The 89,639-nt window shown below is 40.2% G+C and carries 75 protein-coding genes, 3 tRNA genes and 2 pseudogenes; 7 read left to right on the top strand and 73 right to left on the bottom strand.

What is annotated here, in order from left to right; translation table 11 throughout:
* Positions 1–233: 233 nt before the first annotated feature.
* The 13 genes from RWZ05_RS05230 to RWZ05_RS05170 all read right to left on the bottom strand — a co-directional run bounded on the left by RWZ05_RS05230 (position 234) and on the right by RWZ05_RS05170 (position 11,470).
* Positions 234–309 (bottom strand) — tRNA-Lys (locus tag RWZ05_RS05230).
* 4 nt (positions 310–313) lie between these two features.
* Positions 314–388: transfer RNA gene (locus RWZ05_RS05225), tRNA-Gln, on the bottom strand.
* Positions 389–412: 24 nt separating this feature from the next.
* Positions 413–488 (bottom strand) — tRNA-His (locus RWZ05_RS05220).
* A 218-nt stretch (positions 489–706) separates the two neighbouring features.
* Entirely contained in the window at positions 707–1,546 is an 840-nt protein-coding gene (speE, locus tag RWZ05_RS05215; RefSeq protein WP_314642753.1) for a polyamine aminopropyltransferase, read from the bottom strand.
* Positions 1,547–1,628: 82 nt separating this feature from the next.
* Positions 1,629–2,258 (bottom strand): hypothetical protein, encoded by a 630-nt coding sequence (locus tag RWZ05_RS05210; protein WP_314642752.1) that lies wholly within the window; start codon positions 2,256–2,258, stop codon positions 1,629–1,631.
* 4 nt (positions 2,259–2,262) lie between these two features.
* Complete coding sequence (locus tag RWZ05_RS05205; RefSeq protein ID WP_005385683.1) at positions 2,263–2,697, bottom strand: peptidylprolyl isomerase; 435 nt, start codon at positions 2,695–2,697, stop codon at positions 2,263–2,265.
* On the bottom strand, positions 2,694–3,401 hold the full coding sequence (locus RWZ05_RS05200; protein WP_314642750.1) for a tRNA threonylcarbamoyladenosine dehydratase: 708 nt from the start codon (positions 3,399–3,401) through the stop codon (positions 2,694–2,696). The genes RWZ05_RS05205 and RWZ05_RS05200 overlap by 4 nt, the downstream gene beginning before the upstream one ends.
* Positions 3,401–3,775: a VOC family protein gene (locus tag RWZ05_RS05195; RefSeq protein WP_298709957.1), complete on the bottom strand. Its 375-nt coding sequence runs from the start codon at positions 3,773–3,775 to the stop codon at positions 3,401–3,403. The genes RWZ05_RS05200 and RWZ05_RS05195 overlap by 1 nt, the downstream gene beginning before the upstream one ends.
* A 79-nt stretch (positions 3,776–3,854) precedes the next feature.
* Positions 3,855–6,938: an SMC family ATPase gene (locus RWZ05_RS05190; protein ID WP_314642748.1), complete on the bottom strand. Its 3,084-nt coding sequence runs from the start codon at positions 6,936–6,938 to the stop codon at positions 3,855–3,857.
* Complete coding sequence (locus tag RWZ05_RS05185) at positions 6,939–8,174, bottom strand: exonuclease SbcCD subunit D (protein WP_314642747.1); 1,236 nt, start codon at positions 8,172–8,174, stop codon at positions 6,939–6,941.
* Positions 8,175–8,292: 118 nt separating this feature from the next.
* On the bottom strand, positions 8,293–9,129 hold the full coding sequence (locus RWZ05_RS05180; protein ID WP_314642745.1) for a deoxyribonuclease IV: 837 nt from the start codon (positions 9,127–9,129) through the stop codon (positions 8,293–8,295).
* A 187-nt stretch (positions 9,130–9,316) separates the two neighbouring features.
* Positions 9,317–9,736, bottom strand: coding sequence for a Fur family transcriptional regulator (locus RWZ05_RS05175; protein WP_314642744.1), 420 nt, complete (start codon positions 9,734–9,736; stop codon positions 9,317–9,319).
* Between the two features lie 171 nt (positions 9,737–9,907).
* Positions 9,908–11,470, bottom strand: coding sequence for a DEAD/DEAH box helicase (locus RWZ05_RS05170; RefSeq protein ID WP_314642742.1), 1,563 nt, complete (start codon positions 11,468–11,470; stop codon positions 9,908–9,910).
* 256 nt (positions 11,471–11,726) lie between these two features.
* Here RWZ05_RS05170 and RWZ05_RS05165 point away from each other — a divergent pair, with 256 nt between their 5' ends.
* Entirely contained in the window at positions 11,727–12,302 is a 576-nt protein-coding gene (locus RWZ05_RS05165) for a hypothetical protein (RefSeq protein ID WP_314642740.1), read from the top strand.
* A gap of 83 nt (positions 12,303–12,385) precedes the next feature.
* On the opposite strand, the gene RWZ05_RS05160 is transcribed toward RWZ05_RS05165, so the two are convergent.
* The 7 genes from RWZ05_RS05160 to recQ form a co-directional block, all read right to left on the bottom strand.
* Positions 12,386–13,456, bottom strand: a complete 1,071-nt coding sequence (locus tag RWZ05_RS05160) for a hypothetical protein (protein WP_314642739.1) — start codon at positions 13,454–13,456, stop codon at positions 12,386–12,388.
* A 131-nt stretch (positions 13,457–13,587) separates the two neighbouring features.
* Positions 13,588–13,971, bottom strand: a complete 384-nt coding sequence (locus tag RWZ05_RS05155) for a hypothetical protein (RefSeq protein ID WP_314642738.1) — start codon at positions 13,969–13,971, stop codon at positions 13,588–13,590.
* Between the two features lie 264 nt (positions 13,972–14,235).
* Complete coding sequence (locus tag RWZ05_RS05150; RefSeq protein WP_314642736.1) at positions 14,236–15,720, bottom strand: aldehyde dehydrogenase family protein; 1,485 nt, start codon at positions 15,718–15,720, stop codon at positions 14,236–14,238.
* 280 nt (positions 15,721–16,000) lie between these two features.
* Positions 16,001–18,313: a Tex family protein gene (locus RWZ05_RS05145; protein WP_314642735.1), complete on the bottom strand. Its 2,313-nt coding sequence runs from the start codon at positions 18,311–18,313 to the stop codon at positions 16,001–16,003.
* The gene (locus RWZ05_RS05140) at positions 18,310–18,804 is read right to left on the bottom strand and encodes a dihydrofolate reductase (RefSeq protein WP_314642733.1); all 495 of its coding nucleotides are present in this window, start codon (positions 18,802–18,804) and stop codon (positions 18,310–18,312) included. The genes RWZ05_RS05145 and RWZ05_RS05140 overlap by 4 nt, the downstream gene beginning before the upstream one ends.
* A gap of 104 nt (positions 18,805–18,908) precedes the next feature.
* On the bottom strand, positions 18,909–19,700 hold the full coding sequence (locus RWZ05_RS05135; RefSeq protein WP_314642730.1) for a thymidylate synthase: 792 nt from the start codon (positions 19,698–19,700) through the stop codon (positions 18,909–18,911).
* A gap of 119 nt (positions 19,701–19,819) precedes the next feature.
* A complete protein-coding gene (gene recQ / locus RWZ05_RS05130) occupies positions 19,820–21,688 on the bottom strand; it encodes a DNA helicase RecQ (protein ID WP_314642728.1) in 1,869 nt (622 codons plus the stop codon).
* A 252-nt stretch (positions 21,689–21,940) separates the two neighbouring features.
* Between recQ and putP the strand changes: the two genes are divergently transcribed.
* Positions 21,941–23,428 (top strand): sodium/proline symporter PutP, encoded by a 1,488-nt coding sequence (putP, locus tag RWZ05_RS05125; RefSeq protein ID WP_314642726.1) that lies wholly within the window; start codon positions 21,941–21,943, stop codon positions 23,426–23,428.
* A 54-nt stretch (positions 23,429–23,482) separates the two neighbouring features.
* On the opposite strand, the gene RWZ05_RS05120 is transcribed toward putP, so the two are convergent.
* The 3 genes from RWZ05_RS05120 to nifJ form a co-directional block, all read right to left on the bottom strand.
* Positions 23,483–24,511: a WYL domain-containing protein gene (locus RWZ05_RS05120; protein ID WP_314642723.1), complete on the bottom strand. Its 1,029-nt coding sequence runs from the start codon at positions 24,509–24,511 to the stop codon at positions 23,483–23,485.
* A 356-nt stretch (positions 24,512–24,867) separates the two neighbouring features.
* The gene (locus tag RWZ05_RS05115; RefSeq protein ID WP_314642720.1) at positions 24,868–26,484 is read right to left on the bottom strand and encodes a methyltransferase regulatory domain-containing protein; all 1,617 of its coding nucleotides are present in this window, start codon (positions 26,482–26,484) and stop codon (positions 24,868–24,870) included.
* A gap of 190 nt (positions 26,485–26,674) precedes the next feature.
* The gene (gene nifJ / locus RWZ05_RS05110; protein WP_314642718.1) at positions 26,675–30,211 is read right to left on the bottom strand and encodes a pyruvate:ferredoxin (flavodoxin) oxidoreductase; all 3,537 of its coding nucleotides are present in this window, start codon (positions 30,209–30,211) and stop codon (positions 26,675–26,677) included.
* A gap of 386 nt (positions 30,212–30,597) precedes the next feature.
* Here nifJ and RWZ05_RS05105 point away from each other — a divergent pair, with 386 nt between their 5' ends.
* Positions 30,598–31,521 (top strand): LysR family transcriptional regulator, encoded by a 924-nt coding sequence (locus RWZ05_RS05105; protein WP_009351004.1) that lies wholly within the window; start codon positions 30,598–30,600, stop codon positions 31,519–31,521.
* The gene (locus RWZ05_RS05100) at positions 31,521–31,949 is read left to right on the top strand and encodes a hypothetical protein (protein ID WP_314642717.1); all 429 of its coding nucleotides are present in this window, start codon (positions 31,521–31,523) and stop codon (positions 31,947–31,949) included. Before RWZ05_RS05105 ends, RWZ05_RS05100 begins: the two co-directional genes overlap by 1 nt.
* Positions 31,950–32,098: 149 nt before the next feature.
* Here the strand turns inward: RWZ05_RS05100 and RWZ05_RS05095 are convergent, their stop codons facing one another.
* The 49 genes and pseudogenes from RWZ05_RS05095 to RWZ05_RS04855 form a co-directional block, all read right to left on the bottom strand.
* The gene (locus RWZ05_RS05095; RefSeq protein WP_120055969.1) at positions 32,099–32,716 is read right to left on the bottom strand and encodes an SAP domain-containing protein; all 618 of its coding nucleotides are present in this window, start codon (positions 32,714–32,716) and stop codon (positions 32,099–32,101) included.
* Positions 32,717–32,861: 145 nt separating this feature from the next.
* Complete coding sequence (locus tag RWZ05_RS05090) at positions 32,862–34,175, bottom strand: MFS transporter (protein WP_120055971.1); 1,314 nt, start codon at positions 34,173–34,175, stop codon at positions 32,862–32,864.
* 241 nt (positions 34,176–34,416) lie between these two features.
* On the bottom strand, positions 34,417–34,773 hold the full coding sequence (locus RWZ05_RS05085) for a cupin domain-containing protein (RefSeq protein ID WP_024066296.1): 357 nt from the start codon (positions 34,771–34,773) through the stop codon (positions 34,417–34,419).
* A gap of 28 nt (positions 34,774–34,801) precedes the next feature.
* Positions 34,802–35,677, bottom strand: coding sequence for a DUF4261 domain-containing protein (locus tag RWZ05_RS05080; RefSeq protein ID WP_314642715.1), 876 nt, complete (start codon positions 35,675–35,677; stop codon positions 34,802–34,804).
* Positions 35,678–35,688: 11 nt separating this feature from the next.
* Positions 35,689–36,192, bottom strand: a complete 504-nt coding sequence (locus RWZ05_RS05075) for a hypothetical protein (protein ID WP_314642714.1) — start codon at positions 36,190–36,192, stop codon at positions 35,689–35,691.
* A 240-nt stretch (positions 36,193–36,432) separates the two neighbouring features.
* A complete protein-coding gene (citF, locus tag RWZ05_RS05070) occupies positions 36,433–37,980 on the bottom strand; it encodes a citrate lyase subunit alpha (protein WP_314642713.1) in 1,548 nt (515 codons plus the stop codon).
* Positions 37,970–38,935, bottom strand: coding sequence for an aldolase/citrate lyase family protein (locus tag RWZ05_RS05065; protein ID WP_314642712.1), 966 nt, complete (start codon positions 38,933–38,935; stop codon positions 37,970–37,972). Before RWZ05_RS05065 ends, citF begins: the two co-directional genes overlap by 11 nt.
* Positions 38,935–39,204 (bottom strand): citrate lyase acyl carrier protein, encoded by a 270-nt coding sequence (gene citD, locus RWZ05_RS05060; RefSeq protein WP_009351290.1) that lies wholly within the window; start codon positions 39,202–39,204, stop codon positions 38,935–38,937. The genes RWZ05_RS05065 and citD overlap by 1 nt, the downstream gene beginning before the upstream one ends.
* A gap of 123 nt (positions 39,205–39,327) precedes the next feature.
* Complete coding sequence (locus RWZ05_RS05055; protein ID WP_314642711.1) at positions 39,328–40,731, bottom strand: DASS family sodium-coupled anion symporter; 1,404 nt, start codon at positions 40,729–40,731, stop codon at positions 39,328–39,330.
* 384 nt (positions 40,732–41,115) lie between these two features.
* On the bottom strand, positions 41,116–42,039 hold the full coding sequence (locus RWZ05_RS05050; RefSeq protein WP_314642710.1) for a LysR family transcriptional regulator: 924 nt from the start codon (positions 42,037–42,039) through the stop codon (positions 41,116–41,118).
* 12 nt (positions 42,040–42,051) lie between these two features.
* The gene (locus RWZ05_RS05045; RefSeq protein ID WP_314642709.1) at positions 42,052–42,795 is read right to left on the bottom strand and encodes a Bax inhibitor-1/YccA family protein; all 744 of its coding nucleotides are present in this window, start codon (positions 42,793–42,795) and stop codon (positions 42,052–42,054) included.
* 36 nt (positions 42,796–42,831) lie between these two features.
* Entirely contained in the window at positions 42,832–44,580 is a 1,749-nt protein-coding gene (gene pyk / locus RWZ05_RS05040) for a pyruvate kinase (RefSeq protein ID WP_314642707.1), read from the bottom strand.
* A gap of 86 nt (positions 44,581–44,666) precedes the next feature.
* Positions 44,667–48,074: a DNA polymerase III subunit alpha gene (locus RWZ05_RS05035; protein ID WP_314642706.1), complete on the bottom strand. Its 3,408-nt coding sequence runs from the start codon at positions 48,072–48,074 to the stop codon at positions 44,667–44,669.
* A 12-nt stretch (positions 48,075–48,086) separates the two neighbouring features.
* A complete protein-coding gene (locus RWZ05_RS05030; protein ID WP_314642705.1) occupies positions 48,087–48,854 on the bottom strand; it encodes a YgjP-like metallopeptidase domain-containing protein in 768 nt (255 codons plus the stop codon).
* 200 nt (positions 48,855–49,054) lie between these two features.
* A pseudogene (tnpA, locus tag RWZ05_RS05025) lies at positions 49,055–49,452 on the bottom strand (IS200/IS605 family transposase).
* A gap of 690 nt (positions 49,453–50,142) precedes the next feature.
* Positions 50,143–51,579, bottom strand: coding sequence for a hemagglutinin repeat-containing protein (locus tag RWZ05_RS05020; protein ID WP_314642703.1), 1,437 nt, complete (start codon positions 51,577–51,579; stop codon positions 50,143–50,145).
* 138 nt (positions 51,580–51,717) lie between these two features.
* A pseudogene (locus RWZ05_RS05015) lies at positions 51,718–51,765 on the bottom strand (hypothetical protein); the annotation flags it as partial.
* Positions 51,766–51,781: 16 nt separating this feature from the next.
* Complete coding sequence (locus tag RWZ05_RS05010) at positions 51,782–55,720, bottom strand: filamentous hemagglutinin N-terminal domain-containing protein (RefSeq protein ID WP_314642702.1); 3,939 nt, start codon at positions 55,718–55,720, stop codon at positions 51,782–51,784.
* Between the two features lie 65 nt (positions 55,721–55,785).
* Positions 55,786–57,483: a ShlB/FhaC/HecB family hemolysin secretion/activation protein gene (locus RWZ05_RS05005; protein WP_314642700.1), complete on the bottom strand. Its 1,698-nt coding sequence runs from the start codon at positions 57,481–57,483 to the stop codon at positions 55,786–55,788.
* Between the two features lie 268 nt (positions 57,484–57,751).
* The gene (locus RWZ05_RS05000) at positions 57,752–58,213 is read right to left on the bottom strand and encodes a helix-turn-helix domain-containing protein (RefSeq protein ID WP_005385599.1); all 462 of its coding nucleotides are present in this window, start codon (positions 58,211–58,213) and stop codon (positions 57,752–57,754) included.
* 46 nt (positions 58,214–58,259) lie between these two features.
* Positions 58,260–59,564, bottom strand: coding sequence for a glutamate-1-semialdehyde 2,1-aminomutase (gene hemL, locus RWZ05_RS04995; RefSeq protein ID WP_314642698.1), 1,305 nt, complete (start codon positions 59,562–59,564; stop codon positions 58,260–58,262).
* Between the two features lie 9 nt (positions 59,565–59,573).
* Positions 59,574–60,548 (bottom strand): porphobilinogen synthase, encoded by a 975-nt coding sequence (hemB, locus tag RWZ05_RS04990; RefSeq protein ID WP_314642697.1) that lies wholly within the window; start codon positions 60,546–60,548, stop codon positions 59,574–59,576.
* Positions 60,549–60,557: 9 nt separating this feature from the next.
* Positions 60,558–62,066, bottom strand: coding sequence for a uroporphyrinogen-III C-methyltransferase (gene cobA / locus RWZ05_RS04985; protein WP_314642696.1), 1,509 nt, complete (start codon positions 62,064–62,066; stop codon positions 60,558–60,560).
* Positions 62,063–63,001, bottom strand: coding sequence for a hydroxymethylbilane synthase (gene hemC / locus RWZ05_RS04980; RefSeq protein WP_314642693.1), 939 nt, complete (start codon positions 62,999–63,001; stop codon positions 62,063–62,065). The genes cobA and hemC overlap by 4 nt, the downstream gene beginning before the upstream one ends.
* Positions 63,002–63,005: 4 nt before the next feature.
* Positions 63,006–64,277, bottom strand: a complete 1,272-nt coding sequence (gene hemA / locus RWZ05_RS04975; RefSeq protein WP_314642692.1) for a glutamyl-tRNA reductase — start codon at positions 64,275–64,277, stop codon at positions 63,006–63,008.
* The gene (locus tag RWZ05_RS04970) at positions 64,246–64,893 is read right to left on the bottom strand and encodes a bifunctional precorrin-2 dehydrogenase/sirohydrochlorin ferrochelatase (protein ID WP_314642691.1); all 648 of its coding nucleotides are present in this window, start codon (positions 64,891–64,893) and stop codon (positions 64,246–64,248) included. The genes hemA and RWZ05_RS04970 overlap by 32 nt, the downstream gene beginning before the upstream one ends.
* Before the next feature lie 57 nt (positions 64,894–64,950).
* Positions 64,951–65,736, bottom strand: coding sequence for a YlmH/Sll1252 family protein (locus RWZ05_RS04965; protein ID WP_314642690.1), 786 nt, complete (start codon positions 65,734–65,736; stop codon positions 64,951–64,953).
* 2 nt (positions 65,737–65,738) lie between these two features.
* Positions 65,739–66,533 (bottom strand): pyrroline-5-carboxylate reductase, encoded by a 795-nt coding sequence (gene proC, locus RWZ05_RS04960; RefSeq protein WP_314642689.1) that lies wholly within the window; start codon positions 66,531–66,533, stop codon positions 65,739–65,741.
* Positions 66,534–66,559: 26 nt separating this feature from the next.
* Entirely contained in the window at positions 66,560–67,057 is a 498-nt protein-coding gene (locus RWZ05_RS04955; RefSeq protein WP_314642688.1) for a cell division protein SepF, read from the bottom strand.
* Positions 67,058–67,108: 51 nt separating this feature from the next.
* Positions 67,109–67,795, bottom strand: coding sequence for a YggS family pyridoxal phosphate-dependent enzyme (locus RWZ05_RS04950; protein WP_227283220.1), 687 nt, complete (start codon positions 67,793–67,795; stop codon positions 67,109–67,111).
* Between the two features lie 176 nt (positions 67,796–67,971).
* Positions 67,972–68,826, bottom strand: coding sequence for a polyphenol oxidase family protein (locus tag RWZ05_RS04945; protein ID WP_314642687.1), 855 nt, complete (start codon positions 68,824–68,826; stop codon positions 67,972–67,974).
* Between the two features lie 9 nt (positions 68,827–68,835).
* Positions 68,836–70,563 (bottom strand): radical SAM protein, encoded by a 1,728-nt coding sequence (locus RWZ05_RS04940; protein ID WP_399554317.1) that lies wholly within the window; start codon positions 70,561–70,563, stop codon positions 68,836–68,838.
* 20 nt (positions 70,564–70,583) lie between these two features.
* Positions 70,584–71,243: a DUF421 domain-containing protein gene (locus RWZ05_RS04935; RefSeq protein ID WP_314642686.1), complete on the bottom strand. Its 660-nt coding sequence runs from the start codon at positions 71,241–71,243 to the stop codon at positions 70,584–70,586.
* 12 nt (positions 71,244–71,255) lie between these two features.
* A complete protein-coding gene (locus RWZ05_RS04930; RefSeq protein WP_314642685.1) occupies positions 71,256–71,717 on the bottom strand; it encodes a DUF3290 family protein in 462 nt (153 codons plus the stop codon).
* A 171-nt stretch (positions 71,718–71,888) separates the two neighbouring features.
* Positions 71,889–72,896 carry a ketol-acid reductoisomerase gene (gene ilvC / locus RWZ05_RS04925; protein ID WP_314642683.1) on the bottom strand — a complete coding sequence of 336 codons (1,008 nt, stop codon included), beginning with the start codon at positions 72,894–72,896 and terminating at the stop codon, positions 71,889–71,891.
* A 143-nt stretch (positions 72,897–73,039) separates the two neighbouring features.
* The gene (locus RWZ05_RS04920) at positions 73,040–73,825 is read right to left on the bottom strand and encodes an ABC transporter ATP-binding protein (protein ID WP_314642682.1); all 786 of its coding nucleotides are present in this window, start codon (positions 73,823–73,825) and stop codon (positions 73,040–73,042) included.
* Positions 73,826–73,836: 11 nt separating this feature from the next.
* Positions 73,837–74,325, bottom strand: coding sequence for an acetolactate synthase small subunit (gene ilvN, locus RWZ05_RS04915; protein ID WP_314642680.1), 489 nt, complete (start codon positions 74,323–74,325; stop codon positions 73,837–73,839).
* A complete protein-coding gene (gene ilvB / locus RWZ05_RS04910) occupies positions 74,325–76,034 on the bottom strand; it encodes a biosynthetic-type acetolactate synthase large subunit (protein WP_314642679.1) in 1,710 nt (569 codons plus the stop codon). The genes ilvN and ilvB overlap by 1 nt, the downstream gene beginning before the upstream one ends.
* An 18-nt stretch (positions 76,035–76,052) precedes the next feature.
* Positions 76,053–77,276 (bottom strand): threonine ammonia-lyase, encoded by a 1,224-nt coding sequence (gene ilvA, locus RWZ05_RS04905; RefSeq protein WP_314642678.1) that lies wholly within the window; start codon positions 77,274–77,276, stop codon positions 76,053–76,055.
* Between the two features lie 41 nt (positions 77,277–77,317).
* Positions 77,318–78,988, bottom strand: a complete 1,671-nt coding sequence (gene ilvD / locus RWZ05_RS04900; protein ID WP_314642677.1) for a dihydroxy-acid dehydratase — start codon at positions 78,986–78,988, stop codon at positions 77,318–77,320.
* 586 nt (positions 78,989–79,574) lie between these two features.
* Positions 79,575–80,978 carry a DASS family sodium-coupled anion symporter gene (locus RWZ05_RS04895; protein WP_314642675.1) on the bottom strand — a complete coding sequence of 468 codons (1,404 nt, stop codon included), beginning with the start codon at positions 80,976–80,978 and terminating at the stop codon, positions 79,575–79,577.
* Positions 80,979–81,094: 116 nt separating this feature from the next.
* Complete coding sequence (locus RWZ05_RS04890; RefSeq protein WP_314642673.1) at positions 81,095–81,538, bottom strand: cupin domain-containing protein; 444 nt, start codon at positions 81,536–81,538, stop codon at positions 81,095–81,097.
* A 67-nt stretch (positions 81,539–81,605) separates the two neighbouring features.
* On the bottom strand, positions 81,606–81,914 hold the full coding sequence (locus RWZ05_RS04885) for a heavy metal-associated domain-containing protein (RefSeq protein ID WP_314642672.1): 309 nt from the start codon (positions 81,912–81,914) through the stop codon (positions 81,606–81,608).
* 14 nt (positions 81,915–81,928) lie between these two features.
* Positions 81,929–82,171, bottom strand: a complete 243-nt coding sequence (locus RWZ05_RS04880) for a twin-arginine translocase TatA/TatE family subunit (RefSeq protein ID WP_314642671.1) — start codon at positions 82,169–82,171, stop codon at positions 81,929–81,931.
* 36 nt (positions 82,172–82,207) lie between these two features.
* Entirely contained in the window at positions 82,208–82,963 is a 756-nt protein-coding gene (pgl, locus tag RWZ05_RS04875) for a 6-phosphogluconolactonase (protein ID WP_314642670.1), read from the bottom strand.
* Positions 82,964–83,133: 170 nt separating this feature from the next.
* Positions 83,134–83,925 carry an enoyl-CoA hydratase gene (locus tag RWZ05_RS04870; RefSeq protein WP_314642669.1) on the bottom strand — a complete coding sequence of 264 codons (792 nt, stop codon included), beginning with the start codon at positions 83,923–83,925 and terminating at the stop codon, positions 83,134–83,136.
* Positions 83,926–84,156: 231 nt separating this feature from the next.
* Positions 84,157–84,549, bottom strand: a complete 393-nt coding sequence (rpsI, locus tag RWZ05_RS04865) for a 30S ribosomal protein S9 (protein WP_004695188.1) — start codon at positions 84,547–84,549, stop codon at positions 84,157–84,159.
* Positions 84,550–84,569: 20 nt separating this feature from the next.
* On the bottom strand, positions 84,570–85,010 hold the full coding sequence (rplM, locus tag RWZ05_RS04860) for a 50S ribosomal protein L13 (protein WP_095066394.1): 441 nt from the start codon (positions 85,008–85,010) through the stop codon (positions 84,570–84,572).
* A gap of 157 nt (positions 85,011–85,167) precedes the next feature.
* Positions 85,168–85,545 carry a hypothetical protein gene (locus RWZ05_RS04855; protein WP_314642668.1) on the bottom strand — a complete coding sequence of 126 codons (378 nt, stop codon included), beginning with the start codon at positions 85,543–85,545 and terminating at the stop codon, positions 85,168–85,170.
* Between the two features lie 216 nt (positions 85,546–85,761).
* Here RWZ05_RS04855 and RWZ05_RS04850 point away from each other — a divergent pair, with 216 nt between their 5' ends.
* A complete protein-coding gene (locus tag RWZ05_RS04850) occupies positions 85,762–86,967 on the top strand; it encodes an MFS transporter (protein ID WP_314642667.1) in 1,206 nt (401 codons plus the stop codon).
* A 97-nt stretch (positions 86,968–87,064) separates the two neighbouring features.
* Here the strand turns inward: RWZ05_RS04850 and rpsD are convergent, their stop codons facing one another.
* Entirely contained in the window at positions 87,065–87,652 is a 588-nt protein-coding gene (gene rpsD / locus RWZ05_RS04845; RefSeq protein WP_314642666.1) for a 30S ribosomal protein S4, read from the bottom strand.
* 297 nt (positions 87,653–87,949) lie between these two features.
* Here rpsD and RWZ05_RS04840 point away from each other — a divergent pair, with 297 nt between their 5' ends.
* Together RWZ05_RS04840 and RWZ05_RS04835 are read left to right on the top strand one after the other, a co-directional pair.
* Positions 87,950–88,849: a LysR family transcriptional regulator gene (locus tag RWZ05_RS04840; protein WP_314642664.1), complete on the top strand. Its 900-nt coding sequence runs from the start codon at positions 87,950–87,952 to the stop codon at positions 88,847–88,849.
* Between the two features lie 170 nt (positions 88,850–89,019).
* A complete protein-coding gene (locus RWZ05_RS04835; RefSeq protein ID WP_314642663.1) occupies positions 89,020–89,343 on the top strand; it encodes a YnfA family protein in 324 nt (107 codons plus the stop codon).
* Positions 89,344–89,639: the final 296 nt, after the last annotated feature.

Here is an 89,639-nt window from a genome sequence, read left to right as displayed (position 1 = left end):
ATATGTTCAATCATATGATTGATTACCTATCATTGTTCAGTTTTCAAAGATCTGTTACGTTAGTTCTAAGCCCTAACGACTTGTATAGTATATCAATCTAATCCCAAATCGTCAACCTCTTTTTCAAAGATTTTTTCGATTTATTTTTCATAGATTTTATACTTACAATCATAACCAAATACTCTATGAATAGAGATAGAAAACTCACAAACCGAAGTTTGTGAGTTTTAATTTGGTGACTCACCCGCGACTCGAACGCGGGACACCCTGATTAAAAGTCAGGTGCTCTGCCAACTGAGCTAGTGAGTCATGTTGGCAGGGGTGGCTGGGATCGAACCAGCGCATAACGGAGTCAAAGTCCGTTGCCTTACCACTTGGCGACACCCCTACAGTGATTATGATGTGTAGGTTATGGGGTGAGTAGTGGGGATCGAACCCACGCGTAACGGAGCCACAATCCGCCGTGTTAACCGCTTCACCATACCCACCACCTTGTAGGTATCGAAGACATTGTCTTCGTAACAAAGAGAATTATATCTTTTCTCGAGATTTGTGTCAACACCTTTTTTCTCAATTTCATTTAACTTTTACAATCGAAATAAAAAAACGTATTTTCTCTAATATAAACTCTTTTTCCTCATATAAATAAGGAAGCAATTCGGAAGCTAACGCCTCTCGAATGGTGCTTCCCTATTATACATATTATTTACTTACTTGGCAAATAGTTTTTTACAAAATTTGGCAATGCAAAAGCAGCTTTTTGAATTTCCTCATTATAGTACTTAGTTTCAAAGGTTTGTTCACGGTTCGGTGTCCATGTTAATGGATCAAATGTTTTAGAACCCAATGTGAAGCAATGCATACCGGCAGGGTAAATTGGAATAAATGCAGTATATAAACGTGCAATTGGGAAATGATTATTTACATACCCAAATACTTTTTCCACTAATGGTTGATGTAACATCGGAGATTCTGTTTGTTGCACAAACAAACCATCTGCTTTAAGAGCTTTCAGTGTATTCTTATAGAACTCTTCTGTAAACAGACCTTCACCTGGGCCGATAGGGTCAGAGCAGTCTACGATAATTACATCATAGTAATCTTCCGCCTCTGCCATAAAACCAATACCATCGCCAATTTTTACAGTCAATTTAGGATGGTTTTCAATCATTGCTTTTGCAATAGTTGGCAAGTATTGTTTAGCAAGCTCCACAACTTTACCATCGATTTCAACCATAGTTACTTCTTTTACGCAATCATGACGTACGCATTCTCTAGCTACACCACCATCACCGCCACCGATGATCAACACCCGTTCAGGATTAGGATGCAAGAACAAAGGAATATGACTCATCATTTCATGATAAATAAACTCTTCTCGCTCAGATGTTTGGAATACACCATCTAAAGCGAGCATCATACCATACTCTTTAGATTTAAAGACTTCAATTTTTTGGAACTCAGATTCCCCAGAGTAAAGCACTTCTTCCGCTTCAGCACTTAGACGTAAATGAGGTGTTTGTTCCTCAGTAATCCATTGACTCATGTAGTACCTCCTACTTTTATACTACAATACGCACCGTAGAATCCTACGATGCGTATGTATATTACGTTAATTGCTCTATTATTTAACCTTTACGGCTAATATAACAGAAACCACCACCTAGAATGGTATCTTTCATCCAATTCGCCAAAGAGAAATCACGGATTTCACCTTCATCAAAGATGCCACAACGAATATCATCGCCATCCATAAATATTTTGTGAATTGGAACCCAATGCCATGTGTAGAGAGCTTTTTCTTTCCCTTTATGACGATTCAAAAATGCAACGGGTACATCTTGTGCCAATCCATCATGAATAAACTGAGCTGCTGCTTCCACCTCTACGCGAGATGCACAGAAAGGAGATACATTCAGCATATGCACATCATAAGGCAAGTTTTCATCCTCTAGTAAGCGGATAAGACCACGTTCCATCCATTGTGTTTTATATACGCCACCACCAAAGCGTGGTTTTACATATTTCCAAACTAAGTTCATCCGTTCTAATGCGAGTGTTTGATCGGATGTTGTATTTAGATCTAATAAGCCATCCCTAAATTGTGAATAGCCCAACACTTGTGAGGCCGTTGTAGGCCCACAACCAGATAAGCGTTGCCACTCGTCTGTGAACCACTCTTGGTCGTAACCATGTGACGTTTCACCGTTTACATCGATATATAGCCACTCCGGATGTTTAATAGATACATCATTCATGAGATTAACCTTCGATTACTTCAACAGTTTCCATGATAGCACCTTGGTGGATACCATCAACTACGTCCATACCTTCAATTACTTTACCAAATACTGTATGTACACCATCTAAATGAGGTTGTGGTTCGTATACGATAAAGAATTGGCTACCACCAGTATTAGGACCACGGTGAGCCATAGACAATGCACCGCGTTCATGTTTATGAGGGTTACCAATTAATTCATCTTTAATTGTGTAGCCAGGACCACCTGTACCATTGCCATTAGGGCAACCGCCTTGAGCTACGAAGCCAGGGATTACACGGTGGAAACGAAGGCCATTGTAGAAACCTTTGTTGATCAAGTCAATAAAGTTTTGTACTGTGCCAGGTGCTTCTTTATCAAATAATTCAATTACAATATCGCCGCCGTCAGCCATATGGATTTTTGCTTTTTTCATTGTTCAGGTACCTCCAAAATTGTACGCAACACATGTGCTGCTAATATAAAACCTGCCACTGGGGGCACAAAGCTACATGTTCCAGGGCTTGTTGCTTCTCCGCGGAACTGTGGTTTTGTCGGTTTTTCTGTAGAAAATAAAACTAATTGTTTTTTTATGCCCCGTTTTTTGAGTTCTCGACGCATAACGCGAGCGAGAGGACATGTATGGGACTTATTGATATCAGCAATCATAAGTTTTTCTGGATAAAAACGATTACCGCCGCCCATACAAGAAATAACAGGGATGCTTTCACGCTGACAAACCTCAATAATATTAAGTTTTGCCGTTACCATGTCTATAGCATCGATAACATAATCAACGTTTAAACTTTGAATAAATCCAGGACAGCTTTCCTCAGTATACATAATATCATGAGTTTCTATCACCACATCAGGATTAATAGAAAGAGCTCGCGCCCTTGCTACCTCTACCTTACGCTCACCAATAGTGTCATGAGTCGTAATCATTTGGCGGTTCAAATTACTCGGAGCAATGGAGTCACCGTCAATAATGACGATACGCCCCACACCGGCACGAACTAGCGCTTCTAAAGCACCACCACCTACGCCACCGACACCAAAGAGTGCGATAGATGTATTCTTTAATGTTTGAATCTTATCGGGTCCAACTAACCACTCCAAACGGGTTAACATATATTCCATTAATATTTACCCGCCGGAATAATTTCTGTCCAATATCCATCTGGATCCGCAATGAAATAAATGCCCATGTCAGCATTTTCATAGGCTACAACGCCCATTTCTTTATGCTTTTTAAGAGCTGCTTCGTAGTCATCTACATAAAATGCCAAATGGAATTCATTGTCCCCTAAATTATAAGGGCGATCCCAGTCGCGCAACCATGTAAGCTCTAATTCATGAGCCGTATGTGGACTTTTTAAATATACTAAAGTAAAAGCACCACTTGGGTCTTCCAAACGGCGAGATTCCTCAAGTAATAAAGCCTCTTTATAGAAGGCTAGACTTTTATCAAGATCCTTAACATTTATATTATTATGAGCAAATGAAAACTTCATAGGACCTCCTTAATTAATTCCAGTATGTTTTTGTAGGAATTATCCTCTTTTAATAGTATCACATTTTATAATTCTATAGCTAGTTAATCACAAATTTTGCCGTACTGCCATCGTCACCACGAGTGACCTCTAAATGAGCAGGTATACGTGTCTTTAATTCAGGGACATGAGAAATCATGCCGATGAGGCGTCCAGAAGATTGTAACTGTACCAATGTTTCCATGGCAAGTTCTAATGTATCTGGATCGAGCGTGCCAAAACCTTCGTCAATGAACATCGTATCCATATGAATACCGCCAGCATAACTTTGAATGACATCGGCTAGACCTAAGGCAAGGGCCATCGACGCCAAAAAGGTTTCCCCACCAGACAATGTATTCGCTGGTCTTGATTGACCTGTGAAAGCATCCATAACTGCCAAATCAAGACCTTGTTTACCTCGTCCACCACCCGTATAATCGGACCGCTCCAAGGAATAACGGCTACGACTCATCTTTTGAAGTCGTAAATTGGCCGCATACACAACTTCATCTAAAATAGCACCTAGCACATATCGTTCAAAGGTTACATTTTTAAATCCTTGTTCACCACCATTAGCGAGGTCATTTAAACGGCCCAGGAACTCTACTTCATTACGAGCTTCACCCATAGCTAGGTCAAGCTCTTCTAATGATGCTAATGTAGTCTCAATATGTATCGTCTCTTTATCCCATGCCGCTAGATTGCCTACCAGGGTATCTCTACGTTCTACCGCCGCATCATACACCTCATCACTTACTGTATCACGAGGCTCAACTATAGATTCCGCCGTCTTTAACGCCACCTCATATACAGCTTGAGCTTTATTGAAAGCCTCGTCTAATCCGTGTAGTTCAGCTCTAAAGGTATCTAAATCCTTATACTCACCTAACACCTCTAGGAAATCATCTTCAGATAGAGAAGTCGATTGTAATGATTTTATGTATTCCTTATGTGTTACATCAAGGTTGTTGGTTTCTTCTTCCACTTGGGCAGATAAGGTTTCTAAACGCCCACGCTTAGCATTGAGCTGCTCTCGAGCAGCCTCTAAATTTGTTTTACAAACCTCTACTTGCTCATCATATACGTTGATTTCAGTCTCTAACGATACAATCTGTTTCTGCCATGCATCAAGATCTATAGTTGGCAAGATTTTAGATACCGCATCAATCTTAGCTTGTACAGAACTCATCTGAATCTCTAAGTCATGCAAGCTTTCAAGTAATTCCTTATGAGCATTCTCTAATTTCCCTAATTTTTCTTTGACCCCTCTCAGTTCATCCTCATTTGTAGCTATAGTTTTGCTCAACTGTTCAGTATCGCTACGCAAAGCTGCGAGCCGGTCCATTCGGGATAGCAAGTCTTGTTGAATAGAATCAAATGTGTCTTCCGAAAAATCATCAATGGATGATTTAAGTTTAGAAACTTGGTCTTTAACCTCCGCCTCTAACTCATGTAGACGAATTACTAACGTTTCTTTCTGACCAATTTCGCTGGCCTGCTTTTGTAACTCCGCATCACGTAACGTACGAGACGCTTCTATTTCCTCTTTAGTAGGATATAACTCAGGCTTGGATGCTAACTGTGGATGCTCTGTAGAACCACATACAGGACAAGGCTCATTATCTACTACCAAATGAACAAGTTCAAAAGCTCTCCCCTCTGCCATCAAATGTTCTAAACGCTCAAGCTGTACTTTAGAGTTCTTTACAGATTCATCGATAGCCACTAAAGACCGGTCTTTAGCATCAATATCGTTTTGAAGCTTCTGTTTCTGTGCTAATAATTCAGAATATCGTTGCAACTGACTCAACTGTTCTTGTATATGAGGAATAGACTTTAATGCTTCGCTATTAGCTAGAAACTGTTTTCTCGCTTCAACTAAGGCAGCCTCTAAATCAGCTACTAGCTTGTGCTGTGCCTGTAACTCAGCGTCACTTTTCTCTCGGTCCTGTGCTTCTAAGTTACTCTTTAATGTGGTCAATTCCTGATTTAGCAGTGCTAACTCATCAAATTTCTCTGACTGTTGTCGGAGTTGCGCCAATGTAGTCCTCTTAGCTTGTATAGTTTCAGCTTGAGATACTAACACTTCATGAGCCTCTGTACATTTAGACTCATGTTGAGATGCAATTTCTACCCCTTTTTTCGCATCTGAAAGTGCCTTTTCCAAGGTTTTTAATACAGCCTGTTTATCACTAAACTCTTTGTATAGCTCATAGCTTGGCGTTAAAGAAGAGAGGAACTGGACTTTTTCTTGTAAGCTAGAACGCTCCCCTTCTCTTGCTTTTACCAAATCTAATTTAGACGTAGCCTCATCAAGAGATTGTTGCGCCTGATTATATAGGGCCCACTCTTTACGCAATGCATTGAACTGCTCTACCTCGGTAACAGCCTCATCGCGTTTTACAACAAGTCCATCACGATAAGGTATTCGATTCGCTAACAATTCACGTACATGTTGGGCAGTCAGCACTAGAGTATCCTCATCATGAGGAATAGACTGTATCAACGTAGCTTGTTTTGTCAGATTTGCCTCAATCCCTGCTTTTGCATCATCATAAGCGGCTTTGAGAGCCTCTTGTAATTTTCGGTATAGCTCCGTTCTAAAGAGAGTGTGTAGTAATTCCTCACGCTCGTTGGTAGAGGCAACTAGTAATTTTCGGAACTCCCCTTGTGGTAGTAGTACCACTTGTAAAAATTGATCCTTTCGAAAACCTATGATTCGCTGAATCGTATCGCGAATAGCAGCCGCAGAGGTGGCGATAACCTTCCACTCACCATCTTTCATTTCGTATACAGTGGCACTAGCATTCTGTTCACGCATACCAGTACCGCGTTTTTTAGCTACCCATTGTTTCGGCAATCTTTCAACACGATACTGAGCCTCACCGATGGCAAAGGAAAAGTCAACACGCGTCATACGTTCAGGTTCTGCAAAATCACTGCGAATAGCATCTGTTTTTCGCACTTCCCCACTAGGTTCGCCATATAAGGCATACACCATGGCATCTAGTATAGATGTTTTCCCTGCCCCCGTAGGACCAGAGATAAGAAACATAGAGTGATCTCGGAGTGCACTAAAATCCAAAGTAACCAAATCACGGTACGGACCAAAGGCTTCTATAGTTAAAGATATAGGCTTCATTTAGTTCTCCTTTAGAATTCGATCCCATACAGAGTTGATGTATTGTTGCTCACGTTCTGTTAAAGGTTCTTTCCACACCGTTTCGGCAAATTGATTAAATAATTCACGCTCGTTTAACTCTTTAAAAACTGCATCTCCCATGTCAGCTATAGGCGCTGTTACACGACCCACAAGGTCAATGGTCATACAGCGATTGTAGACCTGGCGCAACTTAGCCATGCCATCCATAACGGGCATCGTATCAAGGAGGCGTGCCTGCACATAATCATCTTTATGCTTAGCCTGTAATTCCTTATTATTTAGCAAGTCTTCAAAATAGCCTTCCAAGATGACAACGTCGCGTTTCGCTTCTACAGGAATGGTGCTAATATCTACGTTACCTTTTGTATCCATATCAATGATGGTAAAAGACTTCTTCTGCGTATGCTCATCAAAGGAATATTTTAAAGGCGAGCCGCTATAGCGAATATAGTCCGCCCCCATCCGTTGCGGGCCATGCAAATGTCCTAATGCTGTATAGTGAAAGTCTTTAAAAACTTGGGGACTAACCTGTTCACTACCACCTACAGACAAGGTACGTTCTGAGCCACCTACTTCACCGCCCATCACAAAGGCATGACTAATGGCAATGCTACGCATCCCCTTTGGCACTTGATTTCGCAAACGGTTACTCCAAGCCTGATACATTTGGTCATAATTATGTAGATTGAGGCTAGGTTCTTCATGTTCACACGTCTCTACATAGGAAAATAGTGAACCTTCAAATATATCCTCATCAGACGGCTTCGATTCATTGACACCTAACCCTAATGCATCCCCAATGCGACGTGGCTCGCTAAAAGGCATAGGGCAAATAGCCACTTTTCCATCAGGGCCTTCAAATTCAAAGGGTTGTAATGCGTGATGTGGAGATCCCCAAATATGGATACCTGATTGACTCAGCATTGAGCGTCCCACTTCAAGCCGTTCTGCCCCATCGTGATTACCACTCACCACGAAGAGTGGCACCTTATAATCCATAGCTAGACGAGTAATAATAGAGTCCCACAACTCAACAGCTTCAATAGGTGGCACTGCTCTATCAAAAATATCCCCTGCTAGCAATATGCCATCAATTTTTTCATCTTTCAAAATAGTAAAGAACTGATTCTCCAACACATGAGCTTGGTCATCTGTTAAGTACTGACCATAAAAAATACGTCCTAAATGCCAATCGGCAGTATGTAACAAACGCATTTTGTCCCCCTTTCCAGTTCTTCTATTCCTTACACTTATAATATTTAGATGGTTATATCGTACTCGTAATACGAGTAGTTATATAATCTATTATATAACTAAATTATTAATCACTTAATTATTGATTCTCTACAATGGAGCGCAACATAGCAATTTCTTTTGCATACCCATCGAGTTCATTTGGCGTTTCCAAATAGAATGGCAAGTTCGTCAATTTAGGATGTGTCACAATACGAGCGATAGCATCAATACCGATGTGACCTTCCCCGATTTTTTCATGACGATCTTTATGAGCGCCCATAGGATTTTTAGAGTCATTTAAGTGAATGGCTTTCAAACGGTCTAAGCCTACAATACGGTCAAATTCATCGATAACACCATCGAGATTATTGACGATATCATAACCACCTTCGTGGATATGGCATGTATCAACACATACGCCCATGTATTCTTTTAATTTTACACCGTCGATGATGCGCGCAATCTCTTCAAAGCGAGAACCAATTTCTGTTCCTTTACCGGCCATGACTTCTAAGAGAACGGTTGTCTTCATGCCAGGGAATAAGATTTCGTTCAAACATTCTACGATGTATTCGATGCCTTGGTCTACACCTTGCTTCACATGACTGCCTGGGTGAAAGTTATACATTTGGCCTGGTAAATATTCCATCCGTTCTAAGTCTTCCATCATGGCTTGTTTTGCAAAGGCCCGCAAATCTTCTTTTGCAGCACACGGATTATACGTATATGGCGCGTGAGCTAACACGGTACCAAAGTTATGTTCTTTCATATACGCACTCAAGCTATTCATATCTTCTACATCAAGAGCACGCATACTACCGCCACGAGGATTACGGGTGAAGTATTGGAATGTATTACCTCCAATCTTTGTAGCTTCCTTTCCCATATTTAAATAACCTTTGCTAATTGATAAGTGACTACCGATGACAAACATAATTCTCCTTTATATATGATTCGTAAATCTTATTGCTAATTACTAATTGAATACTAATAGAATACTAACTGAATACTAACTGAATGCTAACTGAATACTAACTGAATACTAACTAAAAAAATGTCCCATAGAAATAACTAATAAAACCCCTACCGTGAAGGAGCCCTTCATCGACAGGGGTTATCTATTAATGGCTTTCTTTTTTTGCACACTCAGGGCACACACCTTCAAAGGTAATATGTTGACCTGTGATTTGGTACTCGCTACCTTGATCCGCAATCGTTCTAATAGCTTGCAAATCAATGCCCATCATATCTTCTACCTTATTGCAACGAATGCAACGGATATGAGAATGAGCTTGTGTATCCCAGTCGTAATGAGCGCGCTCATCACCAACTTCTAAGATTTTTACAAGACCGATTTTTTCAAAAATCTCCATCGTCTTGTACACTGTAGCCAAGCTCATGCTTGGATGTTCAGGGCGCAACGTATGATACAACATCTCTGCTGTGGGATGATCATGATGACCACGCAAAGCATCATAAATCGCAATACGTTGTGGGGTTACTTTAAACCCTTGGCTACGCAAAATTTGTGCGATATCCATAATAATCTACCTTTCTCCACTTGGAAATCTCTAAGGCATAGGTCATTATCGACCATTTACAAGAAATAATTATTATTTATTATATCAAAACTCTTAATACTTATCAAGATAGATAGTATTAACTATTAAGTAATAAAAAATGTGGATTGCTCGTAAGCAATCCACATTCTATTAGTCTTTAAAGTAAGGTTTGAAACCTTCACCTTGATGACGAGGTTTTCTATCACCACGTGGACGATCAGATCTACGATCATCTCTGCGGCGGTCATCACGACGTTCACCTCTGCGGTCATCACGGCTGCGACGAGGTCGGTCATCGCGACGACGATCTCCGTCACGGCGGCGATCACTATCTCTACGACGGTCACCATCACGACGGCGGTGGCCACCTTCACGGCGACGGCGTACGCGTAATGGTTTTTCTTCTGTAATATTTACAGGAGTCGTATCTGGTTCTTTTGTTAACAATTTAAGAGCTGCTGCCAATAACGTTACGGAATCTGTATCATTTAACAATTCCTCTGCACTCGCTTTGAATGGCGCTAATGCTTCTAAATTATCTGTCATTTCAACAAGGCTTTCAATTGCCAAACGTTGTTGACCTTCAAGAACTTCACCTAAGGAAGGTGCACGACGGCGTGCGATTTTACGTTTTGTTAAACGCTCGATAGCATGTAAATGCTCCATTTCACGAGGGATAACGAACGTGAAAGCTTGACCAGCTTTACCAGCACGGCCTGTACGACCTACGCGGTGCGTGTAGCTTTCAGGATCTTGAGGCATATCGTAGTTATATACGTGAGATACGCCAGAAATATCAAGACCACGAGCTGCCACATCAGTAGCCACGAGAATATCAATGGTACCTTCGCGGAATTGGCGAATTACGCTGTCTCGTTTTTGTTGGGACAAATCGCCATGGATACCTTCCGCCATGTAACCACGTTTTTTTAAACCTTCAGTTACTTCATCAACACGACGTTTAGTACGTGTAAAGATAATAGCAAGTTCAGGTGTTTGGATATCGAATAAGCGGCAAAGAACATCGAATTTTTGACGGTCTTGCACTTCGATATAATATTGTTCAATTAAGTCCATCGTTACTTGAGTCGGTTTCATACGAATCAATGTTGGCTCTGTCAAATATGTTTCAGCTAATTGTTGGATAGCTTTAGGCATAGTTGCGGAGAACAACAATGTTTGATGGTCTTCTGGGATAGCACCCAAGATTTTATTGATATCATCAACAAAGCCCATGTTTAACATTTCGTCTGCTTCGTCCAATACCACTACTTTCACATGGTCAAAATGGATAGAACCACGATCCATATGGTCCATCAATCGGCCTGGAGTGGCAACGATGATTTGTGGGTTCTTTTTCAAGGCACGGAACTGACGATTAATATCTTGACCACCGTAAATAGGTAGTGCTGTGATATTCGTATATTGAGCCATTTTATTAAGCTCTTCAGCTACTTGGATAGCTAATTCTCGTGTAGGGGATAAAATAACTACTTGAACGTGACGCTCATTCCCGTCTACGCGTTCCAATACAGGCAAGCCAAATGCTGCTGTCTTACCAGTACCTGTTTGAGCTTGACCAATCATGTCTTTACCGCTCATGGCTACTGGGATAGCTTCCTGTTGAATTGGCGTAGGCTCTTCAAAGCCCATATCGTTTAACGCTCTTAGAACAGGTTCGCTAATCATTAATTGTTCAAATTTTTCTAACATCTAAATGTGTTTCCTCCTATCGCGCACGAATTATGCGCGTTAGAATAGTATACCATATTTCAATGGTGAAAGCTATTACATCAAATGTATTTTCTAATACATATATTCATGAATCCTAATCAACTCTATAAGAAAAAATATAATTTAGGTATAATATAATTAAAATAACTTCTAAAAAGCCAAACAAATTAATGGATACTCTTTAAGCATTTACAATGTTACTAAACTTTTAAGAGCATTATAAAAGGAATATACAATGAAACCACTTACTCTTAAACGATTTGTGTTATTACCATTAATTATATTCTCCCTCATAATAACAACAGGTTGTCATATTCTCTCCCATTACAGTGAGGATGAAGTACAACAATATATAAATAAGAACTATCCTAATCTGACGTATCACCTAGAATCACAACGGAATCATACATGGCAAGTTACCTTTGACAAATATCCACAAATGCCCATTGAAATATCTGAAGTCATGCACACCTCGGCACCAGTTGTACCACAAGTTGATCGAATACTAATAACCAACATTCCGTTGATAACTGTATTTCCACTAATGAAAAACTATATAACAGCAGAGGAGTTATCCTATGCCACATATGATACATCCACCTTGTATATTGAAATGCCTATCCCTTATTCAGCCATACAAAACCAAGATGTAGCAAGTTTTTACAATCGTATGAATCAATTCAGCAAAGAATATGCTAACACCTATCCAGATTTCAAAGAAAAAATATTTATTAGAGTCATTATAAAACCATCTGATGGTTCTGATTCACCGGAAGAGTATAGAAGAATATTCCGTTTGTCTCAGTACTAATAAAACAGGCGCCTCCTAAGAGGCGCCTATTTTATTTATGAAAAAATCTTACCATTTAATCATCTAAATTATTATATGCAACATCATTTCATACTATCAGTATCAACCCTTATGACTCTCCTAAAGAAATCATATCCACCATTTATATAATCGCCTATTTCCATTTCACTATCTTGAAAATATGGTGAAACAGGAAAATATCCCCACACAACACCTAACCCACCACATATATTGCGGCCACCGTCTCCACCTTTATAGGAAACCACATCATTATCATATACAATTTCTCTACAATATGGATCATCACCTATAACAAGGCCAAAAAAGTTTTCATTTTCTAATGTATACTCCCCATCATTATCCATCCACTCCATATGTTTTAAATTCATAGAGAAATCTATATTGTTCCCCCACGGGAAAATAGTTCTACAACCTTTGCCAGCTAAATACTCCCACTCTCTCGGTGTAGGAAGGGAGTATCCATTATCTTTCAAATCCTGTAAAAGTTTCTTAAATGTGTTTTCTTCATAAACTTTTCCACACCAATTGCTATCGTCTTTTTTATATAAACAAACAGTGTTATGCACCAGCACTTCAGAAAGGCCGTCTCTTTTGGCTTTTTCTATCATTTGCTGCCAATCTTTATTTTGTGCCAGCTTCTCATCTGGAATAGGTACCCAACAGGTCTCACTATACTCTTTTTGTACTAACAATGGGGGTATAACAAACTCCCCCTCTTGAGTAAAATTATGCGTAATATAATTTTCTATGTTAGATACTATTTCTTCATCCGCTAATGTATCTTTTATCTTAGTTAGAACATCCTCTTCATTGTAAATTTTATCCTCGTATCCATCTACAAATGGATAAACAAGTTCCGCTAGATTTTCGTCATTAAAAATATCTTGCAACCGTTTGTTTTCAAAATTAAGACCTAACTTAATGGTATCACCAGGAACAAAGATAAACTCTATACCATCATTAGAACGATATACAGCCGTATATATGGATTTTTCAAAAGCAGTAAACTCTTTAAATCCAATCAATTCTAAAGAATATATTTTCGCGATGTTCTTTAATAGGATTTTTTTATCATAAATTGGCAACAAATCATATTGAAGATTGTACAATTTTTCAATGGAAATAGGATGCATTAATCTACTTCTCCTTATTTTGCATGTAACATATATATGACTGACTATAACAATCAACTATACATATATACATATATAAATATAGATATAAAGCCTTATCTATAGTTGAACAATTAATAATTAAAGAACTATCAACATAACTCAGCCAAGAAAATAAGGGAAAACACCCATAATACAATGCCATATGTCATATTGGTTTTCACCTTATCAAGGCTCACCTTTCCATTATGCAGTAATCTACCCGTTGTACTATAAGGGATCATCGGCCCTGGAACCAATACTGTAATGTAAAACTCTAGGCTTTGAGCTGTAGATTCTACACCATTTAATAGATACTTAACATCATATCCATAAATAACTGTAAAATTAGGAAGTTCTTTAATGATTCTAGGCTTAACTGATAAAATCTCTACGGAAATACCTTTTCGACGACACCAAAAACGAAATACAATTAAATATGATCCAAAAATCATTAGAATGATTGCCACACAGAACTGCCATGGATTAACAAACATTATTTCTAATCCTTTCTAAAGTTGATTTTGATTTACCATCTACTGTAAGTATACCATCAGAAATAGCAGATTGAGTAGTCGATCTAGCTTTACCTTTGGAGCCTACACTCGCACTTATACTGCCTGTTGGATTCTTAAAATTAGGTTTAGAGGAAACGGAGAGCACTAAGTACAATAAAATTAAGTAATAGTATGATAACGCAAAAAAGGCACCTCCTTAGAGGTACCTTTTTTTCCATGTTTATTGGAGAGAGTTATATTTGATTAATCTAAGTCATAGAAACCAGATGGTTTATCACTCAAGTTAATAATGATATTTTTCATTTGAGTGTAGTGTTCAAGGATAACTTTGTGAGTTTCACGGCCAATACCAGATTGTTTGTAACCACCGAATGGTGCGCCTGCTGGGATGGAGTTATATGTATTTACCCACATACGACCTGTTTCAATTGCTCGAGCTACGCGGATTGCACGGTTGAGGTTTTGTGTAAACACACCACCGCCAAGGCCGTATAAGCTGTCATTAGCTTGTGCGATAACTTCTTCTTCGCTATGGAATTTAATAACAACAGCTACAGGGCCGAAGATTTCTTCGCGAGCTACGCGCATATCATTTGTAGCATCTACGATAAGTGTAGGTCTAATGAAGCAACCTTTACCAAGTTCGCCATCAGTAACACGTACACCACCAGCTGCAACGCGAGCGCCTTCTTCTTTAGCAAGGTCTACATAGCTAAGTACTTTCTTAACTTGATCTTCGTAAATCAAGGAACCAAGTTGTGTAGATTCTTCCCAAGGTAAACCAACTTTTACTTTATCAAATAAAGCGGAAAGTTCAGCTACGAATTTATCATAAATTGTATCTTGTACGAAAATACGAGAACCTGCGCAGCATACTTGGCCTTGGTTGAAGAGGATGCCAAGCATTGCCCCATCAAGAGCTTGTTTCCAGTTTGCATCTTCAAAGAAGATATTCGCAGACTTACCACCTAATTCCAATGTAGCAGGAATCAAGCGTTCAGATGCTGCCTTATATACATCAAGACCTACTTCAGTAGAACCTGTGAAAGCAAGCTTACTGAAACCAGGATGATCAAGGATGTACTGACCAGATTTAGAACCTTTACCAGTAATGATGTTTACAACACCAGCAGGTAAGATATCTTTCAAAATATCGCCTAATGCTAAAAGGCTAAGGGATGTATGACTAGAAGGTTTAATAACAACGGTACAACCTGCTGCAAGAGCTGGTGCTAATTTCCAAGCAGCCATTAGGAACGGGAAGTTCCAAGGCACGACTTGACCTACAACGCCAATTGGTTCGCGAACGATGAGGCTCAATGTATTTTCATCAAATACTTGTGCAGAGCCTTCTTCGGAACGAAGTACACCAGCGAAGTAACGGAAATGGTCAGCACCAAGCGGAATATCTACATTCAAAGTTTCACGGATTGGTTTACCATTGTCGTATGTTTCAACTTGTGCCAAGTACTCTTTGTGAGCATCAATGGCATCCGCAATTTTTAATAAATAATCAGCGCGCTCTATTTGAGAAATAGTTTTCCAAGTTTTAAAAGCTTTTGTAGCAGCCTCTACAGCGCGATCAACATCGTCTTTCGTAGCCTCTGCACAAATAGCAAGTTGTTCGCCATTAGCAGGGTTATATACATTGAATTCAGCACCATCAGATGCCGGTACCCATTCATTATTAATTAAAAGTCCATATCTTTCTTTAAGGTTCAAGCTCATAGCATTACCTCCTATTTAGGAACATATATTGAGAAAGTTTTCCTCTCTGATTTCATCATACTCTTTATATTTAAAATTTTCAATCAGATATATCGTTTTCGATATACCCATTACGCATTAAAATATATAGTTTTTAGTTATATAGAAAACCCGCTCCCTCTAAAACCATAGAGAGTGCGGTTTTGTGTACGATGACTTTTAGTCAAGAGTAATTATCAATTGACTATCATTTATGTAATGTACTATAAAATTCTATTCTTGAATCTAAGAATATATGAGATTATCCGTTACGACGATCTCCGTTATTACGGTTTCCACCATTACGATTACTGTTTTGACGGCTACCATTATTACGGTTATTATTACGATCGTTGTTTCGACGTTGACCATTGTTATTTCTATTGCGGTTGCCATCGTTATTCTTTGGTTTTTCTGATTGTAATGCTTTTACAGATAAACCGATACGATTGCGTTTTACATCAACAGAAATAATTTGAGCTTCAATAATATCGCCTACAGCAAGCACATCAGATGGATGTTGGCGGCTATTACATAGTTCACTACGATGCAAAAGACCATTTGTTTTAAGACCAAAGTCTACGAAGGCACCAAAATCAACTACGTTGTGAACTGTCCCCTTTACAACAGTACCAACTTGAATATCTTCAAGGCTTACTACATGTTTTCGAGTAAGTGATGCAGGCAAATCTTCACGAGGGTCACGACCTGGTTTTGCCAAAGCAGCTAAGATATCTCGCACCGTTGGTACACCCGCATCAAGTTTAGCCGCCATTTTTTCTGCATCCACAAGCGGTAATTTCACTTGTAATGCTTCTAGTTGCGCTTTATCTTGCAAATCCTTTAAGGTAAAGCCTAATTCACCAATAATGCGTTCTGCCAATTCATAGGACTCAGGATGGACAGATGTATTATCTAGTGGGTTTTTACCGTGTTGCAAGCGAAGGAACCCGGCACATTGCGTGAACGCTGCAGGACCTAAGCGAGGTACTTTCAACAATTCCTTACGGCTTTTAAATACACCATTCTCTTGACGGTATGCAACGATATTTTTAGCTACCGTACTAGAGATGCCTGCAATATGTTGCAAAATAGCAGGAGATGCCGTATTGAGCTCTACCCCAACGTGGTTTACTACGGTTTCAACGACTTGATCTAACGTATGAGTCAATTGTTTTTGGTTTACGTCATGTTGGTATTGACCTACGCCGATAGATTTTGGATCAATCTTAACAGATTCAGCCAATGGATCTTGTACGCGCCGTGCAATCGATACAGCACCGCGTATGGTTACGTCTAAATCTGGTAATTCATCGATAGCCAATTTAGAAGCAGAGTATACAGATGCGCCTGCTTCATTAGTGATGATATAGTGGCAGTCTAATTTTTCCTCTTCAATCATGGTAGAAGCAAACTGCTCTGTTTCATAGGATGCAGTACCATTACCAATAGATAAGAGAGTAACCTTAAACTTACGGATTTTATCAGCCAATACCTTTTGCGCTTCTTTGCGAAGCTTTTCACTATTAGTTAAATAGTAGGCACCATAATCTAGCACATTACCTTGTTGGTCGATAATAGCCATCTTACAACCTGTACGATAACCAGGGTCAAGGCCCATGATAACATGGCCTGCCAAAGGCGGTTGTAACAATAGGTTTTTAAGGTTTACACCAAATACCTTGATCGCTTGTTCGTCCGCATTTTCCGTCAACTCATTGCGGATATCACGCTCTAGAGCAGGGAAAATGAGGCGTTTGTACGCATCGGCTACTGCAGCCGCTTTATAATCGGCAAAGATGGATTTTGGATTTTTCTCTAACTTTTGCACCATGTAAGCAATATAAGTATCACCTGGTACAGTAAGGGCTAATTTCAAAGCACCTAATTTTTCACCGCGATTAACCGCCAAGATACGATGAGACGGCATTTGGCGAACCGGTTCAGCATATTCTGCGTATTGCAAGAACTGTTGTTGTACCTCTTCATCACCAGTCAACTCAGCTTGAATAAAGCCTTCGTTCCACATCTTTTTACGCAAGTATGCCCGGAAGTCTGCACTATCACTAACAATTTCTGCTACGATATCTGACGCACCTTGTATTGCATCCTCTGGGGTTGGTACCTCTTCCGCTACAAATTCTTTAGCAATCTCTAGGGGATCACCAGAGGTAACTGTATCGTTAAGGATCATGTCCGCTAGCGGCTCCAAGCCACGTTCACGGGCAATCATAGCGCGCGTACGTTTCTTAGGGCGGTACGGTAAATAGAGATCCTCTAACTCTTGAAGCTTTGTTGCTGCCTCTAAGGACTTCATCAACTCGTCGGTCATCTTTTCTTGCTCTGTAATCGATGCAATGATTTCTTGGCGACGTGTTTCCAAGTTGCGCAGATATTTAATGCGTTCTTCAATGGTGCGCAATTGCTCATCTTGCAATTCGCCCGTTACCTCTTTACGGTAACGCGCAATAAATGGCACCGTATTGCCTTCGTCCAATAATTCTACGGCAGCTTGCACCTGCTTTGGCTTAACATTTAATTCACTGCCAATAATGGCAAACATTCTTTCACTCATTTAGATGCCTTTCTGCGATAGGTTACAAAACGATGAGGATATGCATTCTTTTCGTCCACTGCGCCGTCTACTACGGATTCAATGGTGAAAGCCTCCTCTGGGAACTCTGGGAAAAATGCATCCCCTTCAAATTCGTGGTCGACTTCTGTAATGTACATCGTATCCACGTAAGGCAAGAAAGCCTCGTACACTTGAGCACCACCGATAACATAGGCCGCATCAAGAGCTCGTGCTGCTTCTGCAGCCGCCTCAGGACTATGGAAAATTTTAACCCCTTCTGGTGCATCAAAACCTTTATCGCGAGTAATCACCCAGTGCTCACGATTTGGTAATAGGAACGGCAAACTTTCAAAGGTCTTACGGCCCATAATGATGACATGCCCTGTAGTTTTCTCTTTAAAGAATTTCAAATCATTCGGCAAATGCCAAATCAAGGTATTATCTTTACCGATCACACGATTATGTGCTACGGCTACGATTAATGCTAACATACTAGCCTCTTTCAATTAATGGTATATGGCAACAGTTATGGATTCAGTGCTATACACAACAGTTATGAATTCAGTGCTATACAGCAACTGTCATAAATTCAGTGTTATACAGCAACAGTCATGGACAATTTACCTAGATGTTCATACCCGTCTAATATAACGTCCTCTGGTGTGAAGTCATAGAAGTCTTTTACCTCAGGATTCACAATAATTTTTGGAGCTGGCAACGCTTGATCGCGACGTGCTAATTGCTCGCGCAATGCTTCTACATGGTTTTCATAGACATGTGCATTGTTGATAACATGCGTAAATTTACCAGGTTTAAGACCTGTTACTTGGGCAATCATGCATTGTAATGCTGCATATTGAGCTGTATTAAATGGAACACCAAGGCCCATGTCGCCACTGCGTTGAATGAGCATGCAGTTCAAGTAGCCATCAGCTACGTCCCATAATGTTTCATACGCACATGGTTGCAGTGCCATATCATCTAAATCTTCAATATTCCACAATGTAACAATCATACGACGGCTATCAGGATCTTCCTTAATAGTCTTGACGAGATTATCAAGTTGTTTGTACTTTGCAATTTGGTAACCATAGGCCTTACCAATGGTACCATCTTCACGCATCCACTCATCCCATACGTGCACGTTCATTTCTTGTAATTTGCGTACGTCGTTAGATTGCATTTGCCAAATCCATAACAATTCTTTTACTGCCGTTTTGAAAGCTACAAATTTTGTAGTCAAAATTGGAAATTCCTCTTGCAAGTCAAATTGCATAATTTGATGCGGCAATTTATAGGTTGCAATACCCGTACGATTTTGACCATACGTGCCATGTTCTAAAATATTTTCAATAATACTGAGGTATTGTGTATCTGCTAGACTCATATGTCCCCCTAAATCTATGTATACTACGTCGAATAATACTAACCTTATGTCTTATATCTTACAATATATAGTACTATCATACTAAAAAATACATAATACTACCATATATACAGTAAAATTTATGATCCCTTATATTCTGCAATGGCCTGTAAAAAACTGAGGCCATATTTTTTCAATTTTGCTTCCCCTACACCTTTAACATTGCCAAACTCACCTAATGTTGTGGGTCGTAAATTAGAAAGGTCAATAAGTACTGTATCGGGGAAGATAAGATATGGTCGAAGTCCTGTCTCTTCGGCTAAGCGCCTACGATGCTGTCGTAAATGTTCAAATAAACCACCCGACCCGGAACTAGTTTTCCCTCGGGATGTAGTAGACGTAGACCGACTAGTTCGAGATGGTACCGACACATGTTGCCTAATTTCCTCCACCTCTTTATGCCCCGCAAGGACCTCCTCGGCCCCCGCCGTCAAGGATAGCACAGGATACTTACCTGAAGAACTACGCAAATACCCAGAAGCTACAAACTGTTGGATGAGCCCTTTAATAGATTTCTCGTCTACATTACTTAGTAAACCAAATACAGGGAGTGCATCGTGGCCTGCACGCATAATGCGGTCAGTACGCTCACCGCGCACGATGGAGGTAATCATAGAGGCACCATAGCGCTCATCAGTGCCCATAATGGCACGGAAGATAGCCTTCGCCTCTTTTGTTACATTTACCTTATCGGCAGAGCCTTTACAGGAACTACAATTATCACAGGTCGTCCAAACGGTGCTTTCACCAAAATAGTTAAGCATATATTTACGTAAGCAATTACTACAGAAACAGTAATCAATCATAGACTGTAATTTACGGAGCTCTACCTCTTGTCGCTCAGGCGTCTCGATGGACTGTTCAATCAAATACTTGTGAACCTGTACATCCTGCCCACTGTAGAGCAAGATACATTCTGCAGGAGCCCCATCGCGACCTGCACGACCTGCCTCTTGATAGTAAGACTCCATGTTGCGTGGCATTTGGTAATGCAACACATAACGCACATTACTCTTGTCAATGCCCATACCAAAGGCATTGGTAGCCACCATGACCTGCAGTTTATCGTCTGCATAAGCGTTTTGCATCTCACGGCGTACCTCATCGCTGAGCCCACCGTGATAATGACCCACCTTAATGCCTGCACGAGTTAGATTTTCGTACACTCGATCTACATCCTTACGCGTCGCACAATAAATAATGCCATTTTCGTTGGCGTGTTGGCGCACATAGTGAACCACATAATCCATGCGCTTTGGTGTACGGATGACAGAGAAGGATAAATTAGGTCGGTCAAAGCCCGTTACATACACATTAGCCTTATCTAGGCCTAATAATTTCTTGATATCATTTTCTACATATTTCGTAGCCGTCGCGGTGAAAGCCCCTACGATAGGACGCTTTGGTAGTGAATTGAGCCACTCTCCGATGAGACGATAGGACGGTCTAAAGTCATGACCCCACTCCGAGATACAATGGGCCTCATCCACAATGACTTGAGCAATAGGCAACGCTCGCAACACATTACAGAAGAAATTAGAACCGAGTCGCTCCGGCGCAATATATAAGAGTTTAATCTTGCCGCTACGCACCTCGTACATGGTCTTATTAAACTCCGCTTGAGTAAGCGTACTATTAATAAGTGCCGCTGGTATATTCTGTACTAACAAGCCATCTACTTGGTCTTTCATAAGAGAAATCAGCGGAGAGAACACGATAGTGAGCCCCGCCTTGCAGAGTGCAGGTATTTGAAAACAAATGGACTTCCCTGCCCCCGTCGGCATGATGCCAATTACATCTTCATTGCGTAATAAGGAGGCAATCGGAGCCTCTTGAGCCGGTCTAAAGGAGGTATACCCAAAGTAAGTTTCTAACATGCGTAGTGCTTGTTGTCTTGTCACAACTGGTTGTTTTAGGTTTTCTTGTTTTGTTGGCCCCTGTTGATCCATGAGTACCTCCTTTCACGTGTCATTTTTCATTCTATTATTTTATCATATTTCGAGTATATTCGGTTTATTAGTATATACGATTTATAGATTAACCGTCTAATGCCCAAGACGAAAGTATATGCTTAAAATTCGTATAGAAACCAATACAATCTCACCAAATTTTTACACTCTAAAGTGCTAATATGTGATACAATAAGAATTATTTATAATACTATAGAATGGAACTACAACCTAAGGAGGTCTTATATAGGCATGACACAAGACAACTTAATGATTATTATCGCCTTTGCCTTATACCTAGGACTCATGATGTATATCGGGGTCTATTACTACAGGAAATCAAACAGCATTGGTGATTACATCCTCGGTGGCCGACAATTAGGACCATGGATCACAGCACTTAGTGCGGAAGCATCCGATATGAGTGGTTGGATGCTCATGGGTGTGCCTGGCCTCGCATATACTACGGGGATCTCTGGTGTATGGATTGCCGTAGGCCTCACATTAGGTACTTGGGCAAACTGGAAATTCGTTTCTAGACGTTTGCGTAACCATACAGAGGTAGCTAGCGATAGTTTGACGCTACCAGATTACTTAAAGAATCGTTTCCACGATCAATCCCATTCGGTAGCCGTAATTTCAGCCTTATTTATCTTGATCTTCTTCTTGATTTATACATCTTCAGGCTTCGTAGCAGGCGGCAAGTTATTCAACACCATCTTCGGTCTAGATTACACCGTATCCCTCTTCATCACTGCAGGCATCGTCGTATTCTACACCTTCCTCGGCGGTTTCCTCGCTGTATCTTGGACGGACTGTATTCAAGGGGCATTGATGTTCTTTGCCATCTTAGCAGTACCGATTACAGCAACCATGTACATGGGCGGCCCTGTAGAAACATTCCAACTCATCCAACAGGAGTTTCCTCAAGGCCTTAGCTTATTTGGCAATCCATCCGATTGGTTCACTTGGGCTATTGGTTTAATCTCCGCTCTCGGTTGGGGTCTTGGCTACTTTGGCCAACCCCATATCCTCGTAAGATTCATGGCTATCTCCGATGCGAAAGAGTTAAAAAAATCTACGAATATCGCCATGGTTTGGGTTATCTTATCCCTTATGGCAGCTATCGCAGTAGGTCTCATCGGTCACGTATACTTGTTGCCAGATAAATTGGTAGGCACTGATGCGGAAAAAGTATTCCTCATCATGACAGAACGTCTCTTCACACCATTTGTAGCAGGTCTCATCTGGTCCGCTGTATTAGCAGCTATCATGAGTACTGCATCTGCACAATTGTTGGTAACAGCCTCCGCTATTTCTAATGACTTCTATGCAAATATCATTCATCCAAAAGCAAGCGATAAAGAGCTAGTACTAGTAAGTCGTATCGTAGTACTACTAGTTGCATTCATAGCCATCTACATGGCAATGAATCCAGATAGCTACATCTTAACAATGGTTGCCTATGCATGGGCAGGCTTTGGTGCTGCCTTCGGTCCAGCCATCTTGTTCTCCTTGTTCTGGAAACGAATGACACGTCATGGCTGTATCGCTGGTATCGTAGTGGGTGGTTTAACAGTACTTATTTGGAAACAATTTGAATTCCTTGGTCTATATGAAATCGTACCAGGCTTCATCTTCTCTTCCATCGCGATTTACGTGGTGAGTATTATGGATAAGTTGCCGCCTCGTCCAGTTCTTAAGGATTATAAAGAAGCAGAGAAAATGCACGTTCTATAAAACAGAAAACATAAAAATAGAGCTAGTTGATTCAACGATCAACTAGCTCTATTTTTATGAATATTGTTGTAAGCCTTCTTTTATAGCTTCCTTCACTTCATTCACCAAGGATGCTGGTGAAAGTACTTTTACACTTTGCATATATTGGAGAGCCCAATATTTAAAAGCGTGATGATTTACACGTACGCGACATACCACATCATCGGACGTTACATTAGTAAATTCTACATTACCATCAAACCAATCTAAGATTTGATTTACGATGGAACGTTTTGCTTTAAAGCTTACCGTAATGGATTCACCACCGAACATATAAATGTGCTCTTTTACGTATTGAGACACGTTAAAAGTGCGTTGCTGTTGGTATCCCTTTATCTCCCGTAAAGGTTTTCTCCGTTCGCTTAGCACCGTAATGTGTGCAATACGATCGACGCGCAACGTAGACATGTCGTCATAGTTTTCGTGGTTCCCAACTAGGTAATAGTGCCCTCGATTCATTACTAGTTGGAATGGATTAAATACATATTTCCGTTCCTTGTTATCTGGACCAAGATTGATATGTAAACGCTTATCCACGTCAGGTTGGCAATAGGCCAACGAAATCTTTCTTCCCTTTTGTATTGCTTCTTCTATGAGATCAATGTTAAGGAATAAGTCCTGGCTTCTATGAAGGTAACCTGTAGCACTTTCAATATCAATACCATGTGGCTTGAAATGAGAGCTGCCCAGTTTAGCAACACGACTAATTAAATCCTTACGTTGAGATGCGGTAATATGGCGAGATGCCAAAATACCATCAATCAATAATCGCAATTCAGAATCTTCAAAGGTATGAATCATATAAAAATCGGTACGACGAATAGTGCCATCTGCTCCCACGGCAGACTCTTCACATTGAATACCAAAATCACCAGATTCATATAAATCATTTAAATGACGGCCTAAGGTCTTCCGATCCACGGACACCTCATACCGCTCAGCTAATATACTGCGAATCTCCTCTTGAGATAAAGTATGATTAGCATCTGTTTCACTTTTCAGGATTTCTAGTATATATACTAGAACTGCCTTCTTAGATGCCATAAAAGACTCCTTTTACAAATAATACAATTAGTACAACTAATACAATTTATATAATCATCCACAACACACCGGATGATGTTCACAAAAATACCCATACATAGTATACCACATTTTTCATATATGGTTCATTTATTTCTCATTAATTTTATCGATTTACTATACTTTTTTGGCAAGATTAAATAACTAAATGTAATAATTATTAAATTATTCTAAAATTAATTATATAAAACAAAACCCGTTAGCACATTTTACATACAAATGTTATAAGTGTAACGGGTTTTAATTTATACTATGAAACTAGAATGAACAGCCACAAATAACAGCTTTAGCAAGACTTATCATGTTTCAAGTACGGCTTATGAAATACGTTCTGTTTTCTTACTTCTAATAAAACCTAATTGTTCCATGCGAGTTGTTAATTCATTATAGAAGGCTTCAGCCATCGCATTTTGATGTTTTGCTGGTTGAGACTTATCGGCACTAAAGAGAGAGTCTTTAATCTTCTTGATCAATGTAGATTTCGCTTTAGGTTTATTCAACAGCTCCATGAACAATAAGTCTTCTTCAGAAATATCGCCAATCGCATCATTAAACATATTTGCCCCATAAATATATTCCCCACCACCATCAGCAATAGCTTTTACAAAATTTGTAAATCGTGCAGGTATATAGGATAGACCTTCCATATACTCCTCTTTCACAGGGAATGTTTTATAGAAACGAATACCACCGCGTACCATATGCTCTACTACAGCTTTATATAAGCTGCATACAGCAGGTTCTAATTCATCATCAGACGCATTCGCCGCCTCATGAGCTGCTTTTAAAATAGCCAGTGCTTCAATCATGTTGAAAGTACCACCATCTTTAATAAGCGCTTGGAAAGTATCTCGTAGGAGATCATTTTCAAACATTTCTAATGCTTCTTCATCAAAGAGGATTTGGAATACAAAACTATTTACAATAGTACGTACAGGTACTGTATTTACTTTATCAGGATTCGCTACCGCATAGTTAATATCCTTTGTCGCACCTGCTTTGCAAATAATAGACTTACGGAATGTAGTATCTAACATAAAATCTAAATATTGCTCTTGATCTGCTTGGCTATTAGGAGCTAGTTGCTCAAGTTTGTCTGCAATACTTTCATCATAAGTACGAACCATAGATAATGTAAGGTCCGCATCGCATACATAAGCTAAATCATGTTCTTTTAAATGATCATTAAATTGATAGAAATAGCATGGATCATTATGTGGTTCTAAATGATCATGTCCTACATAATAATCGTCCTTTTGCATAACGGATCGCAAGGCACCTAAGAATTTACTATTGCGTTCTTTAAGATTATCGTAGTTAAGGATTTGAGAACCTACCAAGCTGCCCACAGTCTTACCTCGCAATACCTTTTCCTTATGAGTAGATTCTTCATGTCCACGATTCGCAAATAACATGAGCTGACGAACTTCTTCCATCGTATGCCATCCAGGATAGGTATTATAAGATACATAAGCAATACCATTATCGGCTAAATGATGGGAAATAATATGGAGCAGTTTATCCTTCATTTCATCGCTGATCCAAGAGTAGAAACCGTGCGCAATAATATAGTCAAAGGTTCCCATTGATTCATCAAAATTCAAGATATCACCTTGCACTAAAGATACATTATCTAATTTTGAGTCCCCGATAATTTTATTGCCCTTCTCTACTTGGTCTTGTGAAAGTTCAATACCTACAAAGGTCGCTTCAGGGTTGTGAACTGCTTGGGAAATGATATTACCACCATAGGTAGCACCTAATTCAAGGACACGTGCTGTTTTAGCCTCTGGTGGCTTAAGGCCTACAAGCGTGCCATACGCCTCTAAATAGGCAGGTGTAGTGAAAGGAAATGGATAGGATTTATAGCCTAACTCTTTATATATCCTTTGTTGCGTATCTTCTGTTGCCATTTGTGTATTATCCTTAGCCATATGTACCTCTATATTTAATATAAGAATTATCCAAAATATGTAATGCTATCATTATGCATAGCTACTTATCATTATACCAAATTCCTAGTATATTACCTATGTTTTGAGTAGTTAATACTCAAATAATACAACAAAAAAGAGGCACCCTAGAAAGGATGCCTCATATAGTTATCAGTCGTTAAATAACGTATTATTTTACGTCTTCAAAACCTTTTTGTAAGCGAACATAGCTTAAGCGACGTTCTTTAGCGTCTTGTTCAGTTTTAGCGAACAATTCTTCTGCAACATCTGGAGCTGCTTTAGCCAAGGAAGCGTAACGTACTTCACCTTTAAGGAAGTCTTGGAAGCTTTCAGTTGGTTCTTTGGAATCCAAGGAGAATGGATTTTTACCTTCTGCTTTAAGTTGAGGGTTGTATCTGTAAAGATCCCAGTAACCAGCTGCAACTGCTTTACGTTGTTCTTCTTGAGCTTTACCCATACCAGCTTTGATACCATGGTTGATACATGGGCTGTAAGCGATGATCAAGGATGGACCTGGATATGCTTCAGCTTCTGTAATAGCTTTCATCAATTGGTTTTTATCTGCACCCATAGCTACTTGTGCTACGTATACATAACCATAAGACATAGCCATCATGCCAAGGTCTTTTTTCTTAGTACGTTTACCAGAAGCTGCGAATTGAGCAACTGCTGCAATGTTAGTGGATTTGGAAGCTTGACCACCAGTGTTGGAGTATACTTCAGTATCGAATACGAAGATGTTTACGTCTTCGCCAGAAGCTAATACATGGTCAACACCGCCGAAGCCGATATCGTATGCCCAACCGTCACCACCGAAGATCCAGTGAGAACGTTTGATTAAGAATTGTTTTTTCTCAAGAATTTCTTTCAATTCTGGAGTTGTAGCACCTTCAGCTTCGATAGCTGCTACTAAACGTTCGGAACGTTGACGAGTTGCTGCACCAAGGTTAGCAAATTCAATCCATTGTTCCAAAGCTTCTTTCAATTCGCCTGTAGCAGTTTCTACAGCTTTAGAAGCTACTTCAACTAATTGTTGACGGATTTTCTTAACACCGATGAACATACCATAACCATACTCAGCATTGTCTTCGAACAAGGAGTTTGCCCAGGAAGGACCGTGGCCTTGTTGGTTAGTTGTGTATGGAGATGCAGGCATGGAAGCACCCCAAATGGAGGAACAACCAGTTGCATTGGCAATCATCATACGGTCGCCGAACAATTGAGTTAACAATTTAGCGTAAGGAGTTTCACCACAACCTGCGCAAGCACCGGAGAACTCGAACAATGGTTGTTCGAATTGGGAACCTTTAACAGTTTCCTTCTTCATAGGGTTTTCTTTTACAGGAAGGTTAACACCATAGTTCCATGCTTCAGCTTGTTCGATTTCGGAATCGATGGAAGTCATTACGATAGCTTTGCCTTTAGGAGCTGGACAGATATCAACACAGTTACCGCAACCCAAGCAATCTAATGGGGATACTGCGATACGGAATTGAAGGTCTTTAGCGCCCAATGCAGGGATTGTATCGAAATGTTCTGGAGCTGCAGCCACTTCTGCTTCAGTTGCCAAGATTGGACGAATTGTAGCATGTGGACATACGAAGGAACATTGGTTACATTGGATACAGTTTTCTGGTAACCATTTTGGAACGAACAATGCAGGACCGCGTTTTTCATATTTTGCAGTACCCGCAGGTAATGTACCATCTTCGTAGCCAGCGAATGTGGATACAGGAAGATCATAACCAGCTTGTGCATTGATTGGTTGTGCAATGTTTTGAACGAAGGATGGGCAAGATTCGCAACCAGGTTTAACTGCGTGACCGCCTTCATCAACAGCGTTTTTCCAGTCAGCAGGAACATCTACTTTTACCAAAGCGTTAACACCTTGATCGATAGCAGCATTGTTCATGTCAACGATATTTTGACCTTTTTTACCGTAAGAAGTTACTACGGATTCTTTAAGGTATTTAACAGCATCATCTACAGGGATGATTTCAGTCAATTTGAAGAACGCAGCTTGAGTTACCATGTTGATACGACCGCCCAAACCGATTTCGGAAGCGATTTTCGCAGCATTGATGATGTAGAAGTTCAATTCTTTTTCTGCGATTTGACGACGTAATTTAGCAGGTAAATGTTCGTTTAATTCTTCAGGAGACCAAGTACAGTTCAATAAGAATGTACCACCTTTTTTGATGCCGCGAATCAAGTCGTATTCATGTACGTAAGATTGACGGTGACATGCTACGAATTGAGGTTCAGTGATCAAGTATGGCAAGTTGATTGGGTTTTTACCAAAACGAAGGTGAGACATTGTTACGCCACCAGATTTTTTGGAGTCGTAATCGAAGTATGCTTGAGCATACATGTCAGTGTGGTCACCGATGATTTTGATAGCGGATTTATTCGCACCTACAGTACCGTCAGAACCGAAGCCCCAGAATTTACATTCAGTCAAACCAGGAGTTTCAATTTCTACGCCTTCAGCACGATCCAAGGACAAGAATGTAACATCATCATTGATCCCCAATGTGAAGAATTTTTTACCGTTTTCAGCAGCCAAGTTATCGAATACAGCTACGATGTCTGCAGGGATAACGTCTTTGGAGCTCAAACCATAACGGCCAGCAATAACTTTTACGTTACGGCCACCATCGATTACAGCAGCTTGTACGTCCAAGAACAATGGTTCAGCCAAAGCACCTGGTTCTTTAGTACGGTCAAGAACTGCAATGCGTTCTACTGTTTGAGGAAGAGCTTTCAACAAACGATCTGTTGCGAATGGACGGAACAAGTGAACGTTGATGAAACCAACTTTACGACCCAATTTGTTTAAGTAGTCAACAGTGGATTCTACTACTTGTGCGGAAGAACCCATAGTTACGATTACGTCAGTTGCATCAGGAGCACCATGGTAGTTGAACAATTGATAGTTAGTACCAGCCAATTTATTAACTTCATTCATGTAGTGTTCTACAACGTCAGGAACGTTCAAGTAGAATTTGTTGGCTGCTTCACGATGTTGGAAGTAAACGTCAGGGTTTTCTGCAGTACCACGAGTTACAGGAGCATCTGGATTCAATGCATTTTTACGGAATGCATTAACAGCGTCCATATCAACCAATGGTTTCAAATCTTCATAATCCCAGATTTGGATTTTTTGAATTTCATGGGATGTACGGAAACCGTCGAAGAAGTTGATGAAAGGTACACGAGTTTTAATAGCTGTCAAGTGCGCTACAGCGGACAAGTCCATTACTTCTTGTACGGAGGATTCAGCAAGCATAGCGCAACCAGCTGCACGAGCAGCCATTACGTCTTGGTGGTCACCGAAGATAGCCAAAGCATGTGCAGCTAATGCACGAGCAGCTACTTGGAATACACCTGGAAGTAATTCGCCTGCTACTTTATATAAGTTAGGAAGCATCAATAACAAACCTTGGGAAGATGTGAAAGTTGTTGTTAATGCACCAGCTTGTAAAGAACCGTGAGTTGCGGCAGCCGCACCTGCTTCAGATTGCATTTCTACAACTTGAACAGTGTTACCGAAAATGTTTTTACGACCAGACGCAGCCCATTCGTCAATGTGTTCTGGCATTGGGGAAGATGGAGTGATTGGGTAAATCGCAGCAACTTCTGTAAAACCATAAGAAACGTGAGCAGCCGCTTGGTTGCCGTCCATAGTTTTAAATTTACGACTCATGTGATTATTGCCTCCTTAAGCATTTAGCAAAAATAGAACACTTGCTTAATCTATCATTATGTTTAGGAATAACAACCATTACAAACTTGCGCACATGAAAAAATAATGCAATAATATATATGTTATATATAATATGGCATTATGTGTGAACATACTTTTTTGTAATGGGCACAACCATAATTCCTAATATCATAACTTGATATAGCCCTATAAGCTAATTATAACGTGCTGGGGCCTATCAACGCAACACATACAGTGACTGTCGCTTTGCCAATATTGCTATCCATGCTTTACATAAAGTAATAGCTAGTTGCATTATAGTAATAACTATTCTCATTTAGCCAGGTCACTTCCTATAACCAATTTTTATTTTTAGGGGGTTAATTATGGATTTTCATCATTTGAAATACTTCGTTGAAGTAGCTGATCAAAAAAGCTTCAGTAAGGCTGCGAGGAATTTACACATCTCCCAATCTGCTATCAGCCGTACGATCAAAGCTTTAGAAGACGAACTTGGTGTTGTTCTCTTCATGCGTAATGCTAAATCTGTAGAACTTACTGATGGGGGTACCATCTTCTTAACCCACGCTAAACGCGTTGTGTTTATGTTTGAACATCTAAAAACTGATTTTGAAAACGAATTTCGTTTGGAGCAAGGGTCTATCCGAATTGGTATTCCACCAATTACAGATGCGCCTATTTTTGCCCAATTATTAGGTGAGTTCAAAAAAGTATATCCACAAATTGAATTAGAGCTATATGAACAAGGTTCTAAAAAGGTTGAAATCAGCGTTCAAGAAGGTTTAATTGATATTGGTATCATCTGTACTAAACCAAACCCTAAAGAATTTGAGTCCTTCTACCTTACTAGTGACCCACTTTCCGTTATCATTCCAAAATCCAGCCCTCTAGCGAAAGAAAAAGAAATTCGTTTAGAAATGTTAGCTGATGAATCCTTTGTATTGCACAAAGACGATTTCAACTTACATGACGAAATCATCAAAGCGTGTAAGCACACGGGTTTCCAACCGCATATCGTGTTTGAAACAAGTCAACGTGATCTTATGTTACAAACGGTTAGTGCTGACCTTGCCATCGCATTATTACCATCTCGCCTCTGCCCTGAGGTAGGTGAAAATACTGAGGTTGGTTCCAAGGTCGTTGTGCGTCCGCTCGTACCTGAAATCATTCATACCCTCTATGTTATTTGGAAAAAAGGACATTACCTCTCCCACGCGTCTCGCTTGTGGTTAGACTTTGTAAATTCCAAATTACCATTACCTGGATTACAACTCGAGGATCGTCAATAATGAATAAAATATCTGGGCTCGCAGCTAAATTGCGGGCCCTTTTGAAAGTTAAAGAAGCTCCTATATGGGGCGTGATTATTGTGCTGGTTATTGTTATAGTCTTCCAGCAAATACAAATTTCAGAATTACAATGGCGTGTCGATGAAGATCATGATGGATCCACCATTAATAGCGTAGCAGGTCGCCTATACATCCTAGAAGGGATGGCTAATAAGCATAGCGATCAATTAGACGAAGTCTTTAAAAGTATTCGCCAACTCCAAAACGATGGTGCTAAGTACGACTGGGAACTAAAACAACTGCAATGGTTACACCCAGAACTCAAAGTACAACCACCAGAGGCAAACCCACACCCATTCAAATCCACAGATCTAAACCTGGATATGAATCCTGGGAAAGTGCCTGATGTAACAAAACAAAATCAATAAAGAAATCAGAAATAAATAAAAGCACCTTACATACCTACAAAAGTCATCACAAATGACTCTTCTCATAGGATATAAGGTGCTTTTATCGTTATTCTATTATAGATTTAATTGCTAGTTTTCCCATACATCTCTGCAACGACAAGTTGCTTCTACTTGCGATACGCTTCTAATTTATATGCATATTCACTTAAAAGCTCCTTTGAATAAATTTTTTCATTTTTTGAATCTCTAACTTCTTTCCAAATAATAGATGCTACTTTTAATTTATTCGAATAATTGCCACTACATTCGTCTGCACAAAAATCCTTAAAAAATTGATTCCATTGACAAACCGAATTGTCATACTTTGCATAATCTGATTCACCATAATATACTTTCAGCAAATCTCCAATTGTAAAGCTTGTATTTTTTTCACTTTTTACTTTTCTCCAGGCAGTAGCCATATCAGCATTAAATTTAAATCGTGAAACACCTATTAAAGCAGAGAAATATTCTCTAAACTTCGTATTAAAGGAAAAATTACATTCAAGTAATGGTGTATCTAAAGTAATACTTTCCACTTGCCTTCTTCTATTTTTTATTGATGATTTTTTAATTAAATCGCCTTTAAAGTACTGCTCAATAATATAATTGAGTTCTTGTTTTGTTCCCCTATATTCTAATCCTAATGATTTACATATTTGTGAAAGTTCATCACGATACCAATAATATTTATTAAATTCATCAAATGATGTAATTTCATCAAACTTAGGTCTACACTCTTTCAATATTTGTCTCCTCAAGTTTAAATAATACTATTTTGTAAATTGTAACATAAAATTGAATAGTATCCAAAATCACACCATTGAAGCATTCGTTAAATATTTTCCTATTAAGTTGTCTATAATCTAGTTATCTATAATATAGCTCTACTTAATCCTCTTTATGTTCCATAGATTTTGGAAGTGTCAAAATTAATAGACCAGCAAGGAACATACAAGCCCCCATTACATAGTAACCATAAGCAAAGCTACCAGTGTGACCATTGATGAATCCAAGCATATAAGGACCTACCCAGCCCCCCATATTACCTGAAGAGTTAATGAGTCCCATCGCCCCCGCTGCAGCAGCGCCAGATAAGAAGGTTGTTGGCATGGTCCACCATACACCCATACCACCGTAAACACCTACTGCAGTTAAGCATATAAAGAATAAGCTAACTTCTGGAGATGGACTGTGTGGTGTTGCTAAGAAACCAATAGTACCAATGAACAATGTAGTAGCAACGTGCCAACGTTTTTCATTGCGCTTTTCAGAAGAGTAACCACAGTATATTTGTACAAGTAAGGCTGCTGTCATTGGAATAGCAATAGACCACGCTACCACGCTTGGTGGCCATCCAGATAAGCTTTTAAGAACTTGAGGCATCCAAAAACTAAAGCCCCAGAAACCAATAACCCACAAGAAATAGATTAACGCTAAACGCAATACTTTTGGGTCTTTTAACGCTTGCCAAATAGTATATTTCTTTGCGGCTTGCTTTTGTTGCTCTTCTTTTTCAAGCTCGGCTTTAATATATACCTTTTCTACATCAGTTACCCAAGATGCATGTTCAGGACGCTCTTTCATCCAGAATGCGAAAATGAACGCAAAGATCACAGCAGGAATAGCTTCAACGATAAAGAGTGTACGCCAACCATGTAGACCAAAGAACGTTGTATCCAATAAAATACCTGCCAATGGCCCACCAATGATGTTAGAGAACAATAAAGATGTCAACATCAAGGAGATTGCCTTCGCTCGCTCCTTTGGCAAGAACCAATTTGGAATGAGTAATGAATAAATTACAGGATATAAAGAAGCCTCACATAGACCAAGTAAAAATCGATAAACATAAAATTCCAACTCAGTGGTCATCGTCGTCATAAGAATACATACGAGCCCCCAACTAAACATGATACGCGCCACCCAATGCATAGCATTACAACGAGCTGCAATTAAAGATGCAGGCACTTCAAACAAAACATAACCAATAAAGAAAATGCCTGCCCCCATACCAAATACTTCTGGCGTCAACCATGGTAAATTCTCCTTCATAGTCAAGCCTGCATAAGCAATGTTAACGCGATCCAGGAAGGCAATAATAGAAACAATAAACAATGGTAAGACTACGTGAAGCATACGACGTTTCGTAAAATCTCTGAAATTGATATCCCCACTTTGAGGCTCTAGTGTAGATGAGTTCATATAATTCCTTTCTACTTATTAAAATATTACATACTTTACCGTCTTAAAAGAACAAACGTCCTCTGTCAATGGAATTTTATAGAGTATAGAAATAACAAATAGGAATAGTAAAACCAAAATAATGACATATAAAATAGAAAAGGTATATTCGCTAGAAATGACTGTATAAAATAAAAAAGCACTTTATAGTATGAATATATCTCTATCACAAGAGAAGAAAATACTATAAAGTGCTTTCATATTAATTAGTCTTAACAGGATCATAATCAGCAGGCACTGGAGCAACGATACTCACAAAGACAATATCTTCCGTTCCAGTATTTTTTGCACCATGACATTCACCCTTTTTAGATACTATAACTTGCCCCTTTGTAAAAGGCACCTCTGTATTAGGCGTTGGATAAAATACACCCTTGCCTTGCAATATAACCCATATATCATCAGAGTGATGATGATAATGTTTTGGTAAGATTTGACCAGGTTTAATAACCCATACTGAACCACCTGTGGAATCAGTTTGATAAAATGGCGTCCTAACAGCGTTCTCCAAACTTTCAACTTTCACAAGTTCCATATCAAAAACACGTTGATCACTCATAATGCTCGCACCTTTCATTGATTAACAACTACCGAGTTCCAGATGCGTATTCACCCATATTAATATCTAGAACCTCTCGAACGGGCTGGATTAAAGAATCCTCGTATTGAACCTTCCACTGAATATCCTGATTCATCTCGCCATTTTGTAACCCCGCAATGGTTTCCCCATCACCTATTATATTACCATGTTCGAAAATATAATTCAACACATTATAAGCATGAAATACTACATGATTAGGATCTACACCGTGAAAGTGATACTGTAAATCAGGTAAAAATAATGTACTCATACCCACAGAATCTACCATCATATCATTGGTACCTTGAATACTAAAATAACGCACATTTACAGCATAATACATGAAACGAGTCACCTCTTTATCAGGATGATTTTCAATCGATTCTCGACTTAAGAACTTACGAGATGGTCCAAATACAACGGCTTTACAAGAGGGATATAATTCTAGTAATGCATCTACATACTTTACAAGCATATCTGCACGTTCTTTGGCCGCTAAACCAGAGGCTAACATATCCGTAGCAAACACCCTGTATTGGCACTCTGCTAATAACTCATCCACATTTGGACAATCCCACACCTGACTACGCTCAAAATCATCTAATACAGTTTTTTCGATTTTCTCACAATTTGTCACCATTAAGGTTAGTGGAATATCGGCATCTTTGTCCTCATAATGAACCTTATAATTCTGAGGTGCAAAACCAGCAGAATCAGCTCCATAACTAAAGCAATCAATAGGCCCCAAATGCTTTGTGAAAACCTCTACCATTGTATCGCGAGCAGGCATATCACACTGCTCGGGCATTAATAACTCAACAAAAAACAAACCGCCAGGACGAACCGAATTATCTGTTAGATCTTGTTTAAATACTTGGCTCATAGTCTCTCTCCTTAAAATTCCACATAATACACATCTTTTACCTTATAGTATATCGGATGTTTATAAGTACTACAATTACGTAACCACTGTTTTATAAATAATAAAAAATCTATATTTCTGCAGCAAGTTAGAGTTATTTCTATAAGCTGTGGATTCACCTTTACATAATCCAAGCATAAGGATTCATATTCAAGTTCAAATCGTTTCTTATTTTCCAATGTTTGTAAAAATTTCGCATATAAATAATCAATACTTTCGAAACGGTTGCCCCGTTTACAGCTTCCCATATCAAATAGATTTCGATAAGAAATGTCACCAGGCAACACAGCCATCCAGTCTAAAGCATGCTCTGATATACCGAACACAGTTTTTTCTGGATTAGGTCCATCTAAATCATCCTGTAACCACGCTAATATGATTTTGTACATATTTAATGTTTCATATTCGTCTATTTCACTATAAAACTCACCTACCCCCTCTAGGTCAATCTCTAAATTGGCAATACAACGATACATAAAAACTACCTCCTATAACCCCCAATCTTCTTATAGTAAAAGTATAACTATCTATATGTACTATTTTTGCCACATTATATTTTACTTCTATCTTTAAGATTAATATTAAAACAACGCATAAACACAAAAAGACCCTCTCCATGAGTCCGAGGACCATAGAGAGGGTCTTTATATTAACTAATCAGCAAGGAAGGTGAGACGACGGAACCGTTACAGATTCTACCGGACACCATATCTAACTTATAAAGGTTTACGAACCACGTCAAGGATGGAACCATCGCGGTATTCTACGATTGCCACGATGTCTTCGTCTTTGTCAGATACAGGAATGTCTTGTGGTTTACCAACTAAGTCAAATGCTAATTGTTGTAATTCTTCAATTGTGAAGATAGGCAAGTTGCTATCTTTGAAGCGTTCAATCAAATCAGTACGAGCTGGGTTGATTGCGATACCGTATTCAGTAACGAGTACGTCAACAGAGGATCCTGGTGTAATTACAGTTGCTACTTTGTCACGGATCATTGGCAAGCGGCCACGAATCAATGGGCAAGTAATAACTGTGCATTTAGCACCTGCTGCTGTATCAGAGTGACCGCCGGAAGCGCCCATCAATACGCCGTTGGAGTCAGTCATTACGTTTACGTTGAAATCAAGGTCGATTTCAGTAGCACCAAGGAATACTACATCTAAGTAGTTAGTAGTACAGTCTGTCCAAGGGTTAGCGTACATGGAAGCGGACATTTCGATATGTGCAGAGTTTTTATCCAAAGATGCTGCTGCCGTAGTATCGAATGTTTGAGTATCGTAAATAGCACGAATCAAACCTTCTTCAAGCATGCCAGTCAAGATACCAGTAGCACCACCGATAGCGAAGCCACCTACTTCACCGCGTTTGCGAAGTTTTTCAGCGATGAATTTTGCTACAGTCAATGGAGCACCACCAGCACCCAATTGGAATACGAAACCATCTTTAATGATGCCAGCTTGGTCAAGGAATTCACCAGCTAATTCAGCGATTTTGATTTGGATAGGGTTTTTAGTGAAACCTACCGCACCAGAAGCGATACCTTCTGGATCACCAATGCTTTCAACCTCAACAACATAATCGACGTCAGTTTGAGGAATTGCATAGTTGTGTACATAGTCAACTAAGTTATCAGTGATGATAACAGTTGTATCTGCATAGTGGGAGTCGACTTTAGCATAACCAAGTGCGCCACATGCGGATTTACCTGTACGACCAGTAGCATTACCACGTGGGTCAGCTGTAGGAGCACCCATGAAAGCTACGTCGATATGAACTTCGCCACATTCAATGGCACGAGCACGGCCACCGTGAGAGCGAATGATTACAGGGCGTTTCAATACGCCTGGGTTTTGAGTTAAGAATTTGCCAAGACGATCGCGCAAGCCAGATGTTTCGATAGCTGTTACAGTGCCGTCTTGAATCATTTCTACTAAGAACTCATGGCATGGGGACAAGGAAGAAGACGCAATTGTAATGTCTTTAATACCTTTCGCTTGTACGCGTTCCATAACCATTTTCATTACATAGTCGCCATTACGCAAGTGATGGTGGAAAGACAATGTCATACCATCTTTTACGCCAGCTTTTTCGATTGCTTCGTCGATGGAAGCAAGCACTTTATTAGTACCCACGCGACTCATGTGTACAGGTTTGCCTGCACGTTTCACTTTAGGTTCGATTGCGAATTCACCTTGGTATACTTCGCGACCTTCTAGTGCTGGGATATTTGTTGGGATATCGCGACCTACTTTATTTAACATCGTATTCTGCTCCTTCCTCTAATTCAACTTTAATGCCTGCTGCACGTGCTTTATCAACTACGCGTTGTGCACGAACTACGATAGGACCATCAATCATTTTGCCATCTACGGAGATTACGCCTTTGTTGTTGCGCAATGCATCTGCATAGCTGTTTAATACCTTAACGGAATGAGCGATTTCTTTTTCGTCAGGAGTGAATACTTCGTGAACGATTTTGATTTGGCTTGGGTGGATACAAGATTTACCATCGAAGCCCAATGCTTTAATGAATTCAACTTCTTCGCGGAAACCTTGAGGGTCTTTCACGTCGGAGAATACAGTATCAACTACGCGGATACCTGCTTCGCGTGCTGCATGAAGGATTGTTTGACGAGCGAACAACAATTCTACAGCTGGTTTATGTTTACCAGTGCGAAGGTCAGCGCGGTAGTCTTCAGCGCCAAGAGCGATAGCAACTACGCGAGGGCCGTGGCAGATTTCACGAACATTGTACAAGCCACGAACGGATTCGATAGCTACGATAATGTTGATTGTACCTTCTTCCCAACCATTAGCTTTTTCTACTTCTTCAATTTTCTTCGCTACGATTTCAACTTCAGATACATCTTCAGTCTTAGGTAAACGGATCAAATCAGGTTTAGCAGGAACGATTACATCAAGGTCATCATAGCCGTAAGGAGTTTGTGTTGGATGGTTGATACGAACAACTGTTTCACCACGGAACTTACGGGATTTCAAAGCTTCTGCAGTTAAAAGACGAGCTGTATCTTTCTCTGTTACAGCAACGGAATCTTCGATGTCGATCATGATGGAGTCAGCACCGTGAATATCAGCACTGTTAATCATTTTAGGTGTATTACCAGGCACGAACATCATGGAACGAGACAAGCGTTTTTTCGCAGCCTCTGTTAATGGATTTGTTTTAACTTCTGGGAATGTTTTATCGTTAGCCATTATGCTTTGCTCCCCCTTTCCAATGCGCCTAATACGCGAGCTTTAATTGTGTAATCCCAAGCGTTTTTATCTTGTACGATTACTTTCACGCCGTCAAAACCAGCTTCTTTTACTGTGTTCAAAACAACAGATTTAATTTGGTCGCCATATTGACGGATAACTTTGGATGTTAATTCGATTTCGATGCCGCTAGCAATCGGTTCAACCGTTACTAATGCATCATTTTTTTCGTCGAAGCCAGCTTGTGCAGCTTTTACTAATTGTGCCATGTTGCATCCTTTCGTTGTGAAACATTTATAAATTTCAAGTCTGTACAGGCTCGTCGCGAGAGCCCCGTACAGACGTTGAATACTAACAATTAAATTCTAACACTTCATAGTGAAAGTTTCATATTACATGAAACCAGTCATTTTCCACCAAGGAATACCAATTACGTAGTTCAATACTAAACATACTACTGCAGTTATTAAACCAACTGTCCACCAATCTTTTACGTTATTGTAACCAGCGGAGAAGATGATTGGACCAGGAGCAGCACCATAGTGAGTTACGGCACCACCATAGGAGTTTGTACCAATCATGATGAATGCAAGTAATGTAGGATCTACGCCTGCGTTGATACCTAAGATCAAGAATACTGGAAGCATCGCGGAGATGTAAGCAGTACCAGATGCGAAGAAGTAACGAACCGCAACGGAAACAACGGAAATAAGAATAAGCATCATGAATGGATCTAAACCGAAGTTCATATGAGTTTCTAAGAATTTAGCCAACCATTCGAAGAATTTACCTTTATTTAATGCAGAGGATAAGCCCAAGATACCGCCGAACCAAATCAATGTATTCCAATCAGCTTTAGTTTTGAGCAAGTCATCCCAAGTAATAATGCCACATACTAATGTAGCAATCATCGCTACGATAGCAACTGCTGTAGCGTCAATTTTGATACCAAATGTTGGAAGAATCCAGCCAGCGATTGCAAGAAGTGCGATAGCGATAAGGCCTTTTTCGGACGCTTTCATAGGTCCCAATTCGGCTAAACCGTCAGCAGCAATTTTCTTGTTGTCGATTTCTTTTACTGTAGGGCGTTCATACATGTAGCCAATAATTGGAACAAGCATTAACATGATGAAGCCAGGTACAAACATGGCTATCGCCCATTGGGCCCAGTTTAAGGTTACGCCTGTCAACTTAGTAATGAATTCAAGAGCCAATAAGTTTGGCGCCATCGCAGTAGCAAAGAAGAAGGATGTTACCTTTGTTGCAAAGTAACCATTCTGCAAGAGGTAAGCGCCTGCTTTTTTAGCAGTTTCACCAGGGTAAGAACCAACTGCTTCAGCAATGGATAAGTTGATTGGATATACAATACCTGCTGCACGAGCCGTGTTGGAAGGAGTCGCTGGAGATAAGATCATGTCAAGGAATGCCGTAACATAACCAAGACGAAGGGTTGTACTACCAAAAGCGCGAACCAAGTAGTACGCAATGCGGTGACCAAGGCCAGTTTTACTAAATGCAACGGATAAAGCAAAGGCTGCGAAGATCAACCATAGTGCTGTATTGCTGTAACCAGCCAATACGTCTTTTGTATTGTTCAACAAAATAGAAGATGTAGCAATGCCTAATAATACTGTAACAGGAACTGGGAATGGTTTTAATACCAAGCCCACGATAGTAGCTAAATAAATACCGAATAATTGCCATACTTGCGGTTTGAGGCCTTCAGGTGTGCCACCGAACCACATAAATGCGACGATGGCAGCCATAATGCCAATACGCCATAATTTGTCTTTCATGTGTGTCTTTCCCTTTCTTAACTAACTTAGGCATACATAAAATCATCTAGTCTTTAACAACGTAACAGCTCGCGACATTTGTTACATCGATTAAGTCTATACTCATTATAAATGTTTAAAGAAATTATGAAAAATAGATTACCTTTATAGGGGTTATAAAAACTTTTATATCTATCAATCATACTTTTTATGCATTTTGAGCATAGAATTACAGCCCCAAATGAAAAAAATGCATGTATACGTCCCTAAAAGGGGGGTATACATGCACTTACATGGTACTGCTTTGCTCTTTCGAGACACTTTTATTATGAGTTATTATATCGAAAAAGTCCAATGCTAAAATAGCATGGATAAACAGTTATAAAAGCTCATAGATATGCTCTATTACAAGGACTCTTGTGCTTTATATTCTCTAAAAATACTGTCATCCACAACAGTGTGTTCTTTGTAATAATTGCGGACATATTCGATAAAGGTTTTTACAACTACTATATTCTCTGCATCTTTAGTGTACACCATGTTCGTATCGCGAGTGATATACTCGCCATCTTTACTACGCAATGGACTCACATAGATATCTCTATCCTTACAAGATCCAAGGCCCATATAAGTCAAAATCGACCATCCAAGGCCAGCTCGAACAAAGTGACGACAGGTACTCATAGAGTTTACATCCATGGCAACACTCGGAGGCTCTTCAAAATGTTCAGCACACCAAGTTTCGATGATGTTAGCTACAGACGCATCTGTTTGGTATTTAATGAAGGGCACCTTCTCCAATGATTCCGGTGGCACCAATTCTTTATAGACCAAACAATACGGCTCAGCTAATAACAATTCAGACTTACCAGATACATCATAGCCGCCACGAGCAAAGGCAACCATACAGTCACCAGTATTGAACATCTTTACTACTTGATGGCTGAAAGCAGTCTTTACTTGAATATGAACATCTGGGTATTGTTCCCGGAATGATTTCAATAAAGCAGGTAGTTCATAGTCTGCAAAGTTAATGGAAGACGCAATTTTTAAGGTCCCTTGAATCTTACCAGATGCCAAGTTCATAGCATGCTCCAACGCCTCTTGTTCTTGCATCATTCTTTTACAGTAATCATAAAAAATTTCGCCTTGTGCCGTGAGGGCAATCCCTTCAGCAGTCCGCAACAACAGAGAATGGCCCAAAGCTTTTTCCATATGGCGCAACCGATAGCTCAACGCCGGTTGCGATAAAAATAATTTTTCTGCAGCCCTTGTAATATTGCCTTCATCAACAACGGTTACAAAGGTTTGCCATTCTCTATCGTCCATACGATCTCCTTGTTATCGCTTATTGCCAAAGATACGCAATAAGGATAAGAATAAGTTAATAAAATCTAAGTATAGATTTAGTGCACCTGTAATTTCGATGCGATCTAGGATGCTTTCATCCTCCATCAAAGCTACTTCAGTCACTTTATTTTTAATGCGGTTAACATCAATAGCTGTGAAAATGGAAAATACTACAACGCCTACATAGCCAAGCACGAGACTCACTGTATCACTGAAAGCACTGAGTACAGTCCAGTTAAAGTAACGAGCCCCTATCATCACAAGAGATACGATAATCATACCAAGTAAAGCAGCCATCACATATGGTGTTAAGGATGACAAGTTACGTTTTGTAGTGGCCCCTACAACGGCAAAGCCAATAAAGAATGCTAACGTCCCTACTAAGGCTGGAATGACGACACCAAACACATCGTATCGCAAGGATATCAAGGCCAATGTAAGACCATTCAAACCACTGTAGAAGAAGAACATACCACGCAAGGTCATTACGTTTGCCGTGTACGCACGAGCACTAAATAGTACTATAACGCCAAGCTGTACTAATAAGATAATATTGAAGTTTTGATACGCAAATTTCAACCAATTCGGATTTGCCAAAGTAGCGACTCCAATACCGATGGTAGTAAGTAAACCTACAACCATCCACAAGAAAGATCCCTTCAAACGTTGGGATACGATACTTTCAACCTGTGCAACCTCCGTTGCAGTAGGACCTGTTACATTATATGGGTTCATACTATCCCTCCTTATTTAATTATCACTCAATAAAGATTATCGAGCATTGGCAATGCCCGCAAACACCTTACCACGTTCACCGTCGATAGTTACCTCTTGACCTTCAAGGAGTACGTCATGAGCATTTTTTGCACCTAAAATTACAGGAATGCCATAGGTAATACCTGCAATAGCACTATCAGAGGTATAACCATCTTCAACAGCGATAATACCGCCTGCGCGTTTTGCAACAGCCATCAATTCAGGCTCCATTGTGCCCACAACGAGGATATCACCATCGTTGAAGCTTTTATAATTACCCTTATGATTAGCAGCAATGAACACAGTGCCTGTAACGGATTTACGTAAAATACCATTACCAGATAAGAGTACTTGGCCTGCAATATGAACGCGAATCATATTTGTAGTACCTGTGGCACCAGATGGTACACCAGCTGTTACGACTACAAGATCACCAGACTCAATCGCACCTGTGCTAAGAGCACATGTAATTGCTTGTTTTACCATTTCATCAGAGTTAACGATTTCATGGCCTTTAATAGCCTCTACGCCCCAGCATAATTGCATGCGGCGAATTGTTTCATCATGTGGTGTTACAGCAATAATTTTGCAAGCTGGACGATGTCGAGCAGTGCTAATCGCCGTATGACCAGATTCAGTACATGTCAAAATAGCAGCAGCCCCAAGGTTTTGAGCAATGTGTACGCTTGCTAAACATACAGCACTGGTAGTCGTCATATCCATATCTTGACGAGCACGGCTTGTGCTATCGTAAATAGCAGCTTGTTCCGTTACCTCTGCAATGCGAGTCATAGTCGTAACTGCCTCTACAGGATAAGCACCATTTGCAGTTTCACCAGACAACATAATCGCATCCGTACCATCTAAGATGGCATTAGCCACGTCACTTGCTTCCGCCCGTGTAGGACGAGGATTTTGAATCATGGACTCCAGCATTTGAGTGGCCGTAATAACTGGTTTACCTAAGTTATTACATTTTTCAATCATCATTTTTTGAAGAACTGGCACCTCTTCGGCAGGAATTTCTACACCGAGATCGCCACGAGCCACCATGAGGCCATCTGCTACTTCTAAGATTTCATCAATATTTTTAACGCCTTCTGCATTTTCAATTTTTGCAATAATCTTAATATCTTTTTGTTCAGATTCAAGAATACGACGAATGGCTACGATGTCCTTACCGCGTTGCATGAAGGAGGCCGCTACAAAATCTACCCTTTGTTGGCAACCAAAGCGCAAGTCCGATTCGTCCTGTTCAGATACTGGTGGCAAACTAAGTGCTACGCCTGGCACAGCCACCCGTTTACGGTTGCCGATTTCACCACTATTTTGAACTGTAGTAATGATATTGTTACCTTCAATAGCATCAATAGTCAGCGTTACAAGGCCGTCAGCCAAGAGAATCTTGTCGCCAACGGACACGTCGCCTACAAGACCTTTGTGATTAACAGAGCTAATTTCTTTTGTACCTTCTACTTCATCGGTAGTCAACGTAAACTTTTGACCTGCTTCGAGGAATACTTTGCCCTCTTTAAATAGGCCAAGACGAACCTCTGGGCCCTTTGTATCGAGCAATAAGGCGATTGGTTTATTAACGATCATCGCCGCATCACGCACCATTTGCATGCGCTCTGCTTGCTCTTCGTGAGATCCATGGGAGAAGTTGAAACGAGCCACGTTCATGCCAGCGCGCATCATATCTTCTAAGATACCAAATTTATCCGTTCCCGGACCTACAGTACATACGATTTTTGTACGTTTCATATTTCCTCCTATGAAAGTAGTCCCTAGATGGGATCTTTCATTTCTTATTATATAAATGTTCGTGAAAGCTATCTGTGGCACATATGTTATTGCACCTCTACGGAGCCCTCACCTAATATAGCTTCAATAGCCTTAATCGATTCATCACTAGGGTCAAAGCACATGTTCGGTGGCAAGTTAATGCGTTTCCGTTGACGGTGTAAGTATAGTGATGTTGGCACAGAGCCTGCAGTACTAGTTAACACCCGTTTTAAGGCTTCACTATTTTCTGGCGTGTCATATTGGCTATAAATGTGAATGGCCACATGTTTCGCCTGACTATAGTTTACCTTTAACGGCATAATGCGGTCTGCAATAATTTGCACACCCTTTTCATCCGCATCAACCCGGCCTTTCACCTTAACGATCATATCGACAGCCAAGAACTGTTGGCTTTGACTAAAGACCTTAGGGAACGCTACTACATTGGCCGCACCAGAGTAATCCTCGATGCGAAGAATGGACATAACCTCGTTCCGTCTCGTCATGCGGTCCGTCTTATTTTCAATCAAACCGCCAAAGGTTATAGTTTGACCATCATATTGCTCAGGATTTTCTACAAGGGCACCTAGTTCAAAGAGACCTTCTAATTCCTTTGCATAGCCTTGCAATGGATGTCCTGTAATGTAAAAGCCAGTATATTCCTTTTCATCCTTTAATTTATCGTCTTCCGATAAATCTTCCACATTCGGTACAGGGATAAAATCTACAGATTCTTCTATATCCCCAAAAAGGCTCATGGTGCCCATAGCAGCATCCTTTTGCTCTTTAGCACCAACGGCTTGGGCGCTTTCATACATATGCAATAATTGGTTACGGTTTTCCTTGAAGCCATCCATGGCACCGCATCGAATGAGACTTTCAAGAAGTCGTTTATTAACAACCTTGTTATCCACCCGTTTACAGAAATCTACGATATCCGTATAGAGGCCGTGCTCATTGCGCTCAGTAATCAAGCGATCAATAGCATTGTCACCAACGTTCTTGATGCCCCCAAGGCCGAAGCGAATGGCATCACCTTGTACGGCGAAGCTGCGCTCAGAATAGTTAATATCTGGGCCTAATACCTTAACATTGTGCTTCTTACAGGAGTTGATGTAGTACGTCAATTTTTGCATGTTCTGCATGAAGCTAGTCATAGTAGCAGCCATGAATTCAGGGAAATAGTGAGCCTTTAAGTACGCTGTTTGGTACGCAATATATGCATAGGCCGCACTATGTGATTTATTAAAGCCATAGCCTGCAAAGTATACGAGCAAGTCGAATACTTCATTTGCAATGGACTCTTCTATACCATTATTGATAGAACCTTGAATAAAGGACTCGCGCTGCGCCTTTAGAACAGATTCCTTTTTCTTACCCATCGCACGGCGCATCAAATCCGCTTGCCCAAGGGAGAACCCGCCCATGGCGGACGCAATCTGCATAACCTGCTCTTGGTACAAGATAACACCAAAGGTATCTTTTAAAATCGGTTCCAATATAGGATGTAAATAAGTAACCTCTTTTTTACCGTGACGGCGGTCGATAAAGTCCGCCACCATGCCAGAGCCTAGTGGACCTGGACGGTACAAGGCTACTAATGGAATTAAGTCTTCAAAATGCTCAGGCTTAAGGTCCATAACGAGCTTGGTAATACCTTCTGATTCGAGCTGGAATACGCCAGACGTATCGCCTTTTGTGAGGATATCACAAGCCGCCTTGTCATCGAGTGGAATGGCATCTAAATCGAGGTCAATACCGCGGTTAGCCTTGATGAGCTTTAAGGCATCCCCCATAACCGTTAAGGTACGGAGGCCCAAGAAGTCCATCTTTAAAAGGCCTAGTTCCTCGATATTATCCTTATCATACTGCGTTACAAAGCCTTCTTCGTTGGCATTTTGTACAGGTACGTGGTCATCTAGAGGGTCTGCAGAAATTACGACGCCCGCCGCATGAGTGGACGAATTTCGCGCTATACCTTCTAACTTCTTACCAAAATCAAATAACTCTTTAACGTTCGGATCAGCTTCATATAGAGCTTTTAACTCTTTACCTTGTAAAGCCTTTTCTAATGTAATCCCCAGTTCGTTGGGAATCATCTTCGCAATACGGTTCACTTCGGCTAGAGGTAAGTCGAGCACACGACCTACGTCACGAATTACGGCACGAGCCGCCTCAGTACCAAAGGTAATAATCTGAGATACACGAGCTTGCCCGTATTTTCGCGTTACATATTCAATGGCTTGACCACGCTTTTCATAGCAGAAGTCAATATCGATATCGGGCATGCTTACCCGTTCTGGATTTAGGAACCGTTCAAAGAGCAAATCGTATTTCAATGGATCAAGGCCTGTAATGCCAAGTAGATAGGCAACTACAGAACCGGCCGCTGAACCACGACCAGGACCTACTAAGATATCGTGCTCACGGGCATAGCGTACATAATCCCATACGATGAGGAAGTAATCTTCAAAACCCATGGTGCCAATAACATCCAACTCGTAGTCTAGACGTTTTTGTAACTCTTCAGACGTTTCACCGTAAAGGCGCGGAATTTCTCGTTCACAAACCTTACGTAAATACGTTTTAGACGTTTCCCCTTCAGGCACATCAAAGTGTGGCAAGTGATGTTCGTCGAAATTGAATTCTACGTTACAGCGGTCAGCAATTTTTAAGGTATTTTCAATGGCCCCAGGAATATGTGAGAATAACTGCGCCATCTCATCCCCTGATTTTAGATAGAACTCATCATTGGGGAATTTTAAGCGGTCTACCTCAGCACGACGACGGCCTGTAGAAATACATACCTTAATATCTTGCGCATCTGCATCCTCTTTTAAAACATAGTGGAAGTCATTAGATGCTACAATGCCAAGACCGTATTCCTTACTGAGCTTAATGAGCTCCTCTTGGGCCTTCGCCTCCTCTGGCAAGCCATGATTTTGGATTTCTAAAAAGAAATTATCCTTCCCGTACGTCTCGATATACCATTCGATGGAACGCTTGGCACCTTCCATATTATCTTGCAAGATATACTGAGGGATTTCCCCTTGAATACATGCACTGAGGGCAATTATGCCCTTGCTGTATTGACGCAATAAATCGCGGTCTGCACGAGGACGGTACAACATGCCTTCCGTCGATGCTTTCGACACGATTTTAACGAGATTACGATACCCCTTCATAGTCTCTGCCAACAAGATAAGATGTTTTAATCGTTCACGGCTACGACCTTCGGGACGATCGAATCGGCTGTTTTCCGTTACATATACTTCACAACCGATGATAGGCTTAACGCCTTGAGCTATACATTCTTTGTAGAAATAAATGGCTGCGTACATATTGCCATGATCTGTAATGGCAAGGGCCGGCTGATTTAACTCCTTCGCACGACGTACCATGTCAGGCAAACGACTGATGCCGTCTAGCAAACTAAATTCTGTATGACTATGTAAATGTACAAATGGCTGCATGGTACACCTCCTTTAAGGGCGATGAGCAAAATACACGTTCAATGACTTCTTACGAGCCTTCCAATCTGGCAAAAACTGTGCCACTAAATTGTGAAAGTTCTTGGAATGGTCTAAATATTTAAAATGAGCAAACTCATGAACCATGACGTACTCAATATACGCCTGTGGCCCCTCTAATAAGCGAGTATTCATCTTGATAAGCTGCTTTACTGGCGTACAAGAACCCCAACGGCTCTTCATACGCTGCTGTTTTATAGTTGGCATAGGGACATCAATACCTTGCTTATGAAAGCGTTGATACACGACCTTCGCCCAATGGACGAAGACCTTCTCCCCTAAATTACGCCAATAACTTTGCATTAATTTATGCTTCGCTTCAAAGGTCGTACCACGAGGTACAACCATGGTAAGGATTGCTTTTCCATCAAAGCCAATATGAGGCTTTCCATCCTGCTCAACTAAGCGCAACGTAACAGCAATACCTAGGATTGATAAGCTTTCACCATTCACATACTGTAACGCATCAACGCGCTTGGCATTCAATGCATCAATCTTGTAACGAGCCCGCTCAATAAAGGGCATATTCTCGATAACAAACTTGTCCACCCTATAATCCGGCACATACGCATTCGCCGACACATGGATCACACCATCCTTTGTAATGCGCATATTCATGTTCTTCACACGCTTGATGGTTAACTCATATTCAATTCTGTCGCCATTATAGGTAATAGACCTAGTTGTTGAAGTATTCATACCTTTTATTTTATCATAAAACACTCATAAAATCGTAAATTTCTGGTAATTTTAATAGGAATTATTCGATATAGATAAAATAATTAGAACCACCCGTAAAACGGGTGGTTTGCTCACGGGCTATAAGCCCATATTACTATGCCAGCGTCTAAAGGCGCTGGCTTTCACTACGTTCAAGCCGCATAGCCATTGACCCGTAACGCTCCCCTTAAAGGGGATATGTATTACTTGCTACCCTTAAAAGGGTCCTCATATTCTTTTACACTAAGTTTATCTTTCATTTGGTCATGTAACTCTTGCTCACGTATATATTTTTTTACGGTTGCTTCATTTAAACCCACCGTACTTACATAATATCCCTCAGACCAAAAGTGTCTATTTCCAAATTTATACTTTAAGTTTGCGTGTTTATCGAACATCATAAGTGCATTTTTACCTTTTAAATATCCCATAAAAGATGAAACTGCTATTTTAGGTGGGATTAATACTAACATATGCACATGATCTGCCATGAGCTCTCCCTCTATAAGCTTGACGCCCTTATATTCACATAAACATCTAAATTTTTTACGTAAACTATTTCTTATATAACTTTACGTCTATACTTAGGTGTAAATACTATGTGGTATTTTCATAATCATTTTGTATACGCAAGACTCTGTGTCTTTGTTGCCATATAAAATCACTTTTATTTTGTATATAATACGACTTGAACACCTACATTATACTTAAGCAAGGTGATTACTTTCGTTACCACACCCGCATAGTAGGTGGTTTTATAATTCGCGACTACGTCGCGAACCAGTCTAAAAACAATAAAAAATAATGTTGGAAGCGACACGGTTATAGTGCCACCCCAACATTTATTATGAAATCTTCTTTTAGTATAATTTATTGAGAAGTGTGTATATTATTAATCTAAATCAAAGAATTCAAATAGTTTATCACTCAAGTTGATAATAATATTTTTTCATTAGAGTATAGCATTCTAAAAGGACCTTATATGTTTAATATCCAGTACCAGATTATTTATGGCTATAAAATAATACACCTACTCAAAAAAATTATAAGTTAACCTACAAACATACTATTTTAATGATACGTACAACAGCGCATACAACGCATATAGAGCTATTAGATTTTACGTATAAGAACTACAATCAATGAAATCAAATTATTTAAAAATCAAAGAAATAGTTAATAGTAAGCTAGAAACGATATAAAAATACTCTAACTGAAATACATTACCTATTAAAAAGAACACTATAGCTATAACCAGTAATACATTACTAAATTTCATTTTCATACCTTTCTATTTATCTTCATCATGGAAAGCTAGCCATTCATCATAATCATTCAAAGCTTGTGGCCGACTGTTATATTTTATTTCTCCCACTACTACAACACCATCTACTATATTTACAACTACTATTGCACGACCTAAAAAGCGTACGCCTTTATATACATTGATACTCATCTTAACTACTTCTTTACTATCTCTTATTCCTTCTTTCGCGAGTTGTGATAGTCCTTCTTTTGTCAATTTCGCTGCAAGCTTAGTTTTTATAGCTTCTTCATTTTCGTTCCATAAATCAACTAAATTCATATCTATAACAATAGAATTCGTTGTATCTGGTCCATCTATATGTTGAGCTAATTGATTCCATTTTGTTGCATAAGATGCTACTGCTGCACCTGTATTTACTGAGCCACCAGTTACTTTATTAACCACACCACCTACTGCGGCACTCAACCATTGTGCTAATGCGGGATCATGTTTAGCAACTTTATTAATTTCGCTAATTAGCATCTCATTAGTCATAGTAGCTTTAAACCCGCTACCCGGTCCATTACCAGCCATACGAGCTGCCAACTCACCTACTACACCATGTGCAATAGATTTAGCTACTTTGCCATCCTTAGTTGTTGGTTGCCAATTATGTAGTTGTTCAAATACATTTTTAGCAAATAATCTAGCTAACTCTTGACGTTCTTCAATTTTCTTTTTATCAAAAATCTTATCTAATTGATGCAATGTATTTTCGGTATTCGTATTAATGGTCTTAGTATCAATTTCTTTACCATCTACAGTTAGTATACCATCAGAGATTGCAGATTGAGTAGTGGAGCTTGCTTTACCTTTAGAGCCTACACCTAAATTTGGAACTAGACCGATACTATTATAAATCTTATCATAGCCTTTTTTATCATTGGTCTTCATCTCTTCGAGTTTCTTTTTGCTACCATAGTAGTTATAGCCAATACCATTGTTGCTATATGTATACTCAGCTTCGTTTTGGATATCTTTCATCTCAAGAGATTTAGTAGTTAGTGTATTCTTAGCTTTCGGAGCTTCACTTTTAATAACAGCACCTTCCAATGTAGTACTATTTCCTACATTAATATTGTAGCCCTCTTCTCCAGCATAAATGCCGGCTTGTTCTGTTACGCTTTTCCATTTGCTATCAATTCGTCCAACGCTAGCATTTATGCTACCAGTTGGATCCTTGAAATTAGGCTTAGAGGATACTGAGAATCCAGCAGACTTACTATGTTCTTTAAAGTTATCTACATCTTGTAAGCTTTGAATATGTAAATCACGACCTGTATCTACTTCGACTTTTTTACCAGATACAGTAGAACCAATAATATTTGTGTCACGTTTTGCTTTAAGCTGTGCTAATTCGACTGCTTTAAGCTTAGTTGGTACATAAGTCTCTTGATGAGTATCTCCATTTTGGCGCGCCATATGACCGCTTGCATTAATGTCCAGGAGTCCACCACCAGTTAAACTAATCCCGGCACCAACACTCCATCCAGAGCTTTTATAGGTATTATTAACATCGACAGTATTTTTACCAGCTTCAAGATTAATAGCACTAGCACTATCTAAGACTAGCTTTTTAGCTTCTACCGTTTCACCTGTTAAACCAATACCACTTTGCTGAGCATCACGAGCTATAAGCTATAATATGTACATCATTTTCACTTACAAGAGTGCCACCTTGATATGTGTTTGTATCTACTACTTGACCTTGTTTTCTAGAAGTACTACCAATGCTTACAGATAAGTTAATAGCATCATCAATATTTTTAGCGCCTCGTTTAGCTTTACCGTCTACTTTATCAACTTTACCTGTTACGGCATCGCGTATTTTTTCACCATGTAAAGCTGCATCTACTGCTTCATATCCATCTTGTAATTGTTTACGTGCTTCGTTAAGTTCAAGAGCGGCTAATCGTTTATCATCGCGGCCACCAGCTTGTTTTATTGTACGTGTAGTATTTGTAAGTGTATTAGCGACTGCACCACCTAAGGATACAGTAAGCCCCGTCTTCTTATAGCGTTCATCGTGACTCATATGATTATGATCCACATTACCATCTAATGTCACAGCAGAGCCATCTAACACAGCACCTTCTTTAGCAACAATATCTGCGCTTGTAATGTGTACTGTATCATTTGCCTTAACAGTGACGCGTCCTTTTGTACTAGCAATTGTATTTCTTACAGTAGCTTCTTCATGGTTCGATTCATCAATATTATGTTTTTCTTTACCAATAGTGAAGCCTATACCTGCTCCACCTAGTAAGCCAGATTTTTTATGACGATACATACTAGCGCCATCTGTAGTCGATTTGTCAGCGCCCAATTCTACCTTACCACCAGCGGTAACAGATACGTCATTCTCACCTATAATTTGAGCAGATTGACCTGTTACATCTTGAGCACTTGTAATCTGTATATCTTTACCACTTACTGTAGATCCTGTTACAACTGTAGTAGTTGCATCATCCACCGCATTGGTACTTTCACGTTTTACTAAGCTTTTCTTTTTATCTAGATACACATGATTAACTGTACTATTAGCTTTCGCGGTATTTAATGCAACCGTATTACCAGATACTTTCACTGTATCTGCCGCTAATAGTTGACTACCTTCCAGTTGTACGGCATCAGAGGCTACAACGGAAACGTTCTTACCTTCAATGCTACTACCAACAGATGATTGTGCTTTAACAAGATCATGAGACTCAGTCGTTTGAGAATGTCCACCGCCAGATTTACCTTTATCAAAACGATGTTCTTCAAGCTCATGAGTAGCATTCATTGCCTTCATCGTTACATTGCGACCTGCCGTCACTTTTGCATTCGCATCTGAGGAGATGACACCTGCCTCCATAGATACATCTCGTCCTGCTACTACTGTTGTTTGACCAGCACCACCAATACGGCCTTGATCTACACCAGTCATCGTTTCACGGCGGTTGTTGCTACTATTCCACTCAACTTTGCTATTACCGGCCTCATACTGTACGCCTTTATTGATTACATCACGCCCAGCAACAACCTTTGTGGAGCCAGTTGCATTAGTTTGTGTAATAGTGCCACCTTCATTAACAATATCTTTCTTAGCATACACAGAGACTGTATCGTTGCCCATAATAGTGCCTTGTGTATTACGAACTTCGTCATTTGCTGTAACCGTAGCCGTGTTACCTTTAATAAGACCATTATCATTGTGAATGGAATTACCAGTAAGAGTCACATTGTTATCCGCTACAACACTACCGCTATTATGCATCGTATCAACAGAAAGGTTAATGGATTGGGCTTGCAAGTTAGCGCCACCCTCTACTCGTTTTGTGGTTGGTGCTAAATACAAAGTAGGGACTAATACAGTTTCAGTTTTACCATTTGGTAATACAACAGATTGACTCACTAGGAGTACTACATCCTCTTTAAGATTTTTTTGCTCAGCCTCTGTTAAACCTCGACCTAATACAATAGATTGAGATTTTGTTACACTAATCCCTGCATCCATCAACTGGCGGTATTGTTCTTCTGCGGAAAGACCAGATTGCAGTCTACTTTTACCAGTTTGACGCATAATCTCTTGCATAACGAGCTGTTGCTCATAATACCCATCACCCAATCGTTTTTGTATATTCATAGGGTCTAATTTGAGGCGAGATAATACGTAATCAGAAGATAAGAAGTTACGACGATTTGTAAAGTTTGGATCAGTTTCAATCACATAGGAAGTATTAGGATTCGTCGATAACTGACTCATACTATTTAACAGAGATGCATCTACAGTGGCATCACTTTTACTATTTTCTACATGCCCACCATAAATGGCAACCGGTACATCTTTAGGATTCACTTTAGTATTCTTATACTTAGCCTCACGAATATTGGTAGTATCCCATCCCTTTTTCTTATGACGACTATAACTTGTGGCAGTACCTTCTTCAGTAATATATTCATTACCTTTAGGATTACTTTGTTCATAATGACCTACAGTACCAGTGATATCACCAGCCGCACTAATTTGACTCGCTTCATTCACCATATGGTCTATATCCACATGTAAATTACCACCAGAAATGATTCGACCAGGATTAGATGTATCTACTGCATCTACTTCACGAGTACGATCATATTCATACTTAGTCCAACGATCATGATGTTCACCATACACTGAAAGTTGAAGGTTTTCAGAAGAGTGTACTACAACTTTATCTTTAGGAATTTTATCATCATGTCCATAAATCCGTTCCTCAGATAATTGATATCGCTTAATACTACCGGATGGAGCTACTTCATTTTTAACATGCTCTTTACCCTCTACAGCTACACGCTTAAGGGTAATACCGCCATTTTTATTGTCTACAGATTTCGCAAGTAAAGCTCCACCTTGACCAAACTCAATGGTAGATGCAGTATTTACAATACTATCTATCTTACCAGACACGGTCCCTTTGGAATCCATGGTTTTACCAAGCTGTAATTTACCTTCTGCTTTGATGACACTGCCCCCAGTATTGACAATAGACTTTGTCGCTATAGATAAATCTTTTTGGGCAATCATAACAGGTGCGTCTTTAGTTGTAGTATTGCCAGTTTGTATCACAGAATCAGTAGTAATCTTAGCCGTATCCACATAAAACTTACCTTTATTCATTTGCTCTAGACTTTTAGTGGTAACATTTGCATCTGTAGCAGCAATCGTGCCTGTATTTTGCAATTTGCCAGTACTATCTATGGTTAATGTATTTTGTGCAGATAATACGCCTTGGTTATTCACACCAAATCCGTCATTGGTACCAACTAAATACATACTATTTGCATACATGCCACCAATAGCCGCCACATCAAGGCCAACCTGACTAGATTCACCAGTTTTACTTGCATTCGAAACTTTACCAGAAGCATCAACGGAAATAGCATTCTTACCCGTTACAACTTGAGTATCTTGCGCCCAAACTTTACCATTAAGCTTTACCGCCTCAGCAAGCATATCTGTACGTGCTGTTTTAGAGGCATTAAGTCCTTTTTCACCTACGGTAATAACGCCTTGCTGAACGTTATAGCCTGTAACACTACCGTTATTGATAATCGGATTCCCTGTAGTTAAGGTAGCACTGTTAGCATTGATAAACGTTCCATTATTAACAGAAATACCATTAGGGTTTGCAATGATAACATGTGCCTTATCCCCAGCTACTTCAAGAGCACCATTCATAGAAGTAGAGCTTGTACCTGTTACTTCATTTAAAATCGTATTGGCCGTAGGACCTACTAAATTAGGGTTCCCCATAATATATCCTGCAAGCTCTGTATTTACAGGTCGATTCGCATTATTTAAAATAAGCCCCTTTTCGTCTACATTAAAAGCATTATATTGGTTATGTGATAACCCTTTATCATTAGGCGTATTAATATTAACGACAGTCATGCCATTTTGAGCTTCTTCTATTTTTGGCCCTAATTTACCTTGATCCGGTACAACAGAATTAGCAAGGGCCATAGGAATCCATGGTGCAGAGTTAGTTGCTAACAACGCAGCAAAGATAGCCATTGCCGTATGCTTTTTTATATTCATATTACTCTCCTCTTCTAGTACATACCATTCACTATTTAATGTATGGCTGTACTAGATTACAACACTTAAAACTGATAACTGCCTCTAAAGGCCCACACACGCGTATCTGTATCAAATCCTTCTGGTTTCTTAATAGGAGTTCCTAGTGATACATCGTAATTTACACCATCACCAACCATACCGCGCACACCAACTACACCACCAACTAAGGTATTACCTAATTGTGTTTCTGTGGATGGCCCCCATACATGTCCAATATCTACACCTACATATGGAGTGATTTGTTGTTTTCTAAATGGTAACGCCCACTCGTTTTGTACATAATAGCCAGAATCACCTCGTAAGGTTTCTTCTCCACTAAAACCTCGTACAGAATAACGACCACCAATACTAAATTGGTCAGTACCGAATAGTCTTTGATCTGTGAACTGACTTCTAAAACGCATCGTATACGTACCTTGCTTATCTCCCATACGAACACCGGTTTGAACTTGACCTTCTAAGCCTACCATTTTATAGAGTGTAGTAGGATTATCTGACAAGCCCTCCCAGCTCCGTACTTGAGCGCCTAGTCCATTAATACCTTGTCGATAGAATAGATATACATCAGATACAGTATTGCCACTATATTGACGATGAGATACACCAACTTCAACAGCTGTTGTATGTTGCTCTTGTACACCAAGCTCTACATCATCTAAATAATTGTGGCGTTCTTTATGAATAACTTTAGCCACAGCCGAAGTCTTAGAACGACTTGTTCTATTTAATACTTGCTCTACTGCAAATTCTGTACCTTGCGTAGTACCAGAAGAACGAAACGCATTTGGCATGAATACTAATTGATTATAGCTATATTTGTATGTTGAAAGACGATACGTACGGTTCCCGTCAGGAACTGAATAGCTAACCGCATATTGTTTTGATCCATGACCATCATCATGATGACTGATATCTTTTGTAAAGCTAGTGGTTAGTACATCATTTAATCCTGCCAATTGACTGAACGATAAGTATACAGCCCCTTGATACATCCCTGTTGATTTATTTCCAGAATTATCTAGCATCAAAGATCCGTGTACAAAGCCTTTTTGCTCAACGGTAAGCTTAACAATAGAATGTAATGGTTTTGTACCTGGCTCTATGGTCATTTTAATATCTTGACCAGGTACACTACGCATTTGATCAATCCCTTGCTCTAGTGCTTGACGTCGTAATACGTAACCCGGTCTCACAGGAAAAGCACTTCGCCAATTCGTACGTGCTTTAGGATTCGTAAGAACAATATCCTCTACATAACCAGGCATAATCTCAAACGTGAGTGTACCAGACTGTAAATCTTGATTTGGCACAACTACTTGACTCGTAATGTACCCATCAGATAACAGTTGCTCTTGTAATTCCTTTTGTAAAAACTGAATGCCTTCTGTCCCAATGCGATTATGGTTGTATACCTGTAATCGATTTTTATATTTTTCTAACACTGGTTCTGAGGAGGTCACCACAATATGCTCAATAGGAAACGATACACTTTCCTTAGGTAAAGCCTTCATAGGCGCCTTATCTAAACCTGTATAGGCAGATTCTGAACGCGGCAAAGCGGCCCCAGTCATTGGTGCTTCTGCACGTTGGCGTAATGAAGCATCGGCTCGGGCCGCTTCTTGTTGTATAAATGGGTTTGATACGTCTGCCGCAACACTAGGCATCGTACCGAATGTGGTCAGCAAGCCAACACAACCTGCTGCAATACATACAACTCTCATTAATTCCTCTCCTTTCTTTATAAAGTAAATTATATATTAAATCATCTTTTTTTTGCAACGAAATATTAAACATTTTAATCTTTTATTTATATTTAATGCAAAAAAATGATTCCTTAACTTAGCAGTCTGTCCATGACAATAGAAAAGCACCATCTACCTAAATCCGATTTATGTGTCGTTTCCTATTAAGATAGATGGTGCTTTTATAATTAATCTAATTAAGTTGTTCAAATAAACAGGTTCCACTCACATACAATGTAGTATATAACTACTTTATATTTCGTCGTGCCGCTAAGCTACCAGCGCTGCTAGCTAGTCCCGCTCGATTGATGTGTGGGTTTCCATGTTTGTACGTTTTTGGCTTGCTACTTTTATCCTCTACTTTTGATTTCTCAAATTTAGTAAATAGATTATCTAACTCACGCAAGAGCGCACGTTTTTGTGAGTCTTTCAACTCGAATACTTCACCTTTATAGGCGATGTATTTATTTTTTAGTACAGGACTGAGATCATAGATAGGCTCGTGTTGTTCTCCATTTACATCTAGCAGCTCATCCAAGGTCAATCCATAATAGCGAGACAGGGCACAGAGTGTATCTAAATCCGGTTCGCGATACCCTGTTTCGTAATTTGAAAGCGCCGCATTACTGATACCTACGGCCTTTGCTACTTCGATTTGGCTTTTGCCCATGCGCACGCGAGCACGCTTTAAGTTCTTGTAAAACTGCATGTTCATCACCTGCATCGATACATAAACAACTACAAACTATATACTTTTATAATAATGTATCACTGATTTTTTTGAAAGCTTCATCAGCTACGGCTAATGTGCCTTCAATCTCACTGCTCTTGTGGCAGATAGATACAAAGTTACTTTCATAAGGACTTGGCGCATAGTAGATACCATGGCTCAAGTTATGGTGGAAGAACATTTTGAATTGTTCATCGTTGCAAGCTGCTGCATCATCAAAGTTCTTAACTGGTTTATCAGTAAAGAAAATGGTAAACATAGAGCCTACCCGTTGTACTACAACAGGTACATTGTATTGAGCTGCCAAGCGTTCAAAGCCTTCACAAAGAGCAATCGTTGCATCTTCGACTTGTTTAAAAATAGTTGGATCCCGTTGCAAAATGGAAAGCGTTGCAAGACCAGAGGTAACTGCAATTGGGTTACCACTCAATGTACCAGCTTGGTAAATAGGACCAGCTGGTGCAATTTGGTTCATAATCTCACGAGCACCGCCAAATACAGCAAGTGGCATGCCACCGCCAACAATTTTACCAAGGCATGTAAGGTCCGGTTTGATATTGTAACGTTTTTGTGCACCGCCGCTGCTAGCACGGAAGCCACACATAACTTCGTCAAAAATCAACAATGCACCATGAGCCTTAGTCACTTCCCGCAAGGTTTCAAGGAAGCCTGGTTCTGGTGGCACGCAGCCCATGTTACCTGCTACAGGTTCTACGATGATAGCCGCAATAGTATCACCAATTTCGTCGAATAGTTTCCGAACCGCATCAGAGTCATTGTACGGCAAGGTAATCGTATTTTCTGCTACGCCTTGTGGGACGCCAGGGCTATCTGGCACGCCAAAGGTAGCAAGGCCAGAGCCGGCTTTTACCAAAAGGGCATCACTATGACCGTGATAACAGCCAACGAATTTCACGATACGATCTCGACCAGTATAGCCACGAGCTACGCGCAACGCACTCATAGTTGCCTCTGTACCAGAGTTAACGAGGCGAATAACCTCCATAGATGGCATGAAAGCTTGTACCTTTTTAGCCAATTCTGTTTCAAGTAGTGTAGGTGCACCGTAGCTAGTGCCGCGAGGAATCGCCTCTTGCAAGCTTGCGATAACCTCTGGGTTAGCATGGCCCAAAATCATAGGGCCCCAGCTCAACACATAGTCGATATATTCGTTGTTATCGATATCATAAATACGGCTGCCACTAGCGCTGCTGATAAAGGGAGGGTTGGAACCTACACTGCGGTAGGACCGAACAGGACTGTTTACGCCGCCTGGCATATAACGTTTAGCCTCTTCAAAGGCTTTTTCAGATTTACCGAGTTGGAACATGGTTTCTCCTTACTTTTGTAACCATTTAGCAATATCTATAGCATGGTACGTAATAATAATTTTAGCACCAGCGCGCTTCATAGAAAGCATTGTTTCCATAACGAGGCGTTCTTCGTCGATAAGACCAGCTGCTGCAGCGGATTTAACCATTGCATATTCACCAGATACATTGTATACCGCTACAGGCAATTCATAGCGGTCACGTGTTTCACGAACGATGTCCAAATAGGACAAGGCTGGTTTAATCATGATAATATCTGCACCTTCAGCGATGTCGAGTTCGATTTCTCTGAAAGCTTCCAAGCGATTAGCTGGATCCATTTGATAGGATTTACGATCTCCAAATTTAGGTGCAGAGTTAACAGCACCACGGAATGGACCATAGTAAGCAGATGCGTATTTTGCAGCATAGCTCATGATAGATACATTGGTATAACCTGCCGCATCAAGGGCTTCACGAATAGCACCTACACGGCCGTCCATCATATCGGATGGAGCCACCATATGGGCACCCGCTTCTGCTTGGCTTACCGCTACCTTACAAAGTAATGGCAATGTTTCATCGTTCAAGATTTCATGGTCATCAATCATACCACAGTGACCGGTAGAGGTATATTGGCACAAGCATACATCAGCTACAACCAATAGGTTTGGCACAGCTGCGCGAATAGCTTTGATCGCTTGTTGTACAGGTTGGGACATATCCCATGCCGAGGAACCTTGTTCATCCTTATATGTAGGAATACCAAAGATTTCTACCCCAAGGATACCAAGATCATATACCTCTTTAGCCATTTTTACAGCTTCATCAACAGATAAGTGGTATTGGCCTGGTAACGTATCGATTTCTTTTTTGATACTTTCACCAGGAACAATAAACAATGGATAAATTAAGTCAGTTACGTCGAGTGTCGTTTCCCGTACCAAATCACGCATTTCTGGATTGATACGCAAGCGGCGAGGACGGTATGTTAAATCGTACATGTGATCCTCCTAAATGTCCTTTATAATAGCGTTGACTAAGCCATCAGTTGTATATACATCGCTGATGACAGCTGGTTTAAGACCTGCACTCATAGCAGTAGCAGCCGTAATTGGACCAATACAAGCCACTTTAGTTTTTCCTAATAGCTCTAATGCATCATCGCCCAATAATTGGATTGTATTTGTTACCGTAGAGGAACTTGTAAACGTAATGTAGTCTACAGTACCTGCTGTTAAGGCATTTACTAATGCTTCTTGTTGAGATGTATCTTGTGTTGTTTCATATAAACGCAAGATATCTACATCTATATCGTGATGACGCAAAGAGCGTGGAATTACATCGCGAGCCACTTTTGGTTGAATAAGCAATACGGAATCGCCTGCTTTGAGTTCTTCTTCAAGAGCCTCTACAGCAGATTCAGCTTTGTAGTCTACAGGAATAATATCTGGAACGATACCATATTTTTGAAGTTCACGAGCTGTAGCACAGCCGATAGCTGCTACTTTAGAATTACCTAAAGCACGTGTATCCTTGCCTTCCTTATACAAAGCATCGAAGAAGTAACGAACCCCTTCACCAGATGTGAATACAATGCATTGGTATTGTTTTGTGTTATTAATGATGCGTCGATCTTCATCAAATAACTCCAACGGAGATGTTTTAATAGCTGCCGCTTCTACTACATTAGCACCTTGAGCTGCTAATTTTTCACGGAATGCACTAGCTTGAGAACGAGCTCGTGTAACTACAACGGTTTTGCCGAATAAAGGTTTATTATCGAACCATTGTAATTTTTCACGAAGATTAACTACATCGCCTACTACGATAATAGCTGGCGCTTTTAATTGTGCCTTTTCTACATCCTCTACTACATGTTCAAGCGTAGATACAAGAACCTCTTGTACTGGTTTTGTGCCCCACCGAACAAGCGCTACTGGTGTAGAAGCTGGACGACCATGAGCCATCAACTTTTCTGCAATGGTAGGCAAGTTACCAACGCCCATTACAAAGCAAAGCGTATCTACTGCCGTTGCAAGACCTTCCCAGTGAATGCCAGAGACGGCTTTTGTTGGATCTTCATGACCGGTTACAACTGCAAAGGATGTGGCCATAGCGCGTTGCGTTACAGGAATACCTGCATAAGCAGGTGCTGCAATTGGGGATGTTACACCAGGTACAAATTCAAATGGTACACCAGCTTCACCAAGGGCCATAGCCTCTTCACCACCGCGACCAAATACGAGTGGATCTCCGCCTTTTAAGCGTGCTACAACTTTACCTTCTTTACCTTTTTGTACTAAAAGCTCGTTGATTTCCCATTGGTGCATTGTATGATCTTTACATTGTTTACCAGCGTAGATCAATTCTGCATCTGGGCGCGCCCATTCTAACAAATGAGCATCTGCTAAATAGTCATATACAATTACATCTGCTTTTTCAATGCATTCGCGACCTTTTACAGTGATGAGTTTAACATCGCCAGGGCCTGCACCGATTAGATATACCATACCTGTCATTTTATGATTCCTTCCTCTATGAGAGCATCCACAATATGTTTACCCCCTTCTTCATATAAGGCTTTTGCAAGGTTTTTACCAAGAATTTCAGCTTTTTTAGCAGGGCCAGAAATTTCTCCTTCGTATACAGTTTTACCGTCTAAGGAGGCAATCATGGCCTTCAAAGTCAATTGACCTTTATTGATAGTACCATGTACGCCCATTGGCACTTGGCAACCACCGTTTAGCTGACGCAAGAAGCTGCGCTCCCCTTCAACGGCATAGCGTGTCGCTTCATCGTTGATAGGCGCTAGCATCTCAAGCATTTCCGTATCGTCAGCGCGGCACTCGATGGCAAGTGCCCCTTGCCCAACGGCAGGAATCATTTCATCAGCCTTGAAGACTTGTGTAATTTGGTCATCTAAGCCAAGTCGTTTAAGGCCAGCTTGCGCCAAGATAACGCCATCTAGTTTTTCTGTTTCAATCTTGCTTAAACGGGTTTGTACATTGCCGCGAATCACCTCGACCTTAAGGTCTGGTCTCACATGCAATAATTGCGCTTGACGTCGCAAGCTGCTTGTACCAACGCGCGCCCCTTGAGGCAATTTATTTAGTGTTTTATACACAGGGCTCACGAGCGCATCGTAAGGAACTTCACGAGCTGAAATAGCGCCTAGAGTAAGACCTTCTGGCAACTCTGTAGGCATATCTTTCAAGCTATGTACGGCGATATCAATATCGCCTTTGTGCATAGCGTCTTCTAATTCAGCTGTAAACAAACCTTTACCGCCCACTTGAGCCAGTGGTTTTTCTAAGATACGGTCACCCTTTGTATTGAAGTGAACTAACTCGACCGTAATATTTGGGTACAGACGTTGTAACTCTGCACTAATATGTTCAGCCTGCCACAGGGCAAGGGCACTTTTTCGCGTGCCGATTCTAATATGATCTCTCATGGCCTTAGCCTTCTTTCTCAAGATTAAACATATCTTTGAATAAATCCCAGTACAAACCTTCTTCCTCTGTACCAGCGATTTCGTTGAAGTGAATCATCGGTTCACGCAACATTTTGCGAATGATCATGCGACTCATAGAGTCCATAATGCGGCGCTCCTTATCGGAGATGTCTGGCAATTTAGCCAAAGCGCGATGTAACTCACGACGGCGAATGCGTTCCGCTTTTTCTGTGAGTAGCGCCATCATTGGACGCACCGTTAAATAGCTCAATTTGTCTAATAACTCTTCAATGGCGTCGTGAATGATAGGTTCTGCACGATGAGCCTCCTCTTCGCGCTGCGCCTTATTTTCTTCTACTACACTTTCAAGAGAGTCAATATTAAAGAGGTAAATACCATCCATATCTGCTACTGCAGGATCGATGTCGCGCGGTACCGCAATATCAATCATAACGATTGGTTCACCTTTGCGAAGAGAGGCGATTTTCTTTGCTTCTCGCTCCGTAATAATATAATGTGGCGCCCCTGTAGATGTGATGAGGATATCCGCATCTTTAGCGTAGTCCACAAAGTTATCCAGCTTAACGGCCTTACCGTTAAAGCGTTCAGCCAATACTTCTGCTTTTGCAAAGGTTCTATTGGATACGAAAATCGTTTTTACGCCCTTGGCTTGTAAGTGTGTTGCAGTCAACTCACTCATAGTGCCGGCCCCTAAGATGAGTACAGTGGCTTCAGATAATGGCTTATCTAAGCTGTCCTCAGCTAGGTTAACAGCAGTGTAACTAACAGATACAGGCGTATTAGCAATGCCCGTATTCGTACGTACCTTTTTACCAACGCCAATAGCACGTTGGAATAAAATATTAAAAATTGTGCCCGTACAGCCTGCGCTATAAGCCTGAATATAAGCCCCTTTTAATTGGCTCAAGATTTGACCTTCCCCCAACACAAGGGAATCAAGGCTCGCAGACACGCGGAATAGATGTTCAATGCAATCCCGTTCTTCGTAGAAGAAGAATGCATCTTCATCAATGTGGTCAGCACCTTTTAAATCCTTTAACACTGCCAACATATATTCTTTAGGGAACTCTACACCTTCTAAGGCCGCGTAAATTTCGGTTCTATTACATGTAGACAAAATAACGCATTCAGCTACACAGTCGAATTCATAGAGGCGGTTCAGTGCTGAAGCTACCTCGTCCTTATCAAACGAGAAACGTTCACGCACCTCTACAGCGGCACTTCTATGATTTAGGCCTAATACCACTAATTTCATGGTCAAGTTTCTCCTCTATAGTCATCCACTCTCCCTTGAGAATGGCCTCAAAAGTTTCTACGGTCAGATGATCTCGCCAGAATTTCTGTCGAGCCTCTGGAGTAGGAAGTAGTAACTTTACTTCTTCTCTAAATATTTTAAGTCTAGGCATAGCCTTTTGCAACTGACCATAACGATTCATCATATCTTGCCTTACGAGGCGATTGATACGGGGCCCTACGTTATTAGCGCTAATAGCAATATGAAGATCGCCTAGTTCAAGAGACGAAGGTACAGTAAATCTGCACGACCTAGGGTTATCACTGCGATTACTCCAGACGCGATGTTTTTTCCCCATCTCATATAACGTATCGTTTAATGCACCATTATCTGTGCAAATAAAGAACAAACTGCTCGTTATAATATGGTGTTCATCGTCCTTTGTGAAAGTACGATTATACCAAGTGATACGATTGTCCTTTGCCCATTGGCAAATCCTATCTGTTACAGTTGGAGCGATGACGACAATGTTGCATGGCTCATCTATAAAAAGCTGCATTCGTCGCTCTGCGACCTCCCCGCCGCCTACGAATAGGATTGTATCTTCAGTTGTAGGTTGAAATGTTATGGATACCATGGCTGTCCTACTATATATAAAAAAATCGGCTTGATGGTCAAGCCGATTTTCAATTGCCTACATGAATCGTTTCAGATATACGCCGATACGCCCCTTACGAGATGTACCTGTAATGGCTTCTACCTTCATTCGGCCACGACCACGCATAGAGATAACATCCCCTTCTTTAACTTCTTGAGATGCACCTTTAGCGGGTTGCCAGTTTACTTGCAATAATCCGGCATTAATAGCGCTTACCAATTTAGTACGAGACACGCTAAAACCAGAACTTGCCACCGCATCTAAGCGCAAAGAAGCAACTGTAGTGCGGACTTCTTTAATTTTTTCTTCTTTTGGTGCAATATCTGATAGCTCAATAGCCTCAACAGATATCGAAACCATAGCGATTTTTGTAAAGTTTTGAATCACAAAGTCTGCTACGCTTTCATCCACCAAAATTTGAGCGCCCCCTTGTTGAACGATAACGTCCCCAAATTTGGAGCGATCAATGCCAAGGCCCATCAAGGAGCCAAGCACATCGCGATGGGTAAGCAATCGGAACCGAGGGTCCCAATTTACCTTAAGGGCGCGAATGCCCATGTCCACAGTACCGTTAAAGTCGCTGTCTACAAAGGCGATGCGGATGCGTTCCGCCCCTTCATAGCCACCGTCTGTCTTAACCATAAGCTGTGGGTAGTTAGCCTTGATTGCGTCCGCAATGACAAGACCTGCAGGGCTCGTAAAGTCCGCCACGCGATAAGGGCGACCTTTTACAACCTGCTCAGCCAAGTCAAGCATGCGACGAGCTTCCTCACCGCTACCACTGGCTTCAAAATATCGAATTAATTTACTAGTATCTGCCAAAATTATTTCCCCAATTCATTCGACCGAGCAAGACATGTTACTACGCCGTCTTGGAGAGCACTGCGAAGTCCACCTTTTTCCATGGCACCAATACCGGCAATGGTCGTGCCACCTGGACTTGTTACTTGATCACGTAGAACTGCTGGATGATTGCCACTTTCAAGAGCCATCTTACCCGCACCGTACATCGTTTGAGCCGCTGCCTTGATCGCCAAGTGACGAGGCAATCCAATGCGAACGCCTGCATCAGCTAAGGCATCGAGGATGACGAACATATAGCCAGGGCCCGCACCAGATAGAGCGCCTAAGCGGTCTAAATCGGCTTCACTCACTACGGCTACCTCACCGACAGCCTCAAACAAGGCTTGTACAGCGCGGCCTAAGTCAGTATTTACATCATCCCCAGCAAGAGCTGTCATGCCTGCACCAATAGAAGCCGGTGTATTTGGCATAGCTCTAAACCAGTTAGCTTGCGGAATCATTGCATCAAGAGTATCTAAGGTGATACCTGCTGCAACGGAAATCATAACAGTCCCATAAGGTACTTCTTTTAACGTCTCTAATACAGATGGTAACACTTGTGGCTTTACGGCCAACAAAATGGTATTGTACTCGTTTACATTAGGCATGGTAGTAAAACCTACTACACCGAGCTCCTCAGTAAGAGCTTTACATTGTTCTTTGCGACGCACTAGAATGTGTGTATCACTTGCCTTCAACACGCCATGCTGTAATGCACCGCGCAATAGAGCGCCACCCATTGAGCCAACGCCAATACATAAGGTTTTACCTAACATCGTTGTCACCACCATTTATAGAGAGATTATTTATTGTCCCAAGCGTATTCGTTTTGCTCAGTTTTGTTGCTGTCATTATCAGAATAATCAATGGAAATGTTTACAGGTACGCACATGAAAATGTCTTTACCTACTTTTTCCAATTTGCCATCCAATGCAAAAGTCGCACCAGATACGAAGTCCACAATACGAGCTGCTTCATGAGGATCTGTATTTTCAAAGTTAATCAATACAGGACGCATGTCGCGCAATTGATGTGTAATATTTTCAGAATCTTCAAATACTTTTGGTTCAATTACAACTACTTTCATAGCTGTTGGACGTTGTGTCATCGTAGATTGGCCTCCTACCTTGCGTGGATGAAATTCAGATGCGCCGGATACTGGAGCGGCTGGAGCTACTGGTGTAGGTTCCGCTTCATATTCCTCTTCATCTTCATAGTCATAATCATCATATTCATAGTCATCATTATTTTTGCCTAAGAATAAGTTTTTTGCTTTTTCTAAATAATCTCCCAATGCCATTTGGATTTCCTCCTAATACTTAACGCTATCGATTATCAGGCAACCCGGGCCTTAATCATACACACGTTCCCCAAAAATTGCTGTGCCTACACGAACGATGTTAGCCCCTTCTTCTAAAGCGACTTCAAAGTCGTGAGTCATCCCCATAGATAAATATTGAATCTGCCCCTCTTCAAAGTAGCCTTTCATATCCTCATACAAGGCGTTTGCTACCCGGAAGATTGGACGTGCTTCCTCTGGATCGTCGAAAAATGGCGCCATGCACATCAAGCCCCGTACACGTACATGAGGCAATGTCTTTGCATAGTCTCGAATCTCTGGAAATTCCTCTACGGACATGCCCGTTTTGGAGGCTTCGCGAGCTACATTGACTTGCAATAATACATCTTGCACCTTGTCATGCTTTGTAGCGACCTTTTCGATTTCATCTAATAATTTACGGCTGTCTACAGAATGAATTAAATCAAACATAGGCACCGCTTGACGCACCTTGTTGACCTGTAAATGACCAATCAAGTGCCATGTTAACTGTGGCCCCTTATAGGTGAGCTGTTTTTCCTTGGCCTCTTGTACTCGATTTTCCCCTACATGAGTCACACCGAGACTAGCCGCCTCCTCTACAGCTGACACAGGGTGGTTCTTTGTAACCGCCACTAACAATGCTGTATCTACGCGACCAACGCGCGCCATAGCATCTGCCATGCGCTGCTGTATTGCGTGTAGGGATTCTTCAATCACGTGAATGCCCCCTTCAATCTATATATAGTAATCATTAAATATATTTGTATAGACTATTCTATTATATAGTATTTAGCCTTGAATGTACATGATTTAGAGCTTATAAACACCATAATTCCTTGCATGGATATGCTAAAAATCATGTGATTTATTCTAATTATTGTAAAAGCTAATGATTAGCGCTCTTGTAACATCCCAAAGAGCGCCATACGGCCTGTTGTTCCTGCTTCGCGGCGATAGGAATAGCAGTCGCTTTCAGTTACACTATCGGTACCACCAATAGCAATGTTTCCTTTAGGTACACCATTAACTATAAGTCCTTCGGTGATAAAGTTCCATAAGTTAATATATGCCTTATCTAATTTATCACTAGGATAGTTAACCACATCGGCCACGTTTCTCTCTGTCATATCTCGCCAAGCTAATTCAAAGCGTTTTCCTAGCTCTACATCGACTTCGAAGGAATCTGGCCCAATACTAGGCCCAAGATATACATAACAATCTTTGAACTCTGTGCCGTAAGTTTCTTGCATAGCCTCAATAGTAAGCACTGGCAAATGCCCAATAGCTCCGCGCCATCCTGCATGCACTGTAGCGATTGCATGATGTTTAGCATCGTAAATACCAACGCCTACGCAATCAGCAGTGAATAAGAATAATGGCACACTGGGCAATCTTGTGAATACCGCATCACAGTCCGCAATAGCAGTATCCTCCCCTAGGGCACCAGCACCAACGAGATTCTCCGTAATTTCTACAGCCTTAAGACCATGTACTTGATTGCCACAGGAAATACGCTTCGGATCAACGCCTAAATGTTCAGCCACGATAGCACGGTTCTCCCGAACATGCTCCGGTTCATCACCTACGTGAAAGGCTAAGTTTAACGATTCATAAGGTGTCTTCGATACGCCGCCATGACGATAGGTATCACCCATGACGATAGGAAATTGATCCGCCCAGTTTGGCGCTTCATAGGACCAAGTACCATGAGGTCCTTGTACATCTATACGTTTTACAGATTCGTTCATGAGTACCTCCTATTTACAAACACCACAACGTTTACAACCTTGTACACAGGGCGGTGTATACGCTTCATCGACGGAGCGCTTCCATTCCATTTCAAGATATCCTTCGTCCATGCCCATATCTAAGTGGCTCCACGGCAAGAATTCATCAAAGCTTCGTTCCCGATAGTTCATTTCATCCATATCTAGGCCTGCCACCTTCATTTCAGCCTTGAAAGACTTACTACCACGATTGGCTGCGCATGCTGCAATAACAGTGCCTAAACGGCGGTCACCACGAGCGAGAACGCCTTGAATATACGCCTCTTTAGGTGACTCTACGAGAACTTCTATACGACGGTTCTTTTGCAATGCTTTTTTAATATATTTTAACTTTTTCTCTACTGTCTTTTGATTATCCATAGCCATCCATTGGAATGGTGTAAAAGGCTTCGGAATAAATGGATTAATGCTAAGGGTTAAACGACCTTTACATCCCACCTCTGCCATATGGGCCTGCGTACGTTCTGCAAGACCTACGATAGCTTCGATATCCTCATCAGTTTCCGTAGGTAACCCAATCATAATATAGAGGCGCATGTGTTGGATTCCAGACTTTGCAGATAAGGTAGCAGCATTTTGTAAGTGTTCTTCACTAATACCCTTATTGATGACGCGGCGTAACCGTTCACTACCTGTTTCGGGAGCAATGGTAATCGTCTTTTGACCACTATCCGCCAAGCCATCTACTACGGCTTGCGTTAAGGAGTCAGCCCGTAAAGATGCACAGGAATAACGCATATCTTTAGAGCGAATATAGTTAACCAGTTCGTCTACCTCTGGATAATCAGAAATAGCAGCCCCCATAAGACCTACCTTTTTCCCTAATTTCTCTGCTCGATCTACGCCTTCTTTTAATAGTTCCAACGGTCGTACGCGAGGTACACGGAAGCAATAGCCAGCCATACAGAATCGACAATGACGTCCACAACCACGAGCCACCTCGATGATGTACATGGCGCCAAACTCGGTATAGTTTGTAGCCACTACGGTTTCACCGCCACTAGTGAGCATTTCAAAATGACGTTTAATCGTTTTTGGTACACCTTCTGCAATATGGTAGCCTTTAAATTCACCATCTTCACTGTAAATCGGCACGTACAAGGACGGTACGTATACGCCCGATACATCTGCTAATTGGCGCAAAATAGCGTGCCGCTCTAAGCCTTCCATTTTGCCATCTCGAATGATATCGAGCACTCGACTGATGATACCTTCCCCTTCACCGATGATGAAAGCATCGATAAACTCTGCAAAGGGCTCTGGATTAAAGGTAGCACAAGGCCCACCAGCAATGACGATAGGATCAAACTCTGTGCGGTCTTTTCCCATAATAGGTACCCGTCCATGGCGCAACATAAGAGGAATATGGAAGTAATCCATTTCAAAGGTTACGTCAAAGGCCACCACATCAAACTGATGCATAGGCCGCTGTGTTTCCACACTCATCAACGGTGTCTTAGTCTTATCGTACGCCTCCAATTCTTTTTTTTCAGGCAAGAAAATCCGTTCACATACACTATCATTACGTAAATTAATTTCCTCATAAATAATATGTAAGCCTAAATTACTCATGCCTACAAAATATGTATTAGGATAGACGATAGCTACCTTTTGCCCTGCATGAGGGTTGACCGTTACCCGGCTATCTTCGTCTTTATATAATGCTTGTAATCGATCAATTAAATCTTTACGATTCACTAGTTTCCTTTCTCTATCTACTATTTAGAACGTTTTTTACGTTCATATGGATAAATAACAACTTTGCCCCCATTATATTCCGCAATATATACATCATTAATAGAATATCCTTGAGCTTGTACCTCTTGTTCAAGCCACTCTCTATCTTTTTCAATTACATCAAGAGTAAATTGATTAATTTGACCATCATCAATGAGATCAAACCGAATATTATCTTCCCCAAATTGAACTATACTGAGTTGACCATTTTGTTCTAGTACAGCACGTTTAACATCGGTTACATATTGAACACCTGCTGTACGAAGCTTTAACTTAAGCTCCGCTGCTTGGATGCCATAACGCATACATTCATCAGTTAGAATATGACCCTTTTCAATTACAATGACTGGATGTCCATCCAGAATTGTTTTAAAGAAACGAAGATTTCCTTTTAAGAATTTAAGAGTCATTACGAGTATAGTCCACAAAATAAGGACTAACATAAACTGTAAAATACCAATTTGGTCATTATAAATGATGGCACCGATAATACCACCAAGTACATAGTTTTGTAATTGGTCTAAAGCGGAGGTTGGCGCTAAATTGCCCTTCCCCATTAAGTTGATTTGTAAGATAATCGCCAAGAGACCGATGGCGAGTTTGGCAAAGACCATCCCATAGACGGCCATAGATTCTGTCATATATGGTCCTCCTTATGGTAATACGTCCGCTTTATCATAGATTCGATCTGTAGGGCTCACCTTGTATACACGGGTAATCGTATAGGTTGAAAACTCTGGGTTAAATTGAACTTCATAATACGCATCATTTACTTTCAAAATCATACCATTGCGAATTTTTAAGGAGTTAACCGCTAATTGCTCACTTGGTACAGAACGATCAGCACTAAAAGAATGTAAAAATTGAGCCATACGAGAAGAGTCTTCAGAATATGTTTTCATTCGATTATACTCTTGGTACTCAAGTCCTAGGAAAAATACCACTATTAAAGACAAGATAATCATTAAATCACGATAACGACTCGTAAAGCCATTTCGCAGAACTTGTACGCCCAAAACGAGCAGTGCTAACAGAATAGCTACAAAAACGATAAAGCTCCATGTTTGGCTCCCTACAGCCTGACTTTCAACATAGGCCAATGTGTAAAAATCCATATCGTTCTCCCTTCATAGATTACTTTTTATTATACCATACCTTATGCCAATATTTTCGATATAGCAATGTATAATACCAAGAAATATCTTATAAAAAGAAAAAAGCGACCCCCTAGGGGATCGCTTTTTAATTGATATGTGTCTTTATAAGAGATTACCTAGATAAAGCTCTTATTTCAACCAGCTCATCAAGTTACGAAGTTCTGCACCAACTGGTTCGATTGGATGAACAGCTGCTGCTTCACGATGTTCTTTAAGGAATTTTTGACCATTTTTGGAATCAGCCAAGAATTCATCAGCGAATTTACCAGATTGAATATCAGCCAAGATTTGTTTCATAGCTTCTTTAGTTTCTGGAGTAATTACGCGAGGGCCTGCATAGTAGTCACCATATTCTGCTGTGTTAGAAATGGAGTTACGCATTTTTTGGAAACCGCCTTCGTAGATAAGGTCTACGATCAATTTCATTTCATGCAAGCATTCGAAATAAGCGTTTACAGGTTCATAACCAGCTTCTGTTAATACTTCGAAACCAGTTTGAATCAATGCAGTCAAACCACCGCACAATACAGCTTGTTCACCGAACAAGTCAGTTTCAGTTTCGGATTTGAAGTTAGTTTCCAAGATACCTGCACGGCCACCACCGATACCAGAAGTCCAAGCCAATGCTACTTCTTCAGTGTCACCAGATGGGTCTTTTTCTACAGCGTACAAGCAAGGAACACCAGAACCTTCTTGGTATGTACGACGTACTAAATGACCAGGGCCTTTAGGAGCTACCATGAATACATTGATATCTTCACGAGGAACGATTTTACCGAAGTGAATGTTGAAGCCGTGAGCGAATGCTAAGTATGCACCTTGTTTCAAGTTAGGAGCGATATCTTGTGCATATACGTCTGCTTGTAATTCGTCTGGAATCAATACCATAACGATATCAGCGCCTTTAACTGCTTCTGCAGTTTCTTTTACAGGAAGACCTGCTTCTTCTGCTACTGCCCAGCTTTTGGAACCAGCACGAAGACCGATAGTTACGTCAAAGCCGTTTTCTTTCAAGTTCAATGCATGAGCATGACCTTGGGAACCGTAACCTAAAACTGTAATTTTTTTGCCTTCCAATTTGCTTAAATTACAATCTTCATCATAATAAACTGTAGTACCTAAAATTTTACCTGCCATACTAGACAACCTCCAAAATATATTCAATAGAATATTGACTACTATATACTGTACACAATCTAACAAATTTTTGCAAGATGTGGCGTACATTAATTTAGTATCAGTAAGCTAAGTTTTAAGCCTCTGATAAAGAAATTTGATAACTACCGAACAATCACCCACGGGCGATCATCTTTCCATACAACTTGTACGGGAATACCAAACACATCAGACAGATTTTCATCTGTTAATACAGAGTGTTTAGGCCCCGCATGTATCATCTTTCCCTCTCGCAAGATGGCTACATGTGTAATCGCTGGTAGTATCTCTTCAATTTGATGTGACACATAGATAATCGGTGTCTGTTGCTCCTCAACCAAGTTAGCTACTGTACGCAAGAATTGTTCTCGCGCCGGCAAGTCTAATCCAGAGCAAGGTTCATCCAAAATCAGTAAATCTGGATTTGCCATGATGGAACGTGCCAATAATACACGTCGCTGTTCCCCAGCAGACAAAGTATGGAAACGATGGCCTTCTAAGTGGCTTAACCCAAACTCAGCTAATAATTGCATACCTCGCTCACGCACCTCTGATGCCACCTCTTGGTATATACCGATACTACTGAAAGCACCAGAAATGATGACATCCTCTACCACTTGCTTATCCAAGGTAGACTGAAACTGTGCCAGAGTAGAGCTGACAAAGCCTAATCTCGATTTGATTTTAGGCCATGCGTATTTCCCAAATTCATGACCAAAGACACGCAAGGTGCCCGTTGTTGGAATTTGGTAGGCTGGTATCATGCTGAGAAGCGTCGATTTACCAGCTCCATTGAGACCTAAAAGGGCCCAATGTTCACCTTCCTCTATATGCCAATTTACATTGTCTAGGATATGTCTGCCATCGCGACGAAAGCAGACATTTTCATAATGGAGCAATTCATTCCCCACTCTATCATCTCCTACATTTTTTCTCCACGACTCATCGCTGTAATACCAGTTTTTGCGATTTCAAGGATACCATAGGTTTCCATAATTTGGATGAAGCCGCGCAACTTTTCAACGCTACCGATGACTTCAATAATCATGGACGTTGGAGAAATATCAAGTACATTGCCGCGATATACATCGGCAATTTGTACTATTTGAGAGCGTGTTGTAGCAGACGCTTTTACCTTGATAAGCATCAATTCACGACATACTACATCATGATCTTCAAAAACTTTAACTTTTACAACATCGATGAGCTTATAAATTTGTTTTTGAATTTGATCCAAGATACGATCATCGGCCTCAACGGTGAGGGTAATACGCGCATAACCTGGCTTATTAGTAATGCCAGATGTCATTTTTGTAACATTAAAACCACGACGGTTAAAGAGTGCCAAAATACGTGCACCAATGCCTGCTGTATTTTTTGCAATTACTAAGACTTGATGTTCTTTAGCCATTATAGCACCCCTTTCTTACCCATCATGCCGCTTACAGTGCCGCCTGCTGGAATCATTGGCAATACATTGTCTTCACGCTCAACGCGACAATCCAAGACGATGCTTTCATCAGATGTAATGTAAGATTTGAAATCTTTATTGAAAGTTTCTACATTATCTAGACGAGCCGCTTTCAAATCAAAGGCATCAGCCAATTTCAAGAAATCTGGACTCACTTCCAAATCTACATAGGAGTAGCGGCGATTATTAAAGATTTGTTGCCATTGACGAACCATGCCAAGGTAACCATTGTTGATGATTACAATTTTAATTGGCAAATTGTATTGGCGAACCATCATCAACTCTTCGAAGGTCATTTGGAAACCACCATCACCTACGACAAGAATAACTTGTTTATTAGGGGCACCTACTTGAGCACCAATAGCTGCCGGTAAACCATACCCCATTGTACCAGCACCACCGGATGTAACAATGGTATGAGGTTTTTTGTGTGTTAAGAATTGAGCTGCCCACATTTGGTGTTGACCTACGTCAGTTACGATAACCGCATCCTCTTTAGCAATCTTGTTAAGCTCAGATAATACATATTGCGGATGTAATACACCATCTTGGGATTCAGGAATTACCATAGGATATTCTGCTTGCCATTCACGAATTTGTGCAATCCACGCTTCATGAGTTGTAGGCTCCACAAGTGCATTGAGTTCGGTTAAAACTCTCTTTAAATCACCTACGATTGGTACGTTAATAGTGACATTCTTATCAATTTCTGCGGGATCAATATCAATATGAATAATTTTAGCTTTTTTACAGAAGAAATCTGGATGACCTGTAATACGGTCGTGGAAACGAATACCTGCAGCAATAACTAAATCTGCTTCTTCTGTGCAGTTATTAGCCGCTACAGATCCATGCATACCTACCAAACCAAGAGCTAACTCATGGTTACCTGGGAAGCCACCTAAACCTACCAATGTATTAGTTACTGGAATTTGAGCCTTTTCTGCTAATTCCTTTAACTCATCCATAGCACCAGATTTCAATACACCAGCACCGGCAATAATAAGTGGACGTTTCGCATTTTTAATAAGCGTAGCCGCTTTCTTAATTTGACCTTGATGGCCTTTATATGTTGGATCATACCCTTCAAGGTGAATAGGTGTATCGTACAATTTATTGTATTCTGCGAAGGATATTTTTTCTGTTTGAATATCCTTTGGAATATCGATAAGTACTGGACCTGGACGGCCTGTACCTGCAATGAAGTACGCTTCTTTAATGATGCGAGGCAAATCATGAATATCTTGTACAAGATAGTTATGCTTTGTTATGGGCATTGTAATACCTTGAATATCCGCCTCTTGGAAGGAATCCTTACCAATGAAAGGACGACCTACCTGACCAGTAATGGCTATCATTGGTACAGAATCCATGTACGCAGTCATAATACCTGTTACAAGATTTGTCGCGCCAGGGCCAGACGTAGCAAGACATACACCTACTTTACCAGATACGCGTGCATAACCATCCGCTGCATGTGCCGCACCTTGTTCATGACGAACAAAATAATGTTTAATTTCAGGGAAGCTATAAATTTCATCATAAATTGGAATTACCGCGCCACCTGGATAACCAAACATGTCAGTTACACCTAGGCGATGTAATGTTTCAAGGACAATGCGTGCCCCATTGATTGTTTCTGCGCTCATAGGAACCCTTTCAACCAGCTATTCAGACAAGATTTCGCTGGAATTTAAACGTTTAATAATGTAACCATTATTTTTGAAAGTATCAATAATGTGTTGAATGTGTTCTTCACCGTTTGTTTCTACAGTAACTTGTAATTCTACTTCGTGGAAGCGGTCAAGATTTTTAAACTGATTGTGATCGAGTTTAATTACGTTTGCATCGGCATCTGCAAGCATTTGAGATACAGCCACTAACTGGCCTGGTTTATCAGGAAGGTTAACAGAGAAAGTAAAGATACGCCCACGCAAAACGAGACCTTTATTAATCATAGAGGAAATAGTAAGTACGTCGATATTACCACCACTAACAATTGCCACTACCTTTTTGCCTTGGCAGTCTAATTTTTTTAGACCCGCCAATGGTAAAATACCAGAGTTTTCTGCTACTAACTTATGTTTTTCTACGAGTAACAAGAACGCTTCCATCAATTCATAGTCAGAAACAGTAATAATTTCATCTACATATTTCTTAATATACTCTAATGTAGTTTCCCCAATTTGACGGACTGCCGTACCATCCGCAATCGTTGCCACTTCACCAAGTGGTACTGGATGGTCAGCCTTTAATGCTGCGAGAGCACTAGCTGCGCCTTCTGGTTCTACACCGATAATCTTGATACTAGGATTTTTTAATTTAGCTGCTGCTGCAATACCAGACACGATACCGCCGCCCCCAACAGGAACGAGCAAGATATCCGCATCAGGCAATTCATCAAGAACTTCAAGAGCAATTGTACCTTGCCCTTCGATAACATCTTCGTCATCAAAAGGATGAACAAAGACATAGCCGTGTTCTTGTTGGAGCTCCATCGCCTTTTGGCAAGCCTCATCATAAATCTCACCATGTAGTACGACCTCTGCTCCATATTGTTTCGTTGCATTCACCTTGATGAGAGGTGTATGTTTTGGCATGACGATTGTAGCTTTGATGCCGAGGCGTTTTGCGGCAAGGGCCACACCTTGTGCGTGGTTGCCAGCAGATGCGGCGATAACACCGCGCGCCTTTTCCTCTTCCGTCAATTTTGCAATCTTATTATAAGCTCCGCGGACCTTGAAGGAGCCTGTTATTTGTAAGTTTTCTGGCTTGATATATACATCATTACCACACTCGTCAGAGAACACATCACTATGAAGTAATTTTGTTTTCACCGTGATTGTGTTGAGTCGCTCACGAGCCTCCATAAAATCATATAACTTATGCATCTGCACCATCTCCTCTAGTCAGTATTAATGAAAGTCTATTATTAGTCTTCAAATACTTCGATAGCACCTTGTGCTGCAGAGGATACGTGAAGAGCGTATTTTTTAAGGTAACCAGTTACATTGGATTTGAATGGTTTCAATGCGGCTTTACGACGAGCGATTTCCTCATCGGATACAGCCAATTCCAATTTGCCGTTAGGAATGTCGATGTTGATGATATCACCATCTTCTACAACGGCGATTGTGCCACCTGCAGCCGCTTCTGGAGATACGTGACCAATGGATGCACCACGAGTAGCACCAGAGAAACGACCGTCAGTCAACAAGGCTACGTCTTTATCTAGGCCCATACCTGCGATCATGGATGTTGGTGTTAACATTTCACGCATGCCAGGACCACCTTTAGGACCTTCGTAGCGAATAACTACAACGTCACCTTTTACAATTTTACCGCCTGTAATAGCTTCTACTGCTTCTTCTTCGCTGTTGAATACTTTAGCGGGACCAGAGTGAACGAGCATATCGGCATCTACAGCACCAGCTTTTACAACGGAACCATCTTCAGCAAGGTTCCCTTTAAGTACGGCAATACCACCAGTTTCGTGAACTGGATTATCCCAAGGATGAATTACGTCTTCATCAGCTACATAAGCAGCCTCAGCAATTTCACCTTGTGTTTTAAGGGCTACTGTTTGGCAGTCTGTATGGAGACGACCATTTTCTGCTAACCGTTTTAATACTGCAGATACGCCACCTGCTGCATACAAGTCTTCGATGAAGTATTTACCAGATGGTGACAATTTAGATAATTGTGGTGTTGTTTGAGCAATGCGATCGAAATCGTCTAAGGACAAAGGCACACCTGCTTCATGAGCAATAGCTGGCAAGTGAAGTGCTGTATTAGAAGAACCACCCAAAGCCATATCGAGTGCTACTGCATTTTCAAAAGCTTCGCGAGTCATAATATCTTTTGGACGAAGGTTTGCTTTTAATACCTCTACTGCTTGCATACCTGCTAATTTAGCAAGACGTAAACGTTCAGAGTATACAGCAGGGATAGTACCGTTACCAGGAAGGCCCATACCAAGAGCCTCTGTTAAGCAGTTCATTGTATTAGCTGTGTACATACCAGAGCAAGAGCCACATGTAGGACATGCATTATTTTCAATGCTTGCCAATTCTTCGTCGCCCATTTCGCCGGTTTGGTGTTTACCTACTGCTTCGAACACGTCGGACAAACCAATTTTTTTGCCTTTATGTACACCAGCGAGCATGGCACCGCCAGATACAAATACAGACGGAATATTAAGGCGAGCCGCCGCAATCAACATACCTGGTACTACTTTGTCGCAGTTTGGAATGAATACCATCGCATCAAATGGTGTTGCCATAGCCGTTGCCTCAATGGAGTCAGCAATGATATTGCGTGTAACCAAGGAGTATTTCATGCCGATATGGTTCATTGCAAGGCCATCGCAAATACCGATTGTATTGAACTCAATTGGCACACCACCTGCGTTGCGGATACCGTCTTTTACGGCTTGTACAATATTTTTCAAGCCCACATGACCAGGAATGATTTCATTGAAGGAATTGGCAATACCAATGACCGGTCTACCTAATTCTTCGTCTACGAAACCGAGTGCTTTTAATAAAGATCTGTGTGGTGCACGTGCTACGCCTGTTTTTAAATTGTCACTTCTACAACTCATGTTAATCTCCTCACTTTTGAAAGCATCCACTTGGACGGCTTTCATAACGCATAAAAAAAGACGATTCCTATGAATCGTCTTAAAAGTTTACAAATGATATTCCTTTTGTTTACAGAATCCCTATATACATAAATAGACCTATGTACCCCTTGGAAAATATACACATAAGAAACAAACCATATAGCCAAAATCTTATTGATTGTATATTAACCCATTCGCGGAACTTCTAAGACAAAAACGTGTTAAGTTGTTGTTCATAATTCGAATGTCATTAATAATCACGACTAGCGCAATAATCAATAAGCTAATGACTAAACCTAACATGTTTCCTCCTAAAATAATCTGTAATATTAATCACGGAATAATAATAACACGTTATAATATGACGCGCAAGATAATTCGCTATAAATTCTATAGATTTACTATAGTTTTTTTATGAAGTTCACCATATAAAAAAACTATAGCAAACCTAGTTAGGTATAAAAATGTACATATATCACTAAAAAATCCCCACCATTGTGATATGCCCCCTCTTAACTGGACAACCAGTAAAAAGGGTACATATCATAGTGAGGGATTTCTCATATTATAAGATACCAAATAGCCACATACCAAATGTGCCGCCCCAGAAGTGAATGAGGAAGCTCACCACAGAAATGGCAAGGCCTACGCGCCACCATGTACCTTGAGGCACATAACCAGCACCAAAGAAGATTGGCGTTACACCAGAGCTATAGTGAGTTAATGTACAACCAGGGCTGTTCATCAAGCCAAAGAGCAAGATAGTAAACGGAACTGGTGCTCCCATGGCAACGAGAATCGCTGCAAAAGCGGAGAACAATGCTGTAATACGCGCCGTACCACTAGCGAAGAAGTATTGCGAGTATACAAAGATTGCTGAGATAATAAAGGATGCCCAGAACCAGTCGATACCAACAAGATGCTGGCTAACATAGTTTGCAAAGACAGCTACTACACCGAGTTTACCTAGTAAGCCTGCCATGCCAACTAGAGTGCCCATCCAAATGAGGATATCCCAACCAGTGCGTTCACCTAAGATATCATCCCACGTAAGAGAGCCCGTTACTACACACGCAAGAACACCCATCAAGGCAACTACCGTTGGATGAAGCTTAGTCCAAATCGCAGTTGCCCAAAGTAAAATACAAAGGACAAAGATAATAGCTACAGAAATTTCTACTTTTGTAATAGGCCCAAGGGCATCTAACTCTTTTTGAGCCATCGCCGCAGCTTGTGGGGTTTCTTTAATTTCTGGTGGATAGATTTTATAGATGAACCAAGGCATCAAAATCATACAAATCACACCAGGAATCACGCCCGCTTGGAACCATTCCCACCAAGAAATATCATAACCAAATAATTTTGCCCCTAAAGATGTAATGAGCAAGTTACCACTACATGCAGTCAAGAAGATTGTTACAGTAATGGTATTAATAGTGTGAGCCGTCGTCATCAAGTACGCCCCAATGCGACGAGCGGTCTTACCATATGGTTCAGAGTCAAAAGCTAAAGAAATATTTTGCACGATGGGGAATACGATACCGCCCCCACGCGCCGTATTAGATGGTGTCGCAGGAGAGATAATCAAATCCGTACAAGCTAATGCATAGGCTAGTTTTAAAGAGCTTGTGCCGAAAGAACGAATCAAAGTATAGGCAATGCGCTTACCAAGACCAGAATTAATAATACCTCTAGAAAAGAATACAGCCGCTACAATAAGCCACACATTCGCCTCTGCATAACCACCTAATGCTTGCACCATAGTAATAGAATTTGTCGCTACTGCTGCAACAATACCAAAGAGTGCCATAATGCCCGTTGGCCAAGGGCGCAAAATAAAGCCTACAATTGTAGCCGTAAAGATAGCTAATAACTGCCACCCTTCAGGCTTGATTGCCTCCGTATGAGGCAAGAACCATATTACTAAGCCCACCAAAACGGTAAGGGCCGCACGTGTAAAGGTATTCATAGAACCTCCTAACAAACTACACACCTCAACTATTACTATTACTATTACAGTTACAGTTACAGTTACAGTTAATTATAAAACGATATGGCGGTCATCACACATAACCGCCATATATATTAGCAACTTTCTAAGAATTCTTTGATCTTAGGGTTTGCCTGTAATGTTTCCATTTCTTCTGGAGATAATAATTTAACCTTATCCCGCTCTTGATTTACCAAGCATAAGAAACCAATATAGTCCCCTTTATTAGCACGAAACTGATGAATTGTCTTGCCTGGAATCTCAATAAAATCACCAGACTCTACATCATGAATTTCGTCGCCTAATAAAACTTGACCTTTACCGCGAAATATCATAACCATATGCGTATGTTCATGATATTCTAATGTGGAATAGCCACCTGGCAAACATTCAAAATAACGGAATTGGCATGGAATATCATAAGCACCATCGTATAGCACTTGACGTGTTACATCTTTAAAAGGACTACCATCTTGTTTATATACCAAGGTGTCGACGCCATCCCACTTGAAATTTTTAGCATCAAACTTGCGTATCATATATTACCTCTTCATACAAAAAAGTGCTGCATCGAAACTATGTTTCAATACAGCACCAAAGGTTCGATTATTTGAAGAAACGTTTCAATGTTCCTAGTAAACCATGACTATGTTTTTGAACACCATCTGCAACGCCAGTTACTTCAAAACCAGTCTTTTCGATAGCTGTTGTAATAACTTCTACAGCAGATTTAGTAGGATCAAAAGAAATTGTTACTGTTTTATCGTCTAAATTTACTTCTGAGCTCAATACGCCTGGTAGCGCAAGAGATGCCCCTTCTACAGTTTCCTTACAGTTGTTGCACATCATACCAGGTACAGTAAATACCTTTGTTACAACGCCATTATCTTCACCGCAACCACAATCTTTGCACATAGTGATACCTCCTATTAATCGTTAGCTTTTTTATGTTTGTCGTCGTTTTTAGCCCCTGCAGTGACATCAATCGTAGTTGCCTTTTTAACGGCTTCTTTCGTTTCATCAACAGCTTTCTTAGGGCCGGAAATAGCATCTTTGAATTCATTGATGCCCTTGCCAATAGCTTTGCCGACTTCAGGCAATTTACCAGGACCGAAGATAACTAAAGCGATCACTAATATAACTATTAATTCAGGTGTTCCTATAGATCCCATATGTATCTCCTTTATATTTACTAAAACTTACATCTTCTAGTGTACATCATTATAGGCCGACTTGTCCACATACCAGGTTATGGCTTCTTGTGAAAGTACAGCACCAGGCAATGTACGACCAATGCGTTTTTCCCAAGTTAAATCCTCGTAGTCCTCACGTTGGTACAAAACCTTTGTCAATGCAGTACGCTTACTTTCACCAGTTACAGTGAACCAAATAGCATCGGATTTAGCTAGGAACGAGAATGTCATAGAAATGCGTTCCCATACCTTGCCATCCTCTACGGCCACTACATCTTGATCAGCCACACGAAGCGCGTGAGATCCAGCAAATAATCCGGCTGTATGGCCATCCTCGCCTAGATCAAGCAATGCTAAATCTAAACCAGATTTCTTACACGCCTTGAGAACATTGTGAACCTCTTTCTCATATTCTTCAGCCGCTTCCACAACGGTTTTAGAATCCGTATTGATAGGTAAGAAATGGGCAGCCCCCTTTGCCTTGCATAGCAAATGAGGTTTTACGCGATTAAAGTAATTATCCTCATGTGCTTGTGGTAGAAAACGTTCATCAGTCCACAAGAAGAATATGCGTTCCCAATTGAGACGCTCAATATATTCAGGAGAGTTAAGTAATTCTAACAAACCATTTACAACAGTACCACCTGTAATCCCCACAATGCAGTTTTCCGTACGGCTGATTTCTTCATTGGTGAAAGCAATGAAATCCTCGGCTAATGCTTGGACTACCTCACTAGAGCTGTCATAACATTTAATTGTATCTTGAGCCATGTAATAATGACCTCCTAAAACTATTATAATAGTACTATTATATACACTTTTGCATCGTAATGAAAGCAAAAACCGATGTAACTCAATATAGGGAGCCACATCGGTTCGAATTATATTAGTACCTGCTTATAAATTACATGATATTTCATAGAATTACAAGAGAATAATTATTATTTTTGACCAAATTTAGGACGACGACGTTCTGTGAAAGCTCTTACGCCTTCTTTAAAGTCTTCGGAAAGTCCTAAAGAACATTGATTTTCTACTTCAAACTTCTTGTACTCTTCCCAGCCAGAGAGGAAACTGTTCCACATCATTTCTTTCATAACGCGGTAAGATTGTGCCGGACCTTTAGCTAATTTTTCAACAAGACGTCTTGTAGCAGTTTCTAAATCCTCTGGTTCGCACACCTTATACACGAAGCCCCAGTCCTTACCTTTTTCAGCAGAAACAGCTTCGCCAGTCATAACAATATGCATAGCACGGTTCATGCCAATGGATCGAGTCAACAAGAATAAACCGCCTGCATCAGGAGCAAGACCTACGTTTACGAAAGCTTGAATAAAGCGTACGTTATTAGCAGCTACAACAAAATCGGCAGCCAATGCCATATTAAAAGCCGCACCAGCCGCAGCACCTTGAAGGCTCATGATAACAGGCTTAGGCAAACGTTTCATAGCCATAGAAATCTGAGCTACTAACTCAACGATTTCAAATAAAGACTCTGTATCGCCTTCGTTTACAGCGCGTTCCATTTCTGTTAAATCGCCACCAGCAGAGAATACCTTACCTTCTGCATTGATAAGCAATGCACGGACACTTTCATCGTTGTGTGCTTTATCTAAAACCTCAAGGATCTCCTTGCACATCTCGATGTTAAAACCATTCGCCACAGTAGGACGATTAAATGTCAACGTACCAATACCGTTGTCCACTACGTATTGAATTGTATTATAAATCATATGATTTCTCCTATATAAAAATCTATTTTCGAAAAAATTCGATTATTATACCTCTATTATAGGAGAATTAAATGTCCCTGTAAATGACAGAATTACATAACCTTATAAATTCAAAACAATACTGTTATCCTATAAGCCCAAAACTAAAAATAAGACTAAGCTATAAGCAGTCTATAATGCAAAAACACCTGCAGACATTGTCTGCAGATGTAATACCCTGTTTTCCAAATATTAACGTTTGGAGAATTGGCTTGCTTTGCGGGCTTTTTTAAGACCGTATTTTTTACGTTCTTTCATACGTGGGTCACGAGTCAAGAAGCCTGCTTTTTTCAAAGATTGACGAAGTTCGCCATCTACGTCCAATAACGCACGGGAGATACCGTGACGAATTGCACCAGCTTGACCGGAAGGACCGCCACCAGCTACAGTTGCGATAACATCATATTGTTCAACTGTGTTAGTCAAATTCAAAGGTTGTTTTACGATCAATTCCAAAGTTTGGCGACCGAAATAATCATTAAGTTCACGTTTGTTAACAGTGATTTTACCTGTGCCCGGTACCAGACGAACTCTAGCAACGGAAGATTTTCTACGACCAGTGCCGTAATATTGTGCTACTGCCATTATATGTTCCTCCCTCTAGATTATCGTACGGAAATTTCTAAAACTTCTGGTTTTTGAGCTGCATGTGGATGCTCAGGACCAGCGTATACGTTTAATTTACGGTATTGTTGTGCACCCAATTTGTTTTTTGGAAGCATACCACGAACTGCCATTTCAACAACACGTTCAGGTTGTTTTTCAAGCATCATGGACAATTTAGTGAAACGAGCACCACCTGGATAACCAGAATGACGGAAGTATTCCTTTTGCTCTAATTTTTTACCAGTTACGCGAATTTTTTCTGCGTTTACAACGATCACATGGTCACCAGTGTCTACGTGTGGTGTGAAAGTTGGTTTATTTTTGCCCCGAAGAACTTTTGCAACTTCGGCAGCAAGGCGTCCTAAAGTTTTACCTTCAGCGTCAACAACATACCATTTCCGTTCGATTGTGTTCGGATTGGCCATAAATGTAGTTTTCATGCTGCATATCCTCCTAATAACGTCATAATTCTACCAAAATCAGCTTGTCCTTTGCTTCCGGGGCTAATGGAAACACGACTAAAGCTTACTCAAAATAGTATACAGATTTTATGGGTTTGTGTCAATTAAAATTTAGTAGTAATATGCTGTCATCAAATTATTTTTTTAGTATAGAATTACACTGCTGTATTACGTCATTCAATACGGTCTGATCAGTATTAAGAAGAAGTTTAACCCAATTATCACGCCAACTGCCGCCTAATTGAGCTTCTACCTTTATATGTCCGTATGATTTACATATAATATGGACATAATCATCCGAATCATCATAAGCAATACGAACATCTCCATCTAATGTAATATATATTAATTTGAGTTGACTGATTAACTCTCTAAATTCATTTACAGTATAAACAAATGTGCCTCGACCGGAAAAGTCGCCACTTTTAATATATACACTAAAAGCTATACACTCTTCCCGAGGCTCAACATCTGCAATGTATTTTTCTTCTAACTCAACACGTATATAATCCATTAATCTCCTCTAAATAATAAAAATGAATAGTCCCCTTTATTATCTTTCATTAGCAGAAACCTACTTATATTACATATTACTTTATATTGTGCAGGAAATTTATATATTTATATAGAATTATGAATATATAATATCAAAAATTGATAAAAACTTAACTTAGATTCTGTAAAACAATACATATTATATCTATACTTCTATAACCTAGGAGATGATAGTATGAATCTAGAAAACAAAAACTCATTTCTCTTAAATAGTGCCCTATTCTTTTCAACAATGGGAAGCACAGCAACAACATTAGGCTTTATAACATATATATTCAATACCACCCACAGTCCCTTTAATACAGGGGCAGTTACAATAGCGACATTATTAGTTGGAATGTTATTAGGCCCATTTTTAGGGATACTAGTAAAAGAAAAAGGCTTAATGTGGTCTATGGTAGTTCCTGAAATAGTTTCAAGTTTAATATTATTAATTTTTGTTTTCATAGATAACCTATATCTAGTATATATCATAGCTTTTCTTATAGGTTTTAATAATAAAATTTTAGGAATCGCTAGACTTTCTTTTGTACCTAATATTACAAATGATTTAGTCAAATTCAATGCACTGCTTCGGTCTATTAATCGTTTGGCTTTGATAAGTGGTTCCTTATTATTTAGCGTTATAATTAATTACTCTTTAACGCTAGTATTCGTTATTGATGCAATTACTTATATTATTTCAGCCTACCTACTTTATCGTTTAAATAAAAATGTAAGAATACAGTCACACTCAACTATCTCCAAAAAAACCATTAGAGAAAGCATATATGATCGCATTCAACTTTTATTAAAAGGATATAAGTTATTGTTTCTAAATAAAAAAATTAATTTTATAGTTTATTTGGGTATATTAGCCAGAATATTTTATATGTGTATACCGATTCTACTATTAATATTTATTAAAGACATCTTACATTTAACTGATAGTCAGTATGGATATACGCAAACAATCTCTAGATTGGCATCATTCATTATTTTTGGAATTCTTGCTAAATATTTTACCATTAATTTAGCAACGAGTTTTAAAAAGATTTTGTTCCCTCTTTTTATACTATACGGAGGAAGTATTTTTTTTATAGGCTATATAAAAACAATAGAACAACTATATATTCTATATAGTATATCTGAAATATTATTATTTACAGCCGTTGTTTTAGTTCATGCATATATACAATCTATTTTTTCACAGGAAGAATTAACATTAGCTAGCGGTTCTGTAAGTACAGGCTTCTCAATTGGATCAATATTATCAATAACTATATTTACAAACTTAGCAAATGTATTACCACTACATTATATATTTTTTATATGTGGACTGGGAATAATTATAAGTACAGTAATTATAATAGGCTATACTCGATTAAACCAAGAAAGATAGATTTTATGATAATTATTTGACTTACCCTTTTATAAATAATACACACATAATATATAAAAAATCCGCAGTGCGTTGCACTGCGGATTTTTGCGCCAAATTATTTGTTGTACAATTCGACGATAAGTGTTTCGTTAACTTCGATAGGAAGTTCTTCACGTTGAGGAAGACGAGTTAAAGTGCCTTTGAAGCCTTCCAAGTCTTTTTCAATGTAAGGAAGTTCGAAAGAACGAAGTTCTTGGAAGTTAGTTTTAAACATTTCGTTGTCACGAGATGCTTCGCGCAATTCGATTACATCGCCTGGTTTGCAGGAGTAGGATGGAATGTCTACGCGACGACCGTTTACCAAGATGTGGCCATGGTTTACCATTTGACGAGCTTGACGAATGGAGTTACCGAAACCGATGCGATATACAAGGTTATCAAGACGTTGTTCCAAAAGGATTAACATGTTTTCACCTGTAATACCTTGCATTTTTTTCGCTTTATCATAATAGCGTACGAACTGGCGTTCTAGCAAGTTGTAGTAAGCTTTAACTTTTTGTTTTTCTAATAATTGTGTGCCATACTCAGACATTTTCTTCTGACGTTGGTCTTTTTTGACGCGATTCAAGGCTTTTGCGTGACCGAATACGTTCACACCAAAGCGACGACAAAGTTTGAATCGAGCCTCTCTTCTCGTTGCCATGTGATTATCACCTCATAAGATTAATATAAACTTGTACCGACACATAATGGTACCCATGTATAATATCATTTTCATTTACTTATGTCAATTAATGATAATTGTGAAAGTTATTGAAATAAGTGCATAATCACAATTTTTAATTACACTTTTTTATGATAATACCGCTCGCTATATCGATTGTGCATGCTTCATCATATTTTATAGATTTAGATGAAAAAACAATTATAGTATGCTACAATATTAATAAGTAAGGTAATAGTTATCATTGGATTCTTATAACAAAATTGGGGGAATAACATGAAAGAGTTACCTACAATGCAAGAGCTACAAAGTTTTATCACTTATAATAAAACAGGAAGCTTTACATTAGCAGCACAATCTATGAATATCACACAATCAGCTTTTAGCGCTCAAATGAAAAAATTAGAGCGTTTAGTTGGCGTGAAATTAATATCCCGTTCTACAAGAGGTAGCCGTTTAACGCCAGAAGGCGAATTATTCTTACCAGAAGCAGAACAAGTTCTTGATACATTAGAACGTGCCATTCAATCTATCCGCTTAGCCAGCAAGGTAGAACGTCCGATTTTGAATATCGGTGTACTCCGTAGTTTAGGCGATATTCGTCTAAACGGTTACGTATCCCACTTCTTCCAAAACCATCCTGAGTTCTCTGTTAGCATCTATGACATGGAAGAAGAAGAGTTAATGCTCGACTTGCGCGAAAATCGTATCGACATCGCTCTACTCTATTTACCAAACAACAAAGATATGTCCGCATACGAATCTACCGCTCTTAGAGAGGACGAATTCGTATATTATGCTCCAAATTTAGTAGAAGGCATGGAAACCGCTAGTTTGAAAGCGATTCAGCAACAACCTTTGCTCATGTATCCGCCTAAATACTTCATGTATCGCACATTGAAAAACTACGTGGGCAACGGCCAACAAAACCTACACATCCGTGGTAGCCGTCTATCCAACCCTTACACAATGATCGACTATTGCCAAAAGAATAAATCCGGTTGCATCGTAGCACGGCAAATTTTAAATTCCTTAAACATTACTGATGGTTTTGTACCTTTAGAAAAACCATTCAAACTACAAGTGTGCTTCGCATTCAAGAAAAATAACTCCAAAACAGAAACTATGCATACCTTTATGGACTATGTACATAGCGAATCACCACCACGATTGTAACAATCAATATACCCCTGTATATCTTTTGATATGCAGGGTTTTTCTATAACCAACAAAGATCCTATCTATAAGAAATATCCTATCTATACAAAACAATTGCCCCCTTACATTTTAAGTTGTAAAATAGAGAATAGATTTCAATTAATGCAGTAAGATACAGTGAGGTTATTATGCTCTTATCTATTCTCTTCTTTATACTAGCAGGACTTGCTGAGATTGGTGGCGGTTATCTTGTATGGCTTTACATGCGCGATGATAAAGGCCCTCTCTATTTAATCGCAGGCGCCATCATTCTATTTTTATATGGTATCATTCCTACCTTCCAACCAGAAGCAAGCTTTGGCAAAGTATACGCAGCATACGGCGGCGTATTCATCGCCCTCTCTATTCTATGGGGCTGGCTGATAGACGGCTTGCGACCAGACACCTATGATATCATCGGTGGACTCGTTTGCCTCGTAGGTGTATATATCATCATGTACGCACCACGATAAACAGAAATACAGAGTCTCTCTATAAGCATTACAACAAAAACATGATAGTAAAAGGAGTACAACTATAACAGTTGTACTCCTTTATTTACATGACCATTTCTATTTTCTTATAATTGTACGTATTTTCTTATGATTGTATTTATTTATGACTATATATATTTAATTATGACCATATGTATTTTTTAACCATATGTACTTGTTAGATACTAAAAAACGGTCATCCGAAGATAACCGTTTACGTTGGTGGACGATGACAGGATCGAACTGCCGACATCCTGCTTGTAAGGCAGGCGCTC

The organism is uncultured Veillonella sp., assembly GCF_963543145.1.
GTDB lineage: Bacteria > Bacillota > Negativicutes > Veillonellales > Veillonellaceae > Veillonella.
Note: the sequence above shows the minus strand (reverse complement) of the source record. Positions and strands in the feature narration are given on the sequence as shown.

Bases quoted from the DNA above. Each gene is read 5' to 3' on its own strand.
- RWZ05_RS05020 (WP_314642703.1), bottom strand. From the start codon at position 51,579: ATGGCGCGCCAAAATGGAGATACTCATCAAGAGACTTATGTACCAACT.
- RWZ05_RS04895 (WP_314642675.1), bottom strand. From the start codon at position 80,978: ATGAATACCTTTACACGTGCGGCCCTTACCGTTTTGGTGGGCTTAGTA.
- RWZ05_RS04840 (WP_314642664.1), top strand. From the start codon at position 87,950: ATGAAAGAGTTACCTACAATGCAAGAGCTACAAAGTTTTATCACTTAT.
- RWZ05_RS04930 (WP_314642685.1), bottom strand. From the start codon at position 71,717: ATGGATTTTTACACATTGGCCTATGTTGAAAGTCAGGCTGTAGGGAGC.
- RWZ05_RS05115 (WP_314642720.1), bottom strand. From the start codon at position 26,484: ATGGCTAAGGATAATACACAAATGGCAACAGAAGATACGCAACAAAGG.
- RWZ05_RS05055 (WP_314642711.1), bottom strand. From the start codon at position 40,731: ATGAAAGACAAATTATGGCGTATTGGCATTATGGCTGCCATCGTCGCA.
- hemC (WP_314642693.1), bottom strand. From the start codon at position 63,001: ATGAGAGATCATATTAGAATCGGCACGCGAAAAAGTGCCCTTGCCCTG.
- rpsI (WP_004695188.1), bottom strand. From the start codon at position 84,549: ATGGCAGTAGCACAATATTACGGCACTGGTCGTAGAAAATCTTCCGTT.
- RWZ05_RS05045 (WP_314642709.1), bottom strand. From the start codon at position 42,795: ATGAACCCATATAATGTAACAGGTCCTACTGCAACGGAGGTTGCACAG.
- ilvA (WP_314642678.1), bottom strand. From the start codon at position 77,276: ATGCATAAGTTATATGATTTTATGGAGGCTCGTGAGCGACTCAACACA.
- RWZ05_RS04970 (WP_314642691.1), bottom strand. From the start codon at position 64,893: ATGGTATCCATAACATTTCAACCTACAACTGAAGATACAATCCTATTC.
- RWZ05_RS05035 (WP_314642706.1), bottom strand. From the start codon at position 48,074: ATGCAGCCATTTGTACATTTACATAGTCATACAGAATTTAGTTTGCTA.
- ilvB (WP_314642679.1), bottom strand. From the start codon at position 76,034: ATGAGCGCAGAAACAATCAATGGGGCACGCATTGTCCTTGAAACATTA.
- ilvN (WP_314642680.1), bottom strand. From the start codon at position 74,325: ATGGCTAAAGAACATCAAGTCTTAGTAATTGCAAAAAATACAGCAGGC.
- rpsD (WP_314642666.1), bottom strand. From the start codon at position 87,652: ATGGCAACGAGAAGAGAGGCTCGATTCAAACTTTGTCGTCGCTTTGGT.
- RWZ05_RS05150 (WP_314642736.1), bottom strand. From the start codon at position 15,720: ATGAGCTTGAACCTTAAAGAAAGATATGGACTTTTAATTAATAATGAA.
- RWZ05_RS04885 (WP_314642672.1), bottom strand. From the start codon at position 81,914: ATGTGCAAAGATTGTGGTTGCGGTGAAGATAATGGCGTTGTAACAAAG.
- RWZ05_RS05180 (WP_314642745.1), bottom strand. From the start codon at position 9,129: ATGTTTGTCATCGGTAGTCACTTATCAATTAGCAAAGGTTATTTAAAT.
- RWZ05_RS05165 (WP_314642740.1), top strand. From the start codon at position 11,727: ATGAAACCACTTACTCTTAAACGATTTGTGTTATTACCATTAATTATA.
- citD (WP_009351290.1), bottom strand. From the start codon at position 39,204: ATGGCACAATTAGTAAAAGCTGCACAAGCTGGCTTCGACGAAAAAAAT.
- RWZ05_RS05185 (WP_314642747.1), bottom strand. From the start codon at position 8,174: ATGCGTTTGTTACATACTGCCGATTGGCATTTAGGACGTATTTTTTAT.
- RWZ05_RS05000 (WP_005385599.1), bottom strand. From the start codon at position 58,213: ATGCAGTTTTACAAGAACTTAAAGCGTGCTCGCGTGCGCATGGGCAAA.
- hemA (WP_314642692.1), bottom strand. From the start codon at position 64,277: ATGAAATTAGTGGTATTAGGCCTAAATCATAGAAGTGCCGCTGTAGAG.
- proC (WP_314642689.1), bottom strand. From the start codon at position 66,533: ATGTTAGGTAAAACCTTATGTATTGGCGTTGGCTCAATGGGTGGCGCT.
- RWZ05_RS05210 (WP_314642752.1), bottom strand. From the start codon at position 2,258: ATGAATGATGTATCTATTAAACATCCGGAGTGGCTATATATCGATGTA.
- ilvD (WP_314642677.1), bottom strand. From the start codon at position 78,988: ATGAGTTGTAGAAGTGACAATTTAAAAACAGGCGTAGCACGTGCACCA.
- hemL (WP_314642698.1), bottom strand. From the start codon at position 59,564: ATGTTCCAACTCGGTAAATCTGAAAAAGCCTTTGAAGAGGCTAAACGT.
- hemB (WP_314642697.1), bottom strand. From the start codon at position 60,548: ATGTACGATTTAACATACCGTCCTCGCCGCTTGCGTATCAATCCAGAA.
- RWZ05_RS04880 (WP_314642671.1), bottom strand. From the start codon at position 82,171: ATGGGATCTATAGGAACACCTGAATTAATAGTTATATTAGTGATCGCT.
- RWZ05_RS04835 (WP_314642663.1), top strand. From the start codon at position 89,020: ATGCTCTTATCTATTCTCTTCTTTATACTAGCAGGACTTGCTGAGATT.
- RWZ05_RS04850 (WP_314642667.1), top strand. From the start codon at position 85,762: ATGAATCTAGAAAACAAAAACTCATTTCTCTTAAATAGTGCCCTATTC.
- pgl (WP_314642670.1), bottom strand. From the start codon at position 82,963: ATGGCTCAAGATACAATTAAATGTTATGACAGCTCTAGTGAGGTAGTC.
- citF (WP_314642713.1), bottom strand. From the start codon at position 37,980: ATGTTAAATAAAGTAGGTCGCGATATCCCAACAAATATCCCAGCACTA.
- pyk (WP_314642707.1), bottom strand. From the start codon at position 44,580: ATGAAACGTACAAAAATCGTATGTACTGTAGGTCCGGGAACGGATAAA.
- RWZ05_RS04955 (WP_314642688.1), bottom strand. From the start codon at position 67,057: ATGGCATTGGGAGATTATTTAGAAAAAGCAAAAAACTTATTCTTAGGC.
- RWZ05_RS05160 (WP_314642739.1), bottom strand. From the start codon at position 13,456: ATGCATCCTATTTCCATTGAAAAATTGTACAATCTTCAATATGATTTG.
- speE (WP_314642753.1), bottom strand. From the start codon at position 1,546: ATGAGTCAATGGATTACTGAGGAACAAACACCTCATTTACGTCTAAGT.
- RWZ05_RS05135 (WP_314642730.1), bottom strand. From the start codon at position 19,700: ATGAGTCTAGCAGATACACAATACCTCAGTATTATTGAAAATATTTTA.
- cobA (WP_314642696.1), bottom strand. From the start codon at position 62,066: ATGACAGGTATGGTATATCTAATCGGTGCAGGCCCTGGCGATGTTAAA.
- RWZ05_RS05170 (WP_314642742.1), bottom strand. From the start codon at position 11,470: ATGTTAGAAAAATTTGAACAATTAATGATTAGCGAACCTGTTCTAAGA.
- RWZ05_RS04890 (WP_314642673.1), bottom strand. From the start codon at position 81,538: ATGATACGCAAGTTTGATGCTAAAAATTTCAAGTGGGATGGCGTCGAC.
- RWZ05_RS05085 (WP_024066296.1), bottom strand. From the start codon at position 34,773: ATGAGTGATCAACGTGTTTTTGATATGGAACTTGTGAAAGTTGAAAGT.
- RWZ05_RS05190 (WP_314642748.1), bottom strand. From the start codon at position 6,938: ATGAAGCCTATATCTTTAACTATAGAAGCCTTTGGTCCGTACCGTGAT.
- recQ (WP_314642728.1), bottom strand. From the start codon at position 21,688: ATGGATCAACAGGGGCCAACAAAACAAGAAAACCTAAAACAACCAGTT.
- RWZ05_RS05080 (WP_314642715.1), bottom strand. From the start codon at position 35,677: ATGAGCCAAGTATTTAAACAAGATCTAACAGATAATTCGGTTCGTCCT.
- RWZ05_RS05090 (WP_120055971.1), bottom strand. From the start codon at position 34,175: ATGAACTCATCTACACTAGAGCCTCAAAGTGGGGATATCAATTTCAGA.
- RWZ05_RS04870 (WP_314642669.1), bottom strand. From the start codon at position 83,925: ATGATTTATAATACAATTCAATACGTAGTGGACAACGGTATTGGTACG.
- RWZ05_RS05195 (WP_298709957.1), bottom strand. From the start codon at position 3,775: ATGAAGTTTTCATTTGCTCATAATAATATAAATGTTAAGGATCTTGAT.
- RWZ05_RS05155 (WP_314642738.1), bottom strand. From the start codon at position 13,971: ATGTTTGTTAATCCATGGCAGTTCTGTGTGGCAATCATTCTAATGATT.
- RWZ05_RS04945 (WP_314642687.1), bottom strand. From the start codon at position 68,826: ATGAACGAATCTGTAAAACGTATAGATGTACAAGGACCTCATGGTACT.
- RWZ05_RS05140 (WP_314642733.1), bottom strand. From the start codon at position 18,804: ATGTTAGCATTAATCGTAGCCGTAGCACATAATCGTGTGATCGGTAAA.
- rplM (WP_095066394.1), bottom strand. From the start codon at position 85,010: ATGAAAACTACATTTATGGCCAATCCGAACACAATCGAACGGAAATGG.
- nifJ (WP_314642718.1), bottom strand. From the start codon at position 30,211: ATGAGTCGTAAATTTAAAACTATGGACGGCAACCAAGCGGCTGCTCAC.
- putP (WP_314642726.1), top strand. From the start codon at position 21,941: ATGACACAAGACAACTTAATGATTATTATCGCCTTTGCCTTATACCTA.
- RWZ05_RS05200 (WP_314642750.1), bottom strand. From the start codon at position 3,401: ATGGAATATATGTTAACCCGTTTGGAGTGGTTAGTTGGACCCGATAAG.
- RWZ05_RS05205 (WP_005385683.1), bottom strand. From the start codon at position 2,697: ATGAAAAAAGCAAAAATCCATATGGCTGACGGCGGCGATATTGTAATT.
- RWZ05_RS04935 (WP_314642686.1), bottom strand. From the start codon at position 71,243: ATGACAGAATCTATGGCCGTCTATGGGATGGTCTTTGCCAAACTCGCC.
- RWZ05_RS05100 (WP_314642717.1), top strand. From the start codon at position 31,521: ATGAATAAAATATCTGGGCTCGCAGCTAAATTGCGGGCCCTTTTGAAA.
- RWZ05_RS05010 (WP_314642702.1), bottom strand. From the start codon at position 55,720: ATGAATATAAAAAAGCATACGGCAATGGCTATCTTTGCTGCGTTGTTA.
- RWZ05_RS04855 (WP_314642668.1), bottom strand. From the start codon at position 85,545: ATGGATTATATACGTGTTGAGTTAGAAGAAAAATACATTGCAGATGTT.
- RWZ05_RS05175 (WP_314642744.1), bottom strand. From the start codon at position 9,736: ATGGATATCGCACAAATTTTGCGTAGCCAAGGGTTTAAAGTAACCCCA.
- ilvC (WP_314642683.1), bottom strand. From the start codon at position 72,896: ATGGCAGGTAAAATTTTAGGTACTACAGTTTATTATGATGAAGATTGT.
- RWZ05_RS05050 (WP_314642710.1), bottom strand. From the start codon at position 42,039: ATGGACGATAGAGAATGGCAAACCTTTGTAACCGTTGTTGATGAAGGC.
- RWZ05_RS05120 (WP_314642723.1), bottom strand. From the start codon at position 24,511: ATGGCATCTAAGAAGGCAGTTCTAGTATATATACTAGAAATCCTGAAA.
- RWZ05_RS05075 (WP_314642714.1), bottom strand. From the start codon at position 36,192: ATGTATCGTTGTATTGCCAATTTAGAGATTGACCTAGAGGGGGTAGGT.
- RWZ05_RS05105 (WP_009351004.1), top strand. From the start codon at position 30,598: ATGGATTTTCATCATTTGAAATACTTCGTTGAAGTAGCTGATCAAAAA.
- RWZ05_RS05005 (WP_314642700.1), bottom strand. From the start codon at position 57,483: ATGAGAGTTGTATGTATTGCAGCAGGTTGTGTTGGCTTGCTGACCACA.
- RWZ05_RS05065 (WP_314642712.1), bottom strand. From the start codon at position 38,935: ATGGCTAACGATAAAACATTCCCAGAAGTTAAAACAAATCCATTAACA.
- RWZ05_RS05145 (WP_314642735.1), bottom strand. From the start codon at position 18,313: ATGAGTGAAAGAATGTTTGCCATTATTGGCAGTGAATTAAATGTTAAG.